Annotated in this window: 100 protein-coding genes, 3 pseudogenes and 1 riboswitch (2 of these 104 only partly in view); of the genes and pseudogenes, 33 read left to right on the forward strand and 70 right to left on the reverse strand. The window is 70.5% G+C overall.

Going from position 1 to position 114,151, the window contains the following annotated elements; genetic code table 11:
* From ACZ4SA_RS12290 to ACZ4SA_RS12325, 8 genes are all read right to left on the reverse strand, one after another.
* Window positions 1-131, reverse strand: the 5' end (the start) of a protein-coding gene (locus ACZ4SA_RS12290) for a DUF3159 domain-containing protein (protein ID WP_468272900.1). The gene continues 604 nt to the left of window position 1, outside the view; 131 of the gene's 735 nt are visible here — the first part of the coding sequence; the start codon lies at window positions 129-131; its stop codon lies beyond the left edge, outside the window.
* A 3-nt stretch (window positions 132-134) separates the two neighbouring features.
* Window positions 135-557 (reverse strand): OB-fold nucleic acid binding domain-containing protein, encoded by a 423-nt coding sequence (locus ACZ4SA_RS12295; protein ID WP_468272902.1) that lies wholly within the window; start codon window positions 555-557, stop codon window positions 135-137.
* 33 nt (window positions 558-590) lie between these two features.
* On the reverse strand, window positions 591-1,274 hold the full coding sequence (locus ACZ4SA_RS12300) for a response regulator (protein ID WP_468272905.1): 684 nt from the start codon (window positions 1,272-1,274) through the stop codon (window positions 591-593).
* A 62-nt stretch (window positions 1,275-1,336) separates the two neighbouring features.
* Window positions 1,337-3,880 (reverse strand): DUF4118 domain-containing protein, encoded by a 2,544-nt coding sequence (locus tag ACZ4SA_RS12305; RefSeq protein ID WP_468272907.1) that lies wholly within the window; start codon window positions 3,878-3,880, stop codon window positions 1,337-1,339.
* A 186-nt stretch (window positions 3,881-4,066) separates the two neighbouring features.
* On the reverse strand, window positions 4,067-4,798 hold the full coding sequence (locus tag ACZ4SA_RS12310; RefSeq protein WP_468272910.1) for an ABC transporter ATP-binding protein: 732 nt from the start codon (window positions 4,796-4,798) through the stop codon (window positions 4,067-4,069).
* 196 nt (window positions 4,799-4,994) lie between these two features.
* Entirely contained in the window at window positions 4,995-5,774 is a 780-nt protein-coding gene (locus tag ACZ4SA_RS12315) for a DUF3710 domain-containing protein (RefSeq protein WP_468272913.1), read from the reverse strand.
* A 1-nt stretch (window position 5,775) separates the two neighbouring features.
* Complete coding sequence (gene dut / locus ACZ4SA_RS12320) at window positions 5,776-6,288, reverse strand: dUTP diphosphatase (protein ID WP_468272915.1); 513 nt, start codon at window positions 6,286-6,288, stop codon at window positions 5,776-5,778.
* Window positions 6,288-6,908 carry a PaaI family thioesterase gene (locus ACZ4SA_RS12325; protein ID WP_468272918.1) on the reverse strand — a complete coding sequence of 207 codons (621 nt, stop codon included), beginning with the start codon at window positions 6,906-6,908 and terminating at the stop codon, window positions 6,288-6,290. Before ACZ4SA_RS12325 ends, dut begins: the two co-directional genes overlap by 1 nt.
* Window positions 6,909-6,966: 58 nt before the next feature.
* Between ACZ4SA_RS12325 and ACZ4SA_RS12330 the strand changes: the two genes are divergently transcribed.
* Complete coding sequence (locus tag ACZ4SA_RS12330; RefSeq protein WP_468272922.1) at window positions 6,967-7,425, forward strand: DUF3093 domain-containing protein; 459 nt, start codon at window positions 6,967-6,969, stop codon at window positions 7,423-7,425.
* 29 nt (window positions 7,426-7,454) lie between these two features.
* Here the strand turns inward: ACZ4SA_RS12330 and ACZ4SA_RS12335 are convergent, their stop codons facing one another.
* The 4 genes from ACZ4SA_RS12335 to ACZ4SA_RS12350 all read right to left on the reverse strand — a co-directional run bounded on the left by ACZ4SA_RS12335 (window position 7,455) and on the right by ACZ4SA_RS12350 (window position 11,000).
* A complete protein-coding gene (locus ACZ4SA_RS12335) occupies window positions 7,455-8,417 on the reverse strand; it encodes a hypothetical protein (protein ID WP_468272924.1) in 963 nt (320 codons plus the stop codon).
* Between the two features lie 12 nt (window positions 8,418-8,429).
* Window positions 8,430-8,726, reverse strand: coding sequence for a DUF4193 domain-containing protein (locus ACZ4SA_RS12340; RefSeq protein WP_005310959.1), 297 nt, complete (start codon window positions 8,724-8,726; stop codon window positions 8,430-8,432).
* A 379-nt stretch (window positions 8,727-9,105) separates the two neighbouring features.
* On the reverse strand, window positions 9,106-10,341 hold the full coding sequence (locus tag ACZ4SA_RS12345) for a sensor histidine kinase (RefSeq protein WP_468272927.1): 1,236 nt from the start codon (window positions 10,339-10,341) through the stop codon (window positions 9,106-9,108).
* A 5-nt stretch (window positions 10,342-10,346) separates the two neighbouring features.
* Entirely contained in the window at window positions 10,347-11,000 is a 654-nt protein-coding gene (locus ACZ4SA_RS12350) for a response regulator transcription factor (RefSeq protein WP_468272930.1), read from the reverse strand.
* 300 nt (window positions 11,001-11,300) lie between these two features.
* Here ACZ4SA_RS12350 and ACZ4SA_RS12355 point away from each other — a divergent pair, with 300 nt between their 5' ends.
* A complete protein-coding gene (locus tag ACZ4SA_RS12355) occupies window positions 11,301-11,468 on the forward strand; it encodes a hypothetical protein (protein ID WP_189888452.1) in 168 nt (55 codons plus the stop codon).
* A gap of 556 nt (window positions 11,469-12,024) precedes the next feature.
* Here ACZ4SA_RS12355 and ACZ4SA_RS12360 read toward each other — a convergent pair.
* Together ACZ4SA_RS12360 and ACZ4SA_RS12365 are read right to left on the reverse strand one after the other, a co-directional pair.
* On the reverse strand, window positions 12,025-12,825 hold the full coding sequence (locus tag ACZ4SA_RS12360) for an inositol monophosphatase family protein (protein ID WP_468273147.1): 801 nt from the start codon (window positions 12,823-12,825) through the stop codon (window positions 12,025-12,027).
* A gap of 23 nt (window positions 12,826-12,848) precedes the next feature.
* Complete coding sequence (locus ACZ4SA_RS12365; RefSeq protein ID WP_468272932.1) at window positions 12,849-13,976, reverse strand: ferrochelatase; 1,128 nt, start codon at window positions 13,974-13,976, stop codon at window positions 12,849-12,851.
* 107 nt (window positions 13,977-14,083) lie between these two features.
* Here ACZ4SA_RS12365 and ACZ4SA_RS12370 point away from each other — a divergent pair, with 107 nt between their 5' ends.
* Entirely contained in the window at window positions 14,084-15,334 is a 1,251-nt protein-coding gene (locus ACZ4SA_RS12370; protein ID WP_468272934.1) for an MFS transporter, read from the forward strand.
* Window positions 15,285-16,613 (forward strand): D-arabinono-1,4-lactone oxidase, encoded by a 1,329-nt coding sequence (locus tag ACZ4SA_RS12375; protein WP_468272936.1) that lies wholly within the window; start codon window positions 15,285-15,287, stop codon window positions 16,611-16,613. The genes ACZ4SA_RS12370 and ACZ4SA_RS12375 overlap by 50 nt, the downstream gene beginning before the upstream one ends.
* Here ACZ4SA_RS12375 and ACZ4SA_RS12380 read toward each other — a convergent pair.
* The gene (locus ACZ4SA_RS12380) at window positions 16,586-16,780 is read right to left on the reverse strand and encodes a hypothetical protein (RefSeq protein WP_468272938.1); all 195 of its coding nucleotides are present in this window, start codon (window positions 16,778-16,780) and stop codon (window positions 16,586-16,588) included. The two genes, ACZ4SA_RS12375 and ACZ4SA_RS12380, sit on opposite strands and share 28 nt — an antisense overlap.
* A gap of 683 nt (window positions 16,781-17,463) precedes the next feature.
* Here ACZ4SA_RS12380 and sepH point away from each other — a divergent pair.
* Complete coding sequence (sepH, locus tag ACZ4SA_RS12385) at window positions 17,464-18,513, forward strand: septation protein SepH (RefSeq protein WP_468272941.1); 1,050 nt, start codon at window positions 17,464-17,466, stop codon at window positions 18,511-18,513.
* A gap of 56 nt (window positions 18,514-18,569) precedes the next feature.
* On the opposite strand, the gene ACZ4SA_RS12390 is transcribed toward sepH, so the two are convergent.
* A complete protein-coding gene (locus tag ACZ4SA_RS12390) occupies window positions 18,570-19,400 on the reverse strand; it encodes a sulfurtransferase (protein WP_468272944.1) in 831 nt (276 codons plus the stop codon).
* A 231-nt stretch (window positions 19,401-19,631) separates the two neighbouring features.
* On the opposite strand from ACZ4SA_RS12390, the gene ACZ4SA_RS12395 reads away from it, so the two are divergent.
* Window positions 19,632-20,405, forward strand: a complete 774-nt coding sequence (locus ACZ4SA_RS12395; RefSeq protein WP_468272946.1) for a VOC family protein — start codon at window positions 19,632-19,634, stop codon at window positions 20,403-20,405.
* On the opposite strand, the gene ACZ4SA_RS12400 is transcribed toward ACZ4SA_RS12395, so the two are convergent.
* The 4 genes from ACZ4SA_RS12400 to ACZ4SA_RS12415 are packed head-to-tail and all read right to left on the reverse strand — an operon-like array spanning window position 20,377 to window position 26,121.
* Window positions 20,377-21,081, reverse strand: coding sequence for a thymidine kinase (locus tag ACZ4SA_RS12400; protein WP_468272948.1), 705 nt, complete (start codon window positions 21,079-21,081; stop codon window positions 20,377-20,379). The genes ACZ4SA_RS12395 and ACZ4SA_RS12400 overlap by 29 nt on opposite strands.
* Window positions 21,082-21,117: 36 nt before the next feature.
* Window positions 21,118-22,329 (reverse strand): alkaline phosphatase family protein, encoded by a 1,212-nt coding sequence (locus tag ACZ4SA_RS12405; protein ID WP_468272951.1) that lies wholly within the window; start codon window positions 22,327-22,329, stop codon window positions 21,118-21,120.
* Window positions 22,329-22,913 (reverse strand): DUF5998 family protein, encoded by a 585-nt coding sequence (locus ACZ4SA_RS12410; RefSeq protein ID WP_468272953.1) that lies wholly within the window; start codon window positions 22,911-22,913, stop codon window positions 22,329-22,331. Before ACZ4SA_RS12410 ends, ACZ4SA_RS12405 begins: the two co-directional genes overlap by 1 nt.
* Window positions 22,914-22,950: 37 nt before the next feature.
* Window positions 22,951-26,121 (reverse strand): bifunctional acetate--CoA ligase family protein/GNAT family N-acetyltransferase, encoded by a 3,171-nt coding sequence (locus tag ACZ4SA_RS12415; RefSeq protein ID WP_468272955.1) that lies wholly within the window; start codon window positions 26,119-26,121, stop codon window positions 22,951-22,953.
* A gap of 165 nt (window positions 26,122-26,286) precedes the next feature.
* On the opposite strand from ACZ4SA_RS12415, the gene ACZ4SA_RS12420 reads away from it, so the two are divergent.
* Window positions 26,287-26,568 (forward strand): HPr family phosphocarrier protein, encoded by a 282-nt coding sequence (locus tag ACZ4SA_RS12420; protein ID WP_468272958.1) that lies wholly within the window; start codon window positions 26,287-26,289, stop codon window positions 26,566-26,568.
* A gap of 231 nt (window positions 26,569-26,799) precedes the next feature.
* Here the strand turns inward: ACZ4SA_RS12420 and ACZ4SA_RS12425 are convergent, their stop codons facing one another.
* From ACZ4SA_RS12425 to ACZ4SA_RS12440, 4 genes are all read right to left on the reverse strand, one after another.
* Complete coding sequence (locus ACZ4SA_RS12425) at window positions 26,800-27,477, reverse strand: GntR family transcriptional regulator (RefSeq protein WP_468272960.1); 678 nt, start codon at window positions 27,475-27,477, stop codon at window positions 26,800-26,802.
* A 209-nt stretch (window positions 27,478-27,686) separates the two neighbouring features.
* Complete coding sequence (locus ACZ4SA_RS12430; protein ID WP_468272962.1) at window positions 27,687-28,469, reverse strand: M23 family metallopeptidase; 783 nt, start codon at window positions 28,467-28,469, stop codon at window positions 27,687-27,689.
* A gap of 13 nt (window positions 28,470-28,482) precedes the next feature.
* Window positions 28,483-28,644, reverse strand: a riboswitch (cyclic di-AMP (ydaO/yuaA leader).
* Between the two features lie 230 nt (window positions 28,645-28,874).
* Window positions 28,875-30,242, reverse strand: coding sequence for a M16 family metallopeptidase (locus ACZ4SA_RS12435; RefSeq protein WP_468273148.1), 1,368 nt, complete (start codon window positions 30,240-30,242; stop codon window positions 28,875-28,877).
* Between the two features lie 17 nt (window positions 30,243-30,259).
* Window positions 30,260-31,606 carry a M16 family metallopeptidase gene (locus ACZ4SA_RS12440; protein WP_468273150.1) on the reverse strand — a complete coding sequence of 449 codons (1,347 nt, stop codon included), beginning with the start codon at window positions 31,604-31,606 and terminating at the stop codon, window positions 30,260-30,262.
* Between the two features lie 219 nt (window positions 31,607-31,825).
* Between ACZ4SA_RS12440 and ACZ4SA_RS12445 the strand changes: the two genes are divergently transcribed.
* A complete protein-coding gene (locus ACZ4SA_RS12445; protein WP_468272964.1) occupies window positions 31,826-34,276 on the forward strand; it encodes a DNA gyrase/topoisomerase IV subunit A in 2,451 nt (816 codons plus the stop codon).
* Here ACZ4SA_RS12445 and ACZ4SA_RS12450 read toward each other — a convergent pair.
* Window positions 34,273-35,403, reverse strand: a complete 1,131-nt coding sequence (locus ACZ4SA_RS12450) for a CobW family GTP-binding protein (protein WP_468272966.1) — start codon at window positions 35,401-35,403, stop codon at window positions 34,273-34,275. The two genes, ACZ4SA_RS12445 and ACZ4SA_RS12450, sit on opposite strands and share 4 nt — an antisense overlap.
* A gap of 159 nt (window positions 35,404-35,562) precedes the next feature.
* Here ACZ4SA_RS12450 and ACZ4SA_RS12455 point away from each other — a divergent pair, with 159 nt between their 5' ends.
* Window positions 35,563-37,248, forward strand: coding sequence for an ATP-binding protein (locus ACZ4SA_RS12455; protein WP_468272969.1), 1,686 nt, complete (start codon window positions 35,563-35,565; stop codon window positions 37,246-37,248).
* Window positions 37,245-37,925, forward strand: coding sequence for a DUF7342 family protein (locus tag ACZ4SA_RS12460; RefSeq protein WP_468272971.1), 681 nt, complete (start codon window positions 37,245-37,247; stop codon window positions 37,923-37,925). Before ACZ4SA_RS12455 ends, ACZ4SA_RS12460 begins: the two co-directional genes overlap by 4 nt.
* A gap of 78 nt (window positions 37,926-38,003) precedes the next feature.
* Here the strand turns inward: ACZ4SA_RS12460 and ACZ4SA_RS12465 are convergent, their stop codons facing one another.
* The 5 genes and pseudogenes from ACZ4SA_RS12465 to ACZ4SA_RS12485 form a co-directional block, all read right to left on the reverse strand.
* Window positions 38,004-39,659: a solute symporter family protein gene (locus ACZ4SA_RS12465; protein WP_468272973.1), complete on the reverse strand. Its 1,656-nt coding sequence runs from the start codon at window positions 39,657-39,659 to the stop codon at window positions 38,004-38,006.
* Window positions 39,656-40,102 carry a DUF485 domain-containing protein gene (locus tag ACZ4SA_RS12470; RefSeq protein ID WP_468273152.1) on the reverse strand — a complete coding sequence of 149 codons (447 nt, stop codon included), beginning with the start codon at window positions 40,100-40,102 and terminating at the stop codon, window positions 39,656-39,658. Before ACZ4SA_RS12470 ends, ACZ4SA_RS12465 begins: the two co-directional genes overlap by 4 nt.
* 130 nt (window positions 40,103-40,232) lie before the next feature.
* Window positions 40,233-40,858 (reverse strand): annotated as a pseudogene (locus tag ACZ4SA_RS12475) (LuxR C-terminal-related transcriptional regulator).
* Window positions 40,859-40,893: 35 nt separating this feature from the next.
* Window positions 40,894-41,040 (reverse strand): hypothetical protein, encoded by a 147-nt coding sequence (locus ACZ4SA_RS12480; RefSeq protein WP_468272976.1) that lies wholly within the window; start codon window positions 41,038-41,040, stop codon window positions 40,894-40,896.
* Between the two features lie 188 nt (window positions 41,041-41,228).
* Window positions 41,229-43,355, reverse strand: a complete 2,127-nt coding sequence (locus ACZ4SA_RS12485) for a DNA gyrase/topoisomerase IV subunit B (RefSeq protein ID WP_468272979.1) — start codon at window positions 43,353-43,355, stop codon at window positions 41,229-41,231.
* Window positions 43,356-43,788: 433 nt separating this feature from the next.
* On the opposite strand from ACZ4SA_RS12485, the gene ACZ4SA_RS12490 reads away from it, so the two are divergent.
* On the forward strand, window positions 43,789-44,019 hold the full coding sequence (locus tag ACZ4SA_RS12490) for a DUF7455 domain-containing protein (protein ID WP_356631407.1): 231 nt from the start codon (window positions 43,789-43,791) through the stop codon (window positions 44,017-44,019).
* 129 nt (window positions 44,020-44,148) lie between these two features.
* Here the strand turns inward: ACZ4SA_RS12490 and ACZ4SA_RS12495 are convergent, their stop codons facing one another.
* From ACZ4SA_RS12495 to ACZ4SA_RS12525, 7 genes are all read right to left on the reverse strand, one after another.
* Complete coding sequence (locus ACZ4SA_RS12495; RefSeq protein ID WP_468272982.1) at window positions 44,149-44,979, reverse strand: S1 family peptidase; 831 nt, start codon at window positions 44,977-44,979, stop codon at window positions 44,149-44,151.
* Window positions 44,980-45,225: 246 nt separating this feature from the next.
* Window positions 45,226-46,779, reverse strand: a complete 1,554-nt coding sequence (locus ACZ4SA_RS12500) for an RNA polymerase sigma factor (protein WP_468272985.1) — start codon at window positions 46,777-46,779, stop codon at window positions 45,226-45,228.
* 339 nt (window positions 46,780-47,118) lie between these two features.
* A complete protein-coding gene (locus ACZ4SA_RS12505; protein WP_468272987.1) occupies window positions 47,119-48,006 on the reverse strand; it encodes a FadR/GntR family transcriptional regulator in 888 nt (295 codons plus the stop codon).
* 227 nt (window positions 48,007-48,233) lie between these two features.
* The gene (locus ACZ4SA_RS12510; RefSeq protein ID WP_468272990.1) at window positions 48,234-48,539 is read right to left on the reverse strand and encodes a hypothetical protein; all 306 of its coding nucleotides are present in this window, start codon (window positions 48,537-48,539) and stop codon (window positions 48,234-48,236) included.
* A gap of 298 nt (window positions 48,540-48,837) precedes the next feature.
* The gene (locus tag ACZ4SA_RS12515) at window positions 48,838-49,602 is read right to left on the reverse strand and encodes an NUDIX hydrolase (RefSeq protein WP_468272992.1); all 765 of its coding nucleotides are present in this window, start codon (window positions 49,600-49,602) and stop codon (window positions 48,838-48,840) included.
* A 94-nt stretch (window positions 49,603-49,696) separates the two neighbouring features.
* Complete coding sequence (locus tag ACZ4SA_RS12520) at window positions 49,697-50,749, reverse strand: glycogen debranching N-terminal domain-containing protein (protein WP_468272995.1); 1,053 nt, start codon at window positions 50,747-50,749, stop codon at window positions 49,697-49,699.
* Window positions 50,746-52,095, reverse strand: a complete 1,350-nt coding sequence (locus ACZ4SA_RS12525; RefSeq protein ID WP_468272997.1) for a DUF4192 domain-containing protein — start codon at window positions 52,093-52,095, stop codon at window positions 50,746-50,748. The genes ACZ4SA_RS12520 and ACZ4SA_RS12525 overlap by 4 nt, the downstream gene beginning before the upstream one ends.
* Before the next feature lie 110 nt (window positions 52,096-52,205).
* On the opposite strand from ACZ4SA_RS12525, the gene ACZ4SA_RS12530 reads away from it, so the two are divergent.
* Both ACZ4SA_RS12530 and ACZ4SA_RS12535 read left to right on the forward strand, forming a co-directional pair.
* Window positions 52,206-54,377, forward strand: coding sequence for a RecQ family ATP-dependent DNA helicase (locus tag ACZ4SA_RS12530; RefSeq protein WP_468273000.1), 2,172 nt, complete (start codon window positions 52,206-52,208; stop codon window positions 54,375-54,377).
* A 217-nt stretch (window positions 54,378-54,594) separates the two neighbouring features.
* Entirely contained in the window at window positions 54,595-55,224 is a 630-nt protein-coding gene (locus tag ACZ4SA_RS12535; protein WP_468273002.1) for a hypothetical protein, read from the forward strand.
* A 75-nt stretch (window positions 55,225-55,299) separates the two neighbouring features.
* Here the strand turns inward: ACZ4SA_RS12535 and ACZ4SA_RS12540 are convergent, their stop codons facing one another.
* From ACZ4SA_RS12540 to ACZ4SA_RS12565, 6 genes are all read right to left on the reverse strand, one after another.
* Window positions 55,300-55,920: a hypothetical protein gene (locus ACZ4SA_RS12540; RefSeq protein WP_468273004.1), complete on the reverse strand. Its 621-nt coding sequence runs from the start codon at window positions 55,918-55,920 to the stop codon at window positions 55,300-55,302.
* 82 nt (window positions 55,921-56,002) lie between these two features.
* On the reverse strand, window positions 56,003-56,704 hold the full coding sequence (locus ACZ4SA_RS12545) for a ribonuclease HII (RefSeq protein WP_468273007.1): 702 nt from the start codon (window positions 56,702-56,704) through the stop codon (window positions 56,003-56,005).
* Window positions 56,590-57,087 carry a TetR-like C-terminal domain-containing protein gene (locus ACZ4SA_RS12550; RefSeq protein WP_468273154.1) on the reverse strand — a complete coding sequence of 166 codons (498 nt, stop codon included), beginning with the start codon at window positions 57,085-57,087 and terminating at the stop codon, window positions 56,590-56,592. The genes ACZ4SA_RS12545 and ACZ4SA_RS12550 overlap by 115 nt, the downstream gene beginning before the upstream one ends.
* Window positions 57,088-57,303: 216 nt before the next feature.
* Window positions 57,304-58,218 (reverse strand): ADP-ribosylglycohydrolase family protein, encoded by a 915-nt coding sequence (locus ACZ4SA_RS12555; RefSeq protein WP_468273009.1) that lies wholly within the window; start codon window positions 58,216-58,218, stop codon window positions 57,304-57,306.
* Between the two features lie 12 nt (window positions 58,219-58,230).
* Complete coding sequence (locus ACZ4SA_RS12560; protein WP_468273011.1) at window positions 58,231-58,890, reverse strand: histidine phosphatase family protein; 660 nt, start codon at window positions 58,888-58,890, stop codon at window positions 58,231-58,233.
* Window positions 58,891-58,915: 25 nt separating this feature from the next.
* Window positions 58,916-60,526, reverse strand: a complete 1,611-nt coding sequence (locus ACZ4SA_RS12565; RefSeq protein ID WP_468273014.1) for an ABC-F family ATP-binding cassette domain-containing protein — start codon at window positions 60,524-60,526, stop codon at window positions 58,916-58,918.
* A gap of 88 nt (window positions 60,527-60,614) precedes the next feature.
* Between ACZ4SA_RS12565 and ACZ4SA_RS12570 the strand changes: the two genes are divergently transcribed.
* Window positions 60,615-61,238, forward strand: coding sequence for a TetR/AcrR family transcriptional regulator (locus tag ACZ4SA_RS12570; RefSeq protein ID WP_468273017.1), 624 nt, complete (start codon window positions 60,615-60,617; stop codon window positions 61,236-61,238).
* On the opposite strand, the gene ACZ4SA_RS12575 is transcribed toward ACZ4SA_RS12570, so the two are convergent.
* Window positions 61,239-61,844 (reverse strand): YdbC family protein, encoded by a 606-nt coding sequence (locus ACZ4SA_RS12575; RefSeq protein WP_468273019.1) that lies wholly within the window; start codon window positions 61,842-61,844, stop codon window positions 61,239-61,241.
* 488 nt (window positions 61,845-62,332) lie between these two features.
* Between ACZ4SA_RS12575 and ACZ4SA_RS12580 the strand changes: the two genes are divergently transcribed.
* A complete protein-coding gene (locus ACZ4SA_RS12580) occupies window positions 62,333-62,863 on the forward strand; it encodes a TerD family protein (RefSeq protein ID WP_468273022.1) in 531 nt (176 codons plus the stop codon).
* A gap of 89 nt (window positions 62,864-62,952) precedes the next feature.
* Here the strand turns inward: ACZ4SA_RS12580 and ACZ4SA_RS12585 are convergent, their stop codons facing one another.
* Both ACZ4SA_RS12585 and nrdR read right to left on the reverse strand, forming a co-directional pair.
* Window positions 62,953-65,844, reverse strand: a complete 2,892-nt coding sequence (locus ACZ4SA_RS12585; RefSeq protein ID WP_468273025.1) for a vitamin B12-dependent ribonucleotide reductase — start codon at window positions 65,842-65,844, stop codon at window positions 62,953-62,955.
* A 169-nt stretch (window positions 65,845-66,013) separates the two neighbouring features.
* Window positions 66,014-66,526, reverse strand: coding sequence for a transcriptional regulator NrdR (nrdR, locus tag ACZ4SA_RS12590; protein WP_468273027.1), 513 nt, complete (start codon window positions 66,524-66,526; stop codon window positions 66,014-66,016).
* A 533-nt stretch (window positions 66,527-67,059) separates the two neighbouring features.
* On the opposite strand from nrdR, the gene lexA reads away from it, so the two are divergent.
* On the forward strand, window positions 67,060-67,845 hold the full coding sequence (gene lexA / locus ACZ4SA_RS12595; RefSeq protein ID WP_468273029.1) for a transcriptional repressor LexA: 786 nt from the start codon (window positions 67,060-67,062) through the stop codon (window positions 67,843-67,845).
* Between the two features lie 144 nt (window positions 67,846-67,989).
* Here lexA and ACZ4SA_RS12600 read toward each other — a convergent pair whose 3' ends face one another.
* The 5 genes from ACZ4SA_RS12600 to ACZ4SA_RS12620 are packed head-to-tail and all read right to left on the reverse strand — an operon-like array spanning window position 67,990 to window position 76,311.
* Window positions 67,990-69,960 carry an ATP-dependent DNA helicase gene (locus ACZ4SA_RS12600; RefSeq protein WP_468273031.1) on the reverse strand — a complete coding sequence of 657 codons (1,971 nt, stop codon included), beginning with the start codon at window positions 69,958-69,960 and terminating at the stop codon, window positions 67,990-67,992.
* A gap of 37 nt (window positions 69,961-69,997) precedes the next feature.
* Window positions 69,998-72,034 carry an IucA/IucC family protein gene (locus tag ACZ4SA_RS12605; RefSeq protein WP_468273034.1) on the reverse strand — a complete coding sequence of 679 codons (2,037 nt, stop codon included), beginning with the start codon at window positions 72,032-72,034 and terminating at the stop codon, window positions 69,998-70,000.
* 59 nt (window positions 72,035-72,093) lie between these two features.
* Window positions 72,094-72,834 carry a GNAT family N-acetyltransferase gene (locus tag ACZ4SA_RS12610; protein ID WP_468273036.1) on the reverse strand — a complete coding sequence of 247 codons (741 nt, stop codon included), beginning with the start codon at window positions 72,832-72,834 and terminating at the stop codon, window positions 72,094-72,096.
* A gap of 40 nt (window positions 72,835-72,874) precedes the next feature.
* Window positions 72,875-74,872: an IucA/IucC family protein gene (locus ACZ4SA_RS12615; RefSeq protein WP_468273039.1), complete on the reverse strand. Its 1,998-nt coding sequence runs from the start codon at window positions 74,870-74,872 to the stop codon at window positions 72,875-72,877.
* Window positions 74,869-76,311, reverse strand: a complete 1,443-nt coding sequence (locus tag ACZ4SA_RS12620) for a diaminobutyrate--2-oxoglutarate transaminase family protein (protein ID WP_468273042.1) — start codon at window positions 76,309-76,311, stop codon at window positions 74,869-74,871. Before ACZ4SA_RS12620 ends, ACZ4SA_RS12615 begins: the two co-directional genes overlap by 4 nt.
* Before the next feature lie 325 nt (window positions 76,312-76,636).
* Here ACZ4SA_RS12620 and ACZ4SA_RS12625 point away from each other — a divergent pair, with 325 nt between their 5' ends.
* Both ACZ4SA_RS12625 and ACZ4SA_RS12630 read left to right on the forward strand, forming a co-directional pair.
* Window positions 76,637-77,812, forward strand: coding sequence for a trypsin-like serine peptidase (locus ACZ4SA_RS12625; RefSeq protein WP_468273045.1), 1,176 nt, complete (start codon window positions 76,637-76,639; stop codon window positions 77,810-77,812).
* A gap of 305 nt (window positions 77,813-78,117) precedes the next feature.
* Window positions 78,118-79,287 carry a trypsin-like serine peptidase gene (locus ACZ4SA_RS12630; protein ID WP_468273048.1) on the forward strand — a complete coding sequence of 390 codons (1,170 nt, stop codon included), beginning with the start codon at window positions 78,118-78,120 and terminating at the stop codon, window positions 79,285-79,287.
* A gap of 94 nt (window positions 79,288-79,381) precedes the next feature.
* On the opposite strand, the gene hflX is transcribed toward ACZ4SA_RS12630, so the two are convergent.
* The 6 genes from hflX to miaA form a co-directional block, all read right to left on the reverse strand.
* Entirely contained in the window at window positions 79,382-80,872 is a 1,491-nt protein-coding gene (gene hflX, locus ACZ4SA_RS12635) for a GTPase HflX (protein WP_468273052.1), read from the reverse strand.
* 170 nt (window positions 80,873-81,042) lie between these two features.
* Window positions 81,043-82,527, reverse strand: coding sequence for a M1 family metallopeptidase (locus ACZ4SA_RS12640; RefSeq protein WP_468273054.1), 1,485 nt, complete (start codon window positions 82,525-82,527; stop codon window positions 81,043-81,045).
* 77 nt (window positions 82,528-82,604) lie between these two features.
* Window positions 82,605-84,683 (reverse strand): RelA/SpoT family protein, encoded by a 2,079-nt coding sequence (locus ACZ4SA_RS12645; protein WP_468273056.1) that lies wholly within the window; start codon window positions 84,681-84,683, stop codon window positions 82,605-82,607.
* Between the two features lie 136 nt (window positions 84,684-84,819).
* Window positions 84,820-85,734, reverse strand: a complete 915-nt coding sequence (dapF, locus tag ACZ4SA_RS12650; RefSeq protein ID WP_468273059.1) for a diaminopimelate epimerase — start codon at window positions 85,732-85,734, stop codon at window positions 84,820-84,822.
* A gap of 61 nt (window positions 85,735-85,795) precedes the next feature.
* Complete coding sequence (locus ACZ4SA_RS12655; protein WP_468273156.1) at window positions 85,796-86,236, reverse strand: hypothetical protein; 441 nt, start codon at window positions 86,234-86,236, stop codon at window positions 85,796-85,798.
* A gap of 106 nt (window positions 86,237-86,342) precedes the next feature.
* On the reverse strand, window positions 86,343-87,281 hold the full coding sequence (gene miaA, locus ACZ4SA_RS12660) for a tRNA (adenosine(37)-N6)-dimethylallyltransferase MiaA (RefSeq protein ID WP_468273062.1): 939 nt from the start codon (window positions 87,279-87,281) through the stop codon (window positions 86,343-86,345).
* Window positions 87,282-87,579: 298 nt separating this feature from the next.
* Between miaA and ACZ4SA_RS12665 the strand changes: the two genes are divergently transcribed.
* Window positions 87,580-87,765 (forward strand): gliding motility protein, encoded by a 186-nt coding sequence (locus ACZ4SA_RS12665; RefSeq protein WP_468273064.1) that lies wholly within the window; start codon window positions 87,580-87,582, stop codon window positions 87,763-87,765.
* Window positions 87,766-87,790: 25 nt separating this feature from the next.
* Entirely contained in the window at window positions 87,791-88,036 is a 246-nt protein-coding gene (locus tag ACZ4SA_RS12670; protein WP_468273066.1) for an antitoxin, read from the forward strand.
* Between the two features lie 157 nt (window positions 88,037-88,193).
* Here ACZ4SA_RS12670 and ACZ4SA_RS12675 read toward each other — a convergent pair whose 3' ends face one another.
* Entirely contained in the window at window positions 88,194-88,907 is a 714-nt protein-coding gene (locus tag ACZ4SA_RS12675; RefSeq protein ID WP_468273069.1) for a class III extradiol dioxygenase subunit B-like domain-containing protein, read from the reverse strand.
* Between the two features lie 111 nt (window positions 88,908-89,018).
* On the reverse strand, window positions 89,019-90,506 hold the full coding sequence (gene miaB, locus ACZ4SA_RS12680; protein WP_468273070.1) for a tRNA (N6-isopentenyl adenosine(37)-C2)-methylthiotransferase MiaB: 1,488 nt from the start codon (window positions 90,504-90,506) through the stop codon (window positions 89,019-89,021).
* Between the two features lie 98 nt (window positions 90,507-90,604).
* Between miaB and ACZ4SA_RS12685 the strand changes: the two genes are divergently transcribed.
* The gene (locus ACZ4SA_RS12685) at window positions 90,605-91,612 is read left to right on the forward strand and encodes a TAXI family TRAP transporter solute-binding subunit (protein ID WP_468273072.1); all 1,008 of its coding nucleotides are present in this window, start codon (window positions 90,605-90,607) and stop codon (window positions 91,610-91,612) included.
* Between the two features lie 109 nt (window positions 91,613-91,721).
* On the opposite strand, the gene ACZ4SA_RS12690 is transcribed toward ACZ4SA_RS12685, so the two are convergent.
* Window positions 91,722-93,116 carry a sensor histidine kinase gene (locus tag ACZ4SA_RS12690; protein WP_468273074.1) on the reverse strand — a complete coding sequence of 465 codons (1,395 nt, stop codon included), beginning with the start codon at window positions 93,114-93,116 and terminating at the stop codon, window positions 91,722-91,724.
* A 15-nt stretch (window positions 93,117-93,131) separates the two neighbouring features.
* Entirely contained in the window at window positions 93,132-93,839 is a 708-nt protein-coding gene (locus ACZ4SA_RS12695) for a response regulator transcription factor (RefSeq protein WP_468273077.1), read from the reverse strand.
* A 300-nt stretch (window positions 93,840-94,139) separates the two neighbouring features.
* Between ACZ4SA_RS12695 and ACZ4SA_RS12700 the strand changes: the two genes are divergently transcribed.
* The 8 genes from ACZ4SA_RS12700 (at window position 94,140) to ACZ4SA_RS12735 (ending at window position 100,414) form a co-directional block, all read left to right on the forward strand.
* The gene (locus tag ACZ4SA_RS12700) at window positions 94,140-94,925 is read left to right on the forward strand and encodes an amino acid ABC transporter ATP-binding protein (protein ID WP_468273079.1); all 786 of its coding nucleotides are present in this window, start codon (window positions 94,140-94,142) and stop codon (window positions 94,923-94,925) included.
* Between the two features lie 52 nt (window positions 94,926-94,977).
* Window positions 94,978-95,817 carry a glutamate ABC transporter substrate-binding protein gene (locus tag ACZ4SA_RS12705; protein WP_468273081.1) on the forward strand — a complete coding sequence of 280 codons (840 nt, stop codon included), beginning with the start codon at window positions 94,978-94,980 and terminating at the stop codon, window positions 95,815-95,817.
* A 71-nt stretch (window positions 95,818-95,888) separates the two neighbouring features.
* The gene (locus tag ACZ4SA_RS12710; RefSeq protein ID WP_468273083.1) at window positions 95,889-96,557 is read left to right on the forward strand and encodes an amino acid ABC transporter permease; all 669 of its coding nucleotides are present in this window, start codon (window positions 95,889-95,891) and stop codon (window positions 96,555-96,557) included.
* Complete coding sequence (locus ACZ4SA_RS12715; protein WP_468273086.1) at window positions 96,554-97,459, forward strand: amino acid ABC transporter permease; 906 nt, start codon at window positions 96,554-96,556, stop codon at window positions 97,457-97,459. The genes ACZ4SA_RS12710 and ACZ4SA_RS12715 overlap by 4 nt, the downstream gene beginning before the upstream one ends.
* A gap of 176 nt (window positions 97,460-97,635) precedes the next feature.
* The gene (locus ACZ4SA_RS12720; protein ID WP_468273088.1) at window positions 97,636-99,231 is read left to right on the forward strand and encodes an FAD-dependent monooxygenase; all 1,596 of its coding nucleotides are present in this window, start codon (window positions 97,636-97,638) and stop codon (window positions 99,229-99,231) included.
* 47 nt (window positions 99,232-99,278) lie between these two features.
* Window positions 99,279-99,350: a putative leader peptide gene (locus ACZ4SA_RS12725; protein ID WP_311710492.1), complete on the forward strand. Its 72-nt coding sequence runs from the start codon at window positions 99,279-99,281 to the stop codon at window positions 99,348-99,350.
* 102 nt (window positions 99,351-99,452) lie between these two features.
* Window positions 99,453-100,010: a cupin domain-containing protein gene (locus tag ACZ4SA_RS12730; protein WP_468273158.1), complete on the forward strand. Its 558-nt coding sequence runs from the start codon at window positions 99,453-99,455 to the stop codon at window positions 100,008-100,010.
* The gene (locus ACZ4SA_RS12735) at window positions 100,007-100,414 is read left to right on the forward strand and encodes a rhodanese-like domain-containing protein (RefSeq protein ID WP_468273091.1); all 408 of its coding nucleotides are present in this window, start codon (window positions 100,007-100,009) and stop codon (window positions 100,412-100,414) included. The genes ACZ4SA_RS12730 and ACZ4SA_RS12735 overlap by 4 nt, the downstream gene beginning before the upstream one ends.
* A gap of 124 nt (window positions 100,415-100,538) precedes the next feature.
* Here ACZ4SA_RS12735 and recX read toward each other — a convergent pair.
* From recX to ACZ4SA_RS12760, 5 genes and pseudogenes are all read right to left on the reverse strand, one after another.
* Window positions 100,539-101,252, reverse strand: a pseudogene (gene recX / locus ACZ4SA_RS12740) (recombination regulator RecX); the annotation flags it as partial.
* Between the two features lie 58 nt (window positions 101,253-101,310).
* A pseudogene (gene recA, locus ACZ4SA_RS12745) lies at window positions 101,311-102,234 on the reverse strand (recombinase RecA); the annotation flags it as partial.
* A 249-nt stretch (window positions 102,235-102,483) separates the two neighbouring features.
* Entirely contained in the window at window positions 102,484-103,659 is a 1,176-nt protein-coding gene (locus ACZ4SA_RS12750) for an AI-2E family transporter (protein ID WP_468273160.1), read from the reverse strand.
* A gap of 149 nt (window positions 103,660-103,808) precedes the next feature.
* Window positions 103,809-103,940, reverse strand: coding sequence for a hypothetical protein (locus ACZ4SA_RS12755; RefSeq protein ID WP_468273093.1), 132 nt, complete (start codon window positions 103,938-103,940; stop codon window positions 103,809-103,811).
* A 48-nt stretch (window positions 103,941-103,988) separates the two neighbouring features.
* Window positions 103,989-104,183 carry a DUF3046 domain-containing protein gene (locus ACZ4SA_RS12760; protein ID WP_468273096.1) on the reverse strand — a complete coding sequence of 65 codons (195 nt, stop codon included), beginning with the start codon at window positions 104,181-104,183 and terminating at the stop codon, window positions 103,989-103,991.
* Between the two features lie 79 nt (window positions 104,184-104,262).
* Here ACZ4SA_RS12760 and ACZ4SA_RS12765 point away from each other — a divergent pair, with 79 nt between their 5' ends.
* Entirely contained in the window at window positions 104,263-105,204 is a 942-nt protein-coding gene (locus ACZ4SA_RS12765) for a hypothetical protein (RefSeq protein ID WP_468273098.1), read from the forward strand.
* A 117-nt stretch (window positions 105,205-105,321) separates the two neighbouring features.
* On the opposite strand, the gene ACZ4SA_RS12770 is transcribed toward ACZ4SA_RS12765, so the two are convergent.
* The 3 genes from ACZ4SA_RS12770 to ACZ4SA_RS12780 all read right to left on the reverse strand — a co-directional run bounded on the left by ACZ4SA_RS12770 (window position 105,322) and on the right by ACZ4SA_RS12780 (window position 107,439).
* Window positions 105,322-105,636, reverse strand: a complete 315-nt coding sequence (locus ACZ4SA_RS12770) for an AzlD domain-containing protein (RefSeq protein ID WP_468273101.1) — start codon at window positions 105,634-105,636, stop codon at window positions 105,322-105,324.
* Window positions 105,633-106,424, reverse strand: a complete 792-nt coding sequence (locus tag ACZ4SA_RS12775) for an AzlC family ABC transporter permease (RefSeq protein ID WP_468273162.1) — start codon at window positions 106,422-106,424, stop codon at window positions 105,633-105,635. Before ACZ4SA_RS12775 ends, ACZ4SA_RS12770 begins: the two co-directional genes overlap by 4 nt.
* A 142-nt stretch (window positions 106,425-106,566) precedes the next feature.
* Window positions 106,567-107,439, reverse strand: coding sequence for a helix-turn-helix transcriptional regulator (locus tag ACZ4SA_RS12780; RefSeq protein WP_468273103.1), 873 nt, complete (start codon window positions 107,437-107,439; stop codon window positions 106,567-106,569).
* 159 nt (window positions 107,440-107,598) lie between these two features.
* Between ACZ4SA_RS12780 and ACZ4SA_RS12785 the strand changes: the two genes are divergently transcribed.
* The 3 genes from ACZ4SA_RS12785 (at window position 107,599) to ACZ4SA_RS12795 (ending at window position 113,964) form a co-directional block, all read left to right on the forward strand.
* Window positions 107,599-112,224, forward strand: a complete 4,626-nt coding sequence (locus ACZ4SA_RS12785; protein WP_468273106.1) for an ATP-dependent helicase — start codon at window positions 107,599-107,601, stop codon at window positions 112,222-112,224.
* 45 nt (window positions 112,225-112,269) lie between these two features.
* On the forward strand, window positions 112,270-113,091 hold the full coding sequence (locus ACZ4SA_RS12790; protein ID WP_468273108.1) for an Fpg/Nei family DNA glycosylase: 822 nt from the start codon (window positions 112,270-112,272) through the stop codon (window positions 113,089-113,091).
* 111 nt (window positions 113,092-113,202) lie between these two features.
* Window positions 113,203-113,964 (forward strand): SDR family NAD(P)-dependent oxidoreductase, encoded by a 762-nt coding sequence (locus tag ACZ4SA_RS12795; protein WP_468273111.1) that lies wholly within the window; start codon window positions 113,203-113,205, stop codon window positions 113,962-113,964.
* On the opposite strand, the gene ACZ4SA_RS12800 is transcribed toward ACZ4SA_RS12795, so the two are convergent.
* Window positions 113,912-114,151: the 3' portion of a hypothetical protein gene (locus ACZ4SA_RS12800; protein ID WP_468273113.1), read on the reverse strand. 3 nt of this gene lie beyond the right edge of the window; 240 of the gene's 243 nt are visible here — the last part of the coding sequence; its start codon lies off the right edge, out of view — the gene reads right to left on this strand; it ends in the stop codon at window positions 113,912-113,914. The two genes, ACZ4SA_RS12795 and ACZ4SA_RS12800, sit on opposite strands and share 53 nt — an antisense overlap.

A 114,151-nucleotide genomic window follows, 5' to 3' on the forward strand; every position in this document is an offset into this window, starting at 1 on the left:
AGTCCCGGCAGGACCGTCTCCACCATGCCGCGCACGCCGCCGAATGCTTCGAACAGCGCGGCCTCCGTCACGGCTTTCGCGTCGGTGTCCTGCTGATCGTTCGTGGGGGTCGGCTTGTCGACAGACGCCACCGGCTACTCCTGTCCGAGTGGTCGGAGTTCGTATTTGGGATTGAACAGCACCCGTCGACCGTGGCTCATCGAGATCCGGCCCGATGCGATCAGTCTGCGGCCCGGCTCTATGCCCACGATGGAGCGGCGGCCGAGCCAGACGACGTCCAGCGGTGCCGTGCCGTCGAAGAGCTCCGCCTCCAGTGCCGGCACGCCCGCCCGCGGACGCAGGGTGACCGTGCGCAAGGTACCAGTCACTCTGACGATCTGGCGGTCGTTGCATTCGGAGATGCGGATACACCCCGATGCCTGTGCGTCCTCCTGGAGCTCCTCGGACTCGATGTCCTGCTGCGAGCTGGAGAGCCGGTCGAGCATGCGACGGAAGCGGCCGGCCGGTTTGGCCGCCTGCTCCTTCGCCGCCTTCGCGGAACGGGGTACGGCGCTCATACAGAAAGCCTACCGGCCGCCACCAGGGGCAAATCAACGTTCGAAGCGGTATCCCATGCCGGGTTCGGTGACGAAGTGCCTGGGGTGCGAGGGATCGGCCTCCAGTTTGCGGCGCAACTGGGCCATGTAGACGCGCAGATAGTTCGTCTCGGTGCCGTAAGAGGGGCCCCAGACCTCCTGGAGCAGTTGCTTCTGGCTGACGAGGCGCCCGGTGTTGCGCACCAGCACCTCCAGCAGATGCCACTCGGTCGGCGTCAGGCGCACGTCCCGGCCCTCCCGGTGCACCTTCTTCGCCACCAGGTCGACGGTGAAGCCCTCGGTCTCGACGCTCGTCGCGTCGTCCTCTCCGCCGACGGGCTCCGCCCTGCGGACGGCGGCGCGCAGCCGGGCGAGGAGTTCGTCCATGCCGAAGGGCTTGGTGACGTAGTCGTCGGCTCCGGCGTCGAGGGCCTGGACCTTCTCGTCGGAGGAGTGGCGTGCGGACAGGACGAGGATCGGGACGCGGGTCCAGCCGCGCAGGCCCTTGATGACCTCGACGCCGTCCATGTCGGGCAGTCCGAGGTCGAGGACGACGACGTCGGGGTGGCGGGCCGCGGCAAGTTCGAGGGCGGAAGCGCCGTCGGAGGCAGCGTCCACCTCGTAATTGCGCGCCCTCAGGTTGATCACGAGGGCACGTACTATCTGCGGCTCGTCGTCGACCACGAGCACCCGGGTCATCTGCTGCCCGCCTTTCCGCCCCTGCGGGCTGATTCCACTGCTGGTGTGTACGCGGCCGGCCGTCATGGGGTGGCCTCCGCGGGCAGGCCGGCTCCGGTCACCGCGTGGCCGGGGACGGCCTCGAGGGTGAGGACCATGGTCATGCCGCCGCCGGGCGTGTCCTCCGCCGTCAGCGTGCCGCCCATCGACTCCATGAACCCCCGTGCGACGGCGAGCCCGAGACCGACGCCCGCGCCGCGCGGGGCGTCGCCGTAGCGCTGGAACGGTTCGAAGATCCGCTCCTTGGCCTCGTCGGGTACGCCCGTGCCGCGGTCCGCGACGCGCAGTTCGACCCGCTCCCCCAGGGCGCTGGCGGCGACCGTGACGGGGGTGCCGGCGGGACTGTACTTGACGGCGTTCTCGACGATGTTGGCGACGGCCCGCTCGAGCAGCCCCCGGTCCACGGCCACCATCGGCAGTGTTTCGGGGATGTCCAGTTCGACGCTCTCGGCCGGTACGCCGACGAGCGCGAGTGGAATCACCTCGTCCAGCCCGGTTTCGCGGATGAGGGGTGCGACGGTCCCGGTCTGCAGCCGCGACATGTCGAGCAGGTTCCCGACGAGGTGGTCGAGGCGGTCGGCGCCCTCCTCGATGCCGGCCAGCAGTTCGGCCTCGTCCTCGTCGGACCAGGCGACGTCGTCGGACCGGAGGGAGGAGACGGCGGCCTTGATGCCGGCCAGCGGGGTGCGCAGATCGTGGCTGACGGCGGCGAGCAGGGCCGTGCGTATCCGGTTGCCCTCGGCGAGTTCGCGGGCCTGCTCCGCCTCGCCGACCAGACGCTGCCGGTCCACGACGACGGCGGCCTGGGTGGCGAACGCGGCCAGCACCCGGCGGTCCTCCGCGGGCAGCACGCGGCCGGACAGGGCCATCGCCATGTGGTCGCCCACCGGCATGTCCACGTCCGCGTCGTCCGGGCGGACGGCCGGCGCAGGTCCGACACTGGCCGTGCGGGTCCACGGGTCGACGTCGCTCTCCCGCTCCAGCAGCGCGACTGACTCCATGGCGAAGGTCTCGCGTACGCGCTCCAGCAGGGCGTCCAGCGCCGTCTCGCCGCGCAGGACGCTGCCGGCGAGGAACGAGAGGATCTCGGACTCGGCCCGCAGCCGGGCCGCCTGGTGCGTGCGCCGGGCGGCCAGGTCCACCACGGAGGCCACCGCGACGGCGACCGCGAAGAAGATCACGATGGCGACGAGGTTCTTGGGCTCGGCGATGTCGAGCGTGTGGGTCGGCGGGGTGAAGTAGTAGTTCAGCAGCAGCGAGCCCACGCCGGCGGAGGCGAGGGCGGGCAGCAGCCCGCCGAGCAGGGCGGAGATCACCGTCAGGAAGAGGAAGAGCAGGACGTCGTTGGCCAGGCCAGGCCCGTTCTCGAGGCTCGTGAGCAGCAGCGAGAGCAGCACGGGAGCGACCACGCCGACGAGCCATCCGGCGATGATCCGGGAACGGCCGAGGCGGGCGCCCCGGGCGCCGGGCAGGCCCCGGCCCTTGCCCGCCTCGTCGTGGGTGACGATGTGGACGTCGAGGTCGGGCCCGGAGTCCCTGGCGACGCTCGCGCCGACACCCGGACCGAAGAGGTACTGCCATGCCTTGCGGCGGCTGGAGCCGAGCACGATCTGCGTCGCGTTGACGCCGCGTGCGAACTCGAGCAGCGCGGAGGGTACGTCGTCGCCGATGACGTGGTGGAAGGTGCCGCCGAGGTCCTCGACGAGGGTCCGCTGGATGGCGAGTTCCTTGGGCGAGGCGGAGGTCAGTCCGTCGCTGCGGGCGATGTAGACGGCGAGGATCTCGCTGCCGGAGCCCTTGGCCGCTATGCGGGCTGCGCGGCGGATGAGGGTGCGGCCTTCGGGGCCGCCGGTGAGGCCCACGACGATGCGTTCGCGTGCCTGCCAGGTGGAGCGGATGTTGTGCTCGCCGCGGTATTGCTGGAGGTACTCGTCGACCCGGTCGGCGAGCCAGAGGAGCGCGAGTTCGCGCAGGGCGGTGAGGTTGCCGGGTCGGAAGTAGTTGGAGAGCGCCGCGTCGACCTTGTCGGGCTGGTAGATGTTGCCGTGCGCCATACGGCGGCGCAGTGCCTGCGGCGCCATGTCGACAAGCTCGATCTGGTCCGCCCTGCGGACCACTTCGTCGGGGATGGTCTCCCGCTGCCGTACGCCGGTGATCGTCTCGACGACGTCGCCGAGTGACTCCAGATGCTGGATGTTGACGGTCGATATGACGTCGATGCCCGCCGCGAGGAGTTCCTCGACGTCCTGCCAGCGCTTGCCGTTGCGGGAGCCCGGAACGCTGGTGTGGGCGAGTTCGTCGACGAGGGCGACCGCGGGGCGGCGTTCCAGTACGGCGTCGACATCCACCTCGGTGGACACGGCGTCGCGGTAGGTGATCTCGCGCCGCCGGATCTGCTCGAGCCCGTGCAGAAGTACTTCGGTGCGGGGCCGGTCGTAGGTCTCGACGAAGGCCACGACGCAGTCGGTGCCGCGCTCCACACGGCGGTGCGCCTCGGAGAGCATGGCGTACGTCTTGCCGACGCCCGGTGCCGCGCCGAGGTAGATCCGTAGCTTGCCGCGTCCCATGGCCTCATTGTCTTTCGAACACTGCCTTGCGCAGCGTCGACCTTACGTCGAACAGAACGGGCGAAGCGGTCGGTCCGGGACTCCGGGGTGCGTATTGACGCGATTCTGATGCGGCGGGCGACGGGGTGCGCGAGGGCCTCTGTGCGGCGAGCGCGGCGACCGGTTCAGTGGCGGCCGGCCATGGGCTCAGTGTTCGACGAGCTCGCCGTCGCCGAGTTCCAGCACCCGGTCGGCGAGCCCCAGGAGCTGGGGGTCGTGAGTGGCTACGAGGGCCGTGACGCCCTCGCCGCGGACGACCGCCCGCAGCAGTTCCATCACGGCCAGGCCCGTCTCGGCGTCGAGCTGGCCGGTCGGTTCGTCCGCGATCAGCAGTGCGGGCCGGTTGGCCAGCGCGCGGGCGATGGCGACGCGCTGCTGCTGGCCGCCGGAGAGCTCTCCGGGCCGCTGTGCGGCGTGGTCGGCGAGGCCGACCAGCGCGAGCATCAGCTGGACGCGCTCCTCCCGCTCGCGCGGGTCCGCCTTGCGCAGCCGCATCGGCACTCCGACGTTCTCCGCGGCGGTCAGGATCGGGATCAGCCCGAACGACTGGAAGATGAAGCCGATCCGGTCGCGCCGCAGCTCCAGCAGCCCGTTCTCGCCGAGCTCGGACAGGTCGGTGCCGTCGACCGTGATACGGCCCCGGTCCGGGGAGTCGAGCCCTCCGACGAGGTTGAGGAGCGTCGTCTTGCCGGAGCCCGAGCGGCCTTTGAGCGCGACCAGCTCTCCGCGCGGGATCTGGAACGACACCCCCCGCAGCGCGTGGACGGCCGCGGCGCCGGTGCCGTAGGAACGGTGCAGATTCTCGACCCGCACCATGGGCCCGCGTGCCGGATCCTCGACGACGGCCGTGCCGGACTGCGCGCTGCTGCTCTCGGTCATCAGGAGTCCCCCCGGCTGTGGATCGTGTCCGGCTCAGTATGTGCGGGGGGCATGTGGCCGGGCAACGGCCATGCGGTCAAGGCCGCTTGCGGGCGGGGGCGCGAGGGTGCGGCCCGTCCGCCTGAACGCCGACCGGGCCGTACCCCCGAGGGGTACGGCCCGGTTGGTTCTCGGCACTGTCGTGACGGCGGAGCCGTCAGCGGACCTCGGTGATCTCGGGGCCGCGCTGGAGCTGGCCCATACCGCCCGAGAAACGGGAGCCCTCCTGCTCCTCCTGCTGCACGCCTTCCGGCACCATCTGCGCGTCGTCCGGCAGCTTGAGGACGATCGGGTCGCGCGGCGCCATGGGGCCTTCGCCGCGCAGGACGACGGTGTCCCGGAAGATCTGCTCGAGCAGACCGGCCGCCTGCGGCTGCACCGCGCCCTGACCGGAGATCACTCCGCGCAGGAACCAGCGGGGGCCGTCGACACCGACGAAACGGACCATCTGCACGCCGCCCGTGCCGTCGGGCAGCTGCACGGGCACCTGGGCCCGCAGCTCCCAGCCGAGCGGGCCCTCGACCTCGTCGATGATGCCGCCCTGCTGGGTGATGCCGGAGGCGATCTCCTCGCGGACCTCGCCCCAGATGCCTTCCTTCTTGGGCGCTGCGAAGGCCTGAAGCTGAACTGCGCTGTCGCGCAGCACCACGGTGGCCGCGACGATCGCATCGCCGGCGACCTCGACGCGGAGCTCCATGCCCTCGACTCCGGGCACGAACAGGCCGCCCAGATCGACCCGGCCTTCGCCGGGCCTGGAGACCTCGGAGACGTCCCAGGGGCCGTCGGGCCTGGGCGCCGGCGGAAGGTTCACCCTGCGGGCTCCGCTCTCCTCGGCGTCCGTGTCGAGCTCGGCAGACTCGTCGGCGACTCGCTCGGCCTCGCCCGCTGCGTCCGCCGCGTCCCTGGCGGAACCACTCTTCTTGCGACGTCCGAACACGTCACTGTCCTTCCCGGTCGGATACGACCGAAGCGTATCGGTTCCCACCCGTAGAGCCGTCCACAGCGGCATGACCGCCGGTGGACCCGAAGCCCCCCTCGGCCCGCGCAGAGCCGGGAAGCTCCGCCACCTCGTGGAAGCGCACCTTCTCGACCTGCTGGACGACCAGCTGGGCAATCCGGTCGAACCGTTCGAACCGCACGCTCTCGCGTGGATCCAGATTGACCACGATCACCTTGATTTCCCCACGGTACCCGGCATCAATCGTCCCTGGGGCATTCACGAGGGCGACTCCGCAGCGGGCCGCGAGCCCGGAGCGGGGGTGTACGAAGGCGGCGTAGCCGTCGGGGAGGGCGATCGAGACCCCGGTGGGCAGCACCGCGCGCTCCCCGGGGGCGAGTTCGGCGGCCTCGCACGTCACCAGATCGGCGCCGGCGTCACCGGCGTGCCCGTAGGCGGGCAGCGGCACCTCCGGGTCCACTCGCCGGATCAGTACATCGACGGGGGAGCGCATCAGGGATTCACCTCGAAGGCGCGGGAGCGCCTGACCTGGTCGGGGTCGGCCATGGCGGCCTGGATCTCCGCGGGGCGGCCGTTCTCGATGAAGTGGTCGACCTTGACCTCGACGAACAGGGCAGCCGCCCGGACGGCCACGGGCCCGTCGGGGCCGCCGATCCGCCCGGTGGCGGTGGAGTAGATCTTGCGTCCTGCCACGGCGGTGACCTCGGCGTCGAGGTACAGCACGGTATCGACGGGCACGGGACGGACGAAGTCCGTCTCGAGCTTGCCGGTGACCGCGATGAGCCGAAGCAGCCAGTTCAGGGAGCCGAGTGTCTCGTCGAGGGCGGTGGCGAGCACGCCGCCGTGCGCGAGGCCGGGGGCTCCCTGGTGCGCCGGCCTGACGGTGAACTCGGCGGTGACGCGTACACCTTCCTGCGCCCGGGCCTCGAGATGCAGGCCGTGGGGCTGCTCCCCGCCACAGCCGAAGCAGTGCCCGTAGTGCGAGCCGAGAAGTTCACCCGGGGCGGGCGCGTCGGGGTGCCTCACCGGCGGCTTGGCGTCGGCCGGCGGAGTCAGGGCCTTGGAAGCGGCGGGGGTTCCGGGGTCCGCCCCCCGGTCGTTCGCGTTACTCACAGGCGCAGACCCTACCCGCGCGGCTACCCGCCGGTCACACCGTGCCAAGCTTGGATTCATGCAGCCTTCCGCCCCGCAGTACGCAGAACGTCTGACCGCACCCCGTTCGTGGTGGGTCGTCACCGCCCTTGTCGCCGTGTCGGGCGCTCTGATCCTGCTGCCGCTGGGGACCCTGCCCATGCTGGGCGGTCTGATCGGCGCCGGCGCGCCGGCGGCCGCACTGGTCAGTTCCTACGGCTCCGCCCGTATCCGGGTGATGGCCGGGTCGCTGGTCGCGGGAGACGCCCGGATCCCTGTGGCGGCGCTGGGCGACGCGGAGGTACTGGACGCGGAGGAGGCGCGGGCCTGGCGCCTCCACAAGGCCGACCCGCGGGCCTTCATGCTGCTGCGCAGCTACATCCCGACGGCTGTCCGGGTCGAGATCACCGATCCGCAGGACCCGACCCCCTATGTCTACCTGTCGACGCGGGATCCCGAGGCGCTGGCGGCCGCTCTGACGGCCGTACGCGCCGCCTGACGGACCCTGGCCGTCGCTGCCCTGGGGGGTCAGGCGGGACCGTCAGGGCCCAGCCCGGGAGGGAGCTCGTGCGGGTCCAGCGGGTTCTTGGGCTGCTCCAGCGGGGGCAGCGCGGGAAGCGCGTCCCACGGAACCTGCTTGCTGCGCAGGTCGCTGCGGACCCTGCCCGCGAGCTTCCTGGTGTCGCGGCGGTTCATCACGGCGCCGACGGCGGCGCCGACCATGAACGGCATCAGGTTGGGCAGGTTGCGCACCATGCGCTTCATGATCTGCTGCCGCAGCTGCCGCTTGAGCTGAATGCCCATCGAGGCGTTGTACGTCGAGGGTTTGGTGACCTCGATCCCTCGCTCCTGGGACCAGGCGTTGAGATACGCGATGCTGCGTTCCCTCAGATCGCCGGGCGCCCGCAGGCCGTAGACCTCGTGGAGCTCGGCGACGAGTTTCAGCTCGATGGCCGCCACGCCCACGATCTCCGCTGCGAGCTCGGTCGGCATCGCCGGCGGCACGGGCATCATCGCGGCGGCGCCGATGCCGGCACCGACGGTGGAGCTCGCGTTGGCCGCTCCCGCGACCAGCTTGTCGGCAAGCTGCTCAGGGGTGAGACCGGGGAACTGCTTGCGGAGCTTCTCCAGGTCGCGCACCGGGATGCGCGGTGCATTGTCGATCAGGGTGTCGGCAATGCGGGTCAGCGCGGCCTTGGCGCTCTCCTTGCTATTCGCCAGACGCGTCCTGGCTCCCTGTCCGCCCTTGGTGACGCCGCGCCTGACGGCGGCCAGGCTCCGGGCCCTGGTCGGGGGCCCTGCCTGGCCTACTGCCTCGAGCGAGGCCGGCAGGCCCCGCTCCGCATCCTCGATCATCCCAGGCGGCAGCGACGCGGCCGCGCCCTCCGTGGACGCGTGTGCGTCCGGCAGTGGGCCCGTACCGCCCTGGTGCGCCTCCGGCTTCTCATGACGCCGGAAGCGCCGCTTCCCGGACGGTTTCTCGCCTGCCACGGGCGGCCTGCCTCAGTCGCAGTCGCGGCAGATGGGCTGACCGTTCTTCTCGCGCGCCAGCTGGCTGCGGTGGTGCACGAGGAAGCAGCTCATGCACGTGAACTCGTCGGCCTGCTTGGGCAGGACCCGGACGGCGAGTTCCTCGTTGGACAGGTCAGCTCCGGGGAGCTCCATGCCCTCGGCGGCCTCGAACTCGTCCACGTCGACGGTCGAGGTCGACTTGTCGTTCCGCCGGGCCTTCAGTTCTTCAAGGCTGTCCGAATCGACGTCGTCGTCGGTCTTGCGTGGGGTGTCGTAGTCCGTTGCCATGTCGCTCTCCCCCTCTGGGTGGTTGCGGTGTCTCAGCGCACGTAACGCGTGAGAGGCCGGACTTGTGCCCGACCTGAGGCGGAGATTTTGCCTCACATCAAGGTCTGTTACTCAATCGACACCCAACCGGAGCTCTCGAGAGGGATCGGGTTGGATGGCGATGGGGACCGTACACGGTCCGGGGAGGCGCTTCACGAGCGCCACCCCGTGTACTTCCCGTGATGTCACCCCCTGGAAACCCGGGCTTTTCCCGACTTTTCGCAGGATCCTTGATCACGGAGAGTGGAAGGACCGGATTCGACCCATGTGATCGATCGCACATCTATTCGCCGGAGGCCGTTTCCGAAAATTCCGCTTAAAGCGAACGACAGTCCGGGCCTCAGAGGGGAAGGGTGACGCGCATCACCAGGCCGCCTCCCTCGCGGGGCACCGCCGAGATACGTCCGCCGTGGGCGCGGGCGACCGACCGGGCGATGGAAAGCCCCAGGCCAACCCCCTTGTCGCTGCCCGTGCGCTCCTGTCGGAGCCGTCGGAACGGCTCGAAGAGGTTGTCGATCTCGTACGCCGGGACCACGGGGCCCGTGTTGGTGACCAGCAGGACCGCATCGCCGTGCTCGACCTCCGTGGTCACCTCCACCCAGCCCTCCTCCGGGACGTTGTACCGGACGGCGTTCTGCACGAGGTTCAGGGCGATCCGCTCCAGCAGGACACCGTTGCCCTGGACGACGGCAGGCGCGCGCTCACCGCGTACCTCCACGCCCTTGGCGTCGGCCTCGGCGCGGACCTGGTCGATGGCGCGCGAGGCGACCTCCGCCAGGTCCACCGGCTTGCGCTCGACGATCTGGTTGTCGCTGCGGGCGAGCAGCAGCAGACCCTCGACGAGCTGTTCGCTGCGCTCGTTGGTGGCCAGCAGGGTCCTTCCCAGCTGCTGGAGTTCCACCGGTGCCCCGGGGTCGGAGAGGTGGACCTCCAGCAGCGTGCGGTTGATCGCCAGCGGCGTGCGCAGCTCGTGCGAGGCGTTCGCCACGAATCGCTGCTGAGCGCTGAAGGCGCGCTCCAGCCGGTCCAGCATCTCGTCGAAGGTGTCGGCGAGCTCCTTGAGCTCGTCGTCGGGACCGTCCAGCTCGATCCGGCGGGACAGGTCCGAGCCGGCCACCTGCCGGGCGGTGCGGGTGATCCGGCCGAGCGGCGACAGGACCCGGCCGGCCATCGCGTATCCGAATGCGAACGCGATGATGCTGAGGCCGAGCAGCGCGAACAGGGAGCGTCGCAGCAGGTCGTCCAGGGCGAGCTCGCGCTGGTGCGCGAGGCATGCGGAGACGGCCTGGTTGAACTGCTCGCCGGAGCCCTCCTCGGGAAGCGTGCACCAGTCCGTGGTGGGCTGGACCTTCCCCTCGACGATCTTGAAGGGCAGTTCGGCCACACCGACGTTCAGCGCCTGCGCGGTGAACAGATAGATGATCGACAGCAGCAGGATGCCCGCGATCAGGAACATCCCGCCGTAGAGGAGTGTGAGCCGTATCCGGATGGTCGGCCGCAGCCACGGGCGGACCGGCTCCCTGGGGTCCCAGGTCGGCTTCGGAGGCGCCCCTGGAGGCGCGGGGACGGTGGCCACCCCGATCAGATCCGGTAGCCCGAACCGGGCACCGTGACGATCACGGGCGGCTCGCCGAGCTTGCGGCGCAAGGTCATCACGGTGACGCGCACGACGTTCGTGAACGGGTCCGTGTTCTCGTCCCATGCCTTCTCCAGCAGCTGCTCGGCCGAGACGACGGCACCCTCACTGCGCATGAGCACCTCCAGGACCGCGAACTCCTTCGGAGCGAGCTGGATCTCCTTGCCGTCCCTGAAGATCTCGCGGCGGTTCGGATCGAGCTTGATGCCGGCGCGCTCGAGGACGGGCGGCAGCGGCACCGTCGTACGGCGCCCGAGCGCGCGCACACGGGCGGTGAGCTCGGTGAACGCGAACGGCTTGGGCAGATAGTCGTCGGCGCCAAGTTCAAGGCCCTCCACGCGGTCGCTCACGTCACCCGCGGCCGTCAGCATCAGCACCCGGGTGGGCATGCCGAGCTCGACGATCCTGCGGCAGACGTCGTCGCCGTGGACGAGCGGGAGGTCGCGGTCGAGCACCACCACGTCGTAGTCGTTGACCCCGATGCGCTCCAGGGCAGCGGCGCCGTCGTACACGACGTCGACCGCCATGGCCTCCCGGCGCAGTCCGGTGGCCACCGCATCGGCGAGCAGCTGCTCGTCCTCGACGACGAGTACGCGCACGTCGCTCTTCCTCTCTCCGGAGCCCGTCAGGGGTGACAGGGCAGGTCTGCGCACTGACTGTGCGGATCCATCCTGCCCGTTACGCGCGTAAACCGGATGTAAGTCGAACGGTCCCGACCTGCGGCCCGAGGAATGACGAGGATTTGCGGGACAGTTGAGGTTTCCGGCCGGGAAGCCCTGGGGAGGACGACTGAACACCTCGATCACGCCCTGTATGTGGCACACCACGACCTGTTGCAGGGTTGATCAACCCACCGTCGGCACACCCCCGTGCCACCGACCTACGACGAGGGGCGCATCATGGATGCTTTCACTGCCGGACTGCTGCAGCGCATAAAGGCCGCCGAGACCGACCTCACGATCGCTCGGGAGACGGGCGACGATTTCCTCGCGGATGTCGAGCAGGCAGAGCTGGACGACCTGCACCGCCTGGCCGCCGAGCACGGGGTGAACCTCACGGCAGCCTGACACTCACGCGAGCACACCGCGTGCGAGGGGCCTGGCACCGCTTCTGCGGCGCCAGGCCCCTCGTGCATTCGGGGTCGTGCGAACCTGACGCCCGCGCGAGCGTCCCGTGCATCCCGAGGTCGTGCCCAGCGGGCCGGCTCCGCCCCGCCTCTTCCCGTAACCGGAGGCTCGGGGCGGAGTCCCCGAGCCCCACGCCTCGGTCTCCCCCACGGCCTGGCGGCTGTCGGGCCGCCACCCGCGCGGGCTGACCCCGCGGAACGGCATCAGCCCATTCAGGGGACACGCTCGCGGCCCCGGCGGCCTACGGGACTCCCGGGCCCCGCGCGTCAGCCTCGCCCTACGGCCCGGTGGCTGTGGAGGCACCACCCGCAGCGGGGACTGATCTCGCGGAACGAGTCCGACACGCGGCCGCCAGGCCACAGGGGCCGGCCTACGGAGAACTCCGGACACCGCGTCTCGCGCCGGGGTCCGGGCTTGCCCGCCGCGTGGCGGAGCCGCACAGCCCTGCCCCGTGGGGAGGGCGGCACGAGGCAGAGCCGCACACGCGCCTGCGGTGTCAGTCGTGCCAGGCGCCCAGGTGTTCCAGGAGGTCCTGGAGGGGTTCGAAGACACCCGGTGGCGCGGCGATCGTCAGCGCGCCGGACGGCGGCTCGCCGGGACGGCCCCCGGTGCGTGCGCCGGCCTCACGGGTGATCAGGTCGCCCGCTGCCAGGTCCCATGGGCTGAGCCCGCGCTCGTAGTAGCCGTCGAGGCGGCCCGCCGCGACGTCCGCCAGGTCGATGGCCGCCGAGCCGCTGCGCCGGATGTCCCGCAGTTGGGGGATCAGCCGCTGGGCGATGTCCGCCTGGTGCGAGCGGACGGTGTGGACGTAGTTGAAGCCGGTGGAGACCAGTGCCTGGTCGAGCGGAGGCGCCGGCCGGCACCGTACGGGCCGGTCGTTCAGGTACGCCCCGCCGCCGAGCACCGCGCGGAAGGTCTCGCGCCGCATCGGGGCCTCGACAACGCCGACCACCGTCTTGCCGTCGAGCTCCGCGGCAATGGAGACCGCCCACGTCGGCAGCCCGTACAGGTAATTGACCGTGCCGTCGAGCGGGTCGATGACCCACCGGACTCCGCTGGTACCGACTGTGGACGCGCCCTCCTCGCCCAGGATGCCGTCGTCCGGGCGGTGCTCGGCCAGGATGCCGGTGATCAGTTTCTCGGCGGCGATGTCCATCTCCGTCACGACGTCGATGGGGCTGGACTTCGTCCTGGCGACGCCCAGGTCGTCGGGGCGGCCGTCCCTGAGCAGTGCGCCGGCCTGGCGAGCGGCCTCCAGAGCGAGGGCCAGCAGTTCGGACGCCGACGGGTCGGTCACGGAGTCGGTCACGGAGGTCTCCTTCACGCGTACGGGCTGTCGGCACCGGCCGCCGCGGGCTTCGGTGCACGCGCCGGACAGCAGCCGATCGGGCAGAGGTCGTGGCTCGCGCCGAGGGCTCCGAGCGCACAGCGCTCGGCTGCGATGCCCCGCTCCGTCGCTGCCCTCTCCAGGACGAGATCGCGCACGGCCGCCGCGAACCGCGGGTCCGCGCCGACGGTCGCGGAGCGGCGGACCGGCAGGCCCAGCTCGGCGGCCTTGGCGGTGGCCTCGGTGTCGAGGTCGTACAGGACCTCCATGTGGTCGGAGACGAAGCCGATGGGGACCATGACCACCGCGGGCGCGCCCGAGGCGTGCAGCGCCTCGAGGTGGTCGCAGATGTCCGGCTCCAGCCAGGGGATGTGCGCGGCTCCGCTGCGGGACTGGAAGACGAGCTCCCAGGGGTGCTCGACGCCGGTTTCGTCGCGCAGGGCGTCGGCGATCAGCCGGGCCACGTCCAAGTGCTGGCGGACGTAGGAGCCGCCGTCGCCGTGCTCGGACGCGGGGCCGGAGGAATCGGCCGCGGCGGTGGGGATGGAGTGCGTCGTGAAGGCGAGGTGTGCGCCGGCGCGGACCTCTTCCGGCAGGTCGGCCAGCGAGGCAAGGACGCCGTCGATCACCGGGCGTACGAAGCCGGGGTGGTTGAAGTAGTGCCGCAGCTTGTCCACGTGCGGCAGCTCCAGACCTTCCGCCTCGAGCGTGGCCAGGGCCTCTGCGAGGTTCTCGCGGTACTGGCGGCATCCCGAGTAGGAGGCGTATGCGCTGGTCGCGAGGACGGCGATGCGCCGGTGTCCCGCGACGGTCATCTCCCGCAGGGTGTCGGTGAGGCAGGGCGCCCAGTTGCGGTTGCCCCAGTAGACCGGCAGATCCAGACCGTGCTCGGCGAAGTCCTTGCGCAGCGCGTCCAGCAGGGCGCGGTTCTGGTCGTTGATGGGGCTGACGCCGCCGAAGAGGAAGTAGTGCTGACCCACTTCCTCGAGCCGTTCCCTCGGGATGCCGCGGCCGCGGGTCACGTTCTCCAGGAACGGGACCACGTCGTCCGGGCCTTCGGGGCCGCCGAACGAGAGCAGCAGAAGGGCGTCGTAAGGAGCTGGATCGCGCAGATCGGACATGAGTCGATCCTGCCACCCCCCTCGGGCACCGGAAAAACCGCGGTGCGCGGACGGAGGGCCGGCGCGTAATCTGTGAAGGCTGCTCATACGCCTTACCGGAGTCCCTGTTGGTCAGTCCGTACCGCGCGATCTTCGCCACCCCCGGCGCCCTGGGGTTCTCCGCCGCGGGCTTCCTCGGCCGGATGCCGCTGGCCATGATGGGCATCGGCATCATGACCATGATCTCCGAGCTGACCGGCCGCTACGGCCTGGCCGGCACGCTCACGGCCGTCCTCGCCCTGTCCGCGGCCGTGCTCGGTCCGCAGGTCTCGCGCCTCGTCGACCATCACGGCCAGCGCAAAGTGCTGCGTCCGGCGACGCTGGTCACCACGGCTGCGGTAGCCGGGCTGCTGATCTGCGCCCAGCTGGGGGCGCCGGACTGGACCCTCTTCGTCTTCACGGCCGCCGCCGGGTGCGTGCCCAGCGTCGGCGCGATGACCCGGGCACGCTGGGCGTCGCTGCTGCGGGGTTCACCGCGCGAGCTGCACACCGCGTACTCGGTGGAGTCGATCATCGACGAGGTGTGCTTCATCTTCGGCCCGATCTTCTCCATCGGTCTGTCGACGCTCTGGTTCCCGGAGGCGGGCCCGCTGCTCGCCGCCGCGTTCCTGCTGGCCGGTGTCTGGTGGCTGACGGCGCAGGGCGCCACGGAGCCGAAACCGCACCCGGCGGAGGAGTACACCAGCGCCAGCGCCCTGCGCTCCCCCGGTCTGCAGGTGCTCGTCGCCGCGTTTGTCGCCACCGGGGCGATCTTCGGAGCGGTCGACGTGGTCACGGTGGCGTTCGCGGAGGAGACGGGACACAAGTCGGCGGCGAGTTGGGTGCTCGCGGTGTACGCGCTCGGCTCGTGCCTCGCGGGCGCCGTCTTCGGCCTGCTGCACCTGAAGGGCGACCCGGCCCGGAGGTGGGTGCTGGGCGTCTGTGCGATGTCCGTGAGTATGATCCCCCTCCAACTGGCCGGGAGCCTGCCGTTCCTGGCCGTGGCGCTCTTTGTCGCGGGCCTTGCCATCGCGCCGACGATGGTGACGACCATGGCCCTCGTCGAGGCGCACGTACCACGCAGCAAGTTGACCGAGGGCATGTCCTGGACGAGCACCGGGCTCGCGGTCGGCGTCGCTCTGGGGTCCTCGGCCGCCGGCTGGGTGGTCGACGCGCAGGGGGCTGCTGCGGGGTACGCGGTGCCCGGCGTTGCGGGAGTGTTCGCGGCCCTGGTGGCGTTCCTGGGGTACCGCCGGCTGCGCAGGCCGGTGCCGACGCGGGAGGGGCAGCGTGAGCAGCGTGATCAGGACCCGGAGGAGCGAGAGCAGCCAGTGGCGTAACTGGGCGGGGACTGTCGCTTCCAGGCCGTCGAGGGAAGCGCGCCCTGCCTCCGTGGAGGAGCTCGCCGACACGGTTCGCGAGGCGGCGCAGGACGGCCTGCGGGTGAAGACCGTCGGTACGGGGCACTCCTTCACGGCCATCGCCGCCACCGACGGCCTGCTGATACGCCCCGATCTGATGACGGGTATCCGGCGGATCGACCGGTCGCAGATGACCGTCACCGTGGAGTCGGGTACTCCGCTGAAGCGGCTGAACACGGCCCTCGCCCGTGAGGGCCTGTCGCTCACGAACATGGGCGACATCATGGAGCAGACGGTGGCGGGGGCGGTGTCGACCGGCACGCACGGCACGGGCCGTGATTCGGCGTCCGTGGCCGCCCAGATCAGGGGCCTCGAACTGGTGACGGCGGACGGTTCCGTACTGACCTGTTCGGAGAAGGAGAATCCGGAGGTCTTCGCGGCGGCCCGGATCGGCCTGGGCGCGCTCGGGGTCATCACGGCGATCACGTTCGCCGTGGAGCCGGTCTTCCTGCTGACGGCGCGTGAGGAGCCGATGGCCTTCGACCGGGTCCTCGACGAATTCGACGCGCTGCACGCGGAGAACGAGCACTTCGAGTTCTACTGGTTTCCGCACACCGGCAACTGCAACACCAAGCGCAACAACCGCAGCGCGGGCCCCGCGGACCCGCCCGGCCGGATCGGCGGCTGGATCGAGGACGAGCTGCTGTCCAACGGGGCCTTCCAGGTGGCCTGTTCGCTGGGCCGCGCGGTGCCGGCGGCCATACCCGCGATCGCCAGGGTCTCCAGCCGCGCGCTGTCCGCCCGCATGTACACGGACATCCCCTACAAGGTCTTCACATCTCCGCGCCGGGTGCGGTTCGTCGAGATGGAGTACGCGCTGCCGCGGGAGGCCGCGGTCACGGCGCTGCGCGAGGTCAGGGCGATGGTGGAGCGCTCGCAACTGCGGGTGGGCTTCCCGGTGGAGGTGCGTACGGCTCCGGCCGACGACATCACGCTCTCGACGGCGTCGGGCCGGGATACCGCGTACGTCGCCGTGCACATGTACCGCGGCACGCCGTACCGGTCGTACTTCACCGCGGTGGAGCGGATCATGACGGCTCACGGCGGCCGCCCGCACTGGGGCAAGATCCACACGCGGGACGCGCAGTACTTCGCCGACGTGTACCCGCGGTTCACCGAGTTCACCGCGCTGCGCGACCGGCTCGACCCGCAGCGGATGTTCCAGAACGCCTACCTGCGCCGGGTACTGGGCGACTGACCGTTCTGGAAACCGTCGCCCGCGCCGGCCTCCGCGCCCGGTCCCGGCGCCGGGCCGCTGCCGGTCGGGGCTTCCGTGCCCGGGGTGCCCGACGGGGTCGGCGTCGGTGCCGGGTCGCCGCCGAGCCCGTGTCCCAGGGGGACTTCGTAGCCGGTGACGGCGGTCATGGCGACGCCGAAGACGGCGCGGCCGCGACGGCCGGACGCTTCCAGCCCCTTACCCGTGCGCCACGGATGGTCGATGAGCCGAACTCACCTTCCCCGACGGCGTTTCGAGGCACCGGCCGCACCAACTCTCCTGGGCTGCACGGTCGACTGATTGCGGCCTTCCTGTGATTCCGCCCCGTCCTCCCGCTTCTGTCGCGTCTTCAGCCTCTGTTTACCCTTCTTTCCGCCATGCACCAGATAGGGACATATGAGCGAAGCGAATAGTTCCGTTTCTGCCGTTTCCGTGAAGCACAACACCTGGTCACCCTGCGTTCGGGCACACAACTCCCGCCCCCCTGGAGAAGTTCGGCGGCGCGGCGGTCCACCTCCATGGCCCGAATGGAGTACTGTGGCGAGCCCTGGGACCGGCCTCCCTCATGATGTCGGGACCCCAGGTAGGGGGCCGAAATTGGCACTCGATCCGGCGGCGCCGCGGCGAAGCACGGTGATCTATCGCTCAGAGTGACCAAACGATCACACTGAGTGCCGAATAGGTAACCGTGCCATAACGGCGATCCAGGGCAGCTGCCCGACACGCCGGGCAACTCGGCAAGGTTGTGGCAGGCTGCACCCGGGCAGGCCACACTCGACTAGCGGAAGCAGCGACGCAGGTGACGTCGGCAGGCACCACCCGGGAGGTCCCCATGCCCGAACTGCGTGTCGTGGCCGTCTCCAACGACGGCACACGACTGGTGCTCAAGGCTGCGGACAGCACGGAATACACGCTTCCGATCGATGAACGGCTGCGCGCAGCCGTGCGCAACGACCGCGCCCGCCTCGGCCAGATCGAGATCGAGGTGGAGAGCCATCTCCGCCCCCGTGACATCCAGGCGCGTATACGCGCCGGCGCCTCCGCGGAGGAGGTCGCTCAGCTCGCCGGCATCCCCGTCGACCGGGTGCGCCGGTTCGAAGGGCCGGTACTCGCCGAGCGCGCCTTCATGGCGGAACGCGCCCGCAAGACTCCCGTACGCCGCCCCGGTGAGAACACCGGACCACAGCTCGGCGAGGCGGTACAGGAGCGGCTGCTGCTGCGCGGCGCCGAGAAGGACACCGCGCAGTGGGACTCGTGGCGCCGCGACGACGGCACCTGGGAGGTCCTGCTGGTCTACCGGGTGGCGGGCGAACCGCACTCGGCGAGCTGGACCTACGACCCGCCGCGGCGGCTCGTCCAGGCCGTCGACGACGAGGCGCGTGCGCTGATCGGCGAGACCGACGACACGATCGCGCAGGAGCCGAGCTTCCCGTTCGTGCCGCGGATCGCACGGCTGCCCAGGGACCGGCCGCTCGACCGTGCCCTGGACCGGCAGATGGACCGCCCGGCCATCGGCGTGCCGTCGGCCGACGGGGACGGCGACGACGAGCGGGACTCGTTGACGAGCCTGCTGGAGGCCGTGCCGAACTTCCGCGGTGACATGGTCGTACCGGAGCGGCCCGCGCCACCGGAGCCGGCGGCCATCGAGCCGGCACAGGAGCCGGAGGCCGAGGAGGAGCCGATCGCGCCTGCCGCGTCGGCCGGTGCCGGGTCGGCGTACGCGGACGTACTGATGCCGCGTTCCGTCGCGGGCCACCGCGACCGGCTGACGGGGACCACGGACCGGCAGGCCGAGGCGGACGGCGTCCGCCCCGGCCGCCGCGCCGCCGTACCGAGCTGGGACGAGATCGTCTTCGGTACGCGGCGCAAGAAACAGGAGTGACGAACGTTTCGCACAGGGCCGGCCCCGCCGCAGGGGCCGGCCCTTCCGCGTGTGGGTCAGCCCGGCTGCGGGCCCGTGGCCACCGGACGGTCGGGGTTGTGGGACCACTCGGACCAGGATCCCGCGTACAGGGCGGGCTCGAAGCCGGCGAGCTCCAGGGCCACCGCCTGCTGGGCGGCCGAGACACCGGATCCGCAGTAGACACCGACGGGGCCCGTGCCTGTTCCTGCCCCGAGCCCCCGGAAGCGGGCGGCCAGCTGCTCGGCCGGGAGGAAGCGGCCGTCGGCGTCGACGTTATCCGTGGTCGGCGCGGAGACCGCGCCCGGGATGTGCCCGGCCACCGGGTCGATGGGCTCCACCTCACCGCGGTAGCGCTCTCCGGCACGGGCGTCGAGCAGGAGCCCGTCGCGGGCCATTGAGGCCGCGTCGTCGGCATCGAGCAGCGGCAGCGCGCCCGGCTTCGGCTCGAAGGTGCCCGCGGCGGGAGAGGGAATCACGGTGTCCAACGGGCCCGTCCACGCGGCGAGTCCGCCATCAAGGACCCGTACGTCGCCGTGTCCCGCCCAGCGCAGCATCCACCAGACGCGCGCCGCGCCCCAGCCCTTGTCCCCGTCGTACGCCACGACCGGGGTGTCGGGAGAGACGCCCGCCCGTCGCATCGCCGCGCCGAAGGCCGCGACGTCGGGCAGCGGGTGCCGGCCGCCGGGTCCGGGCGGACCGGCCAGTTCCCCTTCCAGGTCCACGAAGACGGCGCCGGGGATGTGTCCGGCCTCGTAGTCGGGCCGTCCGTGCGGCCCGCCCAGCTGGTAGCGGACGTCCAGCAGCACCGGCGGGGTCGGGCCGGCGAGCTCGTTCGCAAGATCGGCTGCGGAGATGATCGGAGTCATACGGCCATCCTCGCGCACCGGCGTGTCGCACGGTAACGCGGTCGAAAAGGATTTGCCGCTACAAAAAGGGCAACCTCCGGCGGGAACCCGCCATATCCGGCGCGGCCCGGGCGCACTGCGCCCTGGGGGGTGACACCATCTGCTCGGGCGCAATGGCCTTCGCGCACATCCACGCACGCCGCGCCCGGTCCCCCCGTACGGCCACCACGATGGTCCGAGGAGAGAGTGACGATGACCGAGGCGACTCGGCCCACGCCGGGCACCCCTTGCTGGGTGAGTCTGATGGTGCACGGCCTTGACGCGACACAGGACTTCTACGCAGGACTGTTCGGCTGGGAGTTCTCTCCCGGCCCCACACGGCTGGGGCCCTATGTCCGCGCCGTGCTCGGCGACAAGGAGGTCGCGGGTATCGGCCGCCTCCCTGCCGACCGTCATCTGCCGGTGGCCTGGACGCCGTACCTGGCGAGCGGCGACGCGGACGCCACCGCCGAGTCGATCCGCAGCTGCGGGGGGACGGTCGGCGTGGGGCCGCTCGACGCCGACGAGGCCGGACGGCTGGTGATCGCCTCCGACCCCTCGGGTGCGGTGTTCGGCGTCTGGCAGCCATCGGCGCACCTGGGCACCGCGATGTACGGCACGCACGGAACGCCCGTGTGGAACGAGCTGTTGACCCGGGAGACCGCGTCGGTCGGCAAGTTCTACCACGCGGTCTTCGGCTACGACACGCAGGAGGCCGACTCCACCACGGTCGACCGCATCACGCTTCGTCTCGACGGCCGCCCGGTGGCCACCGTGCACGGGTTGGGCCGTGCCCTGCCGCGCGGTCGGGGGCCGCACTGGATGACGTACTTCGAGGTGGAGGACGTCGACGCGGCGGCTGACCGGGTGGTGGAGCTGGGCGGGCAGGTGATCGAGCCGCCCGGGCCGGGCGCGGGCGGACGCGTGGCGACCGTCTCCGACCCGGAGGGCGCGGTCTTCACGATCGTACGGTCGGACGCCCACTGACCCTGTCTGCGGGGGCCGTGCCGCCGTCGCCGACCTCGACCGGCAGGACGTCCGGTGAGAGGGCTGCCGCGCGGGCCGTCGCCGCCGTCATCCGCCGACGATGGTGCCGTCGGCACAGGACCTCGTAACCGACCTCGTCCGGCGACTGGTTGACGTCGCCGACGACGACCTGGGCGCCTTCGACGACCATCTCACCGCCGACGGTGCGCGCGTTGTGCGTGGCGCGGGCCCCGCACCAGCACAGCGCCTCGACCTGGAGCACCTCGACGCGGTCGGCGAGCTCGACCAGCCGCTGCGAGCCGGGGAAGAGCTTGGATCGGAAGTCGGTGGTGATGCCGAAGGCGAACACGTCAAGGGCCAGGTCGTCGACGACGCGTGCGAGCTGGTCGACCTGCTCGGGTGCGAGGAACTGCGCCTCGTCGGCGATCACATAGTCGCAGCGGCCGCCCTTGGAGAGACGGTCGACGAGATACGCGTAGAAGTCGAAGCCCTCGGCAGCCTCGACCGCGTCGGTGACCAGCCCGAGCCGGGAGGAGAGCTTGCCCTCGCCGGCCCGGTCGTCACGGGTGAAGATCATGCCCTGAAGGCCTCGGGCGGACCGGTTGTGCTCGATCTGAAGAGCGAGGGTGCTCTTTCCGCAGTCCATCGTTCCGGAGAAGAACACCAGCTCGGGCATGGGGAGTTGAGACCTTTCGGGTCTGAGAGGAGGGCTTTACGAACGTACTTCGAGGAGCGGTACGAGCTGCTCCTCGGAGGTCATGGAACCGTGCATGCCGACCATCGCCGACTCGTTGGGCTCATTGACGGACGCGGTGATCACCACGTCGTCGTGGGCCGCGGCGACGACGTCGCCGATCCGCGCGTACACCCTGTCGTCGACCCGGGGGCCGAACCAGCCGGCGGCGATCGCCTCGTCGCGGCTCGCCACCCAGAACTGCTCCCCCAGCACCTCGCGCCAGACGGCGAGCACGTCGCTCGCGGCGCCCGGCACGGCGTAGACATGGCGGGCCCGGCCCTCCCCACCGAGCAGGGCGACACCGGCCCGCAGCTCCCAGTCCTCGTCGAAGTCGATACGGGACTGCTCGTCGAAGGGGATGTCGATCATGCCGTGGTCGGCGGTGACGTACAGGGCCGCGCGGGGCGGAAGCTGCTCGGCGAGACGCTCCACGAGCCGGTCCACGTACATCAGCTGACCGCGCCAGGCGTCGGAGTCGATACCGAAGCGGTGGCCCTTGCCGTCGACCTCGCTGTAGTAGGTGTAGACGAGGGAACGGTCCCCGGCGGCCAGTTGCTCGGCAGCCAGGTCCATCCGCTCCTCGCCGGTCAGCCGGCCGTGGAACGTGCCGCCGCTGAGCGCCACCTTCGTGAGCGGTGTCTGCTCGAACGCCGGCGACGACACCTGGGCGGTGTGCACGCCCGCCCGGTCCGCGAGCTGGAAGACGGTGGGGTACGGCTGCCAGGCCTGCGGCGGGCTCCACGGCCGCCAGCGCAGCTGGTTCATCAGCTCGCCGGTCTCCGGATTGCGCACCGTGTAGCCGGGCAGACCGTGCGCGCCGGGCGGCAGGCCGGTGCCGACGGAAGCGAGCGAGGTGGCGGTGGTCGCGGGGAACCCGGCGGTGATCGGCCGTCCTGTGCCGCCGCGCGACGTACCGAGCAGGGAGGTCAGGTACGGGGCTTCGTCGGGGTGGGATCTGATCTGCTCCCAGCCGAGCCCGTCGATCAGGAACACGCAGTTCCGATCGGCCGGGGTGAGCTCCGGGAGCGTCTGACCGAGGCCCGGTACACCCTGGCCTGCCGCGAGTGTCGGGAGCAGATCGGCGAGCGAGCCGCTGCCGTACTCCGGTACGGGCGCGGTGCCGACGGCGAGCGGGACGGGGTCGTCCGGCCAGAGTTCGGACCGGTCGGTCTGGGCGGGCTGGGCCATCAGCGCGTGGCTGCCGTGGCTTCGGAGAGCGCCTGGGCGAAGACAAGGGTCTGGCGGACCGTGTCCGGGCCGTCGCCGGCCTCGCTGACCCGGAGGCTGAGGTCGTCGGCGGTGGAATTGCCGGTGTAGCCGTGGTCGGCGTCGCAATTCGGGTCGCCGCAGGCGGCAGGCTCCAGGTCGAGGCGCGAGACGGCGCCCCAGCCGATGGTGAGGACGACTTCGCGGGGCAGGGTTCCCGGGGCGTACGACTCCGGGTTGGCGACCACACGGCTGACGACGACAGACGAGATCCGGCCGAGCTTCACCGACTCGGTGGAGGTGGTGGCGTACGGCGTCGGGGAGCTCGAGTCGGCGGCCTGCTCGTCGGTGTGGCTGACGATGAACCGGTTCGCCGTCAGGACGAGGACCGTGACATGGCGCCGGACCTCGTTGGCGTCGAACGTGGTCTCCTGGTGCACCAGGTACGACGCGATCGGCTCGCCGCCGACGGCGGCCTCCACCGCCTCTGCCACGAGTGCCGGGTAGTAGCCGCTGCGCTCGATCGCCGCGCGCAGCCCCTGGGTCGTCGTACCGGTCTTCGCCATGCCGTCCATCCTACGGGGCCCCGGGGGTGCCGGGCGTTCAGTAGCTGGGGAGCCGGCGAGGGCCCAGATCGTTACGGGGCGGCGGTGGCGCCAGCCGTACGGACGCGTCCAGCACGGAGAGCCCGTGCTGGGCGACCACGACCGGTTCGAGGCTGATGCCGACCACTTCGGGGTGGTCGTCGACCAGCCGCGACACGCGCAGCAGCAGCTCCTCGAGCGCGGTCGTGTCCACGGGGGCGGAGCCGCGCCAGCCGAACAGGAGGGGTGCCGTTCGGATGGTCCGGATCAACTCGGCGGCATCGCGGTCCGTGGCGGGGACGAGCCGGTGCGCGGTGTCGCCGAGCAGCTCGGAGGGCGCTCCGGCCAGCCCGAACGAGAGCACGGCGCCGATTGCGGGGTCGATGGCGGCACGCACCACGGTGTCCACGCCGCGGGGCACCATCGCCTGGACAACGGGCCGCAGCTCAGCGGGCTTGCCCAGTGTTTCGGTCAACTCGCGGTAGGCCTGGCGCAGTTGCGCCTCGTCGGCCAGATCGAGCCGTACGCCGCCGAGGTCGGCGCGGTGACGCAGGTGCGGGGCGGTGGTCTTGAGCGCGACCGGATAGCCGAGGCCCGCGGCCGCCTGCACGGCGGCGGCGGCGTCGGGCGCGGGAAGTGTGGGCCGCACATGGATCCCGTAGCGCGCGAGCAGTTCGCGGGCGTCGGCGGCGCCGAGGGCGAAGCCCCGGTGGTCGGCCGCCGCCCCGAGCATCCGCTCGATGTGGGCGGCGGCCCCGGCCTCGTCGATGTCCTCGTACTCCGGCACCCGCCCCGGCTCTGCGGCATACCGCCGCCACTGCGCGTACCGCGCGGCCTCAGCCAACGCCCGCACGGCCCGCTCGGCAGCGGGATAGGCGGGAATCCACCGCGCCTCGGCGGCGGAGCCGTCGCCGTCCGTGGGCCCGGGGGCGGGCGTGGCCGTGCCGGGGACGGCCGCGGACCCGGCCGGGGGCGCGGGAGGCGCCCCGGCGCCGGGGCGGGGGGCCGCGCCGCGAGCAAAGGTGCTGCCCGGTGCGGCCACGCGCCGCTCGCCGGGGGCCGCGCCGCCCGTTCGGTGTGCGGGGGCGCCGGCGTGCCGGCCCGCTGGGGGCGGGTCGGCTCCCGGGCTGTCTCCGGCGCGGTCGGGGGCCACGCCCGGGGCGGGCTCGCTGCCCGCAGGGCCCGGGCCCTGACCGGCCACGGACGCGGCAGGCCGCCCGGCGGGCGGGGCGGCGGGGACACTCCCCGTCGCGCGCGACGGACGGTCGACGTCGCGCGCCGGCAGGGTGACGGCCCGGTCCGCCGGCATCGAGCGGTCCGCAGGCGGGGCCGTGCTCGAGGCGGCGGCCAAGGCGTCGGCCAGCGCGCCCATTTCGACGTGCACCACCGCCACCGGCTTCGCCGGCGCCGCGGCCGCCGCGTCGCGGAGGGCCGTCGCGAGGACCTCGCCGCCGCCGGAGTCCGTGACGCCGTTCTCCCCGACCCAGGGGATCGCCGTCACAACCACCGCGTCGCACGCGTCGTCCACCAGCGCTTCTGCGAGCGCCGCGCGGAAGTCGGCAGGGGTGGCCGCCGTTGTGAGGTCTCGTGGCGGGAGCGGGCGCAGGCCCTCCGTCAGGCAGGCGTCGTAGGTGAGGAGTCCGAGGGACTCGGAGTTGCCGAGGATCGCCACCCGCGGCCCGCCCGGCAGCGGCTGCCCGGCCAGCATCAGGCCGGCGTCGACCAGTTCGGTGACGGTGTCGACGCGGATCACACCGGCCTGACGCAGCAGCGCCCCGACGGTCGCGTCCGGGATCCGGGTGAACGGCACCGCGTGGCCCGGCGGCACGCTGCCGCTGTGCCGGGCGCCCTTCACGACGACGACCGGCTTGAGCGCGGCGGTGCGCCGGGCGAGGCGGGTGAACTTGCGGGGGTTGCCGATCGACTCCAGGTACATGAGGACGACGTCGGTGTCCGGGTCCTCGTGCCAGTACTGCAGGAAGTCGTTGCCGGACACGTCCGCGCGGTTGCCGGACGAGATGAAGGCGGACAGGCCCGCGCCGCGCCGGTGCAGCCCGGACAGCAGGGCGATGCCGATCGCCCCGGACTGGGTGAACAGGCCGATGCGCCCGGGCGCCGGGGCCTCCGGCGCCAGCGAGGCGTTGAGCCGGACGGCGTCGGACGTGCTGATGATCCCGAACGAGTTCGGGCCGATGATCCGCATCCCGTAGGAACGGGCCTGCCGCACCAGTTCGCGCTGGCGTTCCCGCCCGGCCGCACCGCTCTCCGCGTAGCCGGCGCTCAGTACCACCAGGCCCTGGACGCCGTGCTCGCCGCAGTCCGCCACGGCTTCTGGCACCCGCTCGGCGGGGACCGCGACGATCGCCAGGTCGACGGGCTCCTCGATGTCGCCGACCGAACGGACGGCGGGTACGCCGTCGATCTCGCCGCGCGCCTCGGGGAACGCCCGGTTCACCGCGTACACCCGGCCCGTGAACCCGCCGCCGATGAGGTTGCGCAGCGCGGTCCTGCCCACGCCGCCAGGGAGCCGGCCTGCGCCGACCACGGCCACCGAACCGGGCGCCAGCAGTCGCTGCACCGAACGTGCCTCGGCGCGCTGTTCGCGGCCGCGCTGCACGGTGAGGGACTGCTCCGTCGGTTCGAGGTCGAGGGTCAGATGGACGGAGCCGTCCTCGAAGCTGCGCCTCTGTGTGTACCCGGCGTCCCGGAACACCTTGATCATCTTGGAGTTGGCGGGAAGCACCTCCGCGGCGAACCGCCGGATTCCCCTCTCCCTGGCGACGGCAGCGATGTGTTCGAGCAGGGCGGAGGCGACACCGCGGCCCTGATGGGCGTCCTGGACGAGGAAGGCGACCTCGGCCTCGTCGGCGGGTGCGCCGGCCGGCCGGCCCCGTGCGTCGATCCGGTCGTAGCGGACGGTGGCGATGAACTCGCCGCCGATGGTGACCGCGAGCCCCACCCGGTCCACGTAGTCGTGGTGAGTGAACCGGTGGACGTCCTTGGCGGACAGCCGGGGGTAGGGGGCGAAGAACCGGTAGTACTTCGACTCGTCGGAGACCTGCTCGTAGAAGCTGACCAGCCGGTCGGCGTCCTCGGTGGTGATGGGCCGGATCCGCGCGGTGCCGCCGTCGCGCAGCACCACGTCTGCTTCCCAGTGAGCCGGGTAGGCGTGCTCCTGCGAGGTCTGCATGGGCAAAGCCTACGGCGCGTCCACGGGTCGCGAAGGCGGTTGGCTGCGGGCAGGCTGAGGAGGCCGGTCGGCGGTCCGCCACCCCGGGTCCGAGTCGGCGAAGAGCACGCCGGAGCACATGAGAGACTGGTCTAGACAACCCGCCAAGACTTGAAGGGCAACACCATGGCTGAGCGCCGCGTCAATGTCGGCTGGGCCGAGGGCCTTCACGCCCGCCCCGCGTCCATCTTCGTCCGGGCCGCGACGGCTTCCGGCGTCCCTGTGACGATCGCCAAGATCGACGGCAACCCGGTCAACGCCGCCTCCATGCTCGCCGTGCTCGGTCTCGGCGCCCAGGGAGGCGAGGAAGTCGTCCTCGCCTCCGACGCGGACGGCGCGGAGGCCGCCTTGGACCGCCTGGCCAAGCTGGTGGCGGAAGGGCTCGACGAGCTCCCCGAGACCGTCTGAGCGCTCGGCGCCGAGGCGGGCGGCGCGTGGGGCGCACCGCCCCACGGCACGTGGCGCGCGGAGCGCACCACCCCCCGACGGCACGCCCGACACAGACAAAAACCACGCGCGACAAAGCCGCAGCGCTTCGAATTCAGAAGCGCCGCGGCTTTCTTTCACCGCCCCCCGAGCAATTCCGGACAGCAGAAAACAGCCCGGCACAAACGCTTCTCTTTTTGTATACGCTGCCTGTTAATTCCGGCCGCTCGCAGTGTTTACGGCATGTTGCGAAGTCCTCACCCGCACCGTGCGCCGCAGCCGGTGCGCCGCCGCGGCCCGCTCGGCATGCAGGGCCGTCAGCGCCCGCGCGCGCTCCGCGTCGCGGCGCGCCACGGCGTCGACGATCGCCCCGTGCTCGGCCCAGGACTCGAGTGGCTCGGCCGACGGCTCGACGGCGTACATCCAGGCGATCTTGTGTCGCAGCTGCGTCAGCAGAGCCGTCAGGCCGGGGCTGCCGCAGGCCTGGGCGAGCGTCTCGTGGAACCAGGCGCCGAGGGAGCGCAGGTCCTCGCCCTGTCCCCGGCGCGCCCTGTCCTGGCCGAGTCTGACCAGGCCACGCAGCACCTTGAGGTGCGCTTCCGTGCGGCGCCTGGCGGCTCGCGCCGCGCCCAGCGGCTCCAGCAGCATGCGGATCTCGAGAAGGTCGGCGGCTTCCTGCTCGGTGGGCTCGGCGACGCAGGCGCCGGCGTGCCGCCGGGTGACGACGAACCCCTCCGACTCCAGGGTGCGCAGCGCCTCGCGCACGGGAACGCGGGAGACCCCGTAGCGGCGTGCCAGCTGCTCCTCGGTGAGCCGGCTGCCGCGTTCGAACACGCCGGAGACGATGTCGTCGCGGATCGCCGTGCATACCGAGTGAGCGGGAATACGCATGACCGAACCTCCGCCTTGATCCGAGCGAAACGCAGCCGATTGACGCGTGTTCCCGTGACTCTATTGCAATGTGCTCGATTTTCCGACGGCGGGCGGGAATCCATGGAAGTCTTTTGGAAGAGTCGGCATCACGGAATGGCGGAAACTGCACGCAATACGCCGAAGGCCCCCGGCGGGGAAGCCGGGGGCTTCGGGCGATGCCGAGTGGGTCAGACGCTGACGCCGTGCGAGCGCAGGTACGCGACGGGGTCGATGTCGGAGCCGTACTCCGAGGTGGTCCGGGCCTCGAAGTGCAGGTGCGGGCCGGTCGAGTTGCCCGTCGAGCCGGAGAGGCCGATCTGCTGGCCGGGGGTGACCCGCTGGCCGACGGAGACACTGATGGACGACAGGTGACCGTACTGCGTGTAGGTGCCGTCGTTCATGCGGATGACGATGTTGTTGCCGTACGCGCCGCCCCAGCCGGCCTCGACCACGGTGCCGGAGCCGACGGCCACGACCGAACTGCCGGACGCGGCACGGAAGTCGATGCCCGAGTGGCTGCCGGAGGACCACAGGGTGCCGCCGGTCTTGTAGCCGGTGGTCACGAGGGACCCGGCGATCGGGAGCCGGAAGGAGTTCAGGCGCTTGCGCTCGGCCTCGCGGGCGGCGCGCTCCTCGGCCTCGCGGGCCGCCTTGGCGCGGGCCTCGGCCTTGCGCTCCGCCTCGGCCTCGGCCTTTGCCTTCGCGCGCGCCCTTGCAGCGGCCTCCTCGGCCTCCCGCTTCTGGGCGGCGGCCTGTTCGGCTATCTCGTCGGCGATGGATCCCGTGGAGACGATCTGGGCGAGACCGGTGTCCTCGACGGGAGCGGCCTCGGCGTCGGCGGCGAGCGCCGGGGAGGCGAAGCCTCCTATGACGCCGGTGGTGGCGAGGGCGGCAACGCCGGCGAGGTTCGCGCTGCGGCGCGTCAGGCGGCTCGGGGCACGGTGCTTCCCGGTGGCACGGGTGAACGCCATGAAGAGGCTGGTCCTTTCCTTCCTTCTCGCCTACCGGGTTAGCTGACGGGTTCGGAGCAGGAAGGTCTCCTACGGGCCCCTCCGCGCGGGCGAAGGCGTCCGATTCACCCCAGGGACTGCGTGGGTCCCCGGCTCCCCAGGCTCGCGCCTGACGGGGACTCGGCGATGACTGTCCGATGCCGCGGGTGCGGCGATCTTCTGGCGAACAGCCGGATCGACGCTAGGCAGCTCATCCGTCAATCACCAAACGGACAGCCCGTTTTGTAGCGCATGCCACAGGGCAGAACCGGAACATCCCCCGCAAAACCGGCAAAGCGCGGAACCCCGGCAAACAATCCCAAGCCGGGGTCCCATTTGGGTGCTATATGCGCGTTTTGAGTTGTTTACCCGATGAGCGACTTCCATTCAGCCCGTGACGACGGTCACTTCACCGATCCCGAGGGCCTTGACCGGCTCCTCGATCTGCGCCGCGTCACCGACGAGCACCGTGACCAGCCGGTCCACCGGGAAGGCGTTGACCACCGCCGCGGTGGCCTCCACCGTGCCCGTCTCCGCCAGCCGTACATACAGCTGTGCCTGGTAGTCGTCCGGGAGGTGCTGCTCGACCTGGTCGGCCAGCGTGGCCGCCACGGACGCCGCCGTCTCGTACTTCAGCGGGGCGACGCCCACCAGGTTCTGCACGGCGACATCGCGCTCGGCATCGGTGAGCCCCTCGCCCGCGAGCGTGCGGAGCACCTTCCACAGGTCCTCGAGCGCCGGGCCGGTGTTGGGGGTGTCCACGGAGCCGCTGATGGCGAGCATCGAGGCGCCAGAACCGTCCGGCGCGGAGCGCAGCACCTGGGCGAAGGCCCGCACGCCGTAGGTGTAGCCCTTCTCCTCGCGGAGCACGCGGTCGAGGCGGGAGGTCAGGGTGCCGCCGAGGCAGTACGTGCCCAGCACCTGGGCGGGCCAGACGCGGTCGTGGCGGTCCGCGCCGATGCGGCCGATGAGCAGCTGCGTCTGCACGGCGCCGGGACGGTTGACGATGACCACCCGGCCGGTGTCGTCGGCGCTGACCGCCGGCACGGGCCGGGGCTCCGCGCTGTCGCCCGTCCAGGTGCCCAGCGTCTCGGCGAGGACGGCGTCCACGTCGACGCCGGTGAGGTCGCCGACGATCACCGCTGTCGCGGTGGCGGGGCGCACATGCGCCTCGAAGAAGGCACGCACGGCCGCCGAGTCGATCCGGGCCACCGTCTCCTCGGTGCCCTGGCGCGGGCGCGAGACACGCAGCTCGGCCGGGAACAGCTCCTTGGACAGCTGCTTGGCGGCCCGGCGGCCCGGGTTGGCCGTCTCGTGCGGGATCTCGTCGAGGCGGTTGCGGACCAGCCGCTCGACCTCGCCGTCCGCGAAGGCGGGGGCGCACAGCGCTTCGGCGAGCAGGCCGAGGGCCTTGGGCAGCCGGGAGACCGGAACCTCCAGGGAGACCCGGACGCCGGGGTGGTCGGCGTGCGCGTCGAGGGTGGCGCCGCAGCGCTCCAGCTCGGCGGCGAACTCCTCCGCGGAGTGCTTGTCGGTGCCCTCGGAGAGCGCGCGCGCCATGATCGTGGCGACGCCGTCGAGGCCCTCGGGCTCGGCGTCCAGCGGGGCGTCGAGGGAGATCTCGACGGCCACCACCTGCTGGCCGGGGCGGTGGCAGCGCAGCACCGTCAAGCCGTTGTCGAGCGAGCCGCGCTCGGGCGCCGGAAAGGCCCAGGGGCGGGGGGCGCCCGCCTTCGGCTGCGGGTGGAAGTCCATGGTCACGTCAGCGTCGCTCACTGGTCCGTCCCTTCGTGCTCGTTCTCGTCGGCCGCTTCGGTCTCTTCGGCGATCGGTTCGTAGACCAGCACCGCCCTGTTCTCGGGGTGCAGCCTGGCCTTGGCGACCGCCTGCACCTCCTCTGCGGTGACCTCGAGAACCCGCTGGACAGCGGTGAGCGCCAGCTGCGGATCGCCGAACAGCACCGCATAGCGGCACAGTTCGTCGGCACGGCCGGCAACGGTGCCGAGCCGGTCCAGCCATTCACGCTCCAGCTGGGCCTGTGCGCGCTCCATCTCCTCCGCCGTGGGGCCATCGGCCGCGAAACGCGCCAGCTCCTCGTCGACGGCCGTCTCGATCTGCGGGACCTCGACGCCGCCCGACGTCTTCACGTCGAGCCAGCCCATCGACGGGGCGCCGGCCAGCCGCAGCAGGCCGAAGCCGGCCGCGACGGCCGTCCGGTCCCGGCGGACCAGCCGGTTGTGCAGCCGGGAGGACTCGCCGCCGCCGAGGACGGTCAGCGCCAGGTCGGCCGCGTCGCACTCGCGCGTGCCGTCGTGCGGGAGGCGGTAGGCGGCCATCAGGGCGCGGGCCGGAACCTCCTCGACGATCTCCTCGCGCAGCTGCGCGCCGATGTTCTCCGGCAGGCTGCCTTCCCGGGGCGGCTGCTTGCCGTCGTGGGACGGGATGGACCCGAAGTACTTCTCGATCCAGGCGAGCGTCTGCTCGGGGTCGATGTCGCCGACGACCGACAGCACCGCGTTGTTGGGCGCGTAGTACGTACGGAAGAAGGCGCGGGCGTCCTCAAGGGTCGCCGCGTCCAGGTCGGCCATCGAGCCGATCGGCGTGTGGTGGTACGGGTGGCCCTCCGGGTAGGCGAGTGCGGTCAGCTTCTCGAAGGCCGTGCCGTACGGCACGTTGTCGTAGCGCTGGCGGCGCTCGTTCTTGACGACGTCGCGCTGGTTCTCCATCGACTCCTCGTCGAGGGCGGCCAGCAGCGATCCCATGCGGTCGGCCTCAAGCCAGAGCGCCAGCTCCAGCTGATGCGTGGGCATCGTCTCGAAGTAGTTGGTCCGCTCGAAGCTGGTGGTGCCGTTCAGCGAGCCGCCGGCTCCCTGGACGAGCTCGAAGTGACCGTTCCCCTTCACCTGGCCCGAGCCCTGGAACATCAAGTGCTCGAAGAGGTGGGCGAGTCCTGTACGGCCCTTGACCTCGTGGCGTGAACCGACGTCGTACCAGAGGCAGACCGCGGCGACCGGGGTCAGGTGGTCCTCGGAGAGCACCACGCGCAGGCCGTTGGCCAGGCGGTGCTCGGTCGCTGTCAGGCCGCCGGAACCGGCCTGCGCTGTGGCCGTGTGACCCATGGGCATGTACGTCCCTTCGATCGCAAAACTGGATTTGCTCCCAGACCTGCCACTGTATGCAAGCGTGCTGACGCCTGGCGAAGTTCCCGGGCCGCGATCTGCACCGATCCACCCCTCGGAGCGGGTGGATGCCGGGTCGCGGTCGGGGTTGTCAGCGGCACGGTCCACAATGGTCCGCGTCAGATGCCCAACCTGGTACGTGAAGGAGCAGCAGCCGCGATGGCCCGCCGCAGCACGAAGACCCCGCCGCCGGACGATTTCGAGGAGAGGATCCTCGACATCGACGTCGTGGACGAAATGCAGGGCTCCTTCCTCGAGTACGCGTACTCGGTGATCTACTCCAGGGCCCTGCCCGACGCTCGCGACGGCATGAAGCCGGTGCACCGCCGCATCGTCTACCAGATGAACGAGATGGGACTGCGCCCGGACCGCGGCTATGTGAAGTGCGCGCGCGTCGTCGGCGAGGTCATGGGCAAGCTGCACCCGCACGGTGACGCGTCGATCTACGACGCGCTCGTGCGCATGGCGCAGCCGTTCTCGATGCGTCTGCCGCTGGTCGACGGTCACGGCAACTTCGGCTCGCTGGGCAACGACGACCCGCCGGCCGCCATGCGGTACACCGAGTGCCGGATGGCCGACGCCACCAGCCTGATGACCGAGTCGATCGACGAGGACACGGTCGACTTCCAGTCGAACTACGACGGCCAGGAGCGCGAGCCCGTCGCCCTCCCCGCCGCCTATCCGAACCTCCTGGTCAACGGCGCCTCCGGCATCGCGGTCGGCATGGCGACGAACATGCCGCCGCACAATCTCGGCGAGGTCGTCGCGGCGGCCCGCCACCTCATCAGACACCCGGGCGCCGACCTCGAGACCCTGATGCGCCATGTGCCGGGTCCCGACCTGCCGACGGGCGGCCGCATCGTCGGTCTCAGCGGCATCCGGGACGCGTACGAGTCCGGCCGGGGCACGTTCAAGATCCGCGCCACGGTGTCCGTGGAGAACGTCACCGCGCGCCGCAAGGGCCTGGTCGTCACGGAACTGCCCTTCACGGTCGGTCCGGAGAAGGTCGTCGCGAAGATCAAGGACCTCGTCGGCTCGAAGAAGCTCCAGGGCATCGCGGACGTCAAGGACCTCACCGACCGGCAGCACGGACTGCGTCTGGTGATCGAGATCAAGAACGGCTTCATCCCCGAGGCCGTCCTGGAGCAGCTCTACAAACTGACGCCGATGGAGGAGTCCTTCGGCATCAACAACGTCGCGCTGGTGGACGGGCAGCCGCTCACCCTCGGCCTGAAGGAACTGCTCGAGGTCTACCTCGACCACCGCTTCGACGTCGTCCGGCGGCGCAGCGAGTTCCGCCGCACCAAGCGACGTGACCGGCTGCACCTGGTCGAGGGCCTGCTGGTGGCGCTCCTCGACATCGACGAGGTCATCCGCCTCATCCGCTCCAGCGACAACTCGGCGCAGGCGAAGGAGCGGCTGATCCAGCACTTCTCGCTCAGCGAGATCCAGACGCAGTACATCCTGGACACGCCGCTGCGCCGGCTCACCAAGTTCGACCGGATCGAGCTGGAGAGCGAGCGCGACCGGCTCAACGGCGAGATCGACGAGCTGACGGGCATCCTCGAGTCGGACGCCGAGCTGCGCAAGCTGGTCTCTTCCGAACTGGCCGCGGTGGCCAAGAAGTTCGGCACTCCGAGGCGCACCGTCCTGCTGGAGTCCGCGGGCACCCCGGCCCCCGCGGCGTCGCTGCAGGTGGCCGACGACCCGTGCCGCGTGCTGATGTCCTCCACCGGCCTTCTCGCGCGTACGGCGACGGGCGAACCTCCAGCGGAGCAGGGCGGCAGGCGCACCAAGCACGACCTGGTCGTCTCCGCGGTGCTGACGACGCAGCGCGGCGAGGTGGGCGCGGTGACCTCGAGCGGGCGGCTGCTGCGCCTCTCCGTGATCGATCTGCCCCAGCTCCCGGACACGGCGGCCGCCCCCAATCTCTCCGGCGGCGCCCCCGTCGCCGAGTTCCTGTCGCTGGAGGCCGACGAGAGCGTCGTCTGCCTCACCAGTCTCGACGAGTCGTCGCCCGGCCTCGCGCTCGGCACGCGGCAGGGCGTGGTCAAGCGTGTGGTGCCGGACTACCCCTCCAACAAGGAGGAGCTGGAGGTCATCACCCTCAAGGAGGGCGACCGGATCGTCGGCGGCGTAGAGCTGCACACCGGCGAGGAGGACCTGGTCTTCATCACGTCCGACGCCCAGTTGCTGCGCTACCCGGCTTCGCAGGTACGTCCGCAGGGCCGCCCGGCGGGCGGTATGACGGGCATCAAGCTGGCCGAGGGCACGGAGGTCATCTCCTTCACCGCGGTGGATCCGGCGGGCGACGCGGTGGTCTTCACCATGGCCGGCTCGCACGGCACGCTGGACGACTCGGTGACCACGGTGAAGCTGACGCCGTTCGACCAGTATCCGCGCAAGGGACGGGCCACGGGCGGTGTGCGCTGCCAGCGCTTCCTCAAGGGCGAAGACGTGCTGGTCCTGGCCTGGGCAGGTGCGGCTCCCGCGCGGGCCGCGCAGAAGAACGGCGCCCCGGCCGAGCTCCCGGAGCTCGATCCGCGACGCGACGGCTCGGGCACCCCTCTCGCGTCGCCGGTGGCGGTGCTCGCGGGACCGGCGAGCTAGTAGTCGCAGCCGACGCCGGCGATGTCGCCGGTGATGTCGCTGTCGTTGTCGGAGGGGCCTTCGGCCGGGTCGTCCGAAGGCTCCTCCGGTACGTACCGCAGGACGCCCCACAGGCTGTGCTCCTCGGGGACCTCGTCCGGGCCCGTGAGGCGCGCGGCGTCGAGTTCGCCCAGCAGCGCGTCGGCGTCGATGCCGGACCCGATGAGCACCAGCTGGGTCTGCCGCTCGGTGTCGCCCGGGGGCCACGGCTGCGGATAGAAGCGCAGGAAGCGGCCGACGGAGTGCACCGCGTACCGGTTGCGCGGATCGAGCGCTCCGAAGTCGACGAATCCCTTGATGCGGTAGAGCCCCTCGGGGCGTGAGTCGAGGAAGTCCAGCAGCCGGCGCGGATGGAGGGGCTGGCCGGCGGTGAACGAGGCGGACTCGTAGGCGGCGTGCAGATGCCCGTCGTGGCTGCCGCCCGTCTCGTGGTCTTCGTGATCGTCGTGGAGGTCCTCGAAGGACAGTTGCCCCACACGCTCCGTCCGCGGGCGCGGTTCGAAGAACCACTCCGCGTCCACCCGCCCGTGCGACGCCGGGATCACGGCGGCCCCGTCGGTGAGGGCGTTGATCTCCTCGCGCAGCCTGCGCCGCGTCACCTCGCCGACCCGGTCCACCTTGTTCAGCACGACCAGGTCGGCGACGGCGAGGTGCCGGGCGATCTCCGGGTGCCGTTCACGTGTCCGCTCGAACTCCGCCGCGTCGACGACCTCGACCAGGCCGCCGTACACGATCCGTTCGTTGTCGCTGGCGAGGAGCATCCGGACGAGCTCCTGGGGCTCCGCGAGGCCGCTCGCCTCGATGACGATCACGTCGAGCCCGGCGGCAGGCCGGGTGAGCTTGTCCAGGAACACGTCGAGTTCGCTCGCGTCGACGGCGCAGCACAGACAGCCGTTGCCCAGGGACACCGTGGAGTCGCCAAGCTGTCCGGCCACGGTCATGGCGTCGATCTCGATCGATCCGAAATCGTTGACGATCGCGCCGATCCTGGTCCCGCGGCTGGTGCGCAGCAGATGGTTGAGCAGGGTCGTCTTGCCGGATCCCAGAAAGCCCGCGAGGACGACGACGGGGATCTGCGGCTTGCTCAAAACGGCACCTCCGGGGCTGACGCGGGCGTGGCCCCAGGATATGGGCCGGTCAGAAGGGCGGTCTCCTGTAGAACTGAAAGTCGGCCGCAAGTCCCGCAAGCGGTTTGCGTCCTCGCGGAAATTTCGTGAAGCGGACCGCTCCGCTTACCGTTCCCAGGCATGAGTCCCGTACCGACCACCCCCGCCCGGCGACGGCGGTTCAGCTGGCCGCAGCGGGTGTTCTCCCAGGTCCTGCTGATGCAGCTGGCGATCGTCACCGGTGTCACCGCGCTGGTCACCGGCCTGTTCCTCGCGCCGCTCAGCGCCCAGCTCGACGACCAGGCGATGCGCCGCGCCCTCGCGATCGCGGAGACCACCGCGGCACCCGGGCTCGCGGAGGAGCTGACCGGCACGCGCCCGACCGCCGACGGCCCCGTACAGGCCGAGGCCGAACGGATCAGGCAGGCCACCGGCGCCGAGTACATCGTCGTCATGGACGGCCGCGGAGTGCGCTGGTCCCACACCTCCCCGGCCCAGATCGGCCGTGTCGTCTCCACGGACCCCAGCGAGGCGCTGGCCGGGCGGGACGTGATGGAGATCGACAGCGGTACCCTGGGCCGCTCGGCACGCGGCAAGGTACCGCTGCGCGACGCGGACGGCCGGATCGTCGGCGCGGTGTCCGTGGGCATCGAGTACGACAACGTACGGGCGCGGCTGCTGGCGGCGATCCCAGAACTGCTCGCCTACGCGGGCGGCGCGCTGGCCGTCGGGGCACTCGCCGCCTACCTCATCTCCCGCAGACTCCAGCGGCAGACCCACGACCTCGCCTTCTCCGACATCTCCGCCCTGCTCGCCGAGCGCGAGGCGATGCTGCACGGCATCAGGGAGGGCGTCGTGGCCCTCGATGCGGCCGGACGCATCCGGCTGATGAACGACGAGGCCCAGCGGCTGCTCGGGGTCGGTCCGGAGGCCACGGGACAGGCGCTGGAGTCGGTGCTCGGCGAGGGGCGCACCACCGATGTGCTGGCGGGCCGGGTGAGCGGCGACGACCTGCTGACGGTGCGGGGCAGCCGGGTGCTGATCGCCAACCGGATGCCGACCGACGACGGCGGTGCCGTGGCCACGCTGCGCGACCGCACCGAGCTGGAACAGCTCGGCCGGGAACTGGACTCCACCCGCGGGCTGATCGACGCCCTGCGCGCACAGGACCACGAGCACGCCAACCGCCTGCACACGCTGCTCGGGCTGCTGGAGCTGGAGATGCACCAGGAGGCGGTCGAGTTCGTCACCGAAGTGGTCGGTGTGCATCGAGCGACCGCCGAGCAGGTCACCGAGAAGATCCACGACCCACTGCTCGCGGCGCTGCTCGTCGGCAAGGCGACGGTCGCCGCGGAGCGCGGCATCTCGCTGCGCCTGGCTCCCGGGACACTACTGCCCGACCGCCTCGTGGATCCGCGCGGGCTGGTGACGGTGGTCGGCAACCTGGTGGACAACGCCCTGGACGCCGCCGTCGGCACCGAGGACCCGACGATCGAGATCGAGCTGCACGCGCGGGGGCGCACGGTGATCCTGCGGGTGGCGGACAGCGGCCCCGGTGTCCCGGCCGGACAGCGCGAGTTGATTTTCACCGATGGATGGACCACCAAGGAGCTTCCGGCCCACGGCAAGCGCGGCCTTGGCCTACCGCTGGTGCGCAGGTTCGCCGAACGGCAGGGCGGCAACGCGGCGGTGCACGAGTCCGCGGCCGGGGGCGCCGAGTTCTCAGTCGTACTGCCCGACGCGCTGACGGAGGCCGGGGCGGGGGCGGCGCTCAGCCAGGGCCATGACCGTGACCACGGCGTACGAGAGGCACGGCAGGCGCGATGATCGGCGTACTCGTCGTGGACGACGACATCAGGGTCGCGGAGATCAACGCGGCCTATGTGGCCAAGGTGCCCGGTTTCCAGGTGGTGGCGCAGGCCTACTCGGCCGCAGTAGCGCTCGCCCGGATCGCGGAGGTGCCCGTCGATCTGATCCTGCTCGACCATTACCTGCCGGACGAGAACGGTCTGTCGGTCGTACGCGAACTGCGCAGGCTCGGTCACCAGACAGACGTGATCATGGTGACGGCGGCGAGGGACGTGGCGACCGTCCAGGCGGCCATGCGCCACGGCGCGCTCCAGTACTTGGTCAAGCCCTTCAACTTCGCCGGGCTGCGCGCCGAGCTGGAGGCGTACGCAACGCTTCGGCGCACCCTCGAAAGCGGGGGCGAGGCCGAACAGGCCGAGGTGGACCGGATCTTCGGCACACTGTCAGCCGGCTCTGTCGCCCCCGAACTGCCCAAGGGGCACTCCCCGACCACCGCCGAGGTCGTACGGCAGGTGCTGCTGGCCGCCGAAGGGCCGCTCTCCGCGCAGGCGATCGCGGAACGCGCGGGCGTGAGCCGGCAGACAGCCCAGCGCTGTCTGAAGCTCCTGGAGCGGACGAACAGGGTGCGGCTGACTCTGCGGTACGGCGAGACGGGCCGCCCGGAACACCGCTACGTGGGGTCGGCGAGCGCCTGACGGCTTCCGTTGCCGGCAACGGCGATGGTGCGGCCGCGCCAGCAACGGTGCGAGTGCGGGGGCCTTGCGGACGCCGGGTCACACCGCGCCCGCTCCTGTCAGCGACCGTACCTCCGTCTCGGCATGCTTCGCCGCGTCCGACGGCTCCGCCGAGGTGACCGTGCCGATCCAGCCGGCCAGGAAGCCCAGCGGGATCGAGACGATCCCCGGGTTCTCCAGCGGGAAGACATGGAAGTCCACGCCAGGGAACAGTGAGAGTTCGCTGCCTGAGACGACGGGCGACAGGAGCACCAGCAGCACGGCCGGGACGAGTCCTCCGTAGACGGACCAGACCGCGCCGCGGGTGGTGAAGTTCCGCCAGAACAGCGAGTAGAGCAGGACAGGCAGATTCGCGGAGGCGGCGACCGCGAAGGCCAGCCCCACCAGGAACGCCACGTTCAAGTCGCGGGCCAGCAGCCCGAGCGCGATCGCGACCGCCCCGATACCGACCGCGGCGACCCGCGCCACCGCGACCTCGCTGTACTGCTTCTCGCCGGAGCCTGCATCCCGGGGTTGGGAACCCCGTTCCATGCCGCCGACAGGCGCAGGAGCGGAACGCCGACGCCGCAGCGAGGCGTACAGATCGTGGGCGACCGAGGCCGAGGAGGCCAGCGTGATGCCCGCGACGACGGCCAGGATCGTCGCGAACGCCACGGCGGCGACGACCGCGAAGAGCACCGTGCCCCCGGTCGAGCCCGCTCCCCCGCCGAGGTCGAGGGCGAGCAGGGGCACCGCCGTGTTGCCCGCGGCGTTGGACGCACGGACTTCGTCGGTGCCGAGCACGGCGGCCGCTCCGAAGCCGAGCACGATCGTCATCAGGTAGAAGCTGCCGATGAGGCCGATGGCCCAGACGACCGAGCGGCGGGCGGCCCGCGCGGTCGGCACCGTGTAGAAGCGCGACAGGATGTGCGGCAGTCCTGCCGTGCCCAGCACCAGTGCCAGGCCGAGGCTGATGAAGTCCAGGCGCGCGGTCCAGTCCCCGCCGTAACGCAGACCCGGTGAGAGGAAGTCCTTGCCGTGGCCGCTGTGCGCGGCAGCGGAGTTGAGCAACTGGTCGACGTCACCGTGGAATCGCGCCAGCACCAGCAGTGTCAGGGCGACGGCGCCCGCCATCAGCAGCACGGCCTTCACGATCTGGATCCAGGTGGTGGCTCGCATCCCTCCCATCGACACATAGATCACCATCAGGGCACCCACTCCGACGACGGTCCACGAGCGCGCGGCTTCGCTCGTCCCCCCCAGCAGCAGCGCGACCAGGCTCCCGGCCCCGACCATCTGCGCCACCAGATAGAGAACGGACACGGTGACCGAGGAAGTTCCCGCGGCGATCCGCACGGGCCGCTCGCTCATCCGCGCCGCCACGACGTCGGCGAGAGTGAACCGGCCGCAGTTGCGGACCAGTTCGGCGACGAGGAACAGCACGACCAGCCAGGCGACCAGAAAGCCGACGGAGTAGAGCATTCCGTCGTAACCGTAGAGCGCGATGAGCCCTGAGATGCCGAGGAACGAGGCGGCCGACATGTAGTCACCGGCGATGGCGAACCCGTTCTCCATCGGCGAGAACAGCCGCCCACCCGCGTAGAACTCCTCAGCGGAGCCGCGCCTGTTGCGGCTCACCCACGTGGTGATGCCGAGGGTGACCGCGATGAACGCGCAGAACAGCAGCAGCGCGAGCGCCTGATGATCCCCGTTCAACGCCCGGCCCCCCTGGTCATCTCCTGGGTGTCCCAACGCAGGTCGAGCGCCGCCCGGTCCCGACGCACCCTGGCATGACGCGCATACGCCCAGGTCAGCAGGAACGTGGTGAGGAACTGGGCAAGGCCCGCGACCATCGCCACGTTCACCGCTCCGGCCAGCGGCCTGGCCATCAGGGCCGGTGCGGTGGTCGCCGCGACGACGTACGCCAGGTACCAGACGAGAAAGGCGACGGACATGGGGACGACGAACCGCCGATAGCGGGCGCGCACCTCCTGGAAGGCGTCGCTGCGCTGCACCTGAAGATAGATGTCCCCGGCGCTCGGCCCCGCACCGGGCGCGTCCCCGGGGGCGGCCGGCCCGCCGGGAGCAGGGGCTCCGGTGCTGTCCCGGTCGCTCCAGCCGGATGCCAGCGCGTCGTACCACGGGTCCTCGAGCCGCACTGGGACCGCGTCCCGGCCGTCCTGCTTCTCCACGCTCAACTCTCCTTGCCGGCGAACCGTTTCGGCCGCCTGCCCAAGGATGGACAGAGTGGGAAGATCCCGGACTCTTCTCTTGGTGGTCTTCACCCCATCAGGTGACGCTTGCTCCCGGAGGCTGCGCGAGACCTTCCCGATAGGCATAGCGGACCGCCTGGGCCCGGTCGTGGAGGCCTGCCTTCGCGAACAGGTTGTTGATGTGTGTCTTCACCGTGGCCGTGGAGATGCCCAGCCGCCGGGCGATGTCCGCGTTGCCGAGGCCCTCCGCGATCAGGGTGAGCACCTCGCCCTCGCGGGCGGTCAGCCCGTCGGACAGCCGGGGACCGGCAGGCAGCGGCTGAGCGGTGACCTGTTCGAGCAGTCTCTGCTGGACCACCGGGGACAGTCCGGCGCGCCCGGCGACGACGTCCTGGATCGCCCGCACGATCTCGTCCCCGTCGGCGTCCTTGGTGAGCCCCGTGCGCCCGCCCGTAGTGCCGGAAAGAGCGAGTCGTCATCCGCGTAGGTGGTGAGCACGACGACGTGGGTGGCAGGGTGCTCACCGCGGATCCGCCGGGTCGCCTCCACACCGTCGACCCGAGGCATCCGCAGGTCCATCAGGACGACGTCAGGGGCCAGTTCGGCGACGAGCGCGATCGCCTCCGCGCCGTCCTGCATCGCCGCCACGGGTGCCTCCGCGAGGCAGGCGCCCCAGCCGACGGCCGTGAAGACGGCCACCAGCGCCAGCGACGGCACCAAGCGGTGGTCGAGTGTCGTCAGGTGTAGCGGGCGCCTGCGGCCGCGCAGCCCGCGAAGGCCAGCGGGGGCAGTACGGCGCCCCAGCCGTGGAAGGTCTCGGCGGAGTACGCGCTGACAACGGCCCATGCCGAGAGGGCGGCGAGCAGGGCGATGTCGAGCGCCACACGGGCCCGTGGGATGCCGATGCGCTGACAGGGCCTCCTGGGTGGGCCACTGGGTCCACTTGCCACCACGCACGTCCGTCCCCCTCCGTCCGGGCCGATGCTACGGAGGAGGTCGGCGCCGCGGATCGGACCGGGGGTGGAGTCGCCGGCTCCACCCCCGGGTGGGCACCGCCTGAACGGCGGGCGGGTCAGGCGTCGATGCGTGAGCGGTCCAGAGTGGCCGCGGAGCTGGTGATGAACTCCTTTCGGGGCGCCACCTCGTTGCCCATGAGCAAGTCGAAGACCTGCTCGGAGGACTCCAGGTCACCGATGTTGATCCGGCGCAGGGTGCGGTGGCGGGGGTCCATCGTGGTCTCCGCCAGCTGGTCCGCGTCCATCTCGCCGAGACCCTTGTAGCGCTGGATGGAGTCCTTGAAACGGATCCCCTTGCGCTGGAACTCCAGAAGCGTCTGCCGCAGCTCGTTGTCCGAGTAGGTGTAGACGTACTTCTCCTGGCCCTTCTTCGGCTGGATCAGCTCGATGCGGTGCAGCGGCGGCACGGCCGCGAAGACCCGGCCGGCCTCCACCATCGGGCGCATATAGCGCTGGAAGAGCGTGAGCAGCAGGCAGCGGATGTGCGCGCCGTCGACATCGGCGTCGACCAGCAGCACGATCTTGCCGTAGCGGGCGGCGTCGATGTCGAACGTCCGGCCCGAGCCCGCCCCTATGACCTGGATGATCGCTCCGCACTCGGCGTTCTTGAGCATGTCGGAGACGGACGACTTCTGGACATTGAGGATCTTTCCGCGGATCGGGAGAAGTGCCTGGAACTCACTGTTGCGCGCGAGCTTGGCGGTTCCGAGCGCCGAGTCGCCCTCGACGATGAAGAGCTCGCTGCGCTCCACGTCGTCACTGCGGCAGTCGGCGAGCTTGGCGGGCAGGGACGAGGACTCCAGGGCCGTCTTCCTGCGCTGCGCCTCCTTGTGCTGCCGGGCCGCGATGCGCGTACGTGCGGCCGCCACGGCCTTTTCGAGCACCGCTCGGGCCTGGGCCTTGGCATCCCGCTTGGTGGACGTCAGGAAGGCCTTGAGCTCCTTGGCCACCACGTTGGCGACGATCCTGTTGGCCGCCGACGTGCCCAGGACCTCCTTGGTCTGGCCCTCGAACTGCGGCTCGGCGAGGCGGACGGTGACGACCGCGGTCAGGCCCTCCAGGGCGTCGTCCTTGACGATGTCGTCCTCGGCGACACGCAGCATCTTGGCGGAGCGCAGCACCTCGTTCATCGTCCTGGTCACGGAACGCTCGAAGCCGGTGACGTGAGTGCCGCCCTTGGGCGTGGCGATGATATTGACGAAGGACTTGACCGTGGTGTCGTAGCCGGTGCCCCAGCGCAGGGCGATGTCGACGCCGAGCTCGCGGGTGACCTCGGTCGGGGTCATGTGACCGCGGTCGTCGAGGACGGGGACGGTCTCCTTGAACGTGCCCTGGCCGGTCAGCCGCAGTACGTCGCAGACGGCCTTGTCCTGGGCCAGGTACTCGCAGAACTCGCTGATGCCTCCGTCGAAACGGAAGGTCTCCACGCTCTTGCCTTCGCCGCCCGCGTCGGACAGACCGCGCTCGTCGTGGACGACGATGGTCAGGCCCGGCACGAGGAAGGCCGTCTGGCGGGCGCGCTGGTGCAGCGTCTCCAGGGAGAGTTTGGCGTCCTTGAGGAAGATCTGGCGGTCGGCCCAGTAGCGCACCCTCGTGCCGGTCCGGGCCTTGGGCACGCGCTTGCCCTTGCGGAGGCCGTTCGCCGGGTCGAAGGGGGCGTCCGGACCCGATTCGGTGAAGATGCCGGGGACACCGCGCCGGAAACTGATCATGTGGGTCGCGCCACCGCGGTCCACTTCCACGTCCAGGCGGGCGGACAGCGCGTTCACAACCGAGGCGCCGACGCCGTGCAGACCGCCGGAGGCCGCATAGGAACCGCCGCCGAACTTGCCGCCGGCGTGCAGCTTGGTCATCACGACCTCGACGCCGGAGAGCCCGGTCTTGGGCTCCACGTCCACGGGGATGCCGCGGCCGTTGTCCCTGACCTCGACGGAGCCGTCCTCGTGGAGGATCACCTCGATGTGGTCGCAGTGGCCTCCGAGGGCTTCGTCGACTGAGTTGTCGATGATTTCCCAGAGGCAGTGCAACAGGCCGCGGCTGTCGGTGGACCCGATGTACATGCCAGGCCGTTTACGGACCGCCTCGAGCCCCTCCAGGACGAGCAGGTGCCGCGCGGTGTAGTTGGAGCCGTCACGGTCTGCAGTCAGCAGCGCTGTGGACGGCACGGACGTTTCGGCGGTCACGCGGTTCGCTCCTCGCTGAATTTCAGATGTGGCCAAGTGGGGTAAAGGCCCGGCGTCGGTCGCCGGTGAGAGCGTACCGAGGCCTGGTAGAGCCGATGTAACGCCACCCACTTGATTTCTCATGCTAGTCCAGTGTCGTATGCATGTTCGATCCCTCGATGGGGTGACGTGCACATCACGTTCCCTTCCAGGCATGAACCATTTAGGCTCCGGGCACGTCCTCATGAACAACCGGCAACCCAGCCGGGAGGGCCAAACGAGACAAGCAACGCGAAATCCGTAGAGCGAAGCAATACGGCTCATTCGCCGCCAACCGGCAGCAAACAGCCACCTCGGGAAGAAGTTTCGAGGAAAGGCCACGAGCGGGAACGTTTTCGGCCTGGTTGGATGTTGACCCTGGTACGACAGCTCGTCGAGCTAGAGAAGAGGCGACGTGACTACTGTTCTGACCCCCGCGAGCCCGCTGACGGCCGCTGACCGCTGCGACCGCTGCGGCGCCCAGGCTTATCTGCGCGTCGTACTGATCAGCGGTGGTGAACTGCTCTTCTGCGCCCACCATGGACGCAAGTTCGAGCCGGAACTCAAGAAGATCGCCGCGGAAATACAGGATGAGACGGACCGCCTGACGGCCGTGCCGGCCGACGCCGGTGAAGAGGATCACTGACACCTCACATCCCGACGAGCCAAGGGCCGGTTCCGGATCGGCCGACGGGCGGCCTCCCCTGAACACCAGGGGAAGCCGCCCGCTCTCGTTCCGTCACCGCCGTGGCGGCAGCACACCGGCCCGGCCGGGTCAGTCGGTCTCCGCCAGCGGCGGGTCCAAGGCGGAGACCCTTGTGTAGACGCCAGGCCCCTCAGGCATCCCGCAGCCGCTCCCCCAGGACACGAGGCCGATCAGTCGGCCCTTGGCGATCAGCGGGCCCCCACTGTCCCCCTGGCAGGCGTCGTGACCGCCCCGCGGATCGCCGGCGCACAACATGGTGGCCTTCAGGTATCTGCTGCCCTGGCCCCCCGGATACGCCTTCGCGCATGTCTCGTCCGGCAGCACCGACACCGGCGCCGCCCGCAGCGACGACGAGTAACTGCCGTCACCCTTCGTATCGCCCCAGCCGTAGACCGTAGCGGTGGTCCCCACCTCGGTCGCGGCGTCCTTCGCTTCCGCCACGGGCAGCACATGGACCTCGGGCAGCGCCTTGGACAGGGTCAGCAGTGCCATGTCCGGGTTGTTGGCGACGGGGTCGTAGTCGGGTGCGATCCAGGTGGCCCGCACAGGGACCTCCTGGCCCCCCTCACCGGCCAGCTCCGAGCGGCCGACGATGACCCGGAGGTCGCGTACGGCGTCGGCTTCCTTGCCCAGAACCGCGGCGCTCAGGCAGTGTGCAGCCGTCATCACCTTGGTCGGCGCTACGACCACACCGCCGCAGAACTGTCCTTCGCGCGTTGGGCCGAACCGGTCAACGCTGGACAGGGCGACGACCCAAGGGCTGTCCTCGGCACGCACCTCGTAACCACCGATGACCACGCTGTCCGCGGCGGCGGGAAGAGACATCGCCAGCGGTGGCACGACCACTGCTGCGATCAGGGCCAGCACCCTGGCCGGGCCTCGGGCGGTAGGGCGACGCATACGGCCTCCTGACTCTACGTGAATCCAGTCAACTCAGAGTCGACCAATCGGCCGCCGTACGCACCCGCTCCACCTGGCGGAGGACCCGAGCCGGGAGGGGCCCGACCTCGGACGGCGAAGGGCCCGAGCCTCACGACCAAGGCCCGACCTCGGACGGCGAAGGGCCCGACTCCCTCGGGAGCCGGGCCCTTCGACCGCTGTGTGCGTGTGCGCTGCCCGGACTCGGCCGGGCGGTGAGGGCAACCTTTAGTCGAGGTAGTCGCGCAGCACCTGCGAACGCGACGGGTGGCGCAGCTTCGACATGGTCTTGGACTCGATCTGACGAATGCGCTCGCGCGTGACGCCGTAGACCTTGCCGATCTCGTCCAGCGTCTTCGGCTGCCCGTCCGTGAGACCGAAGCGCATCGACACCACGCCCGCCTCGCGCTCCGACAGGGTGTCGAGCACCGAGTGGAGCTGCTCCTGCAGCAGCGTGAAGCTCACCGCGTCGGCCGGGACGACCGCCTCGGAGTCCTCGATGAGGTCACCGAACTCGCTGTCGCCGTCCTCGCCGAGCGGGGTGTGCAGCGAGATCGGCTCACGGCCGTACTTCTGGACCTCGATGACCTTCTCGGGGGTCATGTCGAGCTCCTTGGCCAGCTCCTCCGGGGTGGGCTCGCGACCCAGGTCCTGGAGCATCTGGCGCTGGACGCGCGCGAGCTTGTTGATGACCTCGACCATGTGCACCGGGATACGGATAGTGCGGGCCTGGTCGGCCATGGCACGGGTGATCGCCTGACGGATCCACCAGGTGGCGTACGTGGAGAACTTGTAGCCCTTGGTGTAGTCGAACTTCTCGACCGCGCGGATCAGACCGAGGTTGCCCTCCTGGATCAGGTCCAGGAAGAGCATGCCGCGACCGGTGTAGCGCTTGGCCAGCGAGACGACCAGTCGGAGGTTGGCCTCCAGCAGGTGGTTCTTGGCTCGGCGGCCGTCTTCGGCGATGATCTCCAGCTCGCGCTTGAGCTTCGGCGCCAGCTTGTCGGAGTTCGCCAGCTTGTCCTCGGCGAACAGGCCCGCCTCGATGCGCTTGGCGAGCTCGACCTCCTGCTCGGCGTTGAGCAGCGGGACCTTGCCGATCTGCTTCAGGTAGTCCTTGACCGGGTCGGCGGTGGCGCCCGCGACGGCGACCTGCTGCGCGGGAGCATCGTCCTCGTCGTCGTCGGAGAGGACGAAGCCCTTGTTCTCGCCTTCGGGCTCCTCCTCGTCGCCCTTGCCGGCGGGCTGGACCTCGTCGAGCAGCTCTTCGCCCTCGACTGCCTCGTCGGAGTCCTTCTTGGTGGTGGTCTTCTTGACCGCCGCCTTCTTGGCGGTGGTCTTCTTCGCGGCCGCCTTCTTGGCCGTCGTCTTCTTCGCGGCCGCCTTCTTGGGGGCGGTCTCCGAGGACTCGTCGGCCGGGACCTCGACGGTCTCGGCCGCCGGGGCCGCGGTGGCAGCGACGGTCTTCGCCGTGGCGGTCTTCGCCGCGACGGTCTTGGTGGCGGTGCGCTTTGCCGGGCTCTTCGCTGCGACGCTCTTGCGGGCGCGCTTCGGCGACTCCGCTGCACTGACCATCAGCGTCACACCCTCTTCCTCGAGGATCTGGTTGAGGCTGCGCAGAACATTCTTCCACTGGGTTGGCGGAATCTGGTCAGCCTCGAAGGCCCGACGCACGTCATCGCCGGCGATCTGCCCATCAGCCTTTCCCCGCTCGATGAGCGCCATCACAGACTCGGACTCGGCGATCTCCGGCGGGAGCGTACGGGATGTGCTGGCCGACACGAACAACCTCTCGGAACGATGGAAACGGCTTCCGGCCCCACCCATGATCGGGCCGGAGCCGACGACCACCGGGCTGCGGATGTACCGGTGGCGCGGGCGGAACCAAGGAGCTCTCACAGCGCCATGCGTGGCTGCTGTATTCCCTCCTCGGCTGTCACCTCTTAGGTCATCGCGCTGTTTCGAGGAGCGTTACGCCCAATCCGCGTGGCCCGAGTCACACCCCAAATGCCATTAAACGGTCAGACAGGGCGTTTCTCCCGCAACATGTCGCCGGATCCCCTATCGGAATCCGGCGACACGCCATCCGTACGCCTGCGCACTCCCCGATCGCCGCTGCGGTCAGTGCTCACGCGGCGCGGGAACCACTCGCTCCACTTCCGGGTGAACCGTGAGCAGCTGCCGCATGGCGGATTCCGCGGCGTGCGCGTCTCCGGAGGCGAGGGCGTCGGCGATGCGCGCGTGATGCGCCAGGGAGGCTTCGGTGGGGCGGTCACAGCCCGTGACCGGTCCGCCGGAGACCTGGAGGGCGGCCGAGACGATTCCCGACAGGTGCTCCAGCATGCGATTGCCGGCGAGCTGGATGAGCAGGGAGTGGAACTCGGCGTCGGCTCGCGAAAAGGTGAGCCCGTCACCCTGAGCAAGGGCATGGCCCATGATCTCGACCATGTCGCCGAGCCGCTGCTGGACGTCCTCGCGGCCGTGCCCGGCGGCGAGCCGGGCGGCCAGCGGCTCGATCGTCCAGCGCAGCTCGCTCAGCTCGCGGCGCTGATCCTCCCGCTGCGGGCCGAAGGCGCGCCATTCGATGATGTCGGGGTCGAGCAGATTCCAGTCACTGACGGGCCGGACGCGGGTTCCGACGTTGGGCCGGGCACTGACGAGGCCCTTGGCCTCGAGAACGCGCAGCGACTCCCGGACGACGGTACGGGAGACCTCGAAGCGCTGGCCGATCTCCTCGGGGACGAGCGGGCGATCCGCACCCAGGTCGCCGGAGACGATCATCTGGCCGAGCTGCTGGACGAGTTGGCCGTGCAGGCCGCGGCCCCGACTGCCGGTCGCGCGGCGGCCGACCCGGCCCAACTCGCCGTCGGAGCCGTCCCACGAGGGAGGACCGACGCGGTCGGTGACGGGCGGCTCCGCGAAGCCGTATCGATCGAGTTCGCCCGGACCGGCGAGACCGGACTCGGTGGGGCGGGCGGAGGTCATCATGGTGTGCGCAAGGGTACTCACGCATCCTTTGTCGGCCTGGCTTCCGAGCCCCTTGAGGTCTTTGGTGAAAAGCACACGAAAGGGTGATCGGCGCTCACCCCGCAATTGACGCCTTATCGGAAGGAATCAGGCATTCGCCAGAAACTGGTGGGCAGTTCGGGATCAGCCGCTCCGCCGTAATCACCGAGAACGCCCAGGGCAAACACCCGTGCACGCATCCGCGCAGACCAGAGCTGCCGACGGCAACGTCATTGCCGTGTCGAGAGGTTGGGCGAGCAGTCGCACGACACCCACGAGACGTCGATCCGCCTGCCGCGACAGTTCGACCCGGCCTGCTCCAGGGGCCCACCGAGGAGCCCGGCCACCGAACGGGCCGCCGGTACGACAAGCACCTTCTGCACGAGCGGCAGCACCGGCACCGACTTCGCGAACGCGGCGCGCCGGAAGGGACCCCTGCGGTTGCAGTCCACCCAGGGGCAGGCGCAGGCGCCGGACCCGGCGACCCAACCGACGGCGATGGATAGCCACTTGCCCGCGTCTGCACCCAAGTCCAAGCCGCACACGGGACACAGAGCCCGGCGATGCGATGGAAGGGTCTCCACGGCAGCAGGTGACGCCACGACCGTCCGTCAGGCCAAGGATCGGCAGATGCTCTCGGCGACGGGTGCAGATGAGCCCGATAGCCTGGAGCATCGCTTTTCTCGCCTCTCTCGCGGAAGATAAGACCGCTCAGCGACAGCAGGGGTACCGCAGTACGATAACGCGACATTTCAGACTTTTTGCGCATCGACCGCCGCCCAGGGTGTCAGACCAGGCCGTCCTCGGCCCGCCGTCGGTCCGCCCGCTGCGCGATCAGACCTCGGGGCGCAGCATCGGCGGATTCAGCACTGTGGCACCACCGGCCCTGAAGAGCTGGGCCGGGCGCCCGCCCTGACGGGTCGTGGTCCCACCCGCCGGCACCAGGAAGCCCGGAGTGCCGGTCACCTTGCGGTGGAAGTTGCGGGGGTCGAGGGCGACACCCCACACCGCCTCGTACACGCGCCGCAGCTCTCCCACGGTGAACTCCGGCGGGCAGAACGCGGTGGCCAGCGACGAGTACTCGATCTTGGAACGGGCACGTTCCACTCCGTCGGCCAGGATCAGCGCGTGGTCGAAGGCGAGCGGCGCCTGCTGCTCCCCTTCGTGCGGGAATGCGCCGCCCGGGGCAATGAGTTCCTCGACGGGAGCCCAGCGGGCGCTGTTGGCGTCGCCGCCCGCGCGGGGCGCCGGGAGGTCGGGCGCGAGCACGAGGTGCGCCACGCTCACCACCCGCATCCGAGGGTCGCGCTTGGGGTCGCCGTAGGTGGCGAGCTGCTCCAGGTGGGCGCCGTTTCCGGGCGCCGGTGACGCGGGGTCGTGCGCGCACAGCCCGGTCTCCTCGGCGAGTTCGCGCGCCGCTGCCGCCGCCAGGTCCTCGTCGCCCCTGACGAAGCCTCCGGGCAGCGCCCACCGCCCCTGGAACGGTGGCTCGCCGCGGCGGACGACGAGCGCACAGAGCGCATGCCGACGCACGGTGAGCACGACCAGGTCGACAGTGACGGCAAAGGGCGGGAAGGCCGACGGGTCGTAGGGCGACATGCCGCGATCATAGTCGTCTGCCTGACGATAAACACACCCGTCGCCACCTGCGGCAACGGATTCCTCACCCGGGGCGGGCGGCCCGGCACGGGGGTCACCTTCCCCACTGCAGTCCCTCGGCCGCCTGCTCGACCACCCCGACACCAAGCCGGCCGACCCGCACCGCGAAGGGTCCGCCCGCCACGGAGAGCTGACGGCCGGCCGGCGGGCCGTCTGCCCGCTGTCGGGCTGGTCTTGAGCACATCCGCCGACCGGTCGTCGTCACCTTCCGCATGGGTGTCCGGGAGGAAGCCTCGGAATGCCCGGCCGGCGGGGCCCACAGGACGGTCGGAGCGGTCGCCGCGCTTGGAGCGCAGCCGGAGCTCCAGGGTGACCGCAGCACCCGGTGGCGGCTCCAGGTCCCACCGGAGCAGCCCCGCGGAGGCGAGAGTGTCATGCCGCGGCGGGTGCGCGGTGATGATCGCCTGGGCAGTGCCTCCGCCGTGGCCGGCCGGCCACCGCACGCCGTTCTCATGGACGTGCGCGGGCAGTTCAGGTCCCGGCCGGCCGGGACGGCCGCAAGATCTGCGAGATCGGTGCCGAGGGCGATCTCCACCGGGAGTCTGAGGTTCCTGTCGGCGGATTTGCGCAGCGTGATCCGTTCCGTTCCCTCGGCGTCGCGCGACCGCTCCACGGCGACCTCGGGATCGGGGCCGGCTCCGGACGGTGCGCGCACCACGTACGTGAATGCTGCAAGTCCGGCCGACACCGATCTGCCCTGGAGCGCGATGGGCTCCCGTCCGGCGATCCGGAGCCGGCAGCGGGCCAGCAGCCGTCGTCCCGACCGGGTAGATGCCTTCCAGTCCGCCGGCCGTGAGCTGACCGTCTGCCGGCGAGATCGACAGGCAAGGCGGAGCGACGCAGACGATCGCGCGGTGTATAGGCGGAGGACCGGGCGACGACGCGGACGCGGGCTGCTCTGGCCCCCTGCGGGTCTGCGACCGCATGTCGTCCGGTGCGGTGTGTCGGCGAGATGCGCTGATGGCCACGAGTGGTCTGCTGTGCCTTCTGTGCACTCCGGACAGCAGTGGTGGAAACGACGGGACGGGTCGTACGACTCAGCCACGACCTTGAACGCTGGCGCAGCTGCCCTGGTCACGGCCTTCATCGTCCACTCCTGGTGCCGCGCTGCCCACCACGCCGCCGGGCGCGTGTGCGAGCCCGTGCGGCCGCTGTGCCGTTACGGGGCCGGACAGGGGAGCTGCTGCCACGGGGCTGCGTCGGGGCGACGCCCGGCTCGGTGGCGAACGGACTGACGGGACCGTGGCGCCGGCGTCGGCGTGTACGGGGCCGGGCACCGTCGGGGCAGGCCGGCGGCTCCTGCGGCCGAGCGTCCCGCTGCTCGCGCAAACAGCGGCGCACGGTCTCCGGGTCCAGGCCCTCGTTGCACGCTTGGTGCAGAAGACGTGCGAAGACGTATTCAGGGTCGGCCCGCAGCGCGAGCCCCAGGGCCACGCGCGCGCCCGGCTCGTCGCCCGTGGACCAGGAAACCCATCCGGCGAGGGTGAGGGTCGCGGCGGCGTGCTCCGCGTAGGGGCCGACGCATCGGCGTGACAGGGCGCGCCAGAGCCTCAGCGCCGGGGCCGCTTCCGGTCCCTCCATCCATTGCGCCGCGCGGTCCCTGGTCTCCCGGTCCTGCAGGCCGAGGATCACCGCCGCGGCTTCCTCGTGGGCGATGAGCTTGTCGTCCGCCGCGTCGGGTCCGTAAGCATCGTCGGTGTGGGGAGTCTGTGCCAGTCGGTCCAGCAGGCGGCCGGCAAGCGTCACGGTCTCTTCGGCGACTTCCTGCCGCCCCTGCGCATCGAAGATTCTGGGGGTCAGAGCGGCACCTGCCGCGTCGAGGGCCCGGATCTGCTCCTCCGCTGCCGAGGCCGGTGGCGGTGCGAGCCGCCCCTCCATTTCTCGGAGGCTTCCGCGGACCCGGATACCGGCGTAGGCGGCCGCAGCGGCCATCACGGACGTGCCCGGCAGGGCGAGCGGCGTCCCGTCGGGCGGGCAGCAGCGCGTATCGGGACAGCAGTAGCTCCAGAAGCGCCCCTCTGAGATGCACAGCGCCTCGTAGACGGGCACATCGAGTCCGCCGCATGCCGTACGCAGCCGCTGCGCGAGCGGGCGCAGGCGTTCCATCACCCGCACGCCCGTCTCGCCCTCGGCGGGATCCTGGCAGAGAAAGACCACGATGCCGTCGGGACGCGGTCCGCGACGCTCGCTGCCCTGGATCAGGCACTCCGCGAGCTGCGAGGCCACGGGTGACCATTCGCGGGGCGAGCGGGGGATACCGAGCCGCAGTCGTCCGCCGAAGCGTCCGTTGCTGCCGTGCAGGGCGACGAGCACGATCGAATCAGTCGGATGGAAACCCAGCATGTACGGAAGTGCGTCGGCCAGTTCGGCAGGTCCTCGGAGCGTGATCTGCTGGTCGGTGCCGGGGCCGGTGAGGTCATGGTGCTTGTTCATGCGATGACGGTCCCGCGAAGGCCAACACTCCGCGACCCCCTGTGGATAAGTTGTCCACAGGCTCGTGAGCTCGTTCGCACTTTGTCGGTGCCATCGGGTTGCATGGGGGCATGACCAACGCAGACCGCGCGGAGCTCAGGGCTTCCGCCGATTCCGTACTGGCCCGGCTCGTCTCCGACACGTCGGGCCGGGCCCGGCTTCGCGAGGACCAGTGGCGGGCGATCGAGGCGCTTGTCGCGGACAAGCGCCGGGCGCTGGTCGTGCAGCGGACGGGATGGGGAAAGTCCGCGGTGTACTTCGTCGCCACGTCCCTGCTGCGGGCGCGCGGCAGCGGCCCCACCGTGATCGTCTCTCCTCTTCTCGCGCTGATGCGCAACCAGGTGGAGGCTGCTGCCCGCGCGGGCATTCGCGCGCGCACGATCAATTCCTCCAACACGGAGGAGTGGGAGACGATCCAGGCCGAGGTCGCGTCGGGCGAGATCGACGTGCTGCTGGTGAGCCCGGAGCGGCTCAACAACCCGGACTTCCGCGACGCGGTGCTGCCCCGCCTGGCGGCGGCGACCGGGCTGCTGGTGGTGGACGAGGCCCACTGCATCTCCGACTGGGGCCATGACTTCCGCCCGGACTACCGCAGGTTGCGCACGATGCTCGCCGACCTGCCTGCAGGCGTCCCCGTCCTCGCCACCACCGCCACCGCCAATGCGCGGGTCACCGCCGACGTCGCCGACCAACTGGGCACCGGGGCGGGTACGGACGCTCTCGTGCTCCGGGGGCCGCTGGACCGGGAGAGCCTCAGCCTCGGAGTGCTGCAACTTCCGGACGCCGCCACCCGGCTCGCCTGGCTCGCCGACCATCTCGGGGAGCTCCCCGGCTCCGGCATCATCTACACGCTGACGGTCGCCGCGGCCGAGGAAGTCACCGCGTATCTGCGCCAGTGCGGTCACACCGTGATCTCGTACACCGGCCGCACGGAGAATGCGGACCGGCAGCAGGCCGAGGAGGATCTGCTCGCCAACCGTGTCAAGGCGCTGGTGGCGACATCCGCGCTGGGCATGGGATTCGACAAGCCGGATCTCGGGTTCGTCGTGCACCTCGGCTCACCCTCCTCCCCCATCGCCTACTACCAGCAGGTGGGCCGCGCGGGGCGTGGTGTGGAGCATGCCGAGGTGCTGTTGCTGCCCGGGAAGGAGGACGAGGCGATCTGGCAGTACTTCGCCTCGGTCGCGTTCCCTCCCGAGGAGCTCGCGCGGCGGACTCTGGACGTGCTGGCGCAGGCGGACAGGCCGCTGTCTCTGCCGGCCCTTGAGCCTCTGGTGGAGCTGCGGCGCACACGGCTCGAGACCATGTTGAAGGTGCTCGACGTGGATGGCGCGGTCCGGCGGGTGAAAGGCGGCTGGACGACCACGGGACAACCGTGGTCCTACGACTCGGACCGGTATGCCTGGGTGGCCCGGCAGCGCGCGTCCGAGCAGCAGGCCATGCGCGAGTACGCGCGCTCCACCGAGTGCCGGATGGAGTTCCTGCGGCGCCAGTTGGACGACGAGGAGGCGACCCGATGCGGTCGCTGCGACAACTGCGCCGGGGCACGGTTCAGCAACAAGGTGTCCGCTGCGGCTCTGGACGCCGCTCGCGGGGAGCTGGGCAGGCCGGGCGTCGACGTCGAGCCCCGCAAGATGTGGCCGACCGGGCTGCCCGCGGTCGGCGTCAGCCTCAAGGGCCGTATCCCGGAGGGTGAGCTGGCCTCCACGGGGCGGGCGCTGGGGCGGCTCTCGGACATCGGCTGGGGCAACCGGCTCCGCCCGATGCTCGCTCCGCAGGCACCGGACGGCCCCGTGCCCGACGACATGGCGGGCGCGGTGGTGACCGTGCTCGCCGACTGGGCCAAGGGACCTGGCGGCTGGGCCTCCGGGGCCGTTGACGCACCACCGCGGCCCACGGGCGTGGTCACCGTCGCCTCCCGCAGCCGGCCCCGTCTGATCGGATCCCTCAGCAGCCGAATCGCGGAGGTCGGCCGGATGCCTCTGCTCGGTTCCGTCGAGTACGCGCCCGAGGCGCTGGACGCCCGGATCTCTCGCACCAACAGCGCCCAGCGGGTGCGGGCACTGCACGAGACGCTCTTCGTGCCGCCTCAGCTGGTGGAGGCCCTTGCCGCGGCAGGCGGACCTGTACTGCTGGTCGACGACTACTCGGACAGTGGCTGGACTCTGGCCGTGGCGGCACGACTCCTGCGCAGATCGGGCGCGGAGGGGGTGTTTCCGCTGGTCCTTGCCGTCCAGTCATGACCTGAAGGGGTCGGTCGGGACGAGCCGGGGAAGGGATATGAGCGTCATACACGCCGATTCCCACCGGTGACGCCGAATTGCTCGTTGCCGCATCCCCACGCGGCAGGAAGAATTGGACTGCTCCCCGCGCGGCCCGTTCTCGGTGTCGAGGGCCATGCCGTGGCGCGCCCTCACCCGACCCTGCCCGCACTGTGGGCGCGTATGCGAAGGGAGGACCGTGACCTTCGGATTCGCTTCGTCCGCAGCCACCTCGATCACCGCATCGGCCAACTCCGCCAACCGCCTTGCCCGGTTGCTCGAGCCCGCCGAGTGGGCAGCGGCCGGAATCCCGCTGCTGCGCAACCCGCGCGAGGTCGTCAGTGGACTGCATGCCCGCCATCGACCCGCAATGGCGACGGCTGTCGTCGCCGTGCTCGACCACGAGGAACGACTGACGGCCAGCGCGTCGTTCTCCCGGCGCTCCGCAGATGCGGACGGCTGGGAGTTCCGCAATGCGCTGCTCGCGCATCTGCGCCGTGTGATCCCGCACGACCTCCGGCGGCGTACGCCGGTGCGCACCGCCGTGCTGCTCTACTGCCGTGACGGCGACGAGCAGTGGACGGAGGAGGACGGGGCGTGGATGTGGGGGCTCAGGGACTCCTGCACGCTGCACGGGCTGCGCTGCGGCGCGTACATCACCCTGACACGCGGCGGTTGGCAGGTGCTGGGCGAGGGCCGCGGCGGCCGTCAGCCCAACTCGATGTCGCCGCCGGGGCATTTGGCCGACGCCGGGGGCGACGTCGACCCGGTGCCGCTGCGCACGGCCGGGGGCGCCGTGGACGCGCTCCGTCGCACGGTGGCCCGCTGAAGGTCATCCGCCGGCTGCCCGTGGACCGGGCAGCCGGGTCGCGACCGGACTCCGCGGTCCGTGCACGTCGTGCGGTCAGACGCGCGCGCCGAGCACGGTGTTGATCCGCTTGGGGTCACCGCACACGATCAGGAGCGCCGAAGCCTTCTCCATGGCGGCCGGCAGCGCGCGGGCAGCAGTGCCCTCCGGGCCGCCGTTCACTGCGACGACCACCACGGGCCGCTCCGCGGCGCGCCCCACCGAGGCGGCGTCCGCGTAGAAGACGTCGTCCCGGGCGTCCTGCTGTGCCCAGTAGGCGTCTTCGCCGAAGGACAGTTCGTGCGCGGCCCACGGGTGCTGATCACCGGTGGTGAACACCAGGACGTCACCCGGGGCACGGCCGGAGTCGAGCAGAAGGTCGACCGCCTCGTCGGCGGCGTCCAGCGCACCGCCCACGGGAGCGGGGATCAGCTGGATCTGCGGCGCGGACCGGATCTCGGGATGGGACGGCTTCGGCTTCGCGGCAGCACCGGACGCACGCTGCGCGGGCGGCGCGGGCCTGGCCGGGCCGGGCCCCGGGTTTCCGGGACGGGGCGATGCCGCGGACCGCGGACCGGGTACGGGACGGGGGGTCGGCGCGGTGCGGCCTGCGGCCGGAGTGACGCGGGGACCCTGGGCGCTCTCGTGAATCTGAGGCTCCTCGGGAATGAGAGGCATGAGTGGATGTCTATCAAATGCCGGTGCGGAAGGCATCAGCGGGTGGGCACAAAAGTGCGACCGGACTGTGGGCAGGGCGAGTTCAGAAGTCGAAGCCGAGCTGGCCCCCGCTTTCCAGTTCGGCCGCCTCTGGCGAGATGCGGACCTTCTTGAGGTGCCGCCACCGGGGCAGCGAGTCGAGATAGGCCCACGAGAGCCGGTGGTACGGGGTGGGGCCCAGCTCCCGGAGGGCTGCCTTGTGCACGGGGGAGGGATAGCCGGCGTTCTCGGCGAAGCCGAAGACGGCGAAGTCCTCCGGCAGTTGCGCCATCATCGCGTCTCTGCGCACCTTGGCGATCACCGAGGCCGCGGCCACGGCCACGCAGGACTGGTCGCCCTTGATGACCGTACGCACCTGCCAGGGCACTCCCAGGTAGTCGTGCTTGCCGTCGAGGATGATGGCGTCCGGACGCACCGGCAGGCCGTCCAGCGCCCGTACGGCGGCCAGCCGGAGCGCCGCAGTCATCCCCAGGCCGTCGATCTCCTCGGGAGAGGCATGTCCGAGCGCGTGGGCCGTGACCCAGCCCTCGAGCAGTCCCGCCAGCTCCTCACGCCGCTTGGAGGTGATCAGCTTGGAGTCGGTCAGCCCCACGGGCGGTCTGCGCAGTCCGGTGATCGCCGCGCACACGGTCACCGGCCCAGCCCACGCGCCGCGGCCGACTTCGTCGATGCCGGCGACGATCCTGGCGCCTGTGGTGGCTCTGATCGAGCGCTCGACTGTGTGGGTGGGTGGTTCGTAGGGCATGGCGCCAGCAAGGGTACGCCGCACGGGGGGCCGGGTGACAACCGGATCCGAGTCACGCCCCGCCCGGTGACTGCCGGGCCCGTACAGCCGGAGCAGCGGACCATCACCCGGTCGATCATCTCCGCGATGCCACTGTCGGGCCATTCGCTTCCGCACACCTTCGAGCGGCACATCAGAAGTCCGGAAACCACATCGAAAACGAGCTCGCACGCAGCGTCCGCCCGCACGTCTTTACGGTTGACACCGCGGTTCACCACCTCTCGGAAGAGTTGCGTGGACGGCTCGACAACCCGGTCAACGATCACACCGTGGAACCTTTCGGCGGTGGCGCGGTCGCATTCGTAAAGCACCGATCGAGGCGCCACCCCACCGCTCAACGCCACACAGACGGTCGACGTTCCCTGGGCCTGTCGATTCTGATGACCGTCTTCGGAACGGCGAGCCGAAACGAGGCGGAACAGCAACTGCCGTCGTTTGTCGCCGAATCGACACCGCCCAGCAGGATGCCTTCGCCAGGACCCATGAGCGGCGCCCCCCGTAGGGGCACCAGGTTCTCGCCAAAGGCATCGCCCCGGCGTTCTGAGCCGGGGTGGGCCTGGTCAGCCGAGCCGGTCGGATCCTGGGAGCCAGCCCGGCAGTTCCTCGGTGCGCTCCAGCCAGTGGGCCGGCGGCTGCCCGGTCCTGCCCGCCGCGACCACTCCACAGGCGATGGCGCACGTCGTGTCGACGTCACCGCCGACCTGCGCGGTCGTCCAGAAGGCCTGTTCGAAGTCCCCGAGTGACCGTGCTGCGGACCACAGGGCGAAAGGCACCGTGTCATGAGCGCTGGTGCGCCTGCCGCTGCCCAGTACCGCCGCGACGGTACCGGCGTCGTTGTAGTCGAGCATGTCGCGCGCCCTGCGCAGACCCGCCCCCACCGCACTGCGCGGCACCAGGGCGATCACGCCGTCCAGCAGGTCCTCCGGCCCCGGCGGTCCGGCTGGGTTCGCCACCAGTGCCGCTGCCGCAGCCACGGCCATGGAGCCGACCACGGCCTCCCGGTGCTGATGGGTCGGATACGAGGAGATCTCGGCCTGGTGGGTGGCCTGCTCCGGGTCGTCCGCGTACCAGGCACCGAGGGGCGCGATCCGCATGGCGGAGCCGTTGCCCCATGACCCCTGGCCCTTGAAGAGCTCAGCCGCCAACTCCCGCCAGTCGCCACCCTCTCGGATGAGCCGGAGCAACCGGTTGACGGCGGGACCGTAGCCGCGATCGAAGTCGTGGTGTTCGGCGAAGGACCGGGCGAGGGCGTCCTGGTCCACACGGTGGTGCTCGACGAGCACGGCCAGGACCGAACAGGCCATCTCGGTGTCGTCCGTCCACTGCCACAGGGACGGCGGGAGCTCGCGTCGTTTCAGCAGCGGATAGTTGGAGGGAACAAAGAACTGGGAGCCCAGGGCGTCTCCCACGGACAGGCCGCGCAGGCTGTCCAGAGCGCGTACGAAGCGCTGGGTGCGAGAGGAATCAGCGGTCATCTTCCTGCCACTCTATCCGGTGGCGCCGTACGGCTCCGGGGTCCGCCACTGCTCGAAGGGCCGGTCCAGGGTGTACCGCCCGTCGTCGCCGAGCTGCAGTATGCGGGTCTCGCCGTTTCCGGGATTGGACAGCGACTCGAACTCGGCGACCGTCCAGTGGAACCAGCGCATGCAGAACAACCGCATGGTCAGCCCGTGCGTGACCAGGAGCACGTTCGGCGGGTGATCCGGCGCGTCGAAGCTCCGGTGCAGGCTCTCCAGGAACGCCCCGACCCGGTCGTACACATCGGCGCCCGACTCTCCCTGGGCGAAGCGGTAGAAGAAATGGCCGTATGCGTCGCGGTACACCTTCTGCAGGCGTACGTCCTCCCGGTCCTGCCAATTCCCCCAGTCCTGCTCCCTCAGTCTCGGCTCCTCCCTGATCCGCACGAGCTCCGGTTCCAGGCCGAAAGCCTGGAACGTCTGATGGGTGCGGCGATAGGGCGAGACATACACGCTCACACGCTCGCGCCCGAAGAGCTCCCGCAGCCGCTCACCGGTCTCCGCTGCCTGAGCCTGACCGACCGCGGTCAGCGGGAGCGCATGGTCGGGCTCGCGTTCGTACACCGTGTCGTCGGCGTTGCCCACCGACTCTCCGTGCCGGACGAGGACGATGCGTCGCGGTCGTGGCATACCTCGACCCTAGAGGGGCCTCCGTTCAGTCGAGCAGCCGACCCGAGTCCATACGGCGTACGCGGCCGTCGAAGCGCCGGCGCAGCAGGCGGTCGTGGGAGACCACCACCAGCGCACCGGTCCAGCGGGACAGGGCTTCCTCCAGCTCCTCCACCAGGCCGAGCGCCAGATGGTTGGCCGGCTCGTCGAGCAGCAGCAGGTCGGCCGGGCGGGCCAGCAAGCGGGCCAGCGCCAGCCGTCGGCGCTGACCGGCTGAGAGGGATCCCACGGCGATGTGAAGGTCCCTCTCCCGGAAGAGCCCGTAGGACAGGAGCAGTTCCGCGCTCTCCTCGTCGGTGAGCGCGAGTCCCCGGCCGAAGGCCTCAAGCACTGGCTCCGCCGGCCGGTTCACCGGGATCTCCTGCGCCAGGAAGCCGATCCTGCCTTTGCGCGTCACGCATCCGGCGTCCGGTTCGACCAGGCCCGCCATCACGCGCAGCAGAGTCGACTTCCCCGCGCCGTTGCCACCGTGGATCAGCAGCTTCTCCCCGGCCTCGACGGACAGATCAGCGACCGAGAGCCTGTCCCCCACCCGCACGTCGGACAGGGTGACCAGCTCACCGGCCGCCGCGCCCGCCACCGGCCCCGCCGTGAACCGCAGCGGCTCCGGAGGTTTCGCGACCGGCTCCTCGCGAAGCCTGCGCAGCCGCTCCTGCGCAGTGCGGATCCGCCCCGACACCGAGGCCTGGACCCTGCCGCCGGCCCGGTCGTACGCCATCTTGTTGTTGTCCTTGATGGCGCGGCCCACAGCGACGCCGTGGGCAGTGGTCGCCGCGAACTGCTCGAGGCGTGCCGTCTCCTCGCACCACTCCTCGTAGGCCTGCTCCCAACGGTGGCGAGCGGCCGCCTGCTCCGCACGGAAGCCGTCGTATCCGCCCCCGTAGCGCGCGACGGCCCGGCGGTCGGCGTCCACCTCGATGACGGCTGTGGCGACCCTCTCGAGGAAAGTGCGGTCGTGCGAGACGGCGACCACCGTCCCGGAATGGTGGAGCAGCGCGCTCTCCAGCCAGTCGAGCGCGGCCTCGTCCAGGTGGTTGGTCGGCTCGTCGAGCAGCATCACCTCGGGTGCCGCAGCCACGAGACAGGCGATACCGAGCCGCGCCTGCTCGCCCCCGGAGAGGCTGCCCAGCGTGCGCTCGCGGTCGATGTGGGCGATACCCAGCCCGTGGAGCGCTTTGTCGACCCGCGCGTCCGCCTCGTATCCGCCACGGAGCTCGAAGATGGTGAGCAGGTCGCCGTACTCCTCGAGATCGCCGTCCTCCGGCGAGCCGAGGCGCGCCTCCAGCTCGCGCAGTCGCGCCTCCATCGAGCGCAGTTCCGCGAGAGCGTCGTCGATGGCATCGGCGACGGTGCTGCCGGGCGGAAGCTGTGGGGTCTGGGCCAAGTGCCCCGCCCCCTGCTCCGCGACGGTGATCACCTCACCCTCGTCCGGCCGGTCGACGCCGGCCAGCAGGCGCAGCAGCGTGGACTTTCCGGCGCCGTTCTCCCCGACGATGCCGACCTTCTCCCCGGGACGCACGGTGAGCGACGCACCGTCGAGCAGCAGTCGGTCACCACGGGACAGGGTCACGCCGCGCATGGAGATCTGAGTGGGCAAGTACACCTCCGAGGAAAGCTAACGCAACGGTTGTCGCGTTACGCAGAGTGTGGCACACTCGAACCCCCTAACGCAACAGGAGTAGCAATTGACAGGCAGAGCCACAGCCCCCGGCACACTCCGCCCCGGAGGCCGCACAGCCCGCACTCGAGCAGCCGTCCGCGACGCAGTCCTCACGGGCCTGAGTGAGCACGGCTATCCCGGCCTCACCGTCGAATACGTCGCGGAGCATTCCGGCGTGCACAAGACGACCCTCTACCGGCGCTGGGGCGGGATCGAGGGACTCGTCGCCGACGCGCTCGACCTGGCGGGCGAGGACGACTGGACCCCGCCCGACACGGGAACGCTCGAAGGCGATCTGCGGGCACTGGCCCGCGAGGCGACTCGATCGTTCGCCGACCCTTCGCGGGCTGCCGCGCCCACCGCGATCATCGCCGCGGCGTTCCAGTCGGTGCGCGCTGCCGACGCGCTCCACGCCTTCTACTCGGAGCGGTTCTCCCGCTGCGAGGCCATCGTGCGCCGTGCCGTCGCCCGCGGAGAGGCGCAAGCGGGGACCGACGCCGGTGCGGTGGTGCGGGCCGTCTCGGCGCCGATGTACTTCAGGCTGTTCATCACCCGCGAGCCGATCGACGAAACGCTCGCCGACCAGGCGGCCGCTGCCGCTCTCGCGGCCGTCCGGGCTGGCGTCTTCGCCGCCGCTCCCGGCGACTGATCACACCGTCCAGGAAGGTTCGAGCTCCACGACGTCTCCGGCCAGCGCCGCGACATCGGCCTCCGTCTGCGCACGCAGCAGCAGGCGCTCGACGCGCTCGGTGCGGTACTTCCCGTGCTCCGCCGCCGACCGCCACATGGACATCACCAGGAACTCATGGCCGGGGGCCTCTCCGAACACACCGCGCACCATCCCCGGCGACCCGGCCATCGCCGGGTTCCACACCTTCTCCTGCATCAGGGCGTAGTGCTCGACCCGGTCCTCACGGACCCGGCAGTGCGCCACTCTGAGCACGTCGGCGTCCGTGAAGCGCGGTTCGAAGCCCGTCTTCACGTCGAAGCGGTGGTCGAACAGCTTGGCCTGGATGTCCTTGTACGTGCCCGACTGCCCGGCCGCGAGCCGGTCGTGGGAGCGCGCCATGAACGAGTCGTAGAAGGCCCGGGTCTCCCAGAAGCCGAAGATGTGGGCGACGTTCGGCCGTATTCTGCTCCACCCTCCGCCCTGCCCCCGGAACCCCGGCTCACCCAGCAGCCCCGCCCATTTCCGCTGCCCGCGCTCGAAGCCCCGGCGGTCGACCACCGTGCAGCGAATCCACTTGACCAGCACGGCGCCATCGTACGGCGCGAAACCTGGCCCGGGTCACTCTCCGCGTCAGTACATCCGTCCGTGACCAGGTGCGCCCCTCGAACTCGGCCTCGGTGCGGCGCGCGACCCGCGAGAGCGCACTCTTCCTCGACGCGGCCGCCACGCCCGGGCCACCACCCCCGACCATCGAGTATCGCGAACGGCTCCACAGCCGCCACCGTCCAAGGCGCCTTCGGGAACGTGCAGTTCACCTCGAGCACACGGGTGCAGTGCGCTGTTCATCCCCCCTGATGTCGATCTGCTTCTTCTTCGAACTCGCAGGGGTCGCACGACGCCGCCTCTGTCCGGACCGTATCGAGAGCACACATCTGATCCGCCCAGGTCAGCAGCGAGGTCGAGGCGTTCCGCGACGAGGTCGTGCGCCGGCGGCCGCCTCGCCGCATCCCCCACTGAACGGATACGGTCAATGGACGCAGATTTTCCGGCAGTTACGGGGAAGGACGAAGCGCGTGAGCAGCCTCAACAAGGGCGTCCGCAAGGCCGAGGTGGCCCTCAGGTGGGATCCGAGCCCGCTGGGCGAATCGCCCCATGACCTCGACATAGTGGCCGCGACATATCCCGCGGAGGCTCCCTACGGCGAACCGGCGTACGTCGTGCACTTCGACAGCCGCTCGCCCGACGGCACGATCATCCTGACGAGGGAGAGCAAGACGGGGCAAGGTTTCGGCGCGGACGAAGTCATGACGCTGGAGTTCGACCGGCTGGCGGCCGGGTACGGCCGGGTCGTCGTCGGGGTCGTGATCCAGCAGCGCAACGGCCGCACGGTCTTCGGCGACGTCTCGAACGTCTCGGTGCGGGTCGTGGAGGGGCACGTGGAGATCGGGAAGACCGACTTCGCCGACGTCTCCGGCTCCACAGCGGCCACGATCGGGGAGTTCGTCCGCGGGGAGTCGGGTGACTGGATGTTCAGCGAGTCGCTCGTCGGCCATGACGCGGACCCGCAGACGTTCGTCACGGTGATGGGCGGTCGCGGCCGCTGAGTACGCGGCGCCCGCGCCCGAACGCGAAAGGGCGGGGAAGCCTTTCTCGGCTTCCCCGCCCTCACCGGTTCACCCGGTACCTGCTGTGATCAGCTGCAGCCACTGGTCGAGCCGCAGCCCTCGCAGATGTAACAGGACCCGGCACGCTGCATCTTCGTCCCGCAGGAGAAGCAGAGCGGCGCGTCGGCGCTGATGCCGAGCTGCATCTCGACGAGTTCCGCGGAGGTGTGCGCCTGCTTCGGTGCCGGGACCTCCGCCTGCGGGGCGGTCACGGCCTTCAGCGGCTCCTGCTGGCGCGGCGCCGACTGGGCCAGTGCCTCGACATCCATCTCGTCGTCCTCGAGCGACGGCTCGTACGAACCGGTCTCCAGGTGGCGCTGGCGCTCCTCGGCCGAGTGGATGCCGAGCGCGGACCGGGTCTCGAACGGCAGGAAGTCCAGCGCCAGGCGACGGAAGATGTAGTCGACGATGGACTGGGCCATCCGCACGTCCGGGTCGTCCGTCATACCTGCCGGCTCGAAGCGCATGTTGGTGAACTTCGAGACGTAGGTCTCCAGCGGAACGCCGTACTGCAGACCGACCGAGACGGCGATCGAGAAGGCGTCCATCATGCCCGCGAGGGTCGAGCCCTGCTTCGACATCTTCAGGAAGACCTCGCCGAGGCCGTCGTCCGGGTAGGAGTTCGCGGTCATGTAGCCCTCTGCGCCGCCCACCGTGAAGGAGGTGGTGATGCCCGGGCGGCCCTTGGGGAGGCGCCTGCGGACCGGCCGGTACTCGACAACCTTCTCGACCGCGGCCCGGATCGTCTCCTCGGCCTTCTCGGTCACCTCGGCCTTCTCCTGCTCCTTCTTCTTGGCGGAGAGGGGCTGGCCGACCTTGCAGTTGTCGCGGTAGATGGCGAGCGCCTTGACGCCCATCTTCCACGCCTCGAAGTAGACCTCTTCGACGTCCTCGACGGTGGCGGTCTCCGGGAGGTTGACGGTCTTGGACAGCGCGCCGGAGATCCAGGGCTGGATGGCGGCCATCATGCGGACGTGGCCCATCGCGGAGATGGAACGCTCGCCCATGGCGCAGTCGAAGACCTCGTAGTGCTCGGTCTTCAGGCCAGGGGCGTCGATCACATTGCCATGGTCGGCGATGTGGGCGACGATCGCCTCGACCTGCTCCGGCTGGTACCCGAGGCGGCGCAGCGCCTGCGGGACCGTGCCGTTGACGATCTGCATCGAGCCGCCGCCGACCAGCTTCTTGAACTTGACCAGGGCGAGGTCCGGCTCCAGGCCGGTGGTGTCGCAGGACATCGCGAGACCGATGGTGCCGGTGGGGGCGATGACCGACGCCTGGGCGTTGCGGAAACCGTTCTTCTCACCGAGGCGGATCACGTCCTGCCAGGCCTCCGTGGCGGCGGCCCAGATCGGCGTGTCCAGGTCGTCCATACGGACGGCCACGGCGTTGGCGTCGGCGTGCTGCTTCATGACGCGCTGGTGCGGCACGGCGTTGCGGGCGTACCCGTCGTACGCACCGACGACGGCAGCCAGTTCGGCGGAGCGCCGGTAGGAGGTGCCGGTCATCAGGGAGGTGATGGCGCCGGCGAGTGCGCGGCCGCCGTCGGAGTCGTAGGCGTGACCCGTCGCCATCAGCAGCGCGCCGAGGTTGGCGTAGCCGATGCCGAGCTGGCGGAAGGCCCGGGTGTTCTCACCGATCTTCTGGGTCGGGAAGTCCGCGAAGCAGATCGAGATGTCCATCGCGGTGATGACCAGCTCGACGACCTTGGCGAAGCGCTCGACGTCGAAGGACTGGTGCCCCTTGCCGTCGTCCTTGAGGAACTTCATCAGGTTCAGCGAGGCCAGGTTGCACGAGGTGTTGTCCAGGTGCATGTATTCGCTGCACGGGTTCGAGCCGTTGATCCGGCCGGACTCGGGGCAGGTGTGCCAGCGGTTGATGGTGTCGTCGTACTGGATGCCCGGGTCGGCGCAGGCCCAGGCCGCCTCTGCCATCTTGCGGAAGAGGGACTTGGCGTCGACCTCCTCGATGACCTCACCGGTCATACGGGCGCGCAGGCCGAACTTGCCGCCCGACTCGACCGCCTTCATGAACTCGTCGTTGACTCGGACGGAGTTGTTGGCGTTCTGGTACTGGACGGACGTGATGTCGTCGCCGCCCAGATCCATGTCGAAGCCCGCGTCGCGCAGTGCGCGGATCTTCTCCTCTTCCTTCACCTTGGTCTCGATGAAGTTCTCGATGTCGGGGTGGTCGACGTCGAGGATGACCATCTTGGCCGCACGGCGGGTGGCGCCGCCCGACTTGATCGTTCCTGCGGACGCGTCGGCGCCCCGCATGAAGGAGACCGGGCCGGAGGCGTTGCCGCCGGAGGAGAGCAGTTCCTTGGAGGAACGGATACGGGAGAGGTTCAGGCCGGCGCCGGAGCCACCCTTGAAGATCATGCCCTCTTCCTTGTACCAGTCGAGGATCGACTCCATGGAGTCGTCGACGGAAAGGATGAAGCAGGCGGAGACCTGCTGCGGCTGGGGCGTGCCGACGTTGAACCACACCGGGGAGTTGAAGCTGAAGATCTGGTGCAGGAGGGCGTACGCCAGCTCGTGCTCGAAGATCTCCGCGTCGGCGGGCGAGGCGAAGTAGTGGTATTCCTCACCAGCCTTGCGGTATGTCTTCACGATCCGGTCGATCAGCTGCTTGAGACCGGTCTCGCGCTGCGGGGTGCCGACGGCCCCGCGGAAGTACTTACTGGTGACGATGTTGACCGCGTTCACCGACCAGAAGTCGGGGAACTCGACGCCACGCTGCTCGAAGTTCACCGAGCCGTCACGCCAGTTGGTCATGACGACGTCACGGCGCTCCCAGACCACCTCGTCGTACGGATGCACGCCGGGGGTGGTGTGGACGCGCTCGATACGCAGGCCCTTGCTCGCCTTGGATCCCTTGGCTCGGGACCCTCGTGCCGGGCCGCTCGTCGTCTCGGTCATGCCGCCTCCCATATACGGGCAAAAACGCCCTGAAGTGCCCAGTTCTTCCCGGGGCACGGTTTGTGTCTGTTGCTCCGGCCGCCGCTCACAGCGCCCGCGAGCAGGTCTTTTGCCGCCCTGAGCCGACCGACGGGCCCGATCCGGGACCCGTTCCGTTCAGCCGTATCGCTCAGTCGGCGGCGGTGGCGGGCACAGGGGCCTCCGCGGTCCCGTGGCTCCCGCCTTCCTCAGCTGGAGGCCGGCCCGCACGGAGCTCCGCGATGGCGGCCTCGAAGTCTTCGAGTGAGTCGAATGCCCGGTACACGGACGCGAAGCGCAGGTAGGCGACGAGGTCGAGTTCCTGCAGGGGGCCGAGTATGGCCAGACCCACGTCATGAGTGGTCAGCTCGGCGCTGCCGGTGGCACGCACGGCCTCCTCGACCCGCTGGCCGAGCTGGGCGAGAGCGTCCTCGGTGACGGGCCGCCCCTGGCACGCCTTGCGCACGCCGGAGATGACCTTGGTACGACTGAAGGGCTCGGTCACGCCACTGCGCTTGACCACCATCAGCGAGGCGGTCTCCACCGTCGTGAAGCGACGGGCGCAGTCCGGGCACTGCCGACGCCGCCGGATCGCCGTTCCGTCGTCGGTGGTGCGACTGTCGACGACGCGGCTGTCGGGGTGCCTGCAGAAGGGACAGTGCATGGCTCCCAACCCCTCCTTCACAGCACGACCGAATAGCCTCGGCGGGCTGTTTCCGAGCCCCACGAAGCAGCCACCAGCATAGGCGATGCCCTCACCCCTGAAGCACCAGGGACACAACTTCTGGGTGGCGAACCCAATGCAACCACTAGATCTGGGGGTTTGCTGCGTCTTCGGCTCGCTACGCGTGTCGCACAGAAGAGGCCCGGAAACCCTCGCGGACACTGCTCGTGTCGACCTGTTGCACGGAGCGCATCGAGCCGCGTACGGGGTCGCGGTTCGGCCGTCCGGCGGGCGCGGCTCCACCGGTCGAACACGGTCGGATGCCAGACTGACGACGACCCGCCGACGCGGTCGCCGACGGCGACGGATACCGTGACGGTCCGCAGGATCCCGGTTCGATCATTCGCACATACACCCAGCTGAATGCCCACGTCAGGCAATCTGCAATTTTTCACTCGAACGTGTGTTTGGCGCAACCTTTCGAAACCAACTACCGTTGTCCAATCTAGGGAGACCATTCGAGAGGGGCCGACGTGACCACCACCGCAGACAGTGCCACCATCACTGCCCAGGACCGCTCACAGAGCCGATTCGAGTCGGTGCATGCCATGAATGACGCAGCCACGAGCCCGGAGGGGCCCAAGCCCACCCGCTCGCTGCCCGGCCGACCTCCAGGTATCCGGGCGGACAGCTCAGGTCTCACGGATCGGCAGCGGCGCGTCATCGAGGTCATCCGCGACTCCGTGCAGCGACGGGGATACCCGCCGTCGATGCGTGAGATCGGCCAGGCGGTCGGCCTGTCGAGCACCTCCTCGGTGGCTCACCAGCTCATGGCCCTCGAGCGCAAGGGATTTCTGCGCAGGGACCCCCACCGCCCCAGGGCGTACGAGGTCCGCGGCTCCGACCAGCCCAGCACCCAGCCCACGGACACCACGGGCAAGCCCGCCGCCTCCTATGTGCCCCTCGTCGGCCGGATCGCGGCAGGTGGCCCCATCCTCGCCGAGGAGTCGGTGGAGGACGTCTTCCCGCTCCCCCGCCAGCTGGTCGGCGACGGTGAGCTCTTCGTGCTGAAGGTCGTCGGAGATTCGATGATCGAAGCCGCGATCTGCGACGGCGACTGGGTGACCGTCCGCCGCCAGCCCGTCGCGGAGAACGGCGACATCGTGGCCGCCATGCTGGACGGCGAAGCCACCGTCAAGCGCTTCAAGCGGGAGAACGGCCATGTCTGGCTGCTCCCGCACAATGCCGCGTACCAGCCCATCCCCGGTGACGAGGCGACCATCCTCGGCAAGGTGGTGGCGGTGCTGCGGCGGGTGTGAAACCACCCGCCGGCCCGGACCGGACCCCGGGACCCACTGCGCCGGTCCCGGGGTCCTGCTCATGTCCGGGGACAGGAACGCTGTTCGCAGGGCGGACGGTGGCCCCTGCCTCCCCCTGCGGCTCAGGACCTCCCAAGCCCGCGGCTACTTACCGACCTGCTTTGCCACAGCGTCGATGGCCGCCAGGGACCGGCGCACCTGGTTGCGGTCCGTCGTGTACCAGAAGTCGGGCAGCGAAGCTCGCAGATAGCTGCCGTAGCGGGCATTGGCGAGCCGCGGATCGAGCACGGCGACAACGCCCCGGTCGCCCGTGGCACGTACCAGCCGGCCGGCGCCCTGGGCCATCAGCAGCGCGGCGTGCGTCGCAGCCACCGCCATGAACCCGTTGCCGCCTGCCTCCTCCACCGCCTTCTGGCGGGCGCTCATCAGCGGGTCGTCCGGCCGCGGGAACGGAATGCGGTCCATGACGACCAGCTGGCAGCCGGGCCCGGGCACGTCGACTCCCTGCCAGAGCGACAGCGTGCCGAACAGACACGTCTCCGCATCTGCGGCAAACGTCTTGATCAACTCACCCAGCGTCTCCTCGCCCTGCAGCAGGATCGGCTTGTCGAGGCGGCCGCGCAGCTCCTCCGCGGCTGCCTGGGCCGCCCGCATCGAGGAGAAGAGCCCGAGCGTCCGCCCGCCCGCCGCCTCCACCAACTCGGCAAGCTCGTCCATCATGTCGCCCCGGGAACCCTCGCGCCCAGGGGTGGCGAGGTGGCGTGCGACGTAGAGGATGCCCTGCTTCGGATAGTCGAAGGGCGACCCGACGTCGAGCCCCTTCCACTGGGGGACGTCCTCTCCCCCACTGCCCTCCGGCGCGAGCCCCAGGGAGGCCCCCACGCCGTTGAAGTCGCCGCCGAGTTTGAGCGTGGCGGAGGTCAGCACCACGGACCGCTCCGCAAAAAGCTTCTCGCGGAGCAGCCCTGACACCGAGAGTGGTGCGACGCGCAGCGACGCTCCGAAACGGTCGTGCCGCTCGTACCAGACCACGTCGTACTCGGAGCCCATGGTGATCCGCTCCGCAACGGCATGGACGTTCTCGACGGCGGCCAGAGCCTGCTTACGCACGACATCCTCGTCCTGGACCGACTTGTCCCGGGTGGAGCCGAGCGCGGTGATCACGGTGCGTGCCGCGTCCCGCAGCGACATCAGCGCATAGCCCAGATCCTCGGGGATCTCTTCGAGACGACCGGGGAGGGCTAGCTCCATGAGCCGCTCGAAGGTCTCGGCGGCGGTTTGAAGGGCGTCCGCGGCCTTTTCGTTGACGAGTTTGGCGGCTCGGCGGACCGCACGGTTGACCTGGCCCGGTGTGAGCTCTCCCGTCGCCACACCCGTCACGCGGGACACCAGCTCGTGCGCTTCGTCGACGATCAGCACCTCGTGCTGCGGCAGCACCGGCGCGCCCTCGATGGCGTCGATCGCGAGAAGCGCGTGGTTGGTGACGACGACGTCCGCGAGCTTGGCGCGCTCCCGTGCCATCTCGGCGAAGCACTCGGCTCCGTACGCACATTTGGAAGCGCCCAGGCACTCGCGCGAGGACACGGAGACGTGGTTCCAGGCCCGGTCGGAGACGCCGGGCGTCAGGTCGTCCCGGTCGCCGGTCTCGGTCTCGTCGGCCCAGTCCCGCATGCGCAGAAGGTCCTTGCCGAGCTTGCTCGTAGGCGCCGCCGCCTCGAACGGGTCGAAGAGACCGTCCTCGTCGTCCTGCGGCATGCCCTCGTGCAGCCGGTGAAGACAGAGGTAGTTCGACCGGCCCTTGAGCATGGCGAACTCGGGCCGCCTGCGCAGCAGCGGATGCAGGGCCTCCACCGTCCGGGGAAGATCACGCTCCACGAGCTGGCGCTGCAGCGCCAGGGTGGCTGTGGCCACGACGACCCTCTCACCGTGAGCCAGAGCCGGGACGAGATACCCGAGCGACTTGCCGGTGCCGGTCCCGGCCTGCACCAGCAGATGGGAGTTGTCGTCGATGGCCTCGGCCACGGCCTCGGCCATGGAGACCTGGCCTGGCCGCTCCACGCCGCCGACGGCGGTCACGGCGGAGTGGAGGAGCTCGGGGAGGGATGGCTTCGTCATAGCGCGACCAGCCTACGGGGCGCCACCGACATCGGGTTCACGCGTCGGCGCACGAGGCCGGCGCCAAGGGGTTCGGGACCGTCCCGTGGACGGCCGCGTGAGGGCGCTGGGGGCGGTCCCGGTATCCGTCGAGATGAAGCCTGTTGCGGTTCAGGCACAGTCGCTCGATACGCGGAGTGAGCAGGTCGAACGTTTCGTAGCGCTCCTTGAGCTCGGGGAAGCGGTCCTGGTGCCGGAGGATCTCCGACCGTACGAGGGAGAAGAACTGCTCCTCGGGCACGTCCAGTTGCTCCTCGCAGAGCGGCGCCAGATAGCGGAACACGCCTACGAAAAGCCCCGAGTGGATGAACTGGGTGAGAAAGTCCGGTTCCTCGGTGAGGAGGACTCGCCGCACGTCGTCGGACATCGATGCGTGCTCGGGCAGCCACTGGGCGCTCACGTTCACATCGTCGACGAAGTCCTTGATCGCGAGGCGGACGGGGACGTCATGGTCGTCGTAGACCACGATCGCGTTCTCGCCGTGGGGCGAGAAGACCGTGCCGTAGCGGTAGAGGAAGTGGAGCAGCGGCGGCAGCAATGCCGCGAAGAGCCTCTGAAGCCAGACGGTGGGACTCAGGCCGGACCGGGTGACCAGTTCGGCGGTGAAGGCGCGCCCCTGTGGGTCGGTGTGGAGAAGGGAGGCGAGGGTACGGGCCCGCTCACCGGCGTCGAGGCGGGGCTGGAGCGGTTCGCGCCAGATGGCGCCCAGCAGTTCCCTGTACTGGTACGGCACCTCCGGGAGGCGGTCGTACAGCGGATGCTCGACGGTCACGGAGGCGACCTCACCGAGCAGGATCACGCGGCACTCGTCGCGCAGGAACGCATCCGCGTCCCGCAGGGAGTGCACCCAGGAGGTGACGGCGGGGGCCGCGAGGGTGCGTTCGGTGGGCAGGCCCCGCCAGACCAGCGTGTTCAGAATGGACAGCGGCAGTTTGACCGTGTGGCGCTCGGGGCGGTCGACGTTCACGAAGGTCCGGATGGACTGCTGGGGCAGCCGCAGGTCACCGTCGGTGGGCAGCGGAACGATCTCAGCACGGGCCACGGCAGGCGCGTACAGGGGAAGCAGCACCTCGTCCCATTGCCACGGATGGACCGGAAGGTACAGGTACGCGGCGGGGTCCAGGCCCTTGTCGCGCAGCGCGGCGTCGAAGGTCTCGCGGGTCGGCGCGTCGAGCTCGCGGCTGTAGAGGTCTTCGGCATCGGCGAGTCCGGGAACTCCTCGGTAGGCCGCGAGGCCGGCGGAGACCGCTATCCAGGGGAGGCGTGCAGGACGCCGTGCTTCGGGCGTCCAATGAGCGGTATCGGTCGCTGAGAAGCCGATGCGTCCCTTGTTCAGGACGAGCCACGGATGGCCCGTCTGATGTCCTTCGATGTCGGCGTAGCCGAGATCTGCGAGCTGGGGGGCGGTCAGCGCGGTGTCTGCGAGCCGGGTGTCGGCGGTGAGGGTGAGGGACATTTCGCGCAGCAGATGACCGAGGGTCGCCCCGTCGAGTCCGAGCAGTTTCCTCGCCCGCGCGAGGAAAGCGAGCGGGTCGGTGAAGGGGCGGCCTTCGCACTCGACGGACTCGGGGTCGATGCGCCAGCTTCCGTAGGCGCCCCGGCGTGCTCGGAAGGTGAGGACGCCGGTGTCGTCGATCCGGAGGGTGTAGAGGTCGCCCTGCGCCGCGGCTTCGGGGGGCAGCGCGTTCTGCTCCGAGGCGGTGGGAGCCGTCGGAGCCGGGACCAGGACCGGCTCGATGATTTCTTCATAGGCGAATTCGCCGAGCATCTTGGCCAGGAGGCCGGACGCGGCCCGGTCCCAGTTCCGCTGGTTGAGACCGGGCGGAGTGAAGGGCGGGGCGGGCGGCTGGGCAGGGTCGTCGGTGCCGGGGCCGGGGAGGTCGTGGGCCGCGTCGGTCGGGCCGGGTTGGCGGTCGGTCCGGCCGGTGTCGCGGGTCCGGTCGGTGCGGCTGGTGTCGCCGCTCTGGTCGATAGGGCCGGTCTGGTCGGTGGGAGTGGAGCCGGTGGAGCCGTGGCTGGCAGGAGGTTTCGGCACGATGACTCCTCGCATGGAACCGATACGGATCGAGCGGTGTATGGAAGACAGCGGGTGGTTCACAGCAGGTTCCGCAGGGCGCGGTCACGGACCATGAGGGCGGCCCGTTTGTCGGGAAGGTCGAGCTCGGCCGAGAAGCGGAAGCCGGCGCTGAGGAACGCGCAAACGGACGGGGTGTTGCGTAGGTCGGGTTCTGCGATGACGCGCATGCACCGAGGCCGATTGTCGAGAATGAGATCGGATACGGCTCGAAGGAGGGCGGAGCCGACGCCTCGGCCGCGGTCGACGACGCCGCCCACGAGCAGATGGATACCGGTGTCCTGGGGGCGCGCGGGATAGTGGCGGGCCAGCGGGTCGAGATCGGCCCGGTAGATCTCGAAGTAGCTCATGGGGACGTCGTCCAGGACGCCGAGGCAGGGGATGCTGCGGCCGTCCCCGTCGAGCTGGGCGCACAGGTGGGCGGCGGTGACGGAAGCGGGTCCGGCCAGCTCCCAGAAGGCGGCCACCGCCGGGTCGTTCATCCAGCGGGTGATCACGGCGAGATCGCGCTCTAGCGCTACGGGGACGAGTCGGAACGCGCCGGCGGGCGTGCCCACCTGCCCCCAGTCGCCGACCCTTCCCAGCAGGTCGCCCGCGGTGTCCTCGCCACGGGTCCGCGGCCGGGAGGGCTCGAACTCCCGGTCCCTGAACAGCGCCAGGAATCCCTCGGGGAGCCATAGGTCCAGGGTGTCCTCCGCGCCTCCTCCCGGCCGGGGCGCGGGACCGTACCCGCTGTCGGTGTACGCATCGGTGGACGCCACAGCGGCGCACTCCTCTCGCAATCGGTCAGATCGATACGCCTCAGGAACGAAGGGGGTTGGCGATGGCGACGTAGACGGACTGGGTGTCGACGGGACCGACGAGTTCGTCGAGACCATGGAGCCGGGTGAGCAGGTTGGCCTTGCATCGCAGCGTGGGCGTCTCCAGCAATTGGCGGGGCAGCGGCGATCCCATGCCCGCTGCCGAGGCCAGGAACCGCCGGAGCGCGGCGAGGAGGACGCGCTCGTCGGCGAGGCGCTGCGCCCCGAAGGCGCCGATCAGGCCGAGCACATTGTTGATTCCGAGGTAGTAGGCGAACCGCTCGTCGGTGACGTCGTCGGGTACGAACGTGTCGCTGTGGGTGCCGATGCCCGGGAGGCGGTCGTCGAGTCGCGCGCGGTGCGACTCGCGGAAGTAGTAGCCCTGGTTGTCCCGGTAGCGGCCACCGGTGGGCCAGCCTTCGGGGTCGAGCAGCACGAGCGTGTTCTGCTGGTGGGCCTCGAGGGCGATACCGGCTGTGGCATCCAGCCACAGCACGGGGCGCACGACATGGTCGAGGTAGCGAAGGAACCACTCCGCGGCCACGGCCGGGACGGGCCTTCCGGTGCAGGCGGCGAGCCGCTCGACCGTTGCCGCGAGGCGCGACTGCACCCCCACCCGCCCGGGCCATGGCCGCAGGGCCGTCAGCGCCGCGATACAGACGGCGTCGTCGCCCGGGCCGAACGGGTTGTGGCGGAGCATGACGTCGAGCCCGGGCAGCGGCTGCCCTTGGGGGGCGTCGACGGCGAGCCACGCCGGGTCGCGCACGATGTCGAATCCGGGGTGGGCAGCCCGCCACTGCTCGGCGAGGCCGGCGCGGAGCAGTCGGTGGACCTCCACGCCGCGGTGGAGTTCCTTGCGGAGGTTCTCGCGGCGGGAGTTGGTGATGCGCAGTCCAAGGGAAAGCTTCAGCATGGCCGGGGCGCCGGGACGGTGCACCGTACGGACGGAGGAGGTGGGATACCAACGCTCTCCATGGGGGCCGAGATCGTGCAACAGGCCGGCGTTCAGGAGAGCGGAGACAGCGGGCCGGTGCCTGATGTCCTGGGCCTGCCAGGGATGCAGGGGCAGGGCAACGGCATTGCCGGGGACCGCGAGGTCTCCCGCCAGTCGTGAGGTGAGCTGTTCCGCGGGGACGGCACGGCCCTGTTCGGTCCATGCCGACTCAGCGGCCAGGACGGACCTGTCGACAGCCATCCAGTGAAGCGGAAAGGAACCGTGCAACTCAGGTGAATAGATTCGGGCTTCGGCCTCGGTGAGTCCTTCGCGGCTCTTGGGCGTCGGGTGAAGCGGGTGGCCGAGCAACAGCGCCTGTTCGGCGGTGAGGAAGAGGTCGGCCTCGGCCGGGGCGGAGGGGCGCTCGCGCCGGTCGGCGATGAACTGGGCCGTACATCGCACGGAGTCGGCGACCCGCGCGACAAGATCCGCTCCGTCGCCGTGGCCGGCTTCGCGGCCGAGGAGTGCCGCGACGGTCACGGCGTCGGCGCGGCCGGCCCCGTGCGGGCTGCCGTCCAGGGCGGGCGGCCCGAAGCGGTGCCATCCGGTGGCCGACCAGTAGTGGACGGGAATGACGAGCGCGGTGCCGCTGGCGTCGAGGGGGATGCGCAGGACTTCCCCCTCCGGCCGGGGCATGTCGTTCTCCCTCACCCAGCAGCGGAGGAGGTTCTCCACTGTTGCCAGATCCGCGGCGCGGCGAGGGTCCGGATCGTCGAGGTGGTCGAGGCGACCGGGGTGGGCGTCCTGGTGGTCACGCCGTCCACACGCGTCGCCGGCGGGCGTCGTTGCCGCCGCGCCGCCGCGTCGTTCATCAAGGCGGGTCCCGCCGCCGCGTTGTTCGCCAGGGCGGTGTTCGTCAAGGCGGGGCTCGTCGAGACGACCGGACTGACGGGGGACCGTCATCGACTCCATCGTGAGGGGGCCGCTCGCTCCCCCCTGTCTGGGGTGGTGGCCGTTGGCGCCGTCTGAGGACTCGGGCGCGTCGGGTGCGGGAGTGGGGTTCACGGAAGTTCCTTGAGACGTTGTCCGGGTTCTGTGGTCAGTGCGACTGCCGGTGCCGCTGCGGCGGCGTGTGGAGCTGCGGGATGCCGAGCCGTGGGGGCGGAGCGCTCCGCGGCGGCCAGTGCGTCGGCGAAGCGGTCGAGGACGGCCACGGCTTGTTCATCGGTGAGCGTGAGGGGAGGCAGCAGGCGCACGACACTGGCCTGACGTCCGCCGAGTTCGACGATCAGGCCCCGGTTCAGACACTCCTGCTGCACAGCTGCCGCGAGTTCGGGCGCCGGAGGAGGGACCAGCGCGTCCGGGTCCGCGCAGTCCGGTTCGACGAGTTCCACGCCGATCATGAGGCCCCGCCCGCGGACGTCCCCGATGCACGGATGCGACGCGGCGAGGCCCTGAAGGCCGGCAAGCATGCGCGAGCCGAGAGTCGCGGCCCGCTCGGCCAGGCGGTTCTCGCGCACGTAGGCAAGGGTGGCGGCACCGGCGGCCATGGCGAGTTGGTTGCCGCGGAAGGTGCCGGCGTGGGCACCGGGCTGCCAGGCGTCCAGTTCCGAGCGGTACACGATGACAGCGAGCGGAAGGGAGCCGCCGATCGCCTTGGACAGCACCATGACGTCCGGCACCACACCACTGTGCTCGACTCCCCAGAAGGTTCCGGTGCGTCCCACGCCGGTCTGCACCTCGTCGGCGATCAGCGGGACGGAGCGGGAAGTGGTGAGGGCGCGCATCCTGCGCATCCACGCGTCGGGCGCCGGAATCACACCGCCCTCGCCCTGCACGGGTTCGAGGATCATCCCGGCCGGCCGGGGGACGCCGCTCTTGGGGTCGTCGAGCAGGCTCTCAGTCCAGCGGGCGGCGAGTTCCGCACCCCGCATGCCGCCGATGCCGAACGGGCAGCGGTAGTCGTACGGGAAGGGCAGGCGGGTGACCCTGACATCGGTGGCGCCACCCGAAGCCTCGAGCGCCCCGGCCGTCATGCCGTGATAGGCGCCGGTGAAGGCGAGCAGGCCACTGCGGCCGGTCGCCGCCCTGACGAGTTTGAGGGCCGCCTCGACGGCGTCGGTACCCGCGGGACCGCAGAACTGGATCCGTGCATCTTTGGCCAGCGGCCCCGGAAGGGTGGCGAACAGCTCGGTGGTGAAGGCGTCTTTGACGGGGGTGGCCAGGTCGAGGATGTGCAGGGGCGCACCCGAGTCGAGGACTTTCCTGATCGCCTCGAGGATGACGGGGTGGTTGTGTCCCAGCGCCAGAGTGCCCGCGCCCGAGAGGCAGTCGAGATAGCGCCGGCCATCGGCGCCCTCGATCGTCAGCCCTCTGGCCCGTACGGGAACGATGGGCAGGGAGCGCGCATAGGTGCGTGCCGCCGATTCACGGAGCGACTGCCTGCGCAGAATCCCGTCGTGAGCTGCGGTGGGCGCTCCCGGGGCAGGTTCCGTCACGGCCACGGCTGTTGGTCCTCCCGCTGTCACAGTTGCGTTGCACATCGGTACGGAACTTCTGTGCTGCGCACCGGCATTGAACGCTGTCCTTGTGTCCCCGCACATACCAACGACGCGGAGAGCCGGGGATCACGGGCAATCGGAAGATCCTTGCGGCCGGGGAACCGCCGACCTGCTGCATGCCGTCCCCACCGGCACCGGCATAGTGGGGGGCCGCACCCGGCTCCGAGGTCCAGCGGTGCGGGCAGGAAACTTGCTCGTTCCATAAGTTCCTGCACAATTCCCACAGTTCATCAGTTCAGCAGCACCGAAGTCCCAGGGGGATCAAGAGATGCGACCCATTCGCCCGACGCTGGCAGCGGCCTCGATGGCCGCTGTGCTCGCGCTGGCTGCCACCGCCTGCGGCCCGAGCGAGGACAACGCAGGCGACAAACCGAGTGCTCCCGCGAGCCAGTCGTCCAATGACAAGATCACCATCCCGGACGATCTCAAGGACCGGCTCAAGGAGCGCGGGATCGACCTGGACAAGTGGAAGAACGGCGAGTGGAAGAACTGGGACAAGGACAAGTGGCTGCGTGAGGCCCAGGACTTCGTCAATCCCATCATCGAGGACCTGTGGGACCCGGACCGGATGCGGGACGCCGAGAAGCCGCCGGAGAAGCCCGTCGACAACGACATCTCGGGCGACGAGGGAGTCACCGACCCCACGCCGGCCCCGGTCGACGCGCAGGCCGTGAAGGCGCCGTACCACGCGAACGCCGCAGAGGCCGGTAAGGTCTTCTTCGACGGTCCGCAGGGTTCGATGGTCTGCTCGGCGACGGTGGTGAAGGACCCCGCCAACCCCGGTAAGTCCAACATGGTGTGGACCGCCGGCCACTGCGTGCACGCCGGCAAGAGCGGCGGCTGGTACCGCAACATCGCCTTCGTCCCGTCGTACAACGACGGGGCCAAGGAGACCTCCGAGCTGGAGAAGGCCCCGAAGGAGGAGATCGCTCCCTACGGCGTCTGGTGGGGCGACTGGGCTCAGACCTCCGACCAGTGGATCTCCCAGGGCGCCGCGACCGGCGGCCAGGGCGCGCCGTACGACTTCGCCGTCATTCATGTGACCCCGGAGAAGGGCAGCACGGGCAAGTCGCTGGAGGAGACGGTCGGTACGGCCCTGCCGGTCGACTTCAACGCCCCGGCCGTGCCGGAGATCGCGAACATGACGGCCACCGGCTACCCCGCCGCTCCGCCGTACGACGGCCAGAAGCTCTTCCAGTGCGCCGACAAGCCGGGCCGCCTTTCCCTCAAGGCCGGGGAGCCGACGATGTACCGCGTCGGCTGCACCATGACCGGCGGTTCGTCCGGCGGCGGCTGGGTCGCCCAGGGCCAGGACGGCAAGCCCGCCCTGGTGTCCAACACCTCCATCGGCCCGGTGACGGCCGGCTGGCTGGCCGGTCCGCGACTCGGCAAGGAAGCCGAGGGCGTCTACAACGCGGTGAGCAAGAAGTTCGCGGGTCAGTAGGACTTCGGGCGCCCGGCGTCCGCAGCGAGTGATTGCGGCAGGGGCCTTCGGCGGATCGGCCGGGGCCCCTGTTCTTCATCCTCGTGGAGACTCCGTGCAGTTGGGGGCCCGAGTCGGCCGATCCTCTGCCCATCGGCTTAGAGTGGTGCCGCACGCGAGGCGGCCCGGGTGGCCGCCTTTTGCCATGACACGTTCATGGCAAATCACCGGAGCCGTGTATCGCCGTGGCGCACAGCGCGCACGGGTGGAGCACGTTCCTGGCACGTGTTGAAAGTACGTGAAGCACTTCAGGGGGAATCGTTCTCATGCCATCCATACGTCCGTTGCTGGCCGCCGCCGGTCTTGTCTCGGCTCTCGCCCTCACGGCGACAGCCTGCGGCCCGAGCGAGAACAGCGCCAACGACAAGCCGGCCGCGTCCAGCCCCGGCACGGACAACGCTGACGCCGCCCTTCCCGCGGACCTGGCCGACAAGCTCAAGGAGCACGGTGTCGACCCGGAGAAGTGGAAGAACGGCGAGTGGAAGAACTGGGACAAGGACAAGTGGCTGCGTGAGGCCCAGGACTTCGTCAATCCGGTGATCGAGGGCCTGTGGAAGCCCGAGCGGATGACCACGGCCAAGGCCCCGGCGAAGACGATGGCGGCCGGCGACATCTCGGGCAACCGGGACGTCACCGACCCGGAGCCGCGCCCGGTCCAGGCCGAGCCGGAGAAGAAGCCGTACCACAAGAACGCGGCCCCGGTCGGCAAGGTCTTCTTCGACGCCCCCGAGGGCTCGATGGTCTGCTCCGCCACCGTCGTCAAGGACCCGAAGAACCCGGGCAAGTCCAACATGGTGTGGACTGCGGGCCACTGCGTCCACGCGGGCAAGGCGGGCGGCTGGTACCGCAACATCGCCTTCGTCCCCGCCTACAACGACCAGGGCAAGTCCCCGGCCGCGCTGGAGAGTGCACAGCCGCACGAGATCGCCCCGTACGGCGTCTACTGGGCCGACTGGGTCGCGACGTCGGGCGAGTGGATCGACGAGGGCGGCCCCACGGGTGGCACCGGAGCACCGTACGACTACGCCGTGATGCACGTGAAGCCGGAGAAGGGCACCAAGTCCCTCGAGGAGACCGTCGGTGTCGCCCTCGACATCGACTTCGACGCTCCCGAAGCGAAGAACATCAGCGCCATGGGCGCCTGGGGCTACCCGGCCGCCCCACCGTACGACGGAGCGCTCATGCACAAGTGCGTGGACCGTCCCGGACGGCTCTCCATCGCTCCGGGCACGCCGACGATGTGGCGCATCGGCTGCACCATGACCGGCGGTTCCTCCGGCGGCGGCTGGTTCGCCGAGCAGCCCGGCGGAAAGCTGGCACTCGTGTCCAACACGTCCATCGGCCCGGTCACTGCGGGTTGGCTGGCGGGTCCGCGGCTGGACGAGGGCGCCGAGCAGATATACACGATGATGAGCGACAAGTTCGCCGGTCGGTAAGCGCGCCGACCCGGACGAGCACACGGCGAAAGGCCCGCCCCCGGAAGGGGACGGGCCTTTCGCCGCATTCGGTCGGGAACGGACGCGGTCGGCGTCAGTGCGCCGCGGGCACGTAGGGAGACAGGGCCGAGGCCAGCTCCTCGTGCACCCGCGCCTTGAGCAGTGTGCCCTCCGTGGTGTGCTCCTCGGAGATCACCTCGCCGTCGGCGTGCACCCGCGAGACCAGCCCGCCCTCGGTGTAGGGCACGAGCGCCTCGATCTCGATCTGCGGCCTCGGCAGCTCGGTGTCGATCAGCTGCAGAAGCTCGTCGAGGCCCGCGCCGGTCCGAGCGGACACCGCGATCGCATGCCGCTCAATGCGCAGCAGCCGCTGCAGCACGAGCGGATCTGCCGCGTCCGCCTTGTTGATCACCACGATCTCGGGCACGTCCAAGGCGCCCACGTCGCGGATCACCTCGCGCACGGCGGTCAGCTGCTCCTCCGGCGCCGGGTGCGACCCGTCGACCACGTGCAGGATCAGGTCGGAGTCCCCGACCTCCTCCATCGTGGAACGGAAGGCCTCGACGAGGTGGTGCGGCAGGTGCCGTACGAAGCCGACGGTGTCGGCCAGGGTGTAGAGCCGGCCGCTCGGCGTCTCCGCCCGCCGGACGGTCGGGTCCAGGGTGGCGAACAGCGCGTTCTCCACCAGGACACCGGCGCCGGTGAGACGGTTGAGCAGGGACGACTTGCCGGCGTTGGTGTAACCGGCGATGGCGACCGAAGGCACCTTGTTGCGGCGGCGCTCCTGACGCTTGATGTCGCGGCCGGTCTTCATCTCCGCGATCTCACGGCGCATCTTCGCCATCTTCTCGCGGATCCGTCGCCGGTCCGTCTCGATCTTGGTCTCACCGGGACCACGCGTGGCCATGCCGCCACCGCCGCCGCCGCCCATCTGCCGGGACAGCGACTGACCCCAGCCGCGGAGCCTGGGCAGCATGTACTGCATCTGCGCCAGCGCGACCTGCGCCTTGCCCTCTCGGGACTTGGCGTGCTGGGCGAAGATGTCGAGGATCAGGGCGGTGCGGTCGACCACCTTGACCTTGACGACATCCTCGAGGTGGATCAGCTGACCGGGGCTGAGCTCACCGTCGCAGACGACGGTGTCGGCCCCGGACTCGAGCACGATGTCACGCAGCTCCTGCGCCTTGCCCGAGCCGATATAGGTGGCCGGGTCCGGCTTGTCGCGGCGCTGGATGACGCCGTCGAGCACCAAGGCGCCCGCTGTCTCCGCGAGGGCCGCGAGCTCCGCGAGGGAGTTCTCTGCGTCCTGCACGGTCCCCGTGGTCCAGACACCGACCAGCACGACGCGCTCCAGGCGCAGCTGCCGGTACTCGACCTCGGTGACGTCTTCGAGCTCGGTGGAAAGGCCTGCCACGCGCCGCAGGGCGGCGCGCTCGGAGCGGTCGAACTGATCGCCGTCCCGCTCTGTGTCGATCTCGTAGCTCCAGGCGACGTCCTCTTCCATCAGGGCATCGGCCCGAAGGCTCTCTGTGCGCGTGTCCGCGAAGCTCTGCTGTTCCTGGGAAGGGGATGAAGAGGAGGTCATTGGATCCTTACGTAGATGTGAAGAGCGGCGCGACGGGATTCACGCGCGGATGCTCCGGTAGATGGGTCAACGCGTGACGGTCCCGGAAGATTCCCTCGGGGGCCCGGTCCCGGCAGCGGCGCCGACCCGCTGATGGTCGCACGCGGGCACCGGGACCGTCACCACGATTTTCAGCGGCTCGAGGACTTCCCGGCCTTTTCCTTGCGGTCCTCGACGGGCCGGCTGCGCCAGTCGGGGTGGCCGGGCATCGGCGGTGTCTTCTTGCCGTACAGCCACGCCTTGAAGAACGTCGAGAGGTCACGCCCCGCGACGCTCGATGCCAGTCGCGTGAAGTCCTCGGTGCTTGCCGTCGCGTCCCGGTGTTCCTGCACCCATGCGCGCTCCAGGCTCTCGAAGGCGGTCCTGCCGATCTCCTGGCGCAGCGCGTAGAGGACCAGTGCGCTGCCGTCGTAGACCACGGGCCGGAAGATGCTGAGCTGCTGTCCCGGGACGGGTGCCTTGGGGGCTGCCGGCGGTCCGCCCGCCGCCCGCCAGCCGTCGGAGTGCCCGTACGCCTCGCGCATGTGTGTCTCCAGCGGCTGCTTGCCCTTCTCGTGGGCGTACAGCGCCTCGTACCAGCTGGCGTGACCCTCGTTCAGCCACAGGTCGGACCAGCTGCGGGGGGTGACGCTGTCGCCGAACCACTGGTGGGCCAGTTCGTGCACCATGATCGAGTCCACGTACCACTCCGGGTAGGCGCCCTTGGTGAACAGGGAGCGCTCGAACAGCGACAGGGTCTGCGTCTCCAGCTGGAATCCCGTGTCGGCGTCGGCGATCAATACGCCGTACGTCTCGAACGGATAGCGGCCGGCTTTCTCCTCCATCCATGTGATGTGGTCGGGAGTCTTCTTCAGCCAGGGCTCCAGCTCGTCGCGGTCCGCGGTGGGCACGACGTCTCGCAGGGCCAGCCCGTGCGGGCCGCGGCGTTCCACGACGGTGGAACGGCCCATGGCGATCTGGGCCAGTTCGGTGGCCATGGGGTGACCGGTGCGGTACACCCATGAGGCCTTCTCGCCGACCTCCGCCTTGGCCACCCTGCGGCCGTTGGCCACCACGGTGATGTTCTGCGGCGCGGTGACACGGAAGGTGAAGTACGCCTTGTCGGAGGGGTGGTCGTTGGACGGGAAGACGCGGTGGGCGGCGTCCGCCTGATTGGCCATCACCAGGCCGTCGCCGGTCCGTACCCAGCCGCCCGCGCCCTTGGGGCCGCGCGGGTCGCTGGTGTGGGTGACGGCGATCTCCATCCGCGAGTTCGGGGGAATGTTCGCCGGGGGGTCGATGACCAGGTCCTCGCCGGCCACGGCGAAGTCGGCGGGTGTGTGGTTCACCAAGACCGAGCGGACGGTGCCATGGGTGAAGTCGAGGTTGACCCGGTCGAGGCCACGCGTCGCATAGGCGTCGATCTTCGTGACGGCTTCCAGAGGCTTGTCATTGCGCCCCTCGTAGGTGAGGGTGATGTCGTATTCGAGAACGTCGTAACCGGGATTGCCCAGTTCGGGGAAGAGCCTGTCGCCGATGCCGAGCGGTTCCGGCGAGGGAAGGGCAGCGGCAACGAGGGTGGCCGACGCGGCGGCCAGCAGGAGGGCACGCAGTCGACGCCTTGAGGTGTGCAGCATGGCCCTACGGCTACCAGCGCGCTCCGCGATGACCATGGCGGCACGCGCCGCCGGACGGCGCACCCACCCGAACGAGGTCAGGTGGTGGCCGCCGGATGCTGGGCGCGGCTCACGTCGTACACCCCGGGGACGTTGCGCATGGCGCGCATCAGGGCGGGAAGCCCGGCCGCGTCGGGCAATTGAAGCGTGTACGTGTGGCGTACCCGCTGCTGGGCCGGAGGCTCGACGGTTGCCGAGACGATCGCGGCGCCTTCGCCGGCAATGACTTCGGTGAGGTCGGCAAGGAGGCGGGGGCGGCCGAACGACTCGGCAATCAGCGTGACCCGGCACTCGGGCGCGTCGCCCCAGCGTACCGGGACCGGTTCGCGCCCCACGCTCGTCATACGCGCCACGGCGGGGCACATCTCCCGGTGGACGGTCACGGCGTTGCCGCGCACCGCGAACCCGGTGACCGCGTCCGGCGGTACGGGCGTGCAGCAGCCCGCGAGCCGTACCGTCGCCTCCGGCAGATCCACCACGGCGTTCGCCGACACGGGCCGGCCCGCGGTGAGCGGCGCCGGTCGGCGAGGAGCGGCGGAGGGTGCCGCGACGCCCTCCGGATGTGCGTCGAGCCAGCTGGTGATGGCGATGCGCGCGGCAGGTGTACGGGCATGGTCCAGCCATTCCGGGGACGGTCCGGAGGAGCTGTCCTGGGCGAGCAGCAGATGCACGGTGTCACCATCGCCGAGGACCGTGCTCATGGTCGCGAGACGGCCGTTGACGCGCGCACCGATGCAGGAGTGGGCCTCGTCGCCGTACTGCGCGTAGGCGGCGTCGACGCAGCTCGCTCCCGCCGGCAGCCCGAGTGCGCGGCCGTCCGCGCGGAAGACGGTGATCTCCTTGTCCTGCGCCAGGTCGGCGCGAAGGGAGGTCCAGAACGTGTCGGGATCGGGGGTGGACTGCTGCCACTCCAGCAGCCGGGACAGCCAGCCGGGCCTGGTCGGGTCGGCACGCTCCCCGTCGGCGGGCTCCGCGCCCTCGACGGGCACGTACGGGTTGCCCAGCGCGACCACGCCGGCCTCGGCCACCTTGTGCATCTGGTGCGTACGGATGAGGACTTCGGCGACCGCGCCGTCCGGTCCGGCGACGGCCGTGTGCAGGGACTGGTACAGGTTGAACTTGGGGGCTGCGATGAAGTCCTTGAACTCGGAGATCACCGGGGTGAAGCACGTGTGCAGTTCGCCGAGCACGGCATAGCAGTCGGCGTCCTCGGCGACGAGGATCAGCAGCCGGCCGAAGTCGGTGCTGCGCAGCTCCGACCTTTTGAGGCGGACCCGGTGAACTGAGACGAAGTGCCTCGGTCTGATGAGTACTTCTGCATTGATGTCCGCCTCGCGCAGTGCGGCACGGAAGTCGTCCGCGATGGCGGCGAGGGCGTTGCAGGCGTCCGAGTTCTCGGCGATGAGGATGCGGGTGCGATCGTATTCTTCGGGGTGGAGGATGGCGAAGACGAGGTCCTCCAGCTCGGTCTTGAGCGCCTGGACGCCGAGCCGTTCGGCGAGCGGGATGAGGACGTCGCGGGTGACCCTGGCGATGCGGGCCTGTTTCTCGGGCCGCATCACGCCAAGGGTGCGCATGTTGTGCAGCCGGTCGGCGAGTTTGATCGACATCACGCGGACGTCGTTGCCGGTGGCCACGAGCATCTTGCGGAAGGTCTCCGGTTCGGCGGCTGCCCCGTAGTCGACCTTCTCCAGTTTGGTGACACCGTCCACGAGATAGCTGACCTCGGTACCGAACTCCTCGCTCACCTGATCGAGCGTCACCGCGGTGTCCTCCACGGTGTCGTGGAGGAGGGACGCGGTCAGGGTCGTGGTCTCCGCGCCCAGTTCGGCCAGGATCAGGGTCACGGCGAGCGGGTGCGTGATGTAGGGCTCGCCGCTCTTGCGGAACTGCCCGCGATGGGAGGACTCCGCCAGCACATACGCCTTGTGCAGCGTGGCAAGATCGGCGTCGGGGTAATGGGCCCGATGCGCCTCCGCGACATGGCCGATCGCGTCCGGCAGGCGGTCGCGGGCCGCCGGGCCCAGCAGGGCGGCGCGGCCCAGTCGGCGGAGGTCGATCCTGGCTCGGCCGCGCCTGCGGCTGTGGGCACCTGGGTTGGTGGCCTCTGCGCTCATGGGCACCTCCGGCAGCTTCGACCGGCGATGGAAGACTGGCGTGCCTTCCGGCCGGTGCTTGATGCTACCGAGCCCACCACGTGGCGCAGTCCGCCTCTCGCTCAGCGTGAAACGGATCACCCATTCGAGCGAAGCGCTATGCGGTCACGGTTTCGAGGAGAGCGGGCTCGATGTACCCCTCGGCGACAATCACAGCGGCTCCGGTCATCTCGATGTCGCCGTCGGGCCGCTCCGTGATGAGGAGACGGCCGCCGGGCAGATCGACCGTGTAGGTGACGGGAGTTCCGGTGGCGGCCGGATCCACACCGTCGCGGCGCGCGGCGGCGACGGCCACGGCGCAGGCGCCCGTACCGCAGGACCGGGTCTCGCCGGAGCCGCGCTCGTGCACCCGCATGGCGACGTGGCGCTCACCGCGGTCGACGACGAACTCCACGTTGACCCCGTGCGGGTAGACCGACGCCGGGGTGAACGGTGGCGTGGCCAGCAGGTCCCCGGCGTGGTCCAGTTCCTCGACGAAGGCGACCGCGTGGGGGTTGCCCATGTTCACGTTCCTGGCGGGCCAGCTACGGTCGCCTACGGAGACGGTGACGCCGTCGGCAGGAAGCACCGCGCGCCCCATGGAGACGGTGATGTCGGCCGCGTCGGAGCCGCTGCCCGAAACGGCTTTGGCGATGTGGACCCGCTTGACCCCACCCCGGGTGGCAACGGCCAGGTCACCGGCCTCGACGTGGCCCGCGCGCTGGAGATAGCGGGCGAACACACGGACGCCGTTGCCGCACATCTCGACGGTCGAACCGTCCGCGTTGCGGTAGTCCATGAACCACTCGGCCTCTGCGGCCATGTGGCGGGCGTCCGGGTGCGCCTCTGAGCGCACCACGTGCAGCAGCCCGTCACCGCCGATACCGGCCCGGCGGTCGCACAGCCGGGCGACGGTCGACGCGGACAGGTCGACGGCGTTGTCCGGATCGGGGACGATCACGAAGTCGTTCTCGGTCCCGTGACCCTTGAGGAAGGGGATCGGCGAGGTCTGCGAGGTGCTCACGTCCCCCATCGTACGAGGACCGTCCGACAGCGCCCGGAACGGGTGTCCGGGCCGGCGCTCCCGGCCTGCTTCACCGCAGCCGGGCGACCCGCCATACGGCGAGTGCGACGAGCACCGCGGCGACACCCACGTACAGCGCGAGCACACGCCAGTCGGGACGCTCACCGGAGCCGCGCGAGGGCAGGCCGGGCCAGGTGTGTCCGACGCGACGGGCGGCCATGACACCCCAGCCCGCGGCGCAGCAGCTGATCAAGAGCCCCAGCATGGCGACGACCGCCCCGCCGTCGCCGGTTCCGAAGGCAAGCGGGAAGGCGAACATCAACGAGCCGATGGCGGCGAGGACGACGATCGGTGCGAGCTGCCAGATCCGGAGCCGTCGGGGCGGACGCAGTTCGACCTCGACCTCGTCCGCGAGCACGTCCTGCTCGTCGGGCCCGTCCGGGCTGAGGCCGGACGTACCGTCCGCCGCATCCCGCCGTTGCCGTTCCGTGTCGCGAGGGCCGGCCTCCATCGCCACGTGCCCTCCCAACTCGGACTCAACTGTCGATCGATGCTCGATGATGGCACGCTCCCGGGGGCCGGAATGACAGGCGGAGCGTCCCGATGCCATCACGTGATCAGGCTGTGACCGCTCGTTCGACCAACGCCAGCGCACGATGCGGAAGTTCCGCCCTGTCGTCGGCGGCGCCGCTCAGCCAGTGGACCCTCGGGTCACGCCGGAACCACGAGTCCTGACGGCGCGCGAAGCGCTTGGTCGCGCGTACGGTCTCGTCGCGCGCCTCCTTTTCCGTGCACTCCCCCGCGAGCGACGTGAGCACCTGCTGGTAGCCGAGGGCACGGGAGGCCGTGCGCCCCTCGCGGAGCCCCTGGGCTTCGAGCGCGCGCACTTCGTCGACGAGGCCTGCCTCCCACATGCGGTCGACCCGTACCGCAATGCGTTCATCGAGTTCGGGCCGGGCGACGTCGACGCCGATCTGGACGGTGTCATAGACGGCGTCGTGGCCGGGCAGGTTGGCGGTGAAGGGCTTGCCGGTGATCTCGATGACCTCGAGGGCCCGGACGATCCGGCGGCCGTTGCTCGGCAGGATCGCCCTGCCTGCCTCGGGATCTGCCGCGGCCAGTCGGGCGTGCAGAGCACCGGGACCGCGAAGGGTCAGCTCCTCCTCCAGGCGGGCACGCACCTCGGGGTCGGTCCCCGGGAACTCGAGCGCATCGATCGCGCCACGCACATAGAGCCCGGACCCGCCGACGAGCACGGGCGTACGGCCCTGAGCGAGCAGCCGGTCGATCTCCGCCCGCGCCAGCTTCTGGTACTCGGCGACGCTCGCGGTCTGTGTGACGTCCCAGATGTCGAGCAGCTGGTGCGGCACGCCGCCGCGCTCCTGCGTCGTCAGCTTGGCGGTGCCGATGTCCATCCCCCGGTAGAGCTGCATGGAATCGGCGTTGACGACTTCACCGTCGAGTTGGTGGGCGAGGAATACTCCCAGATCGGACTTTCCGGCTGCGGTGGGACCGACGACGGCGATGACCCGCGGTGCGGGAGCTGCACTTCTCACTGCCCCAGTCTCGCAAACACGGCGGCATCTCCCCGAACGAGCTAGGTGACGAGAGGGGATCCGGTTCGTTGCCTGTTTCGAGGTTCCGAGCGCCGGCTTCGAGCCGGTGCCCGCGTGCGACGCAAGAGGACGCTCCGGGCGACGCGGGACTTTGCCCACACGAGTAGGCTATGGAGTAGATATGGGTGTTTTCTCATGGTTTCGCAGTAAGCCCGCAGCGGCCGAGGAGGCTCCCGCAGCAGGCGAGGCGGTTACGGCACCGGCGCCCGCTGCCGGAGCTTCGCCGCAGGAGCCCGAGGTGAGCGAGGGCGCGGCGGAAACCGCGGCGGAGCTGGAGCCCGCGGCACCGACGGCCGAAGTCACCGCCGAGGTCACCGCGGATCCCGTCGAGGACGGCGCTGCCGTCGAGGGAGTGGAGATCCCCAAGCAGCAGTCGGCCGAGGAAGCGGCGGACAGCGAGGCCGGTGAAGGCGCCCGTCAGTAGGTCCCGCGACGAGGGAAGGTGTTCCATGGGCTTCAAGGACAACCTGAAGGCCAGACTGGCCCCGGTCACGGACAAGGTCTCCCACCTCGCCCAGCAGCACGAGGACAAGATCGGGCACCGCCTGGAACGAACTGCCAGGACGGTCGACCACAAGACCAAGGGCAAGTACAGAAACAAGATCGAGACGGGCGCCGACAAGGCCAAGCAGGCCCTGGGCCGTATCGCGCACAAGGACGGCACCGGCGGGACGACGCCGCCGCCGGCCGGCTGACAGCGGCCGGACCGGTTCAGCGGCGGACGGCCGTGGAGCACACATGCCCTGCGGCCGTACGTCGTTGTCCGGATCCGGGCGTGGCCAGGTCGAGTGCGCAAAGCCTCACCCGGCCCCCGACAACGTCCGGGCAGAGGCGAGACATTGCGGTCACTCACTACGACCAGGCTGCGACAAAATAGCCGACACCGTACGGAGCGGCCTCCTGCAGGAGCCTGCCCGCCAGTCCCGCGCCCTCGGCCGCGCCGGCGAGAACCTGCCACGAGGCGCGGCCCGACACCTTGAGCTCGCGGGCGTACGACTCGTCCAGGTCCTTGAGAGCCTCGACGTCGGCCTCACCGAGTGCATCGGCTGCCTGCCGGTCGAAGGCCGGCGCCCGTTCGTCCAGGTAGCCGGGAGCCTTGAGCGTGCGGCAGGCGCTGCCGTCTCCCATCACCAGCAGCGCGACACGTTCCGCCCGGGCCGCAAGCTCGCGTCCGGCCGCCGCACAGCGGTCCCCGGCGAGCCGTTCTCCCACACCGAGCCCCTCGACGGGTGCTGCCGCCCAGCGGGTGCGGTCCAGCAGCCAGGCTCCGACAGCCAGTGCGGGCGGCAGCACCCGCTCCTGCTCCAGCTCTGGCCCCTGACCGAGCCGTACGCCGAGGTCCACGCCGAAGCCCCGGAAGGAGCCGGTGGCACCCGCGGCGTGCGGGACCGTGCCCTCCTCGTCCTCCGGCCCGATCACGACCAGCAGATCGGGCCGGGCGGCCGCAAGGACGCCCACCGCGTCGGCGCACGCGGCCCTGACCGCGTCGAGTTCGGGTGCCGCTCCGGAGGCGACCTCGGGCACGAGAAGCGGCGGGCAGGGGCAGACGGCGGCGGCTACGAGCATGATCCGCAGCCTAGCTGGCGACGTTTCCCACGGGACGGTCACCAGGCGGGACGCCCGGCTCCCTCCCCGATCGCGCGGTGCGCCCCCATGCGGCGTTCGGCTTTGCGGTGTTCAGCCCGCCGCGCAGCCGCCCGTCCCCGGAGGCAGCGGAGCGGGTACCCCCACGGAGGGGAGCCCGAGCATCACGCCGGCCGGCTGCGGGGCCTGCGCGCCGTTGCGCTTCTCCCACGCGTCACCGGCACGGGTGTGACGCACGGACTTCGTGGCACCTTCCGCCAGGAGGTGGTGCGGTGCCGCGTAGGTGATCTCGACCTTGACGACGTCGCCGGGGCGCACATCGGTGTCCGGCTTCGTGAAGTGGACAAGACGGTTGTCGGGGGCGCGGCCGGAGAGCCGGTGCGTCGCTCCGTCCTTGCGGCCTTCTCCCTCGGCGACCATGACGTCGAGGGTGCGTCCGACCTGCTTCTTGTTCTCCTCCCAGGAGATCTCCTCCTGCAGGGCGACCAGGCGCATGTAGCGCTCCTGGACGACCTCCTTGGGGATCTGGCCGTCCATGGTCGCCGCCGGGGTACCGGGGCGCTTGGAGTACTGGAAGGTGAAGGCGTTCGCGAAGCGGGCCTCACGCACCGTGTGCATGGTCTGCTCGAAGTCCTCCTCGGTCTCGCCCGGGAAGCCGACGATGATGTCCGTGGAGATGGCGGCATGCGGAATGGCCGCACGCACCTTCTCGATGATCCCGAGGAAGCGCTCCTGCCGGTACGAGCGCCGCATCGCCTTCAGGATCGTGTCGGAGCCGGACTGCAGCGGCATGTGGAGCTGCGGCATGACGTTCGGCGTCTCCGCCATGGCCGCGATGACGTCGTCCGTGAAGTCGCGCGGGTGCGGCGAGGTGAAGCGGACCCGCTCCAGGCCCTCGACGTTCCCGCAGGCGCGCAGCAGCTTGCTGAAGGCTTCCCGGTCGCCGATGTCGGAGCCGTAGGCGTTGACGTTCTGCCCGAGCAGGGTGATCTCGCTGACGCCCTCGGCAACGAGCGCCTCGATCTCGGCGAGGATGTCCCCCGGCCTGCGGTCCTTCTCCTTGCCGCGCAGAGCGGGCACGATGCAGAAGGTGCAGGTGTTGTTGCACCCCACGGAGATGGAGACCCACGCCGCGTACGCCGACTCGCGCCGGGTCGGAAGCGTGGAGGGGAAGGCCTCGAGCGACTCCGCGATCTCGACCTGCGCCTCCTCCTGGACGCGGGCGCGCTCCAGCAGCACCGGGAGCTTGCCGATGTTGTGCGTACCGAAGACGACGTCGACCCACGGCGCCTTGGTCACGATGGTGTCGCGGTCCTTCTGCGCCAGGCAGCCGCCGACGGCGATCTGCATACCCGGGCGCTTGGACTTCATCGGCGCGAGCCGGCCGAGATTGCCGTACAGCTTGTTGTCGGCGTTCTCCCGCACCGCGCAGGTGTTGAAGACGACGACATCGGCGTCTCCGTCCGCGCCCTCGGGCGCACGGACGTACCCAGCGCCCTCCAGCAGGCCCGACAGCCGCTCGGAGTCGTGGACGTTCATCTGGCACCCGTAGGTGCGTACCTCGTAAGTTTTCGCACTCATCGCGCCCACCAGGGTACGGGGTCGTCCCTGCCCGGCGCCCGTGCCTTCCGGGAGCCCGGGCCTGGCCTTCACAGGGAGTGAGCTGGCAGGATCGCGGCATGCTTCCCGAGCTTCCGGCCCTTTCCCGCCTCGGCCGCCGCCGTGCCCGGCGGGGGTCGGCGGCCGCCCTGGTGGTCTTCGGGCTGCTGCTGTGGTGGCTGCTGCCGTTCGGGCAGTCGGCGCCCAGCGGGAAGCTGACGCTGAGTACGGGATCGCACAGCGGCGTCTACCAGCGGTACGGCGTCCTGCTGAAGGAGGCCCTGGCGCGGGGCATGCCGGACCTGGCTGTCGATCTGCGCACCAGCGAGGGGTCCCAGGAGAATCTGGAGCGGGTGGCTTCGGGAGAGGCCGACTTCACCATCGCCACCGCCGACGCCGTCGCGAAGTACAAGCGGGCGGGGCTGGCGGGCGCAGACCGGCTGCGCGGGTGCGCACGGCTGTACGACGACTACGTCCAGCTGGTCGTCCCCAGGGATTCGCCGATCAGATCGGTGCAGGATCTGCGGGGCAGAACGGTGGGAGTGGGCCAGGACGGGTCCGGCATACGGCTGGTCGCCGACCGGCTGATGAAGGCCGCCGGGATCGACCCCGCCCAGGACATCTCACCGCTTCCGTCCGGCATCAACGTGGCGCCGGGGCAGCTGGAGAACGGCACGATCGAAGCGTTCTTCTGGTCGGGCGGCCTGCCCACCAAGACGGTGCAGGACCTGTCCGAGCGGTTCCGCATCCGGCTGGTCCCGCTGGAGGCGGCTCTCGTCGCGAAACTGCACGCCGCGGGCGACCCGACCAGCTACTACCGCTCCGCCGTGATGCCCGCGGACGCCTACCCCCATGCCCAGGGCGGCCTGCGCGTCGAAACGGTCGCCGTGGCGAACCTGCTGGTCACCACGGACCGGATGAGCGCCGCACAGACCGAGGGCTTCACCCGCACGGTGATCAACAGCCGGGACCGCATCGGCCACACGGTGCACCCGGCCCAGCTCGTGGACCTCCGCACGGCCGTCTACACGGATCCCCTGCCGCTGCACGAGGGCGCCCGGCGCTACTACCGCTCGGTCAAACCGTAGGCCGGGCGCCGCTTCCGGGTCTCGCCTGGCTCGGGTGCGCCCCTCCGCCGCTCCCGGTCACGCTCGCGGAGACGCAACACCCCACGCTGCCGGAGACGGACGCGGCACCTCACTCCCCCGGCGACGTGCGCGGCACCGTGACGGTCACCTGCAGGCCGCGCGGCCGGTGATGCGCGTACGCGATGGAGCCGCCGCCCGCCATGAGCAGCGCCCTCGAGATGGACAGGCCCAGCCCCGAACCCTTCACGTTCTGGTGGCGGCCGCTGCGCCAGAACCGGTCGCCGATACGAGTGAGTTCCTCGTCGGTGAGTCCAGGACCGCGGTCGGTGATCACCACCGTCGACGTGTCGCCCTGCGACGCGACCTCGACGCTGACCTCTTCACCCTGCGGGGTGAACTTGAGCGCATTGTCGATCACGGCGTCCAGCGCGCTGGAAAGCGCTACGGGGTCCACCCAGGCGGTGACCGCAGCGGCTCGGGAGGACAGCGCGACCCCCTTCTCGTCGGCGAGCGGCCGCCATGCGGCGACCCGTTCCGCGGCGAGCTCACCGATGTCGGTGAGCCGGAGCTCCGCGGAGGCGTGCTCGGCCAGCGCCAGGTCGAGGAGGTCGTCCAGCACCTGGGCCAGACGCTTGCCCTCGGTGCGGACGGAGGCGATCTCCGCGTTCCCCTCGGGGAGTTCGAGGGCGAGAAGCTCGATGCGCAGGAGCAGCGCGGCAAGCGGGTTGCGCAGTTGGTGGGAGGCGTCGGCGACGAACGCCCGCTGTTGCTCCAGGACTTCCTCGACGTTGTCCGCCATCTCGTTGAACGAACGGGCCAGCCGCCTCAGTTCCGGCGGTCCGCTCGACGCCGCGACACGGGAGTTCATCCGGCCGGTGGCGATGCCGTGGGTGGCGGCGTCCAGGATGCGCACCGGCCTGAGCACCCACCCGGTGAGACGGAAGGCGGCGCCGACGGCGACGAGCATCGCGGCGCTTTCACCGGCCGCGATCAGCAGCCAGCCCCGCAGGACGCGCGAGCGCAGCTGGTCGGTGGGCGAGTCCGTGAACACGACGGCGACGACGTCCCCGTCCCGTACGACCGGCGACGCGACGACAAGGCGCTCACCGCGCTGCCACGGCCACACCTGCGGCGGGTCGTCGCTGCGCCGGCCGGTAAGTGCCTCCTGGAACGCCTCGCGTCCCACGCCGTCCGCCGGCACGTACCAGTCGCGCGGAGCACGCGCCATCGAGTCGCCGTTGCGGTAGAAGACGCCGACCCGGATCCCGTACGTGCCCTGATAGCGGTCGAGCTGCTCCTGCAGCGTGGAGCGCCGCTCGTCGGGGGTCGAACCCTGGTCGGCGACGAACTGGGCGAGCGCCGCGAACCGCACGGTGTCGTCGATCCTGTCGACGACGACACGCTGCTGCTGTGCGGCGGCGACGCTCACGGCCAGCGGAAAGCCGAGCGCCAGCAGCACACCGGCCATGAGCACGATGAGCAGCGGAAGAAGTCGGGTACGCACCGGAGTCGAGTGACCTTACGCCCCGGCGGGTGCGACCAGCCGGTAGCCGACGCCGCGCACGGTCTCGATGAGAGCGGGCATGCGGAGTTTGGAGCGCAGGGAGGCCACATGCACCTCGAGCGTGCGGCCGGTGCCCTCCCAGCTGGTCCGCCACACCTCACTGATGATCTGCTCGCGGCGGAAGACCACTCCGGGGCGCTGGGCCAGCAGCGCCAGCAGGTCGAACTCCTTGCGGGTGAGCTGCACGTCCGTCCCGTCCACGCTGACCCTGCGGGTGGGCAGCTCGATGGTCACCGGCCCGAGCCGCAGGGCGTCGTCGGCAGCGGGCGCGGCGGCGTCCTCACCGGGCGCGGTGCGCCGGCTGACGGCATGGATCCGGGCGAGCAGCTCGCCGGTGTCGTACGGCTTGACCACGTAGTCGTCGGCACCGAGATTCAGCCCGTGGATCCGGGAACGGACGTCGGAGCGCGCGGTCACCATGATCACGGGCGTCGAAGTGAGCTTCCTGATCTTCCCGCACACCTGGTAACCGTCCTGGTCGGGCAGGCCGAGGTCCAGGAGCACGACGCCGAAGGGCGGCTTCGCGGGGGCGGTCGCGGGCAGCACCGCGCGCAGCGCCTCCTCGCCGTTACGGGCGTGCACCACCTCGAAGCCGTGCCTGGCCAGTACCGCGGACAGGGCGGCGGCGACATGGTCGTCGTCCTCGACGAGCAGCAGTCTCATGGCCCCCCTCTCCGGTGGTGCGGTCGTGCGGATTTCACCGTGCGGTCGTTCGGTGTTCCAGTGCAGTCCGGTCGAACATACCCAGGGCATCAAGGCCGATGGCCGCCCGTGCAGTCAAGAGCGAACCGGCCGCCGCGGGGTTCCGTTACCCACCCGGTATCGCCGATCACCGTCCTCTTCACGCATAGTGTCCGGTTGCGGCCGGATCGTTATGCTCAATTTCCCCTCAGATGTGCTGACGCTGGTCGCGCAGGGTGATTAGGGTCCTCACCAACCGAGGAGGATGGAGCTAAGAAGCCGATGAGCGAAGTGTCAGTGACCAAGAACCCCGAGGGCGAGCAGCCCCCGGCGGGCGACCTGGTCGTTCTGAACAACGTGAACAAGCACTTCGGCGCACTGCACGTGCTCCAGGACATCGACCTGACCATCGCCCGTGGCGAGGTCGTGGTGGTCATCGGGCCGTCGGGTTCCGGTAAGTCCACGCTGTGCCGCACCATCAACCGCCTGGAGACGACCGACTCCGGCACGATCACGATCGACGGCAAGCCGCTCCCCCAGGAGGGCAAGGAGCTCGCCAGACTCCGCGCCGACGTCGGCATGGTCTTCCAGTCGTTCAACCTCTTCGCGCACAAGACCGTGCTGGAGAATGTGACGCTCGGCCAGATCAAGGTGCGCAAGGCGGACAAGAAGGCCGCGGAGACCAAGGCGCGCGCCCTGCTCGACCGGGTGGGCGTCGGCGCGCAGGCCGACAAGTACCCCGCACAGCTCTCCGGCGGTCAGCAGCAGCGCGTGGCGATCGCGCGGGCGCTGGCGATGGACCCCAAGGTCATGCTCTTCGACGAGCCGACGTCGGCCCTCGACCCCGAGATGATCAACGAGGTCCTCGAGGTCATGCAGCAGCTGGCGCGGGACGGGATGACAATGGTCGTCGTCACCCACGAGATGGGCTTCGCCCGGTCCGCCGCCAACCGGGTCGTGTTCATGGCCGACGGCAAGATCGTCGAAGAGGCCACGCCCGAGGAGTTCTTCAGCAACCCGCGCAGCGACCGGGCCAAGGACTTCCTGTCGAAGATCCTTCACCACTGAGTTCTGGATCGACCTCGATCCAACACTTCGCGCCAACCCTAGGGAAGTCATCATGAAGCTTCGTAAGGTCACCGCCGCCTCGGCCGCCGTCCTCGCGATCACGCTCACGGCCACCGCCTGCGGCTCCGACGGCAAGGACAGCGGCTCGGGCGACTCGGGCAGCAAGAAGATCACGGTCGGCATCAAGTACGACCAGCCGGGCCTCGGCCTGCAGACGCCGGACGGGTCGTACACCGGCTTCGACGTCGACGTCGCCAAGTACGTCGCCAAGGAGCTCGGATACGCCGAGGGCGACATCGAGTTCAAGGAGACGAAGAGCGCCGACCGCGAGACCGCGCTCGCCCGCGGCGACGTGGACTTCATCGCGGCCACGTACTCGATCACCGACGAGCGCAAGCAGAAGGTCGACTTCGCCGGCCCGTACCTGCTCGCCCACCAGGACCTGCTGATCCGCGCCGACGACAGCGTCAGCAAGGGCGACGACCTCAACGGCAAGAAGCTCTGCTCGGTCACCGGCTCCACGTCCGCGCAGAACGTGAAGAAGGACTTCGCACCCGACGCCCAGCTGAAGAAGTACTCCACGTACTCCCAGTGCCTCAGCGCCCTCCAGAGCGGCCGCGTCGACGCGCTGACCACGGACGACTCGATTCTCGCCGGTTACGCCTCACAGGCGCAGTACAAGGGCAAGTTCAAGCTCGCCGGCTTGAAGCTGAGCAACGAGAACTACGGCATCGGCGTCAAGAAGGGCGACAAGGAGATGACCGACAAGATCAACGCCGCCCTTGAGAAGATGGTCCAGGACAAGGCCTGGGACGAAGCCGTGAAGACCAACTTCGGCCCGGCCAACTACCAGAACGAGCCCGCCCCGAAGATCGGCAACATCGTCAAGTGAAGCAGGGCTGACGAGGCGCGCCGCTGACGGCGGCGCGCCGGGCCCTCCCACACGCGGAAGCGCGGGAGATCGTGTTCGACTTTCTTGAAGGTTACGACTTGCTCGGGGCGTTCTGGATGACGGTGAAACTTACCGTCCTCTCCGCGATCGGCTCCCTGGTGCTCGGCACCATCCTCGCCGCGATGCGAGTGAGCCCGGTGCCCCTCATGCGTGGATTCGGCACGGTCTACGTGAACGTGGTCCGGAACATCCCGCTGACCGTGATCATCGTCTTCTCCGCGATCGGTCTCGCCGACACCCTCGGCATGACCATGGGGGTACCCGACGACTTCGAGGCACTGCCGTTCCGGCTGGCGATCCTCGGACTCTCGGCCTACACCGCAGCCTTCGTCTGCGAAGCCGTGCGGTCCGGCATCAACACGGTGCCGGTCGGCCAGGCGGAGGCGGCTCGCGCCATCGGCCTGAGTTTCACCCAGGTCTTGACAAGCATCGTGCTTCCGCAGGCCTTCCGTTCGGTCGTCGGCCCGCTGACCAATGTGCTGATCGCTCTCACCAAGAACACCACCGTAGCGGCCGCCATCGGCGTTGCGGAGGCGGCTCTGCTCATGAAGGAGATGATCGAGAACGAGGCACAGCTGGTGCTCATCTCGGCGGTCTTCGCGTTCGGCTTCGTGGTTCTGACCCTTCCCACCGGACTCATCCTCGGCTGGGTCGGCAAGCGTGTGGCGGTGAAGCGATGACGTCCGTTCTCTACGACGCCCCCGGCCCCAATGCCAAGCGTCGCAACATCATCTACACGGTTGCCTTCGTCACCGTGCTGGGGCTGGGCCTGTGGTGGGCCCTCAGCGTCCTGGCCGACAACGGACAGCTCGAGTGGTCCCTGTGGAAGCCGTTCACCGAGGCTCAGGCGTGGACGACTTATCTGCTCCCCGGACTCGGCAACACCCTGAAGGCGGCGGCGCTCGCGATGGTCATCGCGCTGCCACTGGGCGCGGTCTTCGGTATCGCCCGGCTGTCCGACCATCGCTGGGTCAGGGTCCCCGCCGGGGTCGTCGTGGAATTCTTCCGCGCGATTCCCGTTCTGATCCTGATGCTGTTCGCGAACCAGCTCTACGCGAACTCCGACGCCATCAGCAGCGATGTACGCCCGCTGTACGCCGTGGTCACCGGCCTGGTGCTGTACAACGCGTCGGTGCTCGCCGAAGTCGTCCGCGCCGGCATCCTGTCCCTGCCCAAGGGGCAGTGGGAGGCGGCCAAGGCGATCGGCCTGCGCAAGGGGCAGACCATGAGGAGCATCCTGCTCCCGCAGTCGGTCACCGCGATGCTGCCCGCCCTGGTCAGCCAGCTCGTCGTCATCGTCAAGGACACCGCCCTCGGCGGCGCACTCCTGGCCTTCACCGAACTGCTCAGCGCCCAGAGCACGCTGGCCGCCAACTACGCGAACACCATCCCCAGCTTCATCGTCGTCGCGGTGATCTTCATCGTCCTCAACCTGCTGCTCACCACCTTCGCCTCGTGGCTGGAGCGCAGGCTGCGCCGGGCCAAGAGGGGCACGGGCGCGGTGCTCACCGCGCCGGGCGGCGCGGAGGAGCCCGTCGGGGAGCCCGGGGTCGGCAAGACCGACGACGGACGGGCCGTCTGACGGTTCATCTGATGTTCGACCGCTGAGGGGCGGTGGCCAGGCGGCCACCGCCCCTCACCGCGTCCCCGTGGTCGCTTGACGCAGGCACCGGCAGTGGGTTGCATACGTTCTGTGATCGCGCACCGGGCTCCAACCGCACTTTTCCGCACGACCCTCCGGGCCCGAGGAGTCACGCCGTGGACCCGGTGATCGTGGTCGGCGCGGGCCCGGTCGGACTCGCGCTCTCCCTCGCCCTCGCCGCACAGGACGTCCCCACGGTCGTGCTCGACGAGACCAACGGAAAGGACGAGCCGCGCCCGGCACGCACGGCCGTGCTCCGCCCGGACACCGCCGCGCTGATGCGACGGCTCGGCTGCGAAACCGTCCGTGACGAGGGCGCCGTCTGGACCGGCTGGCGCTCCATGCGGCGCAAGCAGGAACTGCGACAGCTGCCGCTCGGCGACGGCGGCCCCGCCGCCCCGCTGCACATCCCGCAGCACGCCCTCGCACGCGGACTGCGCGACGCCGTCGCCGAGCACCGGCTCGTGCGGCTGATCACCGACAGCCGTCTCGACTCCCTCGAGCAGGACTCCGGCGGTGTCGGCGTACATACTCGTGGGCCCTCCGCGACCTGGTGGCGGGGCAGTTACCTCGTCGGCTGCGACGGCGCCCGGTCCACCGTCCGCAAGCTCCTCGGCATCCGCTTCCCCGGCCGTACGGCGGTGGAACGTCACGCCGTGGCCGCCCTGCGCACCGAACTGCCCTGGCCCGGCGAAGCGTTGCTGCACCGCCAGCCGCCGTGGGCGTCGGGCGGTGACGAGATCACCGCACGCCCGCTGCCGGACGGTGTGTGGCGGCTGGACTGGCTGCTGCCTGCCCGCGGTGAACTGGTCACACCCGAGTCCTTGGTGGCGCGGGTCCGTGACACCCTGGGCGGGTGGTGCGGCGGAACGCCCGCCTACGATCTGCTCGACACCGGAGTCCACACCCTGCACCACCGGCTCGCCCGCCGCTGGCGCGTGGACCGCGCCTTCCTCGCCGGCGACGCCGCCCATCTGCTGGGAGCGCTCGGCGCCCAAGGGCTCGATGAAGGGCTGCGGGACGTCGACAACCTGGCCTGGAAGTTGGCGCAGGCCTGGCACCACGGCGCGTCGCAGACGTTGCTGGACAGCTACCAGGCCGAGCGGCGCACCGCCGTCGCCGCGCGGCTGCGCGCCGCCGACCAGTCGCTGCCGATACTGCGCAGCGGCAGCGGGCTGCGCACCTACCTTCCGGGCGCGGCTCGCGGGCACGACTCGATGCTGACCGACGCCCATCTGGGACAGGGCGCACTCGGCGCCCCGCCCGTCTACGCGCACTCGCCGCTCACGCCTGAGCCCACCGGCCCGCTCACACCGATCGGCACGGAGGTGGGCGCACCGGTCGCCGACGTACACGTGACTGCTCCCGACGGCACGTCCACGCGCCTGCGGGACCGGTTGGGGCGGGGGCAACTGCTCGTCGTCCTGGTCGCGCCCGGTACCGGGGTCTGGGACCGGCGGCACTGGGTCGGGGCCGGTGTCATGCCGCGGCTGGCGACGGCCGTGACCGCCCTGCCGGCACGGGCCGAACTGCTGGTGACGGAGAGCTACCCGGGCGCCTCGGCGCACACCGTGCTGCTGGTGCGGCCCGACGGGCACCTGGTCGCGGCCTTCGCGGGGGTGCGGCCCGACGAACTGCACTCCGCCGCGGACCTGGTCCGCGGAGGCGCGCCGTCCGCGTCGCCCACCGACCGCATCGCGGACACCGATTGATTCCGGCGGGTCCCCGTGGTCTACTCCGGAGCGTGACCGACACCGATGTGCACCTGTGGCGGAGGGTCCATATGGACCTCGTCCGCTATGCGGGCTGCGTGTGTCGCCCCTCCTGCTGATTCGCCTTCCTTTCACGCCGCGGCCTGCTGTGGCCCACGCGCTCTCCAGCGAACTCCAGGACGGTCACCGTGTCCCACCCCGCTGCACCTCTCTCCGCCCCGATTTTTGCTCCGCCTTCTGCGTCCGCGCCCCGCACAGGCTCCCGGCCTGCTCTGGACGATGCCGGTGCGCCGACCTCCGCCGAACTTCTTGACTTCGTGCGGCATGCCGCCACCGACAAGGAACTGATCGCTTCGCTGCCCCTGGACCCCGAGGGCCGTACCTGGCTGCGGCTGGAAGGGCCGCGCGGCAGTGAGGCATGGCTCATAGGCTGGCCGCCGGGCACCGGCACCGGCTGGCACGACCACGCCGAGTCGCTCGGCGCGTTCGCCGCGGCGGAGGGCAAGCTGACGGAGAACTCCCTCGCCGTCAGGCTGCCCGCGAGCGGCTGGAAAACCCTTGAGCTCAACGAAGGCGTGGACCGTCAACGGCATCTGGGCGCCGGCCAGTCGCGCGCCTTCGGCAGGCACCATGTGCACGAGGTGCTCAACGAGTCACCCGTGGAGCATGCGGTCTCCATCCACGCCTACTATCCGCCGCTGCCGCTGCTGAGGCGTTTCAGCAGGTCCGGAGCGGTGCTGCGGCTGGAGCACGTCGAGCTTCCGGAGGACTGGCAGTGAGTGAACTGCTAGGGATCGACGCGCACTTGGAACGGGTGCGGGACGGCTTCGAACGTGTCGGGCCGCAGGAGGCGTTCGCCGCGGCGGCCGAAGGGGCACTGCTGGTGGACATCCGCTACCAGGCGCTGCGGGAGCGCGACGGGCTGATCCCCGGCGCCGTGGTGGTGGAGCGCAACGAGCTGGAGTGGCGTCTGGACCCGCAAGGCAGCCACCGCCTCCCGCAGGCCGTCGGCCACGACCTGCGGATCGTCGTGATCTGCAACGAGGGATACGCGTCCTCCCTGGCGGCCGCGTCGCTGCACCAACTGGGCCTGCGCGGCGCGACGGACCTGGTCGGCGGTTTCCAGGCCTGGAAAGCGGCGGGGCTCCCGGTTGCACGCGAGGGCAGTCGCTCCACAGGCTGAACGGGCGGCGACAGGCAGGCCGTACGCAGGCAGGCCGTACGCAGGCCGGCCGGGAACAGGCAGGGCGGGCACGCGTGCGCTGCGGCCTGTCGGCAGCGTCTCTCCCGTGCGGCCGGTCCCACCCCTAAAAGCCCGCCTCGTCCAGGTCCGTCGTGTCTTCGCCCTCTTCCTCCAGGGCGCGCCTGACCACCCGCAGCGCCATGCCCTCGGGGTAGCCCTTGCGGGCCAGCATCCCGGCGAGGCGGCGCAGGCGGCGGTCCCGGTCGAGGCCCCTGGTGGAGCGCAGCTTGCGCGCCACCAGCTCGCGGGCGGTCGCCTCCTCCTGGTCCGAGTCGAGCTGTCCCACGGCCTCGTCGATAAGGGCGGAGTCCACTCCCTTGGTGCGCAGTTCCCGCACCAAGGCCCGCCGGGCGAGGCCCCGGCCGTGGTGCCGGGACTCCACCCACGCGTCGGCGAAGGCGGCGTCGTTGATCAGGCCCACGTCCTCGAAACGGGAGAGGACCTCCTCGGCAACCTCCGGGGGGATCTCCCGTTTGTGCAGCGCGTCCGCGAGCTGCTTGCGGGTGCGTGGGGTCCCGGTGAGCAGGCGCAGGCAGATCGCCCGCGCCCGCTCCGCCGGATCCTTGGGCGACAGCTCCTTCTCGGCCCTCGACAAGTCGGGGCTGTCACCCGGCCATTCGGTTCGCCGGGCCATCCCGCTAGCCCTTGGCCGCCGCCGTCTTGGCCGCCTTGGCCTTGGATGCGGGCGCGGCCACCGACTTCGCCGCGTCCTCCGCCGGCACCGCTGCGGCCGCGTCCGCGCCGGGCTCCGCCGGGATCTCCGGCCTGACGCCGACGCCGAGCTTGTCCTTGATCTTCTTCTCGATCTCGTTGGCGAGGTCGGGGTTGTCCTTGAGGAAGTTGCGGGCGTTCTCCTTGCCCTGGCCGAGCTGGTCGCCCTCGTACGTGTACCAGGCGCCGGCCTTGCGGACGAAGCCGTGCTCCACGCCCATGTCGATCAGGCCGCCCTCGCGGCTGATGCCCTGGCCGTAGAGGATGTCGAACTCGGCCTGCTTGAAGGGCGGGGCGACCTTGTTCTTGACGACCTTGACGCGGGTGCGGTTGCCGACCGCGTCCGTGCCGTCCTTGAGGGTCTCGATACGGCGGATGTCGAGACGCACGGAGGCGTAGAACTTGAGTGCCCGGCCACCGGTCGTGGTCTCCGGGGAGCCGAACATCACACCGATCTTCTCGCGGAGCTGATTGATGAAGATCGCGGTGGTCTTGGACTGGTTGAGCGCGCTGGTGATCTTCCGGAGCGCCTGGCTCATCAGCCGCGCCTGAAGACCCACGTGCGAATCGCCCATCTCGCCCTCGATCTCCGCCTTGGGCACGAGGGCCGCGACGGAGTCGATGACGATCAGGTCGAGCGCGCCAGAGCGGACGAGCATGTCGACGATCTCGAGCGCCTGCTCGCCGTTGTCCGGCTGGGAGAGGATGAGGTTGTCGATGTCGACGCCGAGCTTCTTCGCGTACTCGGGGTCGAGGGCGTGCTCCGCGTCCACGAAGGCGACGGCTCCGCCCGCCTTCTGGGCGTTGGCCACAGCGTGCAGCGTGAGGGTGGTCTTACCGGAGGACTCCGGTCCGTACACCTCCACCACGCGGCCGCGCGGCAGGCCGCCGACTCCGAGCGCGACGTCGAGCGCGGTCGACCCCGTGGGGATGACCTCGATGGGCTCGTTCGGCCGCTCGCCCAGTCGCATCACGGCACCCTTGCCGAATTGCCGTTCAATCTGTGCGAGCGCGGCGTCGAGCGCCTTCTCGCGGTCGGTACCTGCCATGGGTTCCACCCGATTTGCTTGTGTCGATCGCTTCACGTCAAAGACGCTAACCCCTGCCACTGACAATGGGCCCCGCCGTCCGCCCGGCCTGTGGATAACTCACGTGAACAGCCCGCGGAGTCAGGGCCGGAACCTCATAAGAATGGATGTTCGATTTTACTGTCAAGCGCACCACGCGCACCACGTCGACGCGTGGAAACCGGGTGGTCCGGCCCCGGCGCGGTCTCGCGACCGGGCGCCTGCCCCGCCTCAGCCCTCGCCGTCGGCCTGCTGAGGCACCGCGCCCTGCGGGCCGTCCCCGGCCGAGGAGCCTCGCCGGCCGCTTCCCAGCGCGCTGCGCATCCGCGCCAGCGCCCGGCCGCCGCCGTGCCTGCTGTGGCTGTGGACCCGCGGGTCGTCGGTCACGGCGTAGCGCTTCACGTACGCGCCGAGGAACGCCTGAAGGGTCGCGACCGCCGGGATCGCGATCAGGGCACCGACCGCTCCCAGCAGCGCCGTGCCGGCGACGACCGAACCGAAGGCCACCGCCGGGTGGATGTCGACCGTCCGGGCGGTGAGCTTCGGCTGCAGTACGTAGTTCTCGAACTGCTGGTAGACGACGACGAAGCCGAGCACCCACAGCGCGTACCAGGGGTCGACGGTGAACGCGATCAGCATCGGCAGGGCGCCCGCCAGGTACGTGCCGATGGTCGGGATGAACTGCGACATCAGGCCGACCCAGACCGCCAGGGCCGGGGCGTACGGCACCTCGAGGATCTCCAGCAGGACGTAGTGCGCGATTCCGGAGATCAGCGCCATCAGGCCGCGCGAGTAGAGGTACCCGCCGGTCTTGTCGACGGCGATCTCCCAGGCGCGCAGCACCTCGGTCTGCCTGGCCGGGGGGAGTACGGAGCACAGCGCGCGACGCAGCCGGGGCCCGTCGGCCGCGAAGTAGAAGGAGAACAGGAAGATCGTCAGCAGCTTGAAGAGCCCGCCGAGCACGGTGGCGGAGACGTCCAGCACCCCGGTGGCGCTGTTCTGGACGTATTTCCGCAGCCAGTCCGAGCGCAGCAGGCTGTCCTGGACCTCGACCCGGGAGAGCTCCGTGTGGAACGTGTCGTTGATCCAGCGGATGACCGAGTCGAGGTACTTGGGGAAGTCCTCGACCATCTCGATGATCTGGCCGGCCAGCATCGAACCGAGGAGGACGACGAAACCCACTCCCGCGACCAGCACCGCGAAGAAGACCAGGAAGGTGGCAAGGCCGCGGCGCATGCCGCGTGCCGCCATCCGTCCGACCGCGGGTTCGATCGCGAGCGCCAGGAAGAAGGCGATCAGGATGTTGATCAGGAGACCGATCAACTGGTGGAAGGCCCAGCTGCCGAGCTGGAAACAGGCGTAGAGCGCCAGCGCGAGGATCATCGCTCGCGGCAGCCAGCGGGGCATGCGGCCGGGCGCGCCGGTCGCGGTCGCCGCACCCGCTCCCGGGGGCGGGGAGGACGGCGGAGTGGCGGGAGCCGCGGCACCCTGCGCGGGAATGCCCACGGCGGCCTCGTCCGACGCGACCGCGTCCTGCGCGGTCTTCTCGTCAGCGGTCATGTCGTCAGCGGTCCCGTCCTGCCGTAGTTGCCCTGCGCGGCGTCGGGTGCGACGTCCTGCACAAAGGGTTGCGGCGCGTTCTTGTCCAGGTCGATCTCGTCCGGGGCGGTCTTGTCGGTCTGGGCCACCGGGCAAGTGTGACCCACCGCGGTGACCGCGGCGGGTCGGCCGGTGTCTCAGCGCTTGTCGGCGGGGATGTCCACGGCGGCGCACACCGCGCGCCACACGTCCTTCGCCTCCCAGCCCGCGGCCAGTGCCTCGTGGATCGTTCGGCCGCCCAATTCGGCCATCACATGGTCCCGCGCGAAGGAGTCCGCATACGCCACACCGAAGTGGTCCGCCATCCGCTCCCAGAAAATCGTCAACCGCATGACCCCAGTATCCCGCCCCCAAGGGTGCAGCCTTGTCCGTCCTGCTTGCCGAAAGCCCTTTCCGCTCTACCGTCGGAACATGGCTGGAACCGGAGCAACCACCGATCCCTCACCCGCGTCCGCGTCGGCGCTCGCGCGCGCGGAGCGCTTCATCTGGCTGACCGCCCGGGTGCTCGAGCAGCGACGGTTCGCCTACCACTTCCTGGGCGGCAGCGCCGACGCCGTCGAAACGGCCCTCGCCGCCTACCTCAACGAGGACGGCGGCTACGGCCATGCCCTCGAACCCGATCTGCGCGGCCCGGTCAGCCAGCCGCTGCACACCGGACACGCCCTGCGCGTGCTCGATTCCATCGGCCGCTGCGGCGGTCTGCGGGTGGAGCGGATGTGCCGCTACCTGACGGAGGTGTCCACCCCGGACGGCGCGCTGCCGGCCGTCCACCCCTCCCAGCGCGCCTATCCTGCGGCTCCGTTTCTCCCGATCGTCGACAAGCCGCCGAGCGAGCTGCTCGCCACGGGGCCGGTGGTCGGTCTGCTGCACCGCAATCAGGTGTGGCACGCATGGCTGTTCCGGGCCACCGACTTCTGCTGGGCGGCGGTCGACGCGATCGAGAAGTCCCACCCGTACGAGGTCGAGGCGGCAATCGCCTTCCTGGACGGCGCACCGGACCGCCCGCGCGCCGAGAGGGCGGCCGACCGGCTCGGCCGGATCGTGCGCGAGCAGCGGCTGGTCGCGCTGGATCCGGAACGGCTTCACGACCAGCCCGTCGCGCCCGGGTACGCGCCCGGCGAGCACCATTTCGCGCACGACTACGCCCGCACGCCCGATTCGCTCGCCCGTCGCTGGTTCACGGACCAGGAGGTGAGCCGTTCCCTGGAGCACTTGGCGGGCGAGCAGAGCGAGGACGGAGGGTGGCCCATCTCGTGGCGCGAATGGGCTCCCGGCACCGCCCTGGAGACACGGCCGATCGTGACGATCGAGGCGCTGCTGACCCTGCGGGCGTACGGCCGCGCCATCGCATGATGCGGCTGTGCCGCGCGCGGCCCGGCGCTCCTGTCACCGTCCCTGTGGCGGGCGTCGCCCGACGCCCGCCACAGGGACGGCCACCAGGCGATGCCACGTCCGCCGGCCACCGGCCGGTCAGCTTCCCAGCGCCCGCGCCCCCGCCGTCACGGCCACCGCGGCCCCCACCACCACCACCACCAGGAAGGGTGCGCGCAGCAGCAGAGCGAGTGCCGCAGCCCCGACCCCCGCGGCCCGCGCGTCGAGCACGAGCGCGTGGCCCGTGCTGAAGGTCTGCTGCGCGGTCAGCGCGGCCAGCAGGGCGACGGGCAGCAGCGCGGCCAGCCGCTGCACGAGAGGCCGCTCGAGCGTGTCGGCCGGCACCAGCAGGCCGACGAGCTTCACGAGGTAGCAGCCGACCGCCGTCAGCGCGATCGCGATCCAGATGCTCAACGCTCCCCCCCTTTCCCCTGCACGCGCGTCGTCTCCGGCGCGCGCTTCGTCTTCTCCGTCGCTCCACGGATCGTTCGCCCCTTGAGCCACAGCACCGCGGGAGCGGCCAGCGCCGCGACCAGCACCGGCACTCCGGCGGGCAGCACCGGCAGGAACCCGAGCCCGAGTACCACCGCGAGCGCGGCCACGGCACGTTCGGTGGCGGTGCGCAGCATCGGCGCGAGCAGCGCGAGGAAGACCGCCGGACCCGCCGCGTCCAACCCCCAGGCGTCGGTGTCGCCGAGGGCTTCGGCGCCGAGGGCCCCGAGGAAAGTGGTCAGGTTCCACAGCACGTACAGGGTGAGGCCGGTGATGGTGAACCCGAGCCGCACGCTGCGCCGCGTGGGCTGGGCGAGAGCGACGGCCGTGGTCTCGTCGATGACCCAGTGCGCGGCGAGCGGCCGTACGAAGCGGGGCAGTGCGAGCAGCTGAGACAGCCGCAGCCCGTAGAAGGCGTTGCGTACGCCCAGGAAGAAGGCACCGGCCGCTGCCGCCAGCGGGTTTCCACCGGCCGCGATCGCGCCCACCAGCGCGAACTGCGACGCTCCGGTGAACACGAGCAGGCTGAGAGCGCAGGTCTGCAGAAGGGTCAGGCCGGATCCCGCCGAGGTCACGCCGAAGGCGAAGCCGGAGAGACCGACGGCGATGCCCACGCCGAGTGCGTCCCGCACGACGGCCGAGTCCGGCTTCGCCGCCGGGACCGCCTCTTCGGTCCCGGCCCCGGACGAGGCCGACCCGCTGACGGGCACCGGCACGCGCGCGGACGCCGGCCCGTTCGCAGGCACCGGCACGCGCGCGGACGCCGCGATAGCCGTGGACGACCCTCGGGGCGGAGCGACCGCCCCGGTGGATATGTCTGGTCGAGCTGTCTGTTCTGGCACGTCCCGGACGTTACGCAGGCCCGCTCCCCGCGGTCTTGTACGTTATTGCGCGCTCCTTGCGGTACGCCCCCGGCGGGACGCCGACGATCCGGGTGAAGTGGCGGTTCAGATGGGGCTGGTCGGTGAACCCGACGGCGACGGCCGCCTCCGCCGGTGACGTACCGGCGTCCAGGAGGTGCCGGGCGCGCCGCACGCGCGCGTCGGTGAGCCAGGTGTGCGGCGGCAGCCCGTAGGCGGCCTTGAAGGCGCGGAGCAGCGCGAAGGGGCTGACCCCGAGCTCCTGCGCCAGTTCTTCGAGAGACGGCGGCTGTGCCATCCGCTCCCCGAGGAGCTGCCTCGCGGCGGCCGCGGTGCGTGACCCTGCGGCAAGGGGCGTACGTGCGGGCAGTGAGCGCCCGTGGCGGTGCAGCAGCCTGGCAACGGTCAGGCGCAGGACGCTGTCGGCGGCGAGCGCGTTGCCCTCTTCCGCCGCCCGGTGCACCTCGTGCACCAGCCGGGCGGTGTCGGGGTCCTCGACGATCGTCTCGGCGAAACCGGCCGTCCCGCGCAGGGTCGTCGTCTCCTCGGCGATGCCGGCGACCAGCTTCAAGGACGGGTAGAGGGTGGAGTACACCCAGCCCTCCGGCACACCGGCCCTGGCGGAGTGCGGTACCTCGGGATTGATCATGACGACGGTTCCGGGTCTCGCCCGCACCGTCCCCTCCGGCAGGAAGACGTCCTCGATGCCGCGGCGGACCGCGCCGAAGACGAACCCCTCATGGATGTGGCGGGGGAAGGAGTGGCGCACATAGCGCGCCCGCAGCAGGTCGAGACCGGGGACTCCCGGGTATTGCCAGTGCCGTGCCCACTCGCCCTTCTTGTCCGGCGCCACGTCCTTCTCCATACGGCCATTCTGCGCCCGGCCCCGTACGGCGGGCCCGCCTGTCCATGTCCTGGACCCATGCCGCCACCCCGTCCATGTCCTGGACCCACTTCGCCACCCGTCCTCACCCATCCATGTCCTGGACTCCCGTTGTCAGTGGTCGGGTGCACGATGGTGGGCATGGCCAGGACTGCGCTCGACTCCTTCTCTCCCGCGACCCGAGGCTGGTTCACGGGGGCGTTCAGCGCGCCCACCGCCGCTCAGGAAGGGGCATGGCAGGCGATCGGCAAGGGCTCGGACGTACTCGTGGTGGCGCCGACGGGCTCGGGCAAGACGCTGGCCGCCTTCCTGGCCGCCCTGGACCGGCTGACGTCCACGCCGCCGCCCGCGGAGGCAAAGAAGCGCTGTCGCGTGTTGTACGTGTCGCCTTTGAAGGCCCTCGCCGTGGACGTGGAGCGCAACCTCCGCAGCCCTCTCACCGGTATCCGCCAGGAGTCGGTGCGGCTCGGGCTGGCCGAGCCGGAGGTGCGCGTCGGTATCCGCTCGGGTGACACCCCTCCCGTGGAGCGCCGGGCGTTGGTCACCAGGCCGCCGGACATTCTGATCACCACGCCCGAGTCGCTGTTCCTGATGCTCACCTCGGCCGCCCGGGACGCGCTGGCGGGGGTCCAGACCGTGATCCTGGACGAGGTGCACGCCGTCGCGGGCACGAAGCGTGGTGCCCACCTCGCGCTGTCCCTGGAGCGCCTCGACGAGCTGCTGCCCCGTCCGGCCCGCAGGATCGGCCTGTCGGCGACGGTGCGGCCGGTGGACGAAGTGGCCCGCTATCTCTCCCCGCAGCGCCGGGTGGAGATCGTCCAGCCGCCCTCGGGCAAGGAGTTCGACCTCTCGGTGGTCGTTCCGGTGGAGGACCTCGGTGAGCTCGGTGGCTCTCCGGCCTCCGACGCCGGCGACGGTGCCGCGGAGAAGCCCTCGATCTGGCCCCATGTCGAGGAGCGCATCACCGATCTCGTCCAGGCGCACCGTTCCACGATCGTCTTCGCCAACTCCCGCCGGCTGGCGGAGAGGCTGTGCAACCGCCTCAACGAGATTGCCTATGAGCGGGCCATGGGCGAGCCCATGCCCGGCGGCGCACCGCCGGCCGAGATCATGGCGCAGTCCGGGGCGGCTCAGGGCGCCCCACCGCTCCTCGCCCGCGCCCACCACGGCTCGGTCTCCAAGGAGCAGCGCGCCCTGGTGGAGGAGGACCTCAAAGCGGGCAGACTGCCCGCGGTCGTCGCCACCTCCAGCCTCGAGCTGGGCATCGACATGGGCGCGGTGGATCTGGTCGTCCAGGTCGAATCCCCGCCGTCCGTCGCCTCCGGTCTGCAGCGCGTGGGTCGCGCCGGCCACCAGGTGGGCGCGGTCTCCACGGGCGTGGTCTTCCCCAAGTACCGCGGCGATCTCGTGCAGGCGGCCGTGGTCACGGAGCGGATGCGCACGGGTTCCATCGAGGCGCTGCGCATCCCGTCGAACCCACTGGACGTGCTGGCGCAGCAGTTGGTCGCGATGGTCGCCCTGGACACCTGGCAGTTCGACGACCTGCTGGCGCTGGTGCGCCGTGCCGCGCCGTTCGCGTCTCTGCCCGAGTCCGCATTCACGGCCGTCCTGGACATGCTCGCCGGCCGTTATCCCTCGGACGCGTTCGCCGAGCTGCGGCCGCGAGTGGTCTGGGACCGGGTCGCCGGCACGGTCACCGGCCGCCCGGGCGCGCAGCGCCTGGCTGTCACGTCCGGCGGCACGATCCCGGACCGTGGTCTCTTCGGCGTCTTCCTCGCCGGGGCCGACCCGAAGAAGGGCGGCGGCCGGGTCGGTGAGCTCGACGAGGAAATGGTCTACGAATCCCGGGTGGGTGACGTCTTCACTCTGGGCACCACCTCCTGGCGGATCGAGGACATCACCCGGGACCGGGTGCTCGTCTCCCCCGCGCCGGGTGTGCCGGGCCGGCTCCCTTTCTGGAAGGGCGACCAGCTTGGCCGACCCCTTGAGCTGGGGCGCGCCGTCGGCGCCTTCCTGCGCGAGGTCGGCGGGCTCTCCCCCGAGGACGGCCGTCTGCGCCTGGTGGCCGCCGGTCTCGACGCCTGGGCCGCGGACAACGTACTGGCCTATCTCGACGAGCAGCGCCGCGCCTGCGGCCATGTGCCCGACGACCGGACGATCCTGGTGGAGCGGTTCCGCGACGAGCTGGGCGACTGGCGGGTGGTGATCCACTCCCCGTTCGGCGCCCAGGTGCACGCGCCGTGGGCGCTGGCGCTGGGCGCCCGCCTCGCCGAGCGCTACGGCATGGATGCCCAGGTCATGCACGCGGACGACGGCATCGTGCTGCGCCTGCCCGACGCGGATCTGATGGGCCTGGACCTGCTGGACCACGACCCGGTCCGTCCGGACACGTCGTTCGACAGCGAGCAGGCACCCGTCGGCGCGGGGGACGCCGTTTTCGACAAGGGTGAGATCAGTCAGATCGTCACCGAACAAGTGGGCGGCTCGGCGCTGTTCGCCTCCCGGTTCCGCGAGTGCGCCGCCCGCGCGCTGCTGTTGCCGCGCCGCTCACCGGGCAAGCGCACGCCGCTGTGGCAGCAGCGTCAGCGCGCGGCCCAACTGCTGCAGGTGGCGAGCGAGTTCGGCTCGTTCCCGATCGTCCTCGAGGCGGTCCGCGAGTGCCTGCAGGACGTCTTCGACGTCCCAGGGCTCACGGAGCTGATGGGCGACATCGAGTCGCGCCGGGTCCGCCTCGTGGAGGTCACCACCCCCGAGCCGTCGCCGTTCGCCCGCTCCCTGCTCTTCGGTTACGTCGCCCAGTTCCTGTACGAGGGGGACTCCCCTCTCGCCGAGCGGCGTGCCGCCGCCCTGTCGCTGGACTCACGTCTGCTGTCCGAGCTGCTGGGCCAGGCCGAGCTGCGGGAGCTGCTGGACGCGGACGTGCTCACGGAGCTGGAGCGGGAGCTGCAGTGGCTGACGGACGACCGGCGGATCAAGGACCCGGAGGGCGTGGCCGACCTGCTGCGTGTCCTGGGCCCCCTGACGGAAGCCGAGCTCGTCGAGCGCGGCGGCGATCCGGCCTGGCCGCAGGAGCTCGCCGCAGCGCGCCGCGCCATCCGCGTCCGCATCGCGGGGGCGGACCACTGGGCGGCGATCGAGGACGCCGGCCGACTGCGGGACGCCTTGGGAACGGCGCTGCCCGTGGGCGTCCCGGAGGCGTTCACCGAGCCGGTGAAGGACCCGTTCGGCGACCTCTTGGCCCGGTTCGCGCGTACACACGGCCCGTTCACCTCCGCACAGGCCGCCGCCCGCTTCGGGCTCGGCGCGGCGGTCACCGAGGGTGGCCTGCAGCGCCTCGCCGCGAGCGGCCGGGTCGTGCAGGGCGAGTTCCACCCCTCGGGCATCGGCCAGGAATGGTGCGACGCCGGTGTGCTGCGCCGGTTGCGCAGGCGTTCGCTGGCAGCACTGCGCCACGAGCTGGAGCCGGTGCCGCCCACCGCGCTGGCCACCTTCCTCCCCCAGTGGCAGCACCTGGGCAGCAACAGTCTGCGCGGCATCGACGGCCTCGCCCGCGCCGTCGAACAACTCCAGGGCGCCGCGGTGCCCGCCTCCGCCCTCGAGAAGCTGATCCTCCCGCCCCGCGTCGCCCACTACAGCAGCACCCTTCTGGACGAACTGACCACCACCGGCGAGGTCCTGTGGGCAGGTGCCGGCGCCCTGCCCGGCAAGGACGGCTGGGTCTCCCTCTATCTGGCCGACGCCGCGCCTCTGCTGCTGCCCCAGCCCCATCCGCTGGAGCTGACGGCGCTGCACGAGTCGGTGCTCACCACCCTCTCCGGTGGTTACGGCCTGTTCTTCCGCCAGATCGCCGACCAGGTGCGGACCACCACGCATCCCGACGCCACCGATCCCGCACTGGCCGATGCCATCTGGGATCTCGCCTGGTCCGGTCGGCTCACCAACGACACCCTGGCACCTCTGCGCGCCCTCCTCGGCTCCGGCCGTACGTCGGGATCCACCGCCCACCGCGCCAGGCGCACCGTCCCCCGCGGCCGCTACGGAAGCCTGACCGCTGCTGCTCGCACCGCCTCCCGTACGGGCCCTCCGACGGTGAGCGGCCGCTGGTCCCTGCTCCCGCCCGCCGAGCCCGAGCCGACGCACCGGGCTCATGCGCTTGCCCGCACCCTGCTGGACCGCCACGGTGTGGTGACGCGAGGCGCGGTGGCGGCCGAGGGGGTCGAGGGCGGCTTCTCCGCCACGTACCGCATCCTGTCGGCCTTCGAGGACACGGGACAGGCACGCCGTGGCTATGTCGTCGAGGGGCTGGGCGCTGCCCAGTTCGCGATGGACGGCGCGGTCGACCGCCTTCGCGCGGCCTCCACGGCGCGGGACCGGGCAGAAGGGCAGGCCGAACCGCGCGCGGTGGTGCTTGCCGCAGCCGACCCGGCCAACGCCTATGGGGCCGCGCTGCCCTGGCCCGAGCCGCCGGAGGGCGCGGGTCACAAGCCGGGCCGCAAGGCAGGCTCGCTGGTGGTCCTCGTCGATGGCGAGTTGGCCCTTTACATGGAGAGGGGCGGCAAGACGCTGCTGGCATGGGCCACCGACCCGGAATCGCCCGCCCTGCGCGCGGCGGCCGGCGCCCTGGCCACCGCCGCGCGCGAAGGCGCCCTCGGCACCGTGACCGTGGAGCGGGTCAACGGCACCCCTGCCCTGACCGCTCCGCCGGGCCGCGCCCTGGAGACCGCCGGCTTCCACGCCACGCCGAGGGGGCTGCGTCTGCGCCCGTGACCCGGGCGCCACCACGGGCGCCGCCGGTCACGCATCATGGATGACATGCCCGAAGGAGACACCGTCTGGCTGACCGCCCACCGCCTGCACGAGGCGCTGGCGGGCCGGGTCCTGACCCGGTCAGATCTCCGTGTGCCGCGCTTCGCCACGGCAGATCTCACCGGCCGGACCGTGCTGGACGTGACGCCACGCGGCAAGCATCTGCTCACGCGCTTCGAGGGCGGGCTGACCCTGCACACGCATCTGCGGATGGACGGCTCCTGGCGCGTGTACAACACCGGGGAGCGCTGGCGTGGAGGCCCCAACCACCAGATCCGCGCGATCCTGGGCAACGCTGCCCACACCGCCGTCGGCTACCGCCTCCCCGTCGTCGAGCTGCTCCGCACCGCCGACGAGGAGCAGGCCGTCGGCCACCTCGGCCCCGATGTCCTCGGCCCCGACTGGGACCCCGCCAAGGCAGTCGCGAATCTGCTCGCCGACCCGGCCCGTCCGCTCGGCGAAGCTCTCCTCGACCAGCGGAACCTCGCCGGAATCGGCAACGTCTACAAGTCGGAGCTGGCCTTCCTGGCCCGTGTCACGCCCTGGCTGCCGGTCGGCGACCTGCCCGAGGGCACCCCGGAGCGGCTCGTGGCCACCGCGCGGCGGCTCCTCGAGGAGAACAAGCGGCGCTTCGACCGGCGCACCATGACCGGCGGCCGCGACCCCTCGCAGAAGCTGTATGTCTACGGGCGCGAAGGCCGCCCCTGCCCGCGCTGCGGCGCACGCCTCCACAAGGCCGACCAGGGCGACCAGGGCGACCAGGGCGACGGGAGCCGGGAACGGCCGACCTACTGGTGTCCACGCTGCCAGAGCGGTCCCACCGCCTGACCACCGGTGCGCATCGACGCACCAACAACCCTCGATGCACAAACAGTTCTCGACCGGCGAACAGACGCACAGCAGTTGACGGCCCGTCAGATGGGGTCGTACGGTCCCGTCATGGCCCTCACCGCGTACGACCTCACCGGCCGGAGCGCGTTCGTGACCGGAGCGGGCAACGGAATAGGCCGCGCCTCCGCCCTCCTGCTCGCCGAGGCAGGAGCCGTCGTGCACTGCGCCGACCGGGACGAGAAGGGCCTTCAGGAGACACGCACCCTGATCGACGCCGCCGCAGGAACGGCAGTCACCCACACCCTCGACGTCACCGACCGCCCCGCGCTCGCGGCGGCCGTCGACGAGGCGGACCGCCTCGACATCCTGGCCGCCGTCGCAGGGGTCATGCACACGAGCCCGGTCCTCGAGACGAAGACCGAAGACCTGGACCGCGTACTCGCCGTGAATTTCAAGGGCGTTCTGTTCGCCTGCCAGGCAGCGGCCCCTGCCATGATCGCCTCGGGCGGCGGCTCCATCATCACCATGGCCTCCGGCGCCGTCGACGCGGCCAACGCAGGTCTGCTCTGCTACAGCGCGTCGAAGGCCGCGGTGATCCAGCTGACCAGGACGCTCGCGACCGAACTCGGACCGCACGGGATCCGGGTGAACGCCGTTGCCCCCGGCTGGGTCCGCACGCCGATGACGGCCCGTCATAACGCGGAGCTCCAGCACCGCGCGGAGAGCACGATGGCACGGATGTCACCGCTGCGCCGCGTCGGCGAGCCCGAGGACATCGCCCACACCGTCCTTCATCTGGCGTCCGACGCCTCGTCCTTCACGACGGGTCAGATATTCCGCCCGAACGGCGGCGCAACAATGCCCTGGTAGTAGCCCTGCGGGCTGCCGTCGCATGCACGGGAAGCAGGCTCAGGCCCCAACCGCCGGCCGCCACCGTCCCCTCGACGATCCCCGCGTGCTCCGGTATCAGGGCCAGCCGCAGAACGGCCCACCACCACACCGCGCCCAGAACGAGTCCGAACACGACAAGAGGCACGAGGACCGCCCCGCGTACCGC

The sequence above is a fragment of the Streptomyces sp. NPDC027962 genome (assembly GCF_055566095.1).

Excerpts from the sequence above, each read along its gene's own strand:
- dapF (WP_468273059.1), bottom strand. The coding sequence starts at position 85,734 with ATGGGGGACGTGAGCACCTCGCAGACCTCGCCGATCCCCTTCCTCAAG.
- ACZ4SA_RS12555 (WP_468273009.1), bottom strand. The coding sequence starts at position 58,218 with ATGACCGCTGATTCCTCTCGCACCCAGCGCTTCGTACGCGCTCTGGAC.
- ACZ4SA_RS12625 (WP_468273045.1), top strand. The coding sequence starts at position 76,637 with ATGCGACCCATTCGCCCGACGCTGGCAGCGGCCTCGATGGCCGCTGTG.
- ACZ4SA_RS12295 (WP_468272902.1), bottom strand. The coding sequence starts at position 557 with ATGAGCGCCGTACCCCGTTCCGCGAAGGCGGCGAAGGAGCAGGCGGCC.
- nrdR (WP_468273027.1), bottom strand. The coding sequence starts at position 66,526 with ATGCACTGTCCCTTCTGCAGGCACCCCGACAGCCGCGTCGTCGACAGT.
- ACZ4SA_RS12340 (WP_005310959.1), bottom strand. The coding sequence starts at position 8,726 with ATGGCAACGGACTACGACACCCCACGCAAGACCGACGACGACGTCGAT.
- ACZ4SA_RS12430 (WP_468272962.1), bottom strand. The coding sequence starts at position 28,469 with ATGGCGTTCACCCGTGCCACCGGGAAGCACCGTGCCCCGAGCCGCCTG.
- ACZ4SA_RS12600 (WP_468273031.1), bottom strand. The coding sequence starts at position 69,960 with ATGACGAAGCCATCCCTCCCCGAGCTCCTCCACTCCGCCGTGACCGCC.
- ACZ4SA_RS12415 (WP_468272955.1), bottom strand. The coding sequence starts at position 26,121 with ATGCAGACCTCGCAGGAGCACGCCTACCCGGCTCACTGGGAAGCAGAC.
- ACZ4SA_RS12695 (WP_468273077.1), bottom strand. The coding sequence starts at position 93,839 with ATGAGACTGCTGCTCGTCGAGGACGACGACCATGTCGCCGCCGCCCTG.
- miaB (WP_468273070.1), bottom strand. The coding sequence starts at position 90,506 with ATGAGTGCGAAAACTTACGAGGTACGCACCTACGGGTGCCAGATGAAC.
- ACZ4SA_RS12405 (WP_468272951.1), bottom strand. The coding sequence starts at position 22,329 with ATGGCCCAGCCCGCCCAGACCGACCGGTCCGAACTCTGGCCGGACGAC.
- ACZ4SA_RS12420 (WP_468272958.1), top strand. The coding sequence starts at position 26,287 with ATGGCTGAGCGCCGCGTCAATGTCGGCTGGGCCGAGGGCCTTCACGCC.
- ACZ4SA_RS12525 (WP_468272997.1), bottom strand. The coding sequence starts at position 52,095 with ATGAACAAGCACCATGACCTCACCGGCCCCGGCACCGACCAGCAGATC.
- ACZ4SA_RS12630 (WP_468273048.1), top strand. The coding sequence starts at position 78,118 with ATGCCATCCATACGTCCGTTGCTGGCCGCCGCCGGTCTTGTCTCGGCT.
- ACZ4SA_RS12705 (WP_468273081.1), top strand. The coding sequence starts at position 94,978 with ATGAAGCTTCGTAAGGTCACCGCCGCCTCGGCCGCCGTCCTCGCGATC.
- ACZ4SA_RS12365 (WP_468272932.1), bottom strand. The coding sequence starts at position 13,976 with ATGTCCGATCTGCGCGATCCAGCTCCTTACGACGCCCTTCTGCTGCTC.
- ACZ4SA_RS12545 (WP_468273007.1), bottom strand. The coding sequence starts at position 56,704 with ATGCCCTACGAACCACCCACCCACACAGTCGAGCGCTCGATCAGAGCC.
- ACZ4SA_RS12395 (WP_468272946.1), top strand. The coding sequence starts at position 19,632 with ATGACCGAGGCGACTCGGCCCACGCCGGGCACCCCTTGCTGGGTGAGT.
- ACZ4SA_RS12440 (WP_468273150.1), bottom strand. The coding sequence starts at position 31,606 with ATGGGTCACACGGCCACAGCGCAGGCCGGTTCCGGCGGCCTGACAGCG.
- ACZ4SA_RS12765 (WP_468273098.1), top strand. The coding sequence starts at position 104,263 with ATGGCTGGAACCGGAGCAACCACCGATCCCTCACCCGCGTCCGCGTCG.
- ACZ4SA_RS12640 (WP_468273054.1), bottom strand. The coding sequence starts at position 82,527 with ATGCTGCACACCTCAAGGCGTCGACTGCGTGCCCTCCTGCTGGCCGCC.
- ACZ4SA_RS12645 (WP_468273056.1), bottom strand. The coding sequence starts at position 84,683 with ATGAGCGCAGAGGCCACCAACCCAGGTGCCCACAGCCGCAGGCGCGGC.
- ACZ4SA_RS12715 (WP_468273086.1), top strand. The coding sequence starts at position 96,554 with ATGACGTCCGTTCTCTACGACGCCCCCGGCCCCAATGCCAAGCGTCGC.
- ACZ4SA_RS12795 (WP_468273111.1), top strand. The coding sequence starts at position 113,203 with ATGGCCCTCACCGCGTACGACCTCACCGGCCGGAGCGCGTTCGTGACC.
- ACZ4SA_RS12425 (WP_468272960.1), bottom strand. The coding sequence starts at position 27,477 with ATGCGTATTCCCGCTCACTCGGTATGCACGGCGATCCGCGACGACATC.
- ACZ4SA_RS12435 (WP_468273148.1), bottom strand. The coding sequence starts at position 30,242 with ATGGACTTCCACCCGCAGCCGAAGGCGGGCGCCCCCCGCCCCTGGGCC.
- ACZ4SA_RS12685 (WP_468273072.1), top strand. The coding sequence starts at position 90,605 with ATGCTTCCCGAGCTTCCGGCCCTTTCCCGCCTCGGCCGCCGCCGTGCC.
- ACZ4SA_RS12380 (WP_468272938.1), bottom strand. The coding sequence starts at position 16,780 with ATGACCGCCGTCACCGGCTACGAAGTCCCCCTGGGACACGGGCTCGGC.
- ACZ4SA_RS12760 (WP_468273096.1), bottom strand. The coding sequence starts at position 104,183 with ATGCGGTTGACGATTTTCTGGGAGCGGATGGCGGACCACTTCGGTGTG.
- ACZ4SA_RS12455 (WP_468272969.1), top strand. The coding sequence starts at position 35,563 with ATGAGTCCCGTACCGACCACCCCCGCCCGGCGACGGCGGTTCAGCTGG.
- ACZ4SA_RS12330 (WP_468272922.1), top strand. The coding sequence starts at position 6,967 with ATGCAGCCTTCCGCCCCGCAGTACGCAGAACGTCTGACCGCACCCCGT.
- ACZ4SA_RS12655 (WP_468273156.1), bottom strand. The coding sequence starts at position 86,236 with ATGGAGGCCGGCCCTCGCGACACGGAACGGCAACGGCGGGATGCGGCG.
- ACZ4SA_RS12305 (WP_468272907.1), bottom strand. The coding sequence starts at position 3,880 with ATGGGACGCGGCAAGCTACGGATCTACCTCGGCGCGGCACCGGGCGTC.
- ACZ4SA_RS12355 (WP_189888452.1), top strand. The coding sequence starts at position 11,301 with ATGGATGCTTTCACTGCCGGACTGCTGCAGCGCATAAAGGCCGCCGAG.
- ACZ4SA_RS12670 (WP_468273066.1), top strand. The coding sequence starts at position 87,791 with ATGGGCTTCAAGGACAACCTGAAGGCCAGACTGGCCCCGGTCACGGAC.
- ACZ4SA_RS12460 (WP_468272971.1), top strand. The coding sequence starts at position 37,245 with ATGATCGGCGTACTCGTCGTGGACGACGACATCAGGGTCGCGGAGATC.
- ACZ4SA_RS12700 (WP_468273079.1), top strand. The coding sequence starts at position 94,140 with ATGAGCGAAGTGTCAGTGACCAAGAACCCCGAGGGCGAGCAGCCCCCG.
- sepH (WP_468272941.1), top strand. The coding sequence starts at position 17,464 with ATGCCCGAACTGCGTGTCGTGGCCGTCTCCAACGACGGCACACGACTG.
- ACZ4SA_RS12390 (WP_468272944.1), bottom strand. The coding sequence starts at position 19,400 with ATGACTCCGATCATCTCCGCAGCCGATCTTGCGAACGAGCTCGCCGGC.
- ACZ4SA_RS12445 (WP_468272964.1), top strand. The coding sequence starts at position 31,826 with ATGGCCCGCCGCAGCACGAAGACCCCGCCGCCGGACGATTTCGAGGAG.
- ACZ4SA_RS12520 (WP_468272995.1), bottom strand. The coding sequence starts at position 50,749 with ATGAAGGCCGTGACCAGGGCAGCTGCGCCAGCGTTCAAGGTCGTGGCT.
- ACZ4SA_RS12750 (WP_468273160.1), bottom strand. The coding sequence starts at position 103,659 with ATGCCCCGCTGGCTGCCGCGAGCGATGATCCTCGCGCTGGCGCTCTAC.
- ACZ4SA_RS12790 (WP_468273108.1), top strand. The coding sequence starts at position 112,270 with ATGCCCGAAGGAGACACCGTCTGGCTGACCGCCCACCGCCTGCACGAG.
- ACZ4SA_RS12530 (WP_468273000.1), top strand. The coding sequence starts at position 52,206 with ATGACCAACGCAGACCGCGCGGAGCTCAGGGCTTCCGCCGATTCCGTA.
- hflX (WP_468273052.1), bottom strand. The coding sequence starts at position 80,872 with ATGACCTCCTCTTCATCCCCTTCCCAGGAACAGCAGAGCTTCGCGGAC.
- ACZ4SA_RS12675 (WP_468273069.1), bottom strand. The coding sequence starts at position 88,907 with ATGCTCGTAGCCGCCGCCGTCTGCCCCTGCCCGCCGCTTCTCGTGCCC.
- ACZ4SA_RS12300 (WP_468272905.1), bottom strand. The coding sequence starts at position 1,274 with ATGACCCGGGTGCTCGTGGTCGACGACGAGCCGCAGATAGTACGTGCC.
- ACZ4SA_RS12780 (WP_468273103.1), bottom strand. The coding sequence starts at position 107,439 with ATGGAGAAGGACGTGGCGCCGGACAAGAAGGGCGAGTGGGCACGGCAC.
- ACZ4SA_RS12560 (WP_468273011.1), bottom strand. The coding sequence starts at position 58,890 with ATGCCACGACCGCGACGCATCGTCCTCGTCCGGCACGGAGAGTCGGTG.
- ACZ4SA_RS12585 (WP_468273025.1), bottom strand. The coding sequence starts at position 65,844 with ATGACCGAGACGACGAGCGGCCCGGCACGAGGGTCCCGAGCCAAGGGA.
- ACZ4SA_RS12785 (WP_468273106.1), top strand. The coding sequence starts at position 107,599 with ATGGCCAGGACTGCGCTCGACTCCTTCTCTCCCGCGACCCGAGGCTGG.
- dut (WP_468272915.1), bottom strand. The coding sequence starts at position 6,288 with ATGCGCTCCCCCGTCGATGTACTGATCCGGCGAGTGGACCCGGAGGTG.
- ACZ4SA_RS12410 (WP_468272953.1), bottom strand. The coding sequence starts at position 22,913 with ATGGCGAAGACCGGTACGACGACCCAGGGGCTGCGCGCGGCGATCGAG.
- ACZ4SA_RS12515 (WP_468272992.1), bottom strand. The coding sequence starts at position 49,602 with ATGTCGCCCTACGACCCGTCGGCCTTCCCGCCCTTTGCCGTCACTGTC.
- ACZ4SA_RS12540 (WP_468273004.1), bottom strand. The coding sequence starts at position 55,920 with ATGCCTCTCATTCCCGAGGAGCCTCAGATTCACGAGAGCGCCCAGGGT.
- ACZ4SA_RS12310 (WP_468272910.1), bottom strand. The coding sequence starts at position 4,798 with ATGACCGAGAGCAGCAGCGCGCAGTCCGGCACGGCCGTCGTCGAGGAT.
- ACZ4SA_RS12400 (WP_468272948.1), bottom strand. The coding sequence starts at position 21,081 with ATGCCCGAGCTGGTGTTCTTCTCCGGAACGATGGACTGCGGAAAGAGC.
- ACZ4SA_RS12495 (WP_468272982.1), bottom strand. The coding sequence starts at position 44,979 with ATGCGTCGCCCTACCGCCCGAGGCCCGGCCAGGGTGCTGGCCCTGATC.